The sequence below is a fragment of the Chryseobacterium sp. CBo1 genome, assembly GCF_001693475.1.
GTDB lineage: Bacteria > Bacteroidota > Bacteroidia > Flavobacteriales > Weeksellaceae > Chryseobacterium > Chryseobacterium formosense.
This window is the reverse complement of record NZ_MAUH01000010.1, coordinates 1-109,481: the sequence shown is the minus strand read 5'-3', so window position 1 is coordinate 109,481 and position 109,481 is coordinate 1. Positions and strand designations below refer to the sequence as shown.

The following is a 109,481-nucleotide window of genomic DNA, read 5'->3' as shown; positions in this document are numbered from 1 at the left end:
TGGATTCAAAACAAGAATACTAAGTAAAATAATGACACTCACATTTATCCAATTCATAAATGTTTTTGTTTATAAAAGAAAAATGAATAATATTAAAATAGCTATTGTGTGATAATGCACTACGGGTTCTAATAACATGTCCTGTCACACTTAATGTATGTGAACCTGCTGTATTGGTATAAGTTCCGTTTATTGTAAAATCAATGTATTGTCCTACCGCTCCATAATTGCTTATTTGCATTGTAAGATTATTTCCGTTAGCATTTATAAGTCCTCCCGAAGATTCCAAACTAAAATTAGAGGTATAAGTTCCAACTCCAGGCACGTTTTGAGAGTTCAGATAAAAACCTCCTGCCGCACTTTGTGAACTTACATAAAATCCTATCGTTGGAGCCGGAGTCTGTGAATTTCCACCAGCAATTATTGGAGAAACAAAATATTTAACAGTCTGTGTATCTGTTTGACTCGTAATAAATTCTGTCACAGCAGTGCAAACAGTAAGATTACCCAAACTTGTAGTAGGAGAAGTTGCCGTAAAATTAATATCTCTTGTTGTCTGAAGACTATTGAAATCTGTACCTACAAATTTCAATTGCTGAAGTAATTTTTTTTAATAATTTTTGTAACAAAATATCTGCTTTAGTTGTCTTATTGTATATAAACTTGGAAGTAGTAAAATTTTAAAAACATTTTTATTAACTGATAAACAATAAGTTATAATTTTAATAAAAACATTTTCACTACTTTGTATTGCAAGATACTTAATTTATTACATATCTTTGCAATGTAAATTAATAACAAATACAAGCATCTAAACTTAAAATATAACAATTATGAAAACTCAAATATTTATAGCAGCACTTTTCTTAAGCGGATTTACATTTGCACAAGAGAAAAAAAATGACTCGGTAAAGACCCAGAAAATTGAGGAAGTTGTAATGACGAAGCAGGTTTTCAAAAAGCAGAGCGATCGTTTTGTTTATGATGTAGCTGCTTCTCCTGTTACAAAAGGAAATACAACTTTTGATCTTTTAAGACAGACACCGCTTCTTTCAACTACTGATGACAAGACTCTTAAAATCGCAGGAAAAAACAGTGCTCTGATCTACATAAACGGCAGAAAATCTAATATGGATGCTGAATCTCTTGCTCAGTTTCTAAAAAACACTCCTGCCGAAAACATTCAGAAAATTGAAGTAATCACTGTTCCCGGAAGTGAGTTTCAGGTGGAAGCTTCAGACGGAATCATCAATATTGTTCTGAAAAAGAAAATGAGCGACGGTTTGAACGGAAATATGAGAATGTCTAATTCTCAGAATAAATACAATGGTAGCTCTGCAAGTTTTTCTGCAAACTATAGAAAAGATAAGCTGGGAATCAGTGCAAATCTTTACGGTGGCGATAATATTCAGGCGCAACATTATGTTTTGAGAAACGGTAATGACTTATCTTCCAACGAATCTACGGGGAATATTGATGATCCCAACCAATACATCGGTGGTTATCTGAATTTTGATTATCAATTAACCGAAAAAAGCAATTTAGCACTATCCTGGAACTCGAATGCCAACAAAAGCTATAATTCTACGGTTAATTTATTCAATACCATTAAATCTTTTGACACAGAATCACAATCTTATATAACCAATTATACCAACTCAAGAAATAGAGAAGATGCTCGTTCGTATAATAATTCTGTTAATTTAAATTACGAATTGAAAACCGATTCTCTGGGAAGTAAATTGAATGTAAATGCGGCTTATCTTAATTACAGGAGATTTCAGTTTACAGATAATAAAACTTTTTTTGCTGATTCTGCAGGTAATGATACAGGATTGGGACAAACTATTCATCAGAATTTACCACAAATCATCAATAACTTTTCGGGTACTGTAGATTATATTCAGAAATTTAAAAATGACTTTACCGTTTCAATCGGAGGAAACTTTAATAAAACTAAAACCGATAACGATACCCAAAACGACACTTTCATAGAAGGAGAACCTACTGAGTCTGCACCAAACCATTTCATATATGATGAAAACATTTATGGTATGTACCTTACATTAGAGAAGAAGTTTTCGGATAAATTTTCCGGGAAAATCGGAACAAGATATGAGATTACAAACAGCTTGGGAACATCTGACAATGCAGCTGAGGAATACAGAAGAATCGAAAGAAATTATAACAATGTGCTTCCTTATGTAAGCTTAAATTATGCGATTAACGATAAAAATAATATTTCGTACGCATTTTCCAGCAGAATGAGAAGACCGAGCTTCTGGGAACTGAATCCGGTGAGAAATATTCTTACTGAGAATAATTACACCCAAAACAACCCTTTTGTAAAAGCTTCGTCAACCTATAATCAGGAACTGACATACATGTACAAAAGTTCTTATTTCTTGATTTTAAATCATTCTTACTTTAAGGATGTAATTACCCAAGTTCCACTACAAGGTTATGCAAAATCTATGGATGGTACAATCAGCGAACAAAATGTACTTCGTTACATCCGAACAAATTTTGGTGATAAACAAGAAATGTCTGCTATGGTTGGTATTCAAAAAACTTTTTTCAAACAATATCTCACTATGAATTTCAATATTGGAGTACAACACAACGTTAATAATGGTTCTTTAGCTGTAGATCCAACCAACGGAGATATTTTTCTTGATAAAGACGGAAATGAAATTGTGTACAGAAATAATATTAAATCAACAAGTATCCTTATTCAAACCAACAACACGATCCGTTTAGACAAAAAGAAAACCTGGTTTTTAGGTGTAAATTATTTCTTTGTCGACAAGCAGCAAATCGAATTGGGAATGCTTAAAAACCTGATGAGTTTAGATTTAAGCATCAAGAAAAATTGGAACGACTGGACATTTGCTTTAAACTTAAATGATGTTTTAAGAACAAACATTGTGGAAATTGAAGATTACCAAGCCAACGGAAATTACAACTATGTAAGAAACGACCAGTTCAGAAGAGGCGGAACTTTCAGCATCACCTACAACTTCGGAAACCAAAAAGTGAAGAAAGTAAGAAACATTGAGGGCGCTTCAGACGACATCAAAAGCAGAACGAGATAACATTCATCATTTTCATATATATTTATTTTGTACAAAACCCGCTGAGAGATTGGCGGGTTTTATTATTTTTATACAATAAAAAATGCTCCAATCATCATCAATAAAATCAGCAAATTTTTAAGAGAGATTGATAAAAACAAAAACGCTCTGAAATAATCAAAGCGTTTTTAAATTTTAATTTTATTCCGATTTTACAACTTCTGTTCTTTCTGAAATTCCGTTGGCGTTGAACGCTTCAATCTGGAAATAATAAGAATCTACTCTATCTGCTCCCGTAAAGAAATATTCATTTTTTCCGGAAACCATAATGCTTCCATATAATTTATCAGGAGATTTCCCCCAATAAATAACATAACCGTCTGCTTCAGAATTCTGTTGCCACTTCATCCAAATGCTTCTTCTTTCTCCATATTTTTTAGCATCAGCTCTCAACGGAACAAATCCCTGTACTTTTCCGGGTTTTATTCCCGCCCCTTTTCCAAAAACCCTAAAACCACTTAATGCAAATTTTCCTGTCGGCATTTTAAGGTTTTCCATTTTTAAATATCGTGCTTCGGCAGGTTTTTCTAATTCTACATAGTCGTGAGGTACGTCTTTGGTATTTTTGCTTTTGTCGACAATGACCTTCCATTTTTTGCCGTCGTTTGATCCGTAAATTTTATACTGATGCATTTTCCCTTCAGTTTTTCCCATAAACTCAGCATCCTGATCTGCATAATTAATCTGAATGGCATTAATGGTAGAAACTTCGCCTAAATCTGTCTGAAACCACTCTCCTGAGTTTCCGGTTTTTGCGCTCCAATATGTTTTAATATCCTCGTCTACTGCAAAATTGGAATGATACCCTCCTAAAGTTGATGAAACCTGAACCGGTTTATTATAATTCAGCAACATCCAGCCCGTGAAAAGCCCTTTTGAAAAATCTTTCCCTTGAGCAAACTGAGGTAGTAAAGTTGGATAATCTCCGTAAGCGGTATTGGTGTACATCACATCGTCTTTATCGAAACCTGCAGGCCAAATTCCCAAACGTCTTTCGAAATTATTTTTAGTGGAAATAAAAATGGTTGAAACGTGCCACCAGTTTTTAAAATTATCTTCAAATGTTGCACCGTGACCCGCTCCTCTTGCAAAACCTCCCGGTTTATAGGAAAACGGATTGTGCTGTTGGTATTCGTAGCCTTCCAAAGGATTTTTTGACACATAAACACCATCAGAATATCCGCTGAACTCTGTTGCAGGAGCTCCGTATTGCATATAGTATTTGTCTTTGTACTTCGTTACCCAAGCTCCTTCTACAAAAGGCTGCAGAAAAACGTTGTCATTATACTCACCGAATCTTTCCCAACCGTGATCTTCAGGTTTTAGTCTTAAAATAGGTTTTACAAAACCTTCAGATTGTAGATTTTTTACTTTAACCTCTGTTCCCAAAAGCGGCCATTCATTACTAGATCCCCAATATAAGTAGAGTTTGTTCTTATCTTCATCATAATGAAACGCAGGATCCCAAGCTCCGACTTTTAATGTATCGACAGCAATTTTCCAGTCATCTTTTGTAGGGTTCGTAGATTTCCAGATCGGAAAATCCTGTTCCCAGGTTGAACCATAAACGTATAACGTATCTTTCATTGCCCAAACTGCGGGGGCGTTCAAGTCGTGGGTATATTTATTATCTCGAAGGAATTTTCTTTTCACGAAAGTCCAGTCGAGCATATTATCACTGTGCCAATATCCTTCCTGGTTGGTCGAAAAAAGAAAAAGTTTTTCCTTGAAATTTACAATCACCGGATCCGCCGTTGCACGGTGTTTTCCCTGCTTCGAAAAAACTTCAAAAGGGGTATAACCGTAATCGATATTGATTGGATTGCAATAGGTTTTTTGCTGAGAAAAAGAGAATGTTGAAATCAATATTCCCAGACTTACAGATAACTTTTTTATCATAACAACATTTTTCACTTGTACAAAGTTAGTCGAATTTTTGGAAGGTTGTTTGATAATGAATCAATAAAAACTCCTATCAAAGTTTTGATAGGAGCTTTATTATTTTTAAAATTTATTATATTATTTCTTAGGTAAGAAAACTTCCGCCAACATACAACGTGCACTTCCGCCTCCGTTTACCTCAATTGTATTTAAATCTGAATAAATAATCTCACAATATTTTTTAATATTAGAAACCTGATCCTGATTTAATGATTGATAAGCAGTCTGGCTCATGACCAAAAACTTCTCGCCTTCTTGATTTTGAACCTGAAGCATATTTCCTGCAAACTGCTGCATCTGCTCTTCAGAGATTTCGATGATTTCTTTTCCTGAATTTTTTATTGTTTCAATTACTTTGCTTCTTTCCAATTCATTATCGATGCAATCAAGGCAAATTACCACAAATTTATCGGCAACACACATCATCACATTGGTGTGGTAAATAGGAAGTCTTTCTTCTCCTACCGTCTGAAAAGAGTGGAAAACAACCGGGGTAAATCCGTATTTAGAACAAAACTCTCTGAAAAGATTTTCATCTAATCTTAAAGAAACCGAACCGTAAGCAATTTTATTGTCGTGGTCAAAAATCATACTTCCTGTTCCTTCAAGAAAATGTCCCTGAATTTCCGGTAACGACCAATCATCAATTTCAGCAACCTCAAAACCCTGATTTTTTATTGTCTCAATAATATCTTCTCTTCGCTCCACTCTCCTGTTGGAAGCAAACATCGGATATAGAACTACTTTTCCATCCTTATGAAAGCTTACCCAGTTATTTGGGAAAATAGAATCCGGAGTATGGGGATCGATGGTATCTTTTATGGTAATGACATTAATTCCTTTACTTTTCAGTTTCTCAACAAAGATTTTGAATTCCGCCAAAGCTTTTGACTGAATATCCGCACCTTTTTGTTCTACCTGAAAATAATTGTTTTCTGCCGTTTCTGCATTGTAACCGAATGCAATCGGCTCTATCATTAGTACTGTATCTGTTGTTTGCATAGTTTTGAGTTTTAGAATGGGAGTGTTGGTGAGTCTGAGAGTTTGAAAGCGGGCGTGTTTGGGTGTTAGAGGTTAAATCTATTTTTGAATATTAGAGATTTTATAACGCTCTAAAACGCTCAAATCCTAAAACTTTCCTACTCTCCAACATTATTTTTCTCCACTTGAAAATGAGCACCATTTCTCGGAGTCATTCATCATATTTACTAACATTCCTATAATGTAATTATATTGAATATTTAATTTAATATATTGTTCTTCATTTATATATTGGCAAGCTAGTGAAAACTGAAGCCAAGTTTGGGTTTCTCTCGCTTCACCTTCTGAGTCTGTAAGCTTTGCCACAAAAGATTTTTCGTATTTTCTTTTACCCCAAGCTTCGCTAATATTGGCCGAAACAGATCTTGATGATCTTCTTATTTGATCTGTAAGAGAATATCGTTCCTCTTTAGGAAGAGTTTTTGAAAGTTCATATATTTCCATTGCAGCATCAAAAGACTTTTGATAAACTTTTAAGTCCTGATGAAATTTAATTATTGACATCTTTGTATTTTTAACTAAAATAGAAAAAATATCGATACAAAATCAACTCTCAATCACTAAAACCCTCCCACTCTAAAACCCTCCAACTCTAAAACCCTCCAACTCTCAGACACATTAGTCTCTTACCAAAGGCATTGTAGAACAACGCAAAAGTCCACCCATCTTAGAAATTTCTCTGTAAGGAATTTCTTCAACAGTCATCCCCCATTCGTTTCTTAGATGATTATTCATTCTTGTGAAGGTTTTATCAGACACCACCACTTCCGGAGAAATCGAGAAAATATTCGGAACCATTTCAAACATTTCTTCAGCAGTAACGTGGAAACAGTTTTCTTCTCCAAAAATATCGATGATTAAATTATAATCACTTTCATCCACAAAACCATCTTTATAAATGATGCATTGATCTTTTCCGATCGGATTGAATGTACAGTCTAAATGTAAAATCCCTTCGTAAGGAATCTTATCATTTTTCTTTAGTTCTAAATCGATAATTCTCTTTTTCGGAAAATATTCTTTCAGAATTTCGATAGCATATTCGTTGGTTCTTGCTGTTTTATAGTTTCTGTAATCCTCACTGAAACAAGTTCCGATGAACAGAAAATCATTCCAGACGATAACATCACCACCTTCAATATGTGCAGTTTCGGGAAGGTTGATAATTTTTCTCCACGCAACTTCTTCGAAAACTTCTTTGTAGGCTTCCTGTTCGTCTGCTCTGTCGGCAATTACGTTTGAAATAATCATTTTATCGTCAATCACAAAAGCGACATCCCTTGCAAAAACCTGGTTGTAATCCTGAATAATATCCGGACGGAAAACCTGAACATCATATTTTTTTAAAACGGCTTCAAAAGCGTTCATTTCGTTGATAATATCCTCTTCTTTAGGATACATATTGTGCTCTATCGTGTAATATGATTTTGCATCATAACTTTCTTCTAGTGTAGGAACTGCTCCCATAGAATTGGGCTGTCCGAGAACCACCGATCTTAGCCTTCCTGTTTCGTTTTTAATATTTAATTTCATATATAATGAGAATTAAGCAAATATAATCAAACGATAGTGAAGAGAAAAGCTTTTTATTTAGCCTAAATTAAGGAGTTTTTAAATAGTTTTGAAAATTAAAGAATCTTCACTAATTTCATCTGATGATCTATAAAATTTCAGATAGAATTAATGATAATCCTAACAATTGTAAGGACAAAATCTTTGTTAAATTTCTAAATATTTTTAATTTGGATAATTTATACAATGTTCAACTTCAGGCAATGGCAAGCAAAGAATTTTGGATCTTCAATTTTTTAAGTTAAACAAGGGCTTAAACTTAATGAAATACAATATATTTTAAATTGTGTCAGATTTGACAATCTTACTTTTATTATACTTTAACTACAAATAAAAAAATCCCAAAGCAAAAACTTTGGGACTTCGATTTTATAAAAAACAGTATTATCTGTTTGAGATATCGATATAATCTCTTTTTTGAGCGCCTTGGTAAACCTGTCTTGGTCTTCCGATCGGATCCCCTTTCAATCTCATTTCTTTCCACTGAGCAATCCAGCCCGGAAGTCTTCCCAATGCGAACATTACGGTAAACATTTCTGTAGGAATTCCTAATGCTCTGTAGATGATTCCAGAATAGAAATCTACGTTTGGATATAATTTTCTTTCGATGAAGTATTCGTCTTCAAGAGCTACTTTTTCTAATTGCATTGCAATATCTAAAGCTTTGTCTTCAATTCCTAAAGCAGCCAATAAATCGTCAGCAGCTTTCTTGATGATTTTTGCTCTTGGATCGAAGTTTTTGTAAACTCTGTGACCAAAGCCCATCAAACGGAAGCTATCGTTTTTGTCTTTAGCTTTAGCAACCCATTTGTTTACGTCTCCACCGTCTTTTTCGATCAATTCAAGCATTTCGATCACTGCCTGGTTTGCACCACCGTGAAGTGGACCCCAAAGTGCAGAAATACCCGCAGAAACAGATGCAAAAAGACCTGTATGAGCAGAGCCTACCATTCTTACTGTAGATGTAGAACAGTTTTGCTCGTGGTCTGCGTGAAGAATTAATAATTTATCTAAAGCTTCAGTCACCACAGGATTGATTTCAAACTCTTCGTTTGGTAATCTGAAAGCCATTTTGTAGAAGTTTTCTACATAATTTAAGCTGTTGTCACCGTGGTTAAGCGGTAAACCTAAAGTTTTTCTGTACGTCCAAGCTGCAAGGTGAGCAAATTTAGCAATCAACAATTCTGCAGCAAGATCCATTTCTTCTTTAGAATTTACGTTAACAGCCTTTGGATTGAAAGCCGTTAAAGCGGAAGTTAAAGTCGATAAAACTCCCATTGGGTGAGCAGAACGAGGGAAAGCATCGATGATTTTTTTCATCTCCTCTGCTACGAAATTATATTTTTTGATATTACCGTTAAAGGTATTGAATTGTTCTGTAGTTGGTAATTCACCATGTAACAACAGGTACATTACTTCTGTGAAGTTAGATTTTTCAGCAATCTGCTCGATAGGGTATCCTCTGTAGAATAATTCTCCCTGATCCCCATCTAAATAAGTGATGTCGCTAAGTGTAGCTCCGGTATTTTTGTAACCTAAATCTAACGTGATTAAACCTGTTTGGTCTCTTAATTTTGAAATATCGATCCCTCTGTCTCCGATAGTGCTATCCACGATTGGATATTCATACGAATTACCTGCGTAATTCAATATTACTTTGTTGTCTGACATTATTTATTTATTTTGTTTCTAAATATACTACTAATTATAAAATACGGCAAACTAAAATTATCGCTTGCCGTTATTTATAAATTCGATTAATTATCTTTTGATTTTAAAAGCATCCAACCCCGGGAAAACCGCAGTTTCACCTAAAGCTTCTTCAATTCTCAACAATTGGTTGTATTTTGCCATTCTGTCTGATCTTGAAGCAGATCCTGTTTTGATCTGACCGCAGTTCATTGCTACCGCTAAGTCAGCTATTGTTGAATCTTCAGTTTCTCCTGATCTGTGAGACATTACTGAAGTGAACTTGTTGTGCTGAGCCATTTGTACCGCTGCCATTGTTTCAGAAAGAGAACCAATTTGATTCACTTTAACCAAAATTGAATTGGCGATTCCTTCTTTTACTCCTCTTGACAATCTTTCAACATTTGTTACGAATAAATCGTCACCTACCAACTGTACTCTGTCACCGATTTTATCTGTTAACATTTTCCAACCTTCCCAGTCATTCTCCTGCATACCGTCTTCAATAGAGATGATTGGGTATTTATTTGCCAATTCAGCCAAGTAAGAAACCTGCTCACTGCTTGAGAACTGAGGTGCATCAGCAGTCTGGAATTTTCTGTAATCATAAATTCCATCCTTATAAAATTCTGAAGCAGCACAGTCTAATGCGATCATTACATCATCACCCGGCTTGTAACCCGCTTTTTCGATAGCCTGAAGCAAAGTATCCAAAGCATCTTCAGTTCCTTTGAAAGTTGGTGCAAAACCTCCTTCGTCACCCACCGCAGTAGAAAGACCTCTTGAATGAAGAATAGATTTAAGGTTGTGGAAAATTTCAGTTCCTTTTCTCAAAGCGTGAGAGAAAGAATCTGCTTTTACCGGCATTACCATAAATTCCTGGAAAGCAATCGGCGCATCTGAGTGAGAACCACCATTGATTACGTTCATCATCGGAACAGGAAGTGTATTTGCATTTACACCACCCACATATTTGTATAAAGGTAATTTTAATTCTGTTGCTGCAGCTTTTGCAGCAGCCAAAGAAACTCCCAAAATAGCATTAGCTCCCAAATTCCCTTTGTTGTTTGATCCGTCTAAATCAATCATGATCTGATCGATCAAATTCTGATCAAAAACAGGAAGACCCACCAATTCCGGTGCAATTACTTCTCTTACATTTTCTACAGCCTTAGAAACACCTTTCCCCATCCATTCTGAACCACCATCACGCAATTCAACTGCTTCATGCTCTCCTGTAGATGCACCGGAAGGAACTGCTGCACGACCCATCGCACCGCTTTCCGTAAATACATCAACTTCAACTGTAGGATTTCCTCTTGAATCCAAAATTTGTCTCGCTTCTATGTAAGAAATGTAACTCATTTTTGTTTATTTTATAGTTTAGACAAATTTAGTCAAAATTTAACTTTTTTCAATAAAATACGCATTTAGATTGTTGAAATATGAGTTAAATTTTAGTTAATTTTACGAGTATTAATATTCATTTAAAACAATAAAAATCTAAAATAATATGATTAAAAAAATTATCGCAATATGCATGCTTTCGTCTTTGGTTATTGCCTGCAAAAAAGAAGGCAACAAAGGGGTGGTGAAATCTGATTCTGCAAATACAGAAATTCTTGCCGACAACGGAACTGTTGATTCTACTATTGCCTACAACGTGAGTGTAAACGGTACAAAAACAGTGAAGACAGACTTCGTATATCAGGCGATAGACGGAAGCCCGGTAAAAGTTGTTTTTAATTATGATCCTAATAACAGAACGGTTTCTATAAGAAATAACAATAAAACTTTTGTGCTTGACAAGACAGAAGCAAAGCCTAATCAAACTACGTACGAAAAAGAAGACATGAAAGCGGTTGTAAAAGGTGACAGCTTAATTTTACATCAGGGTGAAAACATCATTGAACTTGTAAAGACTAAAATTTAACATAAATATTTTAAATTTTAAGGATTCCCGAAAAGATAGTAAAACAAAAAAACCGCTCAGAAATCTGAACGGTTTTTTTTATATATCTGTAAGAATATTATTCTCCAGCTTTTTCTTCTGTAGAATCAGTAGCTTCAGCTTTTGGCTCTTCTACTTTTTCTTCTACAACAGGAGCTTCAGCAACTACAGCTTCTTTTTTAGTAGCCGTTGTTGATCTTCTGCTTCTTCTTGTAGTCTTCTTCTCTTCAGCATTAGGGTTGTAAAGCTCGTTGAAGTCTACCAACTCGATAAGAGCAGTATCTGCAGCATCACCAGGTCTGAAACCAGTCTTGATGATTCTTGTATAACCACCGTTTCTTTCAGCGATTTTCGGAGCTACAGTTCTGAATAATTCAGTAACCGCTTCTTTATTTTGAAGATATGCAAAAACAATTCTTCTGTTGTGTGTAGTATCTTCTTTTGCTTTTGTTAATAGAGGCTCAACATATACTCTCAAAGCTTTAGCTTTAGCAACAGTAGTGTTGATTCTTTTATGCTCAATTAGAGAACAAGCCATATTAGAAAGTAAAGCGCTTCTGTGAGAAGCCGTTCTTCCTAAGTGATTGAATTTTTTACCGTGTCTCATTATTATTTAATTATCAGCGTCTAATTTATATTTTGCAACGTCGAAACCGAAGTTAAGACCTTTTGAATGCACCAATTCTTCTAGTTCTGTCAAAGATTTTTTACCAAAATTTCTGAATTTCATCAAATCAGACTTACTGTAAGAAACAAGCTCACCAAGAGTTTCTACTTCAGCTGCTTTCAGACAGTTTAGGGCTCTTACAGAAAGATCCATATCTGCTAATTTAGACTTAAGTAATTGTCTTGTATGAAGAGTTTCTTCATCGTACTGGATAGATGCTTTCACGGCTTCAGTCTCCAAAGTAATTCTCTCATCAGAGAACAACATGAAGTGATAAATTAATATCTTCGAAGCTTCAGTTAAAGCATTCTGAGGGCTGATGGAACCATCAGTTTCTATATCTAATACAAGTTTTTCGTAGTCTGTTTTTTGCTCTACACGGTAATTTTCAATACTATACTGTACTTTTTTAATCGGCGTAAAGATAGAGTCAATAGCAATAGTTCCTACAGGAGCATTGTTTGACTTGTTTTGTTCAGACGGCACATACCCTCTTCCCTTTTCTATATTAAACGTAATTTCAAAAGTAACATCAGAGTTTTGGTTGCAGATTACCAACTCAGGATTCAAGATTTCAAATCCGTTGATAGACTGTCCCAAATCTCCTGCAGTAACTACAGTTTTACCTGAAACTTTAGCAACAACCTGCTCAGAAGCCTGGTTTTCTGTTGTAGCTTTTAGTCTTACCTGCTTAAGGTTAAGAATAATTTCGGTAACGTCTTCGATTACTCCAGGGATAGTTGAAAATTCGTGCTCTACACCTTCTATTTTGATAGATGAAATAGCGTATCCTTCCAGAGAAGAAAGCAACACTCTTCTCAAAGCATTACCGATTGTAAGCCCGAAACCTGGTTCTAAAGGACGAAATTCGAATTGACCTTTAAATTCATCAGAGTTAAGTAGAATTACTTTATCGGGTTTTATGAATTGTAAAATTGCCATATTATTGGGTTGAGCAAAAAATTGATTAAAAAATTATTTAGAGTAAAGTTCGACGATAAGCTGTTCCTTGATGTCTTCCGGGATTTGGATTCTTTCAGGAGCCGATACGAAAGTACCTTCTTTTTTCTCGTCGTTGAATTGTAACCACTCATAGTTTGCTTTTGATGCCAAAGCATCAGCAACAACGTCAAGAGACTTAGATTTTTCTCTTACAGCGATTACATCACCAGCTTTTACTAAATAAGATGGAATGTTAAGGATTTCTCCGTTCACAGTAATGTGTCTGTGAGAAGTCAATTGTCTTGCAGCAGATCTTGTTTTAGCAAAACCTAATCTGTAAACAACGTTATCCAATCTTGATTCGCAAAGTTGTAAAAGAACTTCACCGGTTACTCCTTTACTTCTGTGTGCTTTGTCGAATAGATTAGCAAACTGTCTTTCTAAAATACCATAAGTATATTTAGCTTTTTGTTTTTCAGCTAACTGAACTGCATATTCTGATTTCTTAGCACCTCTTCTTTTGTTAGGACCATGTTGTCCTGGCGGTTGGTTTTTTCTTTTTTCGAAGTTTTTATCATCTCCGTAGATTGCAGCACCAAACTTTCTAGCAATCTTAGTTTTAGGTCCAATATATCTTGCCATAATGGGTAAATTCTAAAAATTAAACTCTTCTTCTTTTTGGTGGTCTACATCCATTGTGAGGCATAGGAGTCACATCAATGATTTCGCTAACTTCAATTCCTGAATTGTGAATTGTTCTGATTGCAGATTCTCTACCTGCACCAGGACCTTTCACATACACCTTTACTCTTCTAAGACCAGCTTCGTGAGCAACAGTAGAGCAATTTTCAGCTGCCATTTGAGCAGCAAATGGAGTATTCTTTTTAGAACCTCTGAAACCCATTTTACCGGCAGAAGCCCAAGAGATAACCTCTCCGTTTTTATTTGTTAAAGAAATGATGATGTTATTGAAAGAAGCCTGAATATGCGCTTCACCAATAGCCTCAACTTTTACTTTTCTTTTTTTAACTACTTTTGTTTGTTTTGCCATAATTCCTAACGATTATTTACTAGCTTTTTTCTTGTTAGCAACTGTTTTTCTCTTTCCTTTACGGGTTCTAGAGTTGTTTTTCGTTCTCTGGCCTCTTAAAGGTAATCCAAGTCTGTGACGTATTCCTCGTTGGCATCCTATGTCCATCAATCTCTTGATGTTCAATTGCACTTCAGATCTAAGCTCTCCCTCAACTTTGATGTTTTCTGAGATATACGTTCTGATTGCAGCCAATTCATCGTCATTCCATTCGTTGACTTTCTTGTCTTCGCTGATACCGGCAGCTTTAAGGATTTCAGAAGAAGTACTTCTTCCAACTCCGTAGATGTAAGTTAAACCGATAACGCCTCTTTTGTTTTTTGGTAAATCAATACCTGAAATTCTCGCCATAATTTAATTTTAGCCTTGTCTTTGTTTAAATTTTGGGTTTTTCTTGTTGATTACAAACAGAACGCCTTTTCTGCGAACGATTTTGCAATCAGCACTTCTTTTTTTAATTGATGCTCTAACTTTCATTTGAAAATATTTATTTTTTAATAAGAACAAATGGAATCTTTCGACTTCACCTGAAAATATTTATTTTTAACAATAGCCAAATGGAAACCATAAGAATCCATTTGGCATTTTGTTTTAATATCTAAATGTAATTCTCCCCTTCGAAAGATCGTAAGGAGACATTTCTAATTTTACCTTATCACCAGGTAAAAGTTTAATGTAATGCATACGCATTTTACCAGAGATATGAGCAATAAGCACATGCCCATTTTCTAGCTCTACACGGAACTGAGCGTTCGAAAGTGCTTCCGTTATAACGCCGTCTTGTTCAATATGTTTTTGTTTTGCCATAAATTAATATCCAGTCGATCTTGATAATTTAGACTGCATTAAGCCATCATAATGATGATTCAGCAGATAAGTATTGATCTGTTGAACAGTATCTAATACTACCCCAACCATAATCAGCAACGAAGTTCCCCCGAAAAATAAGGCGAACGCATCTGTCTGAACCAGACTTCCATGCACTATTGCTGGAAGGACTGCAAAGATAGATAAAAATATTGCACCTGGCAAGGTAATTTTTGATAAAATATCATCTAAATAATCAGCGGTCTCTTTACCTGGTCTTACTTTCGGTACCAAACCTCCGTTTCTCTTAAGATCATCGGCCATCTGGTTTACCGGAATTGTAATTGCGGTATAGAAAAATGAAAAGATAATAATCAATAAAGCAAACAATACATTGTATTGCCAGCTGAATACATTTTTGAAACCTGCAAGAAAAGTATTTGACTCGTCGAATTTAGTCAGCAAACCAGGTACGAACATCAATGCCTGAGCAAAGATAATCGGCATTACACCGGCTGCGTTTACTTTCAACGGGATCCACTGTCTTGCTCCCTGCATAAGATTTCTGTTTACACCTCCTCTAGCCTGAGCTCTGCTTACATACTGAATAGGGATTTTTCTTACCGCAACAGATAATACCACTGCCAAAAGAACCACCAACATCCAGAATATTACTTCAACAAGGATCATGATTGAACCCAATCCTCCTTTTCCGTTTTGTACTGCGATCTCCTGTACAAATGCTTCCGGTAATCTTGAAAGAATTCCTACCATAATTAAGATAGAAATACCGTTCCCGATACCTTTGTCGGTGATTTTCTCACCCAACCACATTGCAAATACAGATCCTGCCACCAAGATTACAATACTTGGTAACCAGAACATAATCGAATTAGGGTCTACAAAATATGCAGACTGGAACTGAGCATAAGGTAAGAACAACTGGGTAATAGAAGTTAAGTAAGAAGGCGCCTGTACAAGACAAACTCCTATCGTTAACCATCTAGTAATCTGATTCAGTGTATTTCTACCCGATTCTCCGTCTTTCTGAAGTTTCTGAAGATAAGGAATAGCCATCCCCATCAACTGAACAATAATAGAAGCAGAAATGTAAGGCATGATACCTAACGCCATTACGGAAGCGTGGCTGAAAGCTCCCCCCGTAAACGACGAAAGCAAGCCAAGGAGACCTGCTCCTTGCTTGTTACCGCCTTGATTTTTATAATGCTCTAAGAGATCTCCCACCTCTGCAAGGTTAATTGCAGGAAGAGAGATAAAAGATGCGAATCTATACACAAGGATAATACCTAAAGTGAAAAGAATTTTATCTCTAAGTTCTTTAAGGCTCCAAATATTTTTGAGGGTTTGTATAAATTCTTTCATTAGTAATTGTTATAAGGTAATTGCTTTTCCACCTGCTTTAGCGATAAGCTCTTCAGCAGATTTAGTGAATTTGTCAGCAGAAATTGAAACCGCAGATTTCAATTCACCTCTCCCCATAATTTTCACTAATTCGTTTTTAGTGATTAATCCGTTCTCGATCATAACTTCTCTTGTAATATCTCCTGTAATAGATTTATTTTCAATTAAAGTTTGAATCGTATCAAGATTAATACCTCTAAACTCTTTTCTGTTTACGTTTTTGAATCCGAATTTCGGTAATCTTCTCTGTAAAGGCATCTGACCTCCTTCAAAACCGATTTTCTGAGAATAACCAGCTCTTGCTTTCTGACCTTTGTGACCTTTTGTTGAAGTACCACCTTTTCCGCTACCTTGTCCTCTACCAATTCTTTTTGAATTGAAAGTAGATCCTGCAGCTGGCTTTATGTTGTTTAAATTCATTTTAAAATTATTTTAAAAATTATTTTTGAACTTCAAGTAAGTGACTAACTGCAGCTATCATTCCTAAGATAGAAGGAGTAGCTTCGTGTTCTACAACTTGGTGAAGTTTCTTAAATCCTAATGCTTCAAGCGTTCTCTTTTGGGTTTTTGTTCTACCAATAGCGCTTCTTACTTGCTTTACTTTGATTGTTGCCATTGTTTTAAATATTAACCGTTAAACACTTTAGTTAGAGAAACTCCTCTCATTCTTGCGATTTCTTCTGGTCTTCTGATGTCTAACAATGCTTTGAAAGTTGCCTTTACCACATTGTGAGGGTTTGAAGATCCTTTAGATTTTGAAAGGATATCGTGAATACCAGCAGATTCTAGTACTGCTCTTACCGCACCACCTGCGATAAGCCCTGTACCGTGAGAAGCAGGTCTCAAGAAGATATCTGCACCACCGTATCTAGCAGTAGTCTGGTGAGGAATCGTGTGGTTCATTACAGGAACTTTTACTAAGTTTTTCTTAGCATCTTCTACAGCCTTAGCGATAGCAGAAGCAACTTCCTTAGATTTTCCTAAACCAAAACCGATAGTTCCAGCTTCGTCTCCTACAACAACAATTGCAGAAAATCCGAAAGCTCTACCTCCTTTAGTTACTTTTGTTACTCTATTAACAGCTACGAGACGATCTTTAAGTTCTAATCCTCCCGGTTTTACTCTTTCTATATTATCTAGTCCTAACATATTTCCGAAATTTAATGATTAGAATTTAAGTCCTCCTTCTCTCGCACCGTCAGCTAGAGCTTTTACTCTACCGTGGTATACGAATCCGTTTCTATCAAATACAATATTTTCAATTCCTGCAGCAATAGCTTTAGCAGCGATTGCTTTACCTACAGCAGCAGAAACTTCACTTTTTGTTCCGTTAGCATCTACCCCCTTCTCTCTTGAAGAAGCTGATACTAAAGTTTTACCGTCTTTATCGTTGATTAACTGAGCGTAAATTTCCTTATTACTCTTATATACAGATAATCTTGGCAATTCAGAAGATCCAGAGATTTTTCCTCTTACTCTTCTTTTTATTCTGATTCTTTTTTCTAATTTACTTAGTGCCATTTTCTTAATTTTTATTAAGCAGATTTACCAGCTTTACGTCTAACAATTTCTCCTACGAATCTTACCCCTTTTCCTTTGTATGGTTCAGGTTTTCTGAAAGATCTGATCTTTGCAGCTACCATTCCTAGAAGTTGGTTATCGTGAGACGTCAAAGTAATAATTGGGTTTTTACCTTTTTCAGTCAATGTATCAACTTTCACTTCGTTTGGAAGTTCTAGAACGATACCGTGAGAGAATCCTAAAGCTAACTCAAGTTTTTGACCTGCGTGTGAAGCTCTGTATCCTACTCCTACTAATTCTAGTTTCTTTTCGAAACCTGTATTAACACCAACAATCATGTTGTTGATCAACGCTCTGTATAAACCGTGAAGCGCTCTGTGTTGTTTAGCATCAGATGGTCTGTTAACGTTAAGCTGACCGTCGTTTTGCTCAATTGTGATTCCTTCTGTAAGCTCCTGAGAAAGTTCTCCTTTAGGACCTTTTACTGTTACAACCCCATCTTTTTCAGTGATTGTAATACCAGCAGGAATCGTTATAATTGCTTTACCAATTCTTGACATTTTCCTTTGATTAAAAATTAATAAACATAGCAGATTACTTCACCGCCAACTTTCTCTTCTCTAGCTTTCTTGTCAGTCATTACTCCTTTAGAAGTAGAGATGATAGAAATACCCAAACCGTTTAGTACTCTTGGAAGTTCTCCTGAACCTTTGTACTGTCTCAAACCTGGTCTAGAAGCTCTTTGGATAGACTTGATAGCTGGTTTGTTGGTTTGCTTGTCGTACTTTAAAGCGATTTTGATGTTTCCTTGAACAGCGTTGTCTTCAAACTTGTAGTTTAAGATATACCCTTGATCAAATAAAATCTTTGTAATCTCCTTTTTGATTTTCGATGCAGGAATTTCCACCACTTTGTGGCCTGCGCTTTGTGCGTTCCTTACTCTAGTTAGGAAATCTGAAATTGGATCTGTTACCATTTTTCTATTTAAATTATTGGTTAAAGAACAACCAGTTTTGAAAAGACTTGAAGATTAAAATATCAGACTTCAGAAAACTTCGGTCTGATATTTTTATTCTTTAGTATCTCGACAACTTAATTGTTCCGATTTTTTAATTAGTAATTAATTACCAACTAGCTTTTTTAACTCCCGGGATAAGACCGTTGTTTGCCATTTCTCTGAAAGTTACTCTGGAAATACCAAACGTTCTCATATATCCTCTTGGTCTACCTGTCAACTTACATCTGTTGTGTAATCTTACAGGAGAAGCATTTTTAGGTAATTTTTGAAGTCCTTCGTAATCACCTGCTTCTTTAAGAGCTTTTCTTTTGTCAGCGTATTTAGCAACTAGTGCTTCTCTTTTGCGCTCACGCGCTTTCATTGATTCTTTAGCCATTTCTTAGTTCTTTTTAAATGGTAAACCGAAGTGAGTTAATAATGCTTTAGCTTCTTTGTCTGTTTTCGCAGTAGTAACGAAAGTAATGTCCATCCCTTGGATTTTCTTTACTTTGTCGATTACGATTTCAGGGAAGATAATCTGCTCAGTAATACCTAAGTTATAATTACCTCTACCATCGAAACCTTCAGCTTTAATACCAGAGAAATCTCTAATACGTGGCAAAGCAGAAGAAGTAAGTCTGTCTAAGAATTCGTACATTTTGTTTGCTCTAAGAGTTACCTTAGCACCTACAGGCATACCTTTTCTTAATTTGAAAGCAGCTTCATCTTTCTTAGAGATAGTACCAACAGCCTTTTGACCAGTGATATTTGTAAGTTCTTCTACAGCATAATCGATGATTTTTTTATCAGCAGTAGCGTCTCCTAAACCTTGAGATAAGATAATTTTCTCAAGTCTTGGTACCTGCATTACTGATTTGTATCCGAATTCTTCCATCATTGCTGGAACAATCGTTTCTTTATATGCTTTTTTGGGTCTTGCTATATATTCCATGTGTTATTTAAAATTATAAAGTTTCACCCGTTTTTTTGTTGATTCTTACTTTCTTATCTCCTTCGATTTTGTAACCTACTTTGATAGCTTTACCGTCTTTACCAACTAAAGCTACGTTTGAGATATGAATAGAAGCTTCCTTCTCAGTGATTCCTCCTTGAGGGTTAGAAGCTGAAGGCTTAACGTGTTTTTTAACGATGTTAAGTCCTGCAACGATAACTCTAGGGTCTCTTCCTTCTTTTTTGATCACTTCAATAACTTCACCTGTACCACCTTTAAGACCTTTCTTACCTGTAGTTACGATGACGTTATCTCCTCTTTTTATTTTTAACTTTGACATTTTTTTAAAATTTTAAATATTAAAGTACTTCAGGAGCTAATGAAATGATTTTCATATATTCTTTGTCTCTCAACTCACGAGCAACCGGTCCGAAAACACGTGTTCCTCTCATTTCTCCTGCTGCGTTTAGCAATACACAAGCATTGTCTTCGAATTTGATGTATGAACCATCTTTTCTTCTTACTGCTTTTTTAGTTCTTACTACTACAGCTTTAGATACCTGACCTTTTTTAGCGTTTCCTGATGGTGTAGAATCTTTGATCGTAACAACGATTTTATCACCAACTGAAGCATATCTTCTTCTGGTTCCTCCCAGAACTCTGATAACCAATACTTCTTTAGCACCTGTGTTATCAGCAACTTTTAATCTTGATTCTGTTTGTAACATTATTACTTAGCTTTTTCAATGATTCTTACTAATCTCCATCTCTTGCTCTTGCTCAAAGGTCTAGTTTCAGAAATAAGAACTGTATCTCCTTCGTTGCATTCGTTGTTTTCGTCGTGTGCAGTATATTTTTTCGTTTTCAAAACGAATTTACCGTACATCGGGTGTTTTACTCTTGTAGTCTCGCTAACAACAATAGTTTTTTCCATTTTATTACTGGAAACCACTCCGATTCTTTCTTTTCTTAAATTTCTATCCATTGTAAAATGAAATTATTGTTTGTTAGTTAACTCAGTGTTTAATCTTGCGATTGTCTTTCTCAAATCTCTGATTTGGATTGGATTTTCAAGTGGACTGATTTTGTGAGCTAATTTCATTTTCGTGAATTCAGCTTTAGCTTCAGCCAATTTAGCTTGAACATCTTCAAGGCTTAGATTTTTAATTTCAGCTTGTTTCATTATATTCAGAGATTAAAGAGGTTTAACAAAATCGTTCGCAACTATAAATTTGGTAACTACCGGTAATTTTTGTGCAGCAAGTCTTAAAGCTTCCTTAGCGATATCGTAAGGTACACCTCCGATTTCGAACATAATTTTACCTGGTTTTACTACAGCTACCCAATATTCCACAGCACCTTTACCTTTACCCATACGTACTTCCGCTGGTTTTTTGGTAATTGGCTTATCCGGGAAGATTTTGATCCATAGTTGACCTTCTCTCTTCATATATCTTGTCGCAGCGATACGAGCCGCTTCAATTTGTCTTGCCGTGATCCAAGCTCCTTCTGTAGCTTTGATTCCGAAAGTACCATAAGCAAGTTGATTACCTCTTTGAGCAATCCCCTTCATTTTCATCTTATGAACTCTACGGAATTTGGTTCTTTTTGGTTGTAACATAAATTTCTAAATTTTAGATTTTAGATTTTAGATTTTAGATTTTTCTATTTTAAAAAAGTAACGGTAATTTAAAATTCAAAATTTCTATCTAAAATTTTAGTTATTGTTGTTATTATTTCTTCTTGGTTTTCTATCACCACCTCTGTCATTTCTCTCGCCTCTACCTCCAGCTGGTGCTTTTTTCTGTTGTCCTACTAATGGAGAAAGTTCTCTTTTACCGTAAACTTCACCTTTCATAATCCAAACTTTTACCCCTAGCTTTCCGTATTGAGTAAGAGCTTCACCGATATGGTAATCGATATCTGCTCTGAAAGTAGACAATGGAATTCTTCCGTCTTTGAAAGACTCAGATCTTGCCATTTCAGCTCCGTTCAATCTACCAGAGATTTGAACTTTGATACCTTCAGCACCCATTCTCATTGTAGAAGCGATTGCCATCTTCACAGCTCTTCTGTAAGAGATTCTGTTTTCGATTTGCTTTGCAATGCTGTCTGCAACTAATACTGCATCAAGCTCAGGTCTTTTGATTTCGAAGATGTTGATCTGAATATCCTTTTTAGTCAATTTCTTCAACTCTTCTTTTAATTTATCAACTTCCTGACCACCTTTACCGATGATTAATCCCGGTCTAGCAGTAGTAATTGTAACTGTCACTAATTTTAGTGTTCTTTCAATATAGATTTTTGAAATTCCACCTTTAGATAATCTTGCTTCAAGGTATCTTCTGATTTTGTAGTCTTCCGCGATTCTGTCTCCATAATCGTTTCCGCCAAACCAGTTAGAATCCCATCCTCTGATGATACCTAATCTGTTACCAATTGGATTTGTCTTCTGTCCCATACCTTGATTATTTTTCTTTTGTACCTAAGATTAGTGTAATGTGGTTTGATCTTTTTCTGATTCTGTACCCTCTACCTTGTGGAGCTGGTCTTAGTCTCTTCAATTGTCTTGCACTGTCTACAAAAATTTCTTTTACGATAAGGTTTGCTTCTTCAATATCAGCACCTTCGTTTTTAGTTTGCCAGTTTGCCATTGCAGAAAGTAAAACTTTCTCCAATTTGTTTGACGCATCTTTTTTAGAATATTTTAGAATGCTTAAAGCTTTTTCTACTTCTACTCCTCTGATGATATCAGCTACTAATCTCATTTTTCTTGGAGAAGACGGGCAATCATTGTGTAACGCTTTCGCTACATCCTGATTTGTTAATTTACGTGCTAATGCACTTTCTCTTTTTCTTGATCCCATGATTATCTGCTTCCTTTGTTTTTGTTACCACCATGACCTCTGAAAGATCTTGTTGGAGAAAATTCGCCTAACTTGTGACCAACCATGTTTTCTGTAACGTAAACCGGGATAAAAGATTTCCCGTTGTGTACAGCGATAGTTTGTCCTACGAAGTCCGGAGAAATCATTGATGCTCTAGACCAAGTTTTGATAACAGTTTTCTTATTAGCCTCTATATTTGCCTGAACCTTCTTATCTAAAGTATGATGAATGAACGGTCCTTTCTTAAGTGATCTTGCCATAATTATTTTCTTTTAGATACGATGTAACGGTTAGACACTTTGTTTTTCTTTCTAGTTTTGTAACCTTTAGACGGCATACCGTTTCTAGATCTTGGGTGACCTCCAGAAGAACGTCCTTCACCACCTCCCATTGGGTGATCTACAGGGTTCATTACTACCGCTCTTGTTCTTGGTCTTCTACCTAACCATCTGCTTCTACCAGCCTTACCTGATACAGTTAATTGGTGATCAGAGTTAGAAACTGAACCGATCATTGCCATACATTCAGTAAGGATCATTCTAGATTCTCCTGAAGGCAATTTGATGATAGCATATTTCCCGTCTCTTGAAGTAAGTTGAGCTGAAGAACCAGCACTTCTTGCTAAAATTGCACCTTGACCAGGCTTCATTTCAACACAAGAAATTACAGTACCCAATGGAATGTTTTTCAATTTCATTGCGTTCCCTACATTTGGCTCTACGCTTTCTCCTGAAACTACTTTCTGATCTACTTTGATACCGTTTGGAGCGATGATATATCTCTTCTCTCCGTCTGCGTACTCTAATAAAGCGATAAATGCAGTTCTGTTTGGATCGTATTCTACAGATTTTACAGTTGCTTCAACGTTTGCTTTGTTTCTTTTGAAGTCAATAATTCTGTATTTCTTTTTGTGTCCACCGCCGGTGTAACGCATGGTCATTTTACCAGTTTGGTTACGTCCACCTGACTTTTTAATACCAACGGTTAGAGATTTCTCTGGTTTGTTGGTAGTAATTTCCTCAAAATTGTTTACAATTCTGAATCTCTGTCCCGGGGTGATAGGTTTTAATTTTCTAACAGACATTACTATTATTTATAATTAATAATTAATTTACAGCAAAAATATCGATAACCTCACCTTCAACAAGCTTGATTACCGCTTTTTTCAATTTGTTTGTCTTTCCTACTTGAAGACCTTTTTTAGTGTATTTCGAAGAAACCTTCGGAGCATAAATCATTGTGTTAACGTCTGCTACTTTTACACCATAAGCTGCTTCAACAGCTTTTTTAATCTGGATTTTATTCGCCTTAGTATCTACCAAGAAAGAATAAGAACCTCTTAAATCTGTAAGGTAATTAGCCTTTTCTGAGATAACTGGTTTAATGATAATAGACATGATTTATTTCTTTAAATTTTCCTGGAATTTTTCTACTGCACCTTCGAAGAACACAACTTCACCTGCATTTACAATATCGTAAGAACTTACTTCGTTGAAGTTCATTACTTTAGTTTTAGGTAAGTTTCTTGAAGATAAATACACATTCTTGTTAGCTTCAGGAAGAATAAACAAAGATTTTTTACCGTTCAATGCCAAAGCATCCAATAATGTAATGAAATCTTTAGTTTTAGGAGCGTTTAAGCTCATATCTTCTAAAACTCTGATGCTGTTATCTCTCATTTTCTGAGAAAGAACAGATTTTTTAGCTAATCTCTTAAGAGCTTTGTTCAATTTGAATCTGTAGTCTCTTGGCTTAGGTCCGAATACCCTACCTCCACCTCTGAAAGTTGGAGATTTAATATCACCATATCTAGCAGATCCAGATCCTTTTTGCTTCTTAAGTTTTTTAGTAGAAGCAGTAATTTCGCTTCTTTCTTTTGATTTATGAGTTCCTTGTCTCTGTGCTGCAAGGTACTGCTTCACTTCTAAGTAAACCGCGTGCTGATTTGGCTCAATTCCGAATACTGTTTCGTCTAGAGTTACTTTTCTTCCGGTCTCTTTTCCTGATGTATTTAATACTACTAGTTCCATTTTCTGATAATTACATAAGAATTTTTAGCTCCCGGAACAGCACCTTTTACTACTAAAAGATTTTGTTCTTGATCCACTTTTAATACTTGAAGGTTTTGTACAGTTACCTGCTTACCTCCCATTCTTCCAGCCATTCTCATCCCTTTGAATACTCTTGAAGGGTCAGATCCAGCACCGATAGAACCTGGAGCTCTAAGTCTGTTGTGCTGACCATGAGTTGCCTGCATTACACCTCCAAATCCGTGTCTTTTAACAACACCCTGGAAGCCTTTACCTTTTGAAGTTCCTGTTACGTCAACATATTCCCCTTCAGAGAACAAATCAACTTTTACTTCTTCTCCTACTTTTACTTCGTCTACGAATTCTCTGTAGAATTCTACCAACTTAGCTTTAGGAGCTGAACCAGCCTTTTTGAAATGACCAGCTAACGCTTTACCAACGTTCTTCTCACTCTTGTCATCGAAACCTAATTGAACTGACTTATAACCGTCTTTTTCAATGGTTCTGACCTGTAAAACCGAGCACGGACCAGCTTGAATAACTGTACAAGGAATATTCTTTCCTTCTTCGTTAAACAAAGATGTCATACCGATTTTTTTACCAATAATACCTGACATTATTTATATAATATGTTATAAAATTTTCTTGGGTTCACTGTCATTTTTCGGGCACTCAAGTAATTACTAAGTTTGAATTTAGGCATACTCCTCCCCTAAAATGAGTGTGCAAATTTATGAATAAAATTTAATTTGACAAATATTTCATGTAAAATATTTTGATTTTTAATCATTTAGCAGATTTGCATCATTTTTGAAATGAAATTCTTCTGAATAATTTTTTAATTTTGAGAAAAAAGATCTATGAAAGCTATTTTCACCATCATCATGTTCTGCTTCAGTGCAGCATTATTTTCACAGACCCAAATTCCTTTTACAGGAAAGAGAGATTTTAATATCGAAGACGGAGCAAGTGGTTCCGGAACACCGGCTTATTATCTTGATGTAAAGAAAAACGGAAACGTGCATTTCGGTTTTCTGCAGATTAATCAGGCAGACGGAAAAGAAACAAAAGAAGAAATTAATGCCGGGAAATACAATCCAAACGTAATGAAGGTACATTTCAAAACCTATAACGAAACCTTCTACGTTAAATTTAACAAAGAAAAAATCTATCTTACCGACGAAAAAGGAAATATAAAAAAGTCTGATGATTGTTGTCCCGTTTCCGAAATGGCAGAAATCAATTGCTCATGTGAAAGTATTCTTTACAAATAATGAAAGCCATATCTTACCTTTTAGTTTTTCTATTTATTATTTCGTGCACCAAACAAGAAAAACATCCCTACACATTTTATTACTGGAAGACGAATCTCAAATTTAACAATATAGAGAAAGATGTTCTAACCAAAGCCAATGTTCCTTTTTTGTACACAAGATTTTTTGATGTTGATAAAGTAGACGGAAAATTTGAACCCATTGCCGTCATTACCAAAGACAAAAGTTTTAACACAGAAAAAGAAATTGTTCCGACCGTTTTCATAACCAACCGAAGTTTTATTAATATACAGAAAGAAGAAATATCGTTTCTGGCAAAAAAAGTAAATGATTTAATCAAAAAGAAAATTGCAGATTATCATCTTAAAGTTAATCAGGAAATACAAATTGATTGCGACTGGACGGCAGGAACAAGAGACGACTATTTTGAATTTTTAAAACAGTTGAAAAAAAATTCTGGAAAAAAAATCACCTGCACTTTGCGACTTCATCAGGTAAAGGACAAAAACCTCACAGGAATTCCGCCCGTTGAAAAAGTATATCTGATGTGCTACTCCACTTCTTCGCCTTTGGAAAATTCAGATAAAAATTCAATTTTAGACTTGAATATTCTGAAATCTTATTTATCAAAACTGGAAGACTATCCGATTAAAAAGATTGAAGTTGCACTTCCGATTTATTCATGGGGAATTGTGACTAATCATTTAGGAAAACATAAACTAATCAATGCACTTTCTACAAAAGACTTAAATAGTCGTGATTTCAAAAAGATTTCCGACAATGAGGTTGAAATTTTGAAAGACGGATTTTATTTTGGGAATTTCCTCAATAAAGGTTTCAAAATTAAAGTTGAAGAAATATCTAAGAAACAGCTTGAAAATGCCATTCAGTTTTTAGATAAAAAAATCGACACTTATAACATTATATATTATCAATTAGATAGTAAATTTGTGGAAGGACGGATTTTCTGATGGAAGTTGGAAGACAGATGCTGGAAGTTCCAGATTCGAATAAAAAACCTGTGCAAATTCTGTGAAACCTGTGGGAATTAAAATTTAAAAACAAAACACCTAAATCAATATGAAAAAGTATATCATTTCACTTGCTGTCGCTTCGTTTTTCTTTACGAAAACTGAAGCTTGCGCCTGGTCCGATCCCGACCATGATTATTTCAATCTTTTCACGCAAAGCATCATCAAAGACAAGTCTTATCTTCCTTTTTTACATAATTACTCATCAAGATTTTATACCGATTTTAAGTCTTCACAAATTCCTGATGAAAATATTGAATCATGGAGAAAATTTTTTGGCAATCAGATGAGCTATGCTGAAACCGATTATCTTGTGAACAAAATCAGCCTGAATGATCTGAATGCTTTAAAAAAAGGAAACCCTAATAATCAACTTTTAAAAAAATTAGGAACTGGCTTTTATGCTAAATACAGAGAAGCGGTAGATTATTTAATTGAAGCTAAATATCTCGAGCCTTACATGAGAATTAATTTTGTGGAAGGTGCAGATTCTTTTTATTATCGGGAAAATGAAAATGATAAAAATGCGACGCAATTAGATTACAATAAAACCATTTCCGCATTAACTTCGTTATACAATGCAGCGAAAAATCCTGAAATCAAGCAACGTTACGGTTATCAGTTGGTGAGATTTAATCATTATACCAGAAATTATGATGCGGCAGTTCAGGCTTTCAAAACCTATGTTCAGTCGATCAAATTAAAGGGTGCACCTTATTATATGGCGCTTGACCAGTTAGCCGGAGCTCAGAGAGGACTTCAATTGGGAAATGAGGCCAACTGGAATTTCTTTCAGGTTTTTATGAACTCAAAAAGCCGTAAAGAATCTTCTTTTGTTTCGATGAAACTTTCGGATTCTGCTTCTTTCAACAACATTATGAAAAGAGCAGGAACGAATGATGAGAAAAATATGGCATATTTTCTTTTGGGGTATGAAGATTTTACCAATCCGATTCCGATGATGGAAAAAATGTTTGAAGTCGACCCGAATTCTGAAATTCTGAAAGTGATGGCTGCAAGAAGCATTAATGAGCTGGAAAGAAATTATCTTCCGACTTATTATTATGCTTCAAAAGATTCTAACAAGACTTCGGATAAAAAAGACAACAATTCTACCGCTCAGAAAACTGAAGTCAAGAAAAAAGAACTGAGTTTCTGGCAGAAAATCGTTCTCTTCTTTAAAAATCTTTTTGGTGGAAAAAAATCTGACAAGGCGAACAGTAAAGCCTATCAAAGTAATGACGAGCTGTTTGAAAATCCGGACAGAATTCCGACGTTTGTTAAAAACAATTCTTATTACTGGTCTGAAGATCAAAATCAGAAAGATTTTATCGATGACCTCGAAAAATTCACAGCTAAAACTAAAGAGAAGTCTAAAGATGAATATTGGCAGATTGCCGATGCCTATTTAAAGTTCCTTAAAAAAGATTATGAAGAAAGCAGTGATATTTTAGCAGACATCAAAACCAACAATCCGGAATATCTTGAAGAAATCAAGCGCATGAAGGTTCTGAATGACATTGTTTCCCAACCTAAGATCGACGCAGAGTATGAAGATCATCTGATGAAAGATTATGCTGAATATTTTATTGAAAAAGAACCTGTAAAAAAAGACAGCACGGAAATTACCGAATACGATTATTATGGTGAAGCTCCATCGACTGCCGAATTTCTGAAAGATGTTTTGGCAAACCGTTATTTTCTGCAGGGTGAAGACGGAAAATCTTTCCTGATGAATAATAAACTTTCCGACTTACAATACAATCCGAATTCAAGCTTGGTAAAAAGTGTTGAAGAGTTTTACAGAAAACCAGATAAGACCCAGTTTGAGCAGCAAATTATTGCTAAAAATCTTGATAATGTAGGAAATATTGATGCATTCTTTGCCGACATTTATGGTGACCGAGCGATGAGAATGGCAGATTTTAATAAAGCTAAAGCTTATTATCAAAAGGCATTAAAATTTTCAGGAATTCCTAGAGAGAACTATGAAAGATACAATCCTGAAACCGGAAATTACGAAAAGCTGGTTTATGACGGAAGTAATTATGATGGCTACAACAATATCCCGAATCTTGTTTTTGGTCATAATGTTTGGGAGAGTTTCCAAAGTCCTGATGAACAAAGTATGAAAGCTGATGATTATTCTGCCTTCCCTTTTATCAAACCCAAAATGAATAAACTTGAATTAGCCGATGCTTTGATTCAGCTTAAAAAAATTGGAACCGGAAAAGATGCAAAAGCCGCTAAAGCAAATCAGCTTATCGGAAATGTAATGTACAACACCTCAATTCTCGGATATTACAGACAGCTTTTTGTAATGGATGTCGATAACAGCAATGGAGGTAAATATGATTTTTGGGCAACGGAAAGACAAAATCCGTATCAGTATTATTATAAAAATTTCACCTACACGACTTTTATTGAGCCGGATAATTTTGATTTGGCCATCAATTATTATAAAAAAGCATTTGACCTGGCTGCCGACAGAGAACAGAAAGCGAGAATACTTTTCCAGATGGCAAGTGCGGAACAGGGAAAATATTATCAGTATGAAGCCAAGCATCAAGCCAATATCGATTATGCCGATCCGAAATGGTCTGAGAAAAACGACGCTCACGAAAAACAAATGGGCGACCTGAAAAATCAGAAATACCGAACGTATTTTACTCAGCTAAAATCCCAATTTTCAAACACCGAAACGGCGAGGGAACTTTTGGGAAGCTGTACTTATTTCGACTATTTTATGAAGAAATAGTTTTTAAATAAAAAAAGGAATCATTACGATTCCTTTTTTTGTTCCTGTTTCAGAAGCCATTCCTCATGTTTCTTTTTGAAAAAGTCATGCTTATAATCCTGGTTTCTTTTCGCGGCATCAATGGAATGTGAAGCGTGAATATCTTCATCATCTTCTGCAAAATCTGCCAGTTTTTCGTAATAACAATGTAACTGATCGAGCTCTTTTTCTGTAAGATCTTCTATATCTACGATACGGTTGCTTGCTTTTTCGTTGGCTGCAATCAGTTCATTGAGTTTAATCTGAATGGCCTTAGAATCTTTATTCTGGGATTTCTGTATCAGGAAAACCATGAGAAAAGTAATGATCGTCGTTCCTGTATTGATAACCAGTTGCCAGGTTTCGGAATAATTAAAGACAGGACCGGTAAGGGCCCAAATCACTACAATAGCAGTTGCACTGATGAATGCATAAGAGCTTCCTGTAAATTTGGTTGCCCAATTGGCAAATCTTTCGAAAATGCTTTTGTCTGAATTTGACATTAGTAAAACTTTATCGTAAAGAAACAAAAACTCCGCCGAATTCAGCAGAGTTAATTTCTATTTTTCAGGATATCTGATGGCTTTATCTATTTCGATAGGATTATTGGTTTTACGGATGTTGTCCTGCACTTTTTCCGACAATTCTTTCATCTGATCAGGACTTTTTACTTCAATCCCCATCACCATAAAACGGGCAGTAGGATCTGTATTGTTTTTAATATGTTCTTTAAATTCATGCAACGGATCATTGTAATGATCGAGCATCATTTTTTTTAGCTTGCTCTCCGGGATTTTGACCGGTTTCTGACCTCCAAAATTTTCTAAAATACCTAGAGTTTCGTATGTTTTATTTAGTTTATAACTTTTAACCAGTGAAAATTTAAAATTATTTTTATCATCATAAATTTCGAAAATCATCCCCGGTAAACCACGGAATTTATAAGGTCCTTCATTCAGGGCAATATCTTTAGTAAACCATGCAGTCCAGTTTCTGCCACCAAATTTGGAGGTTGCTTTTTGTAAAGAATAAATTCCGGAAGTTTTGGTTTCGTTTTGGAGATTCCAATTGATCTTATCTTCAGTCTCTACAGAAAACATATTCTGCAAAACGATATAATTTACATTAATATCAGAATTTCTCTTTCTTGTGACTGCAGGTGTATCATCCCAGATCATATGGTTTTGCCCTTTGGTTTTGTTTGTTGAATCTGTAAGCACAAAATCGTAATTATAAAATTTTACATCTTCCGGGTTTACATCCAAAACCATACTTGTTTTTCGGGAATCGGTATTGGTGGAATCCATCTTGTAATGATATTCATAGATGAACCGATGTGTTTGTCCGGATAATGTGATGCTTATCAACAGTAAAAGTATTAATATATTTTTCATGTCAGTTATTTTCAGCAAAGATATAAATTAAATAGAACCTTGCAATACATAATACTATTTATTTGAAAAATAAAGAATCCCTTTTCTGTCGAAAAGGGAAAAATAAAGTCACGCTATGATAAAATTGTGTTTACTCAACTTATCCTAAATTTATTTGAAGAATTGAAGTTGGGAAAAAAATTAAGTCAACAAAATTTATGGTTTCCAAAAACTCCAAACTGTTCCGTTAAAAACGGCCAGCTGCTTATTGGCAGTATCATAAATAATCATTCCTGCAGCAGGATTTTTAACATTCAGGTGTGGAAGTGTAGTTTTAGGCAAAATCATAGCTTTATCAGCATCTGTAAGCACCAGAATTCCGGGAGTAGCATCTATTGCTGCATTCGTACCGATGGCAACTTTTGCATTGGTCAGTTCTGTTTTAGAATCTTGCAAAATTGTATTTGCCGTTCCGTTTGTATCTACGCTCAGGTCAAACCAAGAACCATTTGTTCTATACTTCACTTTATGATCGGTAACGTCATATATGATAGTTCCGTCTACTGCGCCGGTAACTCCCGCTGCTGTTGTAACCCAAGGTAAAACCATACCTTTATTATCCGTTTCAAATTCTAAAGAGACAGAAGTATTAGTAACACTGCCTTTACCAATAGCCACTTGCGAAAAACTACAGGCATATATTGTTGATAATATGAATATGAATATTTTTTTCATTGTCTTAGATTTAAATAAAATTTTTAATTCAATAATTTCACTATTGAGGACAAGCCTGAGTAGTCATACAATACCAAGCGAAAGAAGTTCCTCCATCTTTAGAAGTATAAACTTTCAAACATTTGTTTGTGATGTCATATACCATCATTCCTTCAACAAAATTGGCTGCAGAAATTCCTGTGGGTACATCCGGAGTAGCCGGGTTATTGTCTGCGTTCGCAAAAACTACTCTATTTACAACAAAACCTTTTGTTTTTGCTTCTAAAACTGTCCATGCGCTTTGTCTTACCATTGGCCAGTTATCACTTTCTGCGCCTGCTCTTCCTAAAGCGGTAATACCGTGTTTGGCAGGATATGTATTTCCATCTGTAACAGCGGGCTTATAACAGAAACATGAATTAACAGCTGCATTTGAGGAATCACCTACCGTTTGACCACCACCTATAATAGTGGGAACTCCATTGGCATTTACTGTATTACCTAAATTTTGATTACTCGCAGAAGATCCGGTTCCTACAGACACCGTTCCCGTTGCACTCACAAGTTGTGATGATGTAATAGCGGCTCCTCCTTCTATGGCATCTAAACAACCGTCATTATCACTGTCTAGGTCTAAATAATCATCAGCCCCATCTCCATCTGTATCTTTTTCACAAGTTAGAATACTTACATCCCTTACCAAAACATCATCGCCAGATACTCCCGTTCCTGAAACTGTTGAAAGGAATTCAATTACTGTACTGGTTGTAGTGGGTGTAAATACGAAGCTTTTAGTAACAAAAACCAAATTACCTCCCGCTTCCGCTGTTATCGATGCAGCTGTTTGACTGTAATAATTAATTCCACCAATAGAAAAATTTAATGTATTTTCTTTGGGCTCAGTTGAAACTGCCATTACACGAAAAGTAAGGGTGTAGGTTTTATTGATTTCCAAACCTGTAACCGTCTGCGTCAGTAAAGAGGTGCCGGAAGTATCATTACTAGATTCTGCCGCAAAACCGGAACTTTTTACCCAACCATTTACAGTCCCGCTTCTTGTCCAGCCTGTCCAGTCTGCTACCGTAGCGGTTCCAAAATTACCATTGACAACTTTTTCTACGCTGTTGCATTCATTGGTATCTAAAATACCATCATTATCATCGTCTAAATCACAAAAATTCAAAACACCGTCAGCGTCACTATCCAAAACACCACACATGCCAATGGGTTGTCCACAAAGTGTGCTGTTTAATATTACATTTACATATCTTGTTACACAGGCACTCCAAGTTATCTTGCATGTATATGTTCCGTTATTAGATGCCGAATAATTAGCAAATGTATAAGTGCGCGTATTTGAAATGACATTCCCTAATGAATCTGTCCATTCATAAGCTGCTCCAGCGTAATGAGGCATCGATAAAGTATATGGAGAACCTACACAAGGCTGGCTTGTATTATTTGCGGCCAAAGTACCCATTGTTTTTACTTGAACAGATGACGCTGCATTAGTACCACAAGAATCTAATAAATTGACCTCATAAATAGTATTTGCAATTAAGTTATTGATCTGTATGCTTGAACTTGAGGTGTTAATTGTGGTATACGCTGAACCGGAACCCTGAACTCTATATGTTACTGTATATGGAGCTACGCCAATTAAGTCAATGTAAGCTGATCCTGTGGAAAGTGGATTACCGGATGCATCTTCACAAATAACACCGACTGCAGAAGTAATTGAGGCTCCAGATGATTGACTACTGATAACGACCGTACTACCAGGAATAAAGTAATATTTTGATGGCATATCACAAGGGCGTATAGCTAATCTTGTTGTATAAGTTCCTGGTGCGATATTATTAAAATTACCAATAGCATCTGAGGCTACAACAACTCCTGAACTATTTAATAATTCAACAATCGACGGATACGCCCCGTCATAAACACGCACAGAACTAATATTCCCTCCGCTATTACATGTAGAAACCGCTGTAGACATGAGACTTTGATCTAAAACATCTGTATTATTTTCTATTGTAAAAGTTCCTGTATGAGATGTACCACAACTAGTGTACGAAACCGTATAAGTTCCTATTGCTAAATTAGTCCACCCCCAGTATTGATTGTCCACACGTATCGCTTGTACTCCGACATTGGATGGCCCGGAAGTAATAGTTACAACAGCATTATCTGCATCTGGAAAATAACCTGAAATAGCAATGACTCCTTGTGTTGTTCCCGTTTGAGTAAGCGCCATTGCACCACCTTCACATTTCCATTTTGTTTTTTGATATAATGTTAAAACCGGCTGTCCTGCAGCTGCGGGATTATTTACTATTTTCGTTACAGATCCTGAAGGGGAACAAGAGTTATAAACAATAATCGTATAAGTGTCAAGAGGAAGCCCTGACAAAGTCCATGTGGCTCCATTGAAGTTTGAAGTTGTATGTACAGTAACACCAGATGAATTTTTCACCTCAATTAGAAGAGGGAAATTCCAATAATATTGTTCAGAAAAATCAATAGATAAGGTTTCAGTTTCACTAATTCCACAGCCACTAGTGGTAGCTGTCGGTATAAAATTTAAAAATTCCGGATTTCCACCCGTTAGATTGGAAAGATTGTGTGTGTAACTTACCGATGCTCCACATGCATTAGTTGCAGTCACATAATAGATATGGGATGTATTTTCAGTATACGTAAAAGGATTACCTGCAGTATAGACACCATCAAAAAGTACCGCACCAGAAGCATTTCCGGATTGTATTTTCAATTTGATGCCTGTTGGCATTAAATCTGATTCACTTAAACTACCCCCAGTTGAATGGTTATAAGCATACCAAATAGAACCTTGCACCTGATTGGAACCGCATATTTTTTTTGATCTCCAATAAAATCTAACAGGATCTTGGTTGGGGGAAATAGTTCTCGAAAAAGTACTGAAACCTCCACAAGAATCTTTGATACGGATTTGATATGTACCAAATGAAGATACATTTTTAGAGGGACTGGCAGAATATGAACTTAATGTATCATCATACCCTGAATTATTATTTAAAATGATCGAATATTGATAAGGAGCAGTTCCTCCAGTAACGCCATTCACCGTTATCGTTCCTCCTGGAGTAAAATTAGTGCAAACATTCGAAACTGAAATGTTTGCATTACTTATGGGTACATAATTATCTGTAACCGTAATATTAGTATTATTAGAATATACAATACTATTATCAATTGTACATACGATTTTTACCTGATAGTCTATACCAGGCTGTAAATTTGTAAATGTATGTGGGCTTGTAGGAGCAATTACTGATTGTAATATTGTTCCTCCTTTCAATAACTGAATAGTTGTATTTGCCACATTGCTAAAAGCAGCTGTGATTTTGCCATTTCCCGCGCAGGTATTTGCTGTTGTAGAAATAGTTGCCGTGACACTGCCTGTGGAGGCACATTGCCCACTAATTTGTATGCTAAAAACCATCAATAAAGGGATTAGCAGAAGAAAAAAGTTTTTTTTCATTGCGTTTAAAATTTGATTAGTTGTCTTTTTATTTTTTTATAATCTGTTGTATAATTTGTTTTCCTTCTTTCAATAAAATTTTAACCAGATAATTTCCACTAGTAAATTCACTGACATCAATTGTTTTATCATAAGATGCTTTTAGGAACTTACCATCTGTACTGTATATCTGAACATTGCAGATTATTTTATCTGTCATAATGTTTAAAACATCTCTTACCGGGTTCGGACAAATAATAACTTCATCTGTTACTAAATGATCAGAAACACCCAAAATAAATACTGTTGATGTTGTAATTTTCACATCATCTATCAACAAAGCAGAAGCTTCCTGCGTAATACATCGAATACCTACTCTAATCGTTTGGTCTGAGTAGGCATCCAAATTATAGATGAAATTCCTCCAATTATTATCGATGTTGAGGTTTTGGGTAACCTGTTGAAAGGGAGGAGTATTTATAATTGTAAAATCATTAGAAGTAACGGGATTTCCTGTACCTAAGTAAACACCTATCTGAAATTTCTCATCCCCATAAGAACTAGAAAGACTTTTGAGATATAGTGAAATTTGATTATTCGAAGATCCTAAAGTAACTGGAGGAGTTATAAGCCAATCGTCGTTTCCCTGAAAAGACTGTACCATCTTCCCAGCCCAGCAAGCAGCATATTTCTGCCCACTTCTTGGATTAAAATTTCGTATATCTCCTGTAGCACCCGTAAAATCATTTGTTGCGTTAGATTGTGAAAAATTAAAAATCTGGTATGACATTTTTGCACCAGCATTTGGCCAGGTTGCTACCCAATTTAATGGTGGAGAAGGATTACCACCAATTGTTGTAGTTGTATTGAGTTGATCTAAATCAAGATTCGTCCATTGTCCAAAATTGGTAATGGTAAAATCTGGGTAGCTTTCAAAATCCTCATTTAGTAGTACAGTCTGTGCATGATTATAGCTAAATAATACAAGTAAAACGAATAGAGATAATTTCATATTTCCTTAACTTCTTTTAATAACGCCTCCCTTTCTTTGTTAAGAAGAACTGTTTATTCTCAAGATCTCATTGTTCATTCATGAATATTCTAAAGAATTAAAATAAATTCTCAGCAAATAACCCAATACCAACTTGAAAAATAAAAGATAAAACAATCTTAAAATGATTGCTTTATAGTGTAATCATAATTGTATGATATGGCGACAAAGATATTCCGGTCTATCTTTTAAAAAAGAAAGAATGCTTATGATTATCACTTCAAATATGCCCAAAATACACGCAAACAGTACTTCAGGTACACTTCAAAAAGACATTTTCAGGAGTTTTTTTAAGAAAAAAAGGATTTTGAAATGATAGACTATTAAAAATCAGAAAACCAACTGTTAATATTTTTAATATCTTCGGGAAGATTAAGCTTTTTGCGAAGTCGGTATTTTTTGCTTTCAACAGTCCTTATAGAAATATCTTTTGCCTGAGCAATTTCTTTGGTATTGAAATCAAGCTTAATCAAAGCACAATACTCAAGGTCTGACATTGAAAGATTAGGACTGATCGACAGAAGTTTTTTATTGAAATAAGGGAATACTTCTAAAAATTTCAAATAGAAAGACTCATCGTTATTACGAGCTAGGTCTATTAAGTATTTAATTTGTTCAGCATCAATATTTTTTAGAGGATGTTTATCAGTATCTTCTATACTATCTGCATTGTTGTCGCCAATAATATTCTTTTGCTTACTTTCAAAAGTATTGACTGTTTTTTTATTTTTTAATTTAAACCTAAGATATAATCCTAATGCAATACTTATTACTATCATAAGCCCTGCTAAAATATACAGTTCCAGCTGAGATTCTTTTTTTTCTTCTTTATTATTTTCAATACTTACTTTTTCAACATTTGATTTTTTTTCTAGTTCGATTTTCTCATTGAGTTTTCTGCTTAGATTCAAATAATAAGTTGATTTCTCAAAATTTTTCAAATCTTTATATGGAGAGGCTATAGCCGGATATAAGAAAACCAATTCCGTATAATACTCAGATTTTTCTGCAAGCACAATCGCTTTTTGAAAATAGTCTATAGACTTTTCTAAATGGTTTTTTTTATATTCCACTTCACCTAGGAATCTGTAAACAGGCACAATGTATCTTGTATCTTTTTCATTAAGCAAAAGTTTTTCAGCTTCTGCAAAATATTTTGTTGCATCATCATACCTGCCTGCGTACAATAAGCTTGCACCATTCACTCGGGCATATTGTGCTACCAATCTGTTTCTTTTGGGATTATTAGTACTAATCATTTTAGCTTCTACATATGCCCTATCAACGTAATAATATAATGAATCTAAATTATTTTTGTTCTCAGCCGAAAGCTCTTCAAATACACTTCCTATATCATTAAAAATTGAAGCCCTCATAATATACATTTTATCCTTATCCGATATTTTAGTACTTAGAGAAAGTGCAAGATTCAATTTTTCTCTGGCTTCTTTATAAAATCCTAAATGGATTAAATATTTCGCTTTATAGTCTATTAAAGAAACTAGTTTCTGTGTATTATTTAGCTTTTCTGCAAGTTGTATAGCTTCAGGAATCTTACTATCAGCATCTTTCAACTGATTGGTATTGAAGTCAGTTTCAATTATTTTTTTAAGAGCGATTAACTGACCTCGCTCGTAATTATTTTTTTTAGAATTGATGTATACATCATTCGACAGTTGTAAGATTTTTTTATGCCCTAAATTAACAAACGCATCATTATCCTCAAGTATCTTACAAAGGCTGTCAATTTTTTTTATTGTTAATTTTTGGGAAAAACAATTAGTTGTTATACAAACTAAAAGAAATATAATGAAAAAATTTTGATACTTAAAAATCATTGTAAATGTGTTTTATAGACTTATATGAGTAGATATATTCAATTTTCGAAAACCGTTATTTTCGATAAGCATCCTACTCAAATATAAGGAATAATTCTTCAGAAAACACAAAAAAAGCATTTATTAATAACTGATTACAAAGAACTTACACATTATACTGACTATATATAAAATTCTTAATAATTATCCTGAATAATAATTTACATAGAATATTTTTTAAACAAAAAAATCCCTCTTCTTTCGAAAAGGGATTTATATTAAGATGATAAGCCCAAAGGCTCAATTATCACACTTTAATTTCTACGTCAACTCCTGAAGGAAGTTCTAATTTCATTAGAGCATCTACAGTTTTAGAAGAAGAAGAGTAGATATCCATCAATCTCTTGTGAGCTGATAATTGGAACTGCTCTCTAGCTTTCTTGTTTACGTGCGGAGATCTCAACACTGTGAAGATTCTCTTGTTCGTTGGCAATGGAATAGGACCGTTTACAACAGCACCAGTAGCCTTTACCGTTTTTACGATTTTCTCAGCAGACTTGTCTACCAAGTTGTAATCGTAAGATTTAAGTTTTATTCTGATTCTTTGTGACATTTCTTGTACTTTAAAAAATTAACCTTTTGCTTTTGCGATGATATCGTCAGCAACGTTTTGAGGAGTAGCTTGGTATTTCTCTAATTCCATAGAAGAAGTAGCTCTTCCTGATGAAAGTGTTCTTAGAGTTGTAACATATCCAAACATTTCAGAAAGTGGAACTGAACCTTTGATTACAACAGCACCGTTCTTTTCTTCCTGACCACTGATCGTACCTCTTCTCTTGTTAAGGTCACCAATGATGTTACCCATATATTCTTCCGGAGTTACAACCTCCAATTTCATAATAGGCTCCATAATTACTGGTTTAGCAGCACGTCCCGCTTCTTTGAATCCTAATTTTGCAGCCATTTCGAAAGAAAGAGCATCAGAATCCACCGCGTGGAAAGATCCATCTTTAAGAGTAACTTTAATACCTTCAACTTCGAAACCAGCCAATGGACCGTTTTTCATTGCAGCTTTAAAGCCTTTTTCAATTGCAGGAACAAATTCTCTAGGAACGTTACCACCTTTGATCTCATTGATGAATTCTAAACCAACTTTACCTTCGTCAGCAGGTCCTAGTTCAAATACAATATCAGCAAATTTACCTTTACCACCAGACTGCTTTTTGTAAACTTCTCTGTGGCTGGCAACTTTTGTTAAGTTTTCTTTGTACTCTACCTGAGGTTGTCCTTGGTTTACTTCAACCTTGAATTCTCTCTTCATACGGTCTACAATGATATCTAAGTGAAGCTCACCCATACCAGAGATGATCGTTTGTCCAGAAGCTTCGTCAGTTCTTACCGTAAACGTAGGATCTTCTTCAGCCAATTTAGCTAGAGCGTTACCCATTTTATCCTGGTCAGCTTTAGTTTTAGGCTCAACAGCGATACCAATTACCGGATCAGGGAAAACCATAGATTCAAGAACGATTGGGTTTTTCTCGTCACACATTGTATCACCAGTTTTGATAGACTTGAAACCTACCGCTGCACCAATATCTCCAGCTTCAATATATTCTACTGGATTTTGCTTGTTAGCGTGCATCTGATAGATTCTTGAGATTCTTTCTTTATCTCCTGAACGAGTGTTCAAGATATAAGAACCTGCATCTAGTCTTCCAGAGTAAGCTCTGAAGAATGCCAATCTTCCCACGAACGGGTCAGTAGCAATTTTAAATGCTAATGCAGCGAAAGGCTCATCTACAGATGGCTTTCTTGTGATTTCAGCATCAGTTCTTGGGTCAGTACCTTTGATATCATCTTTATCCAATGGAGAAGGCAAGTATTTACATACTGCATCCAACATAAACTGTACTCCTTTGTTCTTGAACGAAGAACCACAAGTCATTGGGATAATAGATAAATCGATAGTAGCAGCTCTCAATGCAGCATTGATTTCTTCTTCAGTAATTGAATCCGGATCTTCAAAGAATTTCTCCATCAAAGTTTCGTCATACTCAGAAACAGCTTCTACTAATTTCTCTCTGTATTCAAGAACTTCATCCTTCATATCTTCCGGAATTGGAACTACCTCGAAAGTAGCACCTTGTCCAGCTTCATCCCAGATGATCGCTCTGTTTTTAATTAAGTCAACTACACCTTTGAAATCTTCTTCAGCACCGATTGGTAAAACGATTGGAACTGCATTTGATCCTAACATATCTTTAACCTGGTTTACCACGTTAAGGAAGTCAGCACCTTGTCTGTCCATTTTGTTTACGAATCCCATTCTCGCAACTTTGTAGTTGTCAGCAAGTCTCCAGTTTGTTTCCGACTGAGGCTCTACCCCATCTACTGCAGAGAATAAGAATACCAATCCATCCAATACTCTCAAAGATCTGTTTACTTCTACTGTGAAGTCAACGTGTCCCGGTGTATCGATGATGTTGAAGTGGTAAGGTTTAGTTTCTGGTAAAGCTTTTCCTTGATCTGTTGGAAAGTTCCAAGAACAAGTAGTCGCAGCAGAAGTAATAGTAATACCTCTTTCTGCTTCCTGCTCCATCCAGTCCATTGTAGAAGCACCATCGTGAACCTCCCCAATTTTGTGGTTTACCCCTGTATAGAATAAAATTCTTTCTGTAGTGGTAGTTTTACCTGCATCAATGTGCGCAGCAATACCAATATTTCTTGTAAATTTAAGATCTCTACCCATTTCAGATTAGAATTTAAAGTGTGAGAAAGCTTTGTTAGCTTCCGCCATTTTGTGAGTATCAGATTTCTTTTTGAAAGCTGCACCTTCTTCTCTTGAAGCAGCTACAACTTCATTAGCCAATTTCAAAGCCATAGACTTATCATTTCTCTTTTTAGAGTAGCTAATTAACCATTTCATTGCCATAGAAATTTTTCTATCCGCTCTGATTGGCATAGGAATCTGGAAGTTAGCTCCACCTACTCTTCTAGAACGTACTTCTACGTGAGGCATAACGTTTGTTAATGCATCTTTCCAGATTTCAAGGGCTGTCTTTTCAGTTTCTCCTTTTTTAGTTTCTACGATATCTAATGCATCATAGAATATTTTGAATGCGATTGACTTCTTACCGTCAAGCATTAGGTTGTTTACGAATCTAGTTACCAATTGATCATTAAACTTTGGATCTGGTAACAACGGTCTTTTTTTCGCTTTTGTCTTTCTCATTGTTTCTGTACCTTATTTAATGATTATTTTTTCTTTCCTTTTGCAGGTGCAGCAGCAGCTTGTCCTGGTTTAGGTCTCTTAGCTCCGTACTTAGATCTTCTCTGAGTTCTACCATTAACTCCAGCAGTATCTAATGCACCTCTTACGATGTGATAACGAACTCCTGGTAAATCTTTTACTCTCCCCCCGCGTACCAATACTATCGAGTGCTCTTGAAGATTATGTCCTTCGCCCGGGATATAGGCGTTAACTTCTTTACCGTTTGAAAGTCTTACCCTTGCAACTTTTCTAAGTGCAGAGTTAGGTTTCTTAGGAGTGGTAGTATATACTCTCGTACATACACCTCGTCTTTGTGGACAAGAATCAAGGGCAGCCGATTTACTCTTCTTGGTAAGTGCGACTCTTCCTTTTCTAACTAATTGTTGAATAGTAGGCATTTAATTGCTTTTATTTTAGGGTGCAAAAGTAATAATAATTTTTTAATCTACAAGTAGTTATAAATAAATATTGCCCTGATTTAAAATTTATTTAATCTCAAAATGGCATTGTGATTGATAACAACATAAATATTCTTTCATGAAAATAGTTTTAAACTATTAGTTTTAAAGAGCCTTCAGCGAGAAGCTCCGTAAATTTGTTACCATAAAAAATAAACTTATGAAAAATGCAAACATTATCGGCCTAAATGAAGCCGACTGCAAAAACATTTCAGAAAAACTGAACGTACTTTTAGCTAACTATTCTGTTTTTTATCAAAACACAAGAGGCTCACACTGGAATATTAAAGGAGAACAATTCTTTACCCTACATCCAAAATTCGAAGAGCTATATAACAGCCTAGTTTTAAAAATTGACGAAATCGCAGAAAGAATTCTGACTTTAGGAGCAACTCCTGCCCACAATTATTCAGAATACCTTACCGTTTCTACCATTAAAGAAAGCAAAGAAGTAAACGATGGCAATAAAAGTGTTGAGATCATTTTAAACTCTTTTAAAGTGGTGATCGATTTACAGAGAGAACTTTTAGATATTACAGACAAAGCAGGAGATGAAGGAACAAACTCTCAGATGAGCGATTACATCACAGAGCAGGAAAAAGAAGTGTGGATGTACAATTCATATCTTGGGAAATAATACCGCAGTAAAATTTACATTATTTCAAAAATCGTCTTACATTTAGACGATTTTTATTTTTAAATATTTAAATTTGCGTTAAAATTACACAATATGCAAAACATTCACCTTAACTCTATTCTCGACAACGATTTCTATAAAATCACGATGCAAAACGCCGTGGTAAAATTGTTCCCAAGCCAGATTGTAAAATATGAATTTATCAATCGCGGGAAACATCATTTTCCGGAAGGATTTGATCACGCACTAAGAGAAATTGTCAACAAAATGGCAGAACTTAAACTTACTAAAGATGAGAAAAAATTTTTAGCAAAAACCTGTCCTTATCTAGACTTACCTTATTTAGACTTTCTTGAAGGGTACCATTATGATCCTTCTGAAGTAAAAATAGTGCAAACCGGGAATGATCTTTCAGTGACCGTTGAAGGACTTTGGTACAGAACAATTCTTTGGGAAGTTCCGTTATTGGCTTTAATCAGTGAGCTCCATTATGAAATGAATCACATGGAAAGAGACTCCAATGAAGTGGTGATGAGCAAAACTCTTGAGAAAGCAGATTCTTTAAATAAATTGGGCGTTACTTTCGCAGAATTCGGAACCCGAAGAAGACATTCTCACAAAGTACAAAATCTAGTCATGGAAGCCTTGACACAGAAAAAGGAATCTACTTTTATTGGAAGCTCAAATGTACATTTCGCAATGAAATACAGTGTAAAACCAATCGGGACTCATGCGCACGAATGGTTTATGTTTCATGCTGCAGAATATGGGTTTAAAATGGCGAACGAATTAGCTTTAGAACACTGGGTAGATGTTTACCGGGGTGATTTGGGAGTCGCTCTTTCAGATACTTATACAACCGATGTTTTTTTCCAGCAGTTTGATAAAAAATTTGCAAAACTATTTGATGGAGTTCGTCATGACAGTGGTGATCCTCTGGAATTTGCAGACAAAACGATTGCCCACTATCAGCGTCACGGCATTAATCCTTTATTTAAATACATTATTTTCTCAGATGCTTTAAATCTTGAAAAAGTAGAAGAAATTACTTCATACTGCAAAGGAAAAATCGGTGTTTCATTCGGAATAGGCACGAATCTCACTAATGATGTCGGTTTAAAACCAATGAATATCGTTATGAAATTAATTGGCGTTCAGGCTCCGAACAAAGAATGGATTCCTACCGTAAAACTTTCGGATGAGCACGGAAAATACACCGGCGATCCGAAAATGATTGAACTGGCAAAAGAATTTTTAAGAATCAAAGATTAGCAGGAAGTTCGAAGACAGAAGATGGAAGTCTGGCAATATTTCTTTTTAACCAAAAAACATTAAAAATTACAATGATGAAAAACTTATTATTACTCAGCGGAATGATCATTACTTTAATTTCCTGCTCGATTCAAACGAAAGCTCAAAATGGAAAGCCCGGAAAAGATGGAAATTCTTCCGGTCAAAAAATGGCTTACAATCAAAAGTTAGCAGATTCTTTAGGCGCAGATCAATATGGCATGAAAGGATATACTATCGTCATGCTTACAACCGGAACTGCAAAAATTGATGACAAAACAAAAAAAGCAGAACTGATGAAAGGCCACATGGAAAACATCGGTAAACTAGCCAAAGAAGGAAAGATTACCGTTGCTGGTCCGTTTTTAGAAAAAAATCAGCGTGATTACCGCGGAATGTTTATTTTCAATACCAAATCAAAAGATGAAGCGGAATCCTGGGTAAAAACAGATCCTGCCGTTGCTGCAGGAATTTTCAGTTATGAAATATTTCCGTGGTACGGTTCCGCAGCTTTGCCGTTGTATCTGAAACATCATGATGAAATTTCTAAAGAGAATCCTTAATAATATACCTCGCAAATCTGTGAGGTTTTTTCTTATCTTTAATTAAAACTAAAACCCAATGAAAACCATCGAAGAAGTTCTGAAAAAATTAGACGAAATTATCGTTTGGAGTAAAGCCAATCAAAGTCCGGTCGGGTATTTTGCTTGTACTTACAGAATTATGACCGCACAGGTTTTAAAAGGAATTCAGCAGAAAAAATTTGAAGACAATCCAAGAATGACACAACTCGACATTGCTTTCGCAAGTCGTTATCTGGAAGCGTGGGAAAACTATTCGACCGGTAAAAAATGCAGCAATTCGTGGTATTTAGCTTTTGAAGCAGCTAAAAACAAAGAGTTTTTGATTCTTCAGCATATTTTTCTTGGGATGAATGCACATATCAATTTGGATTTGGGAATTTCTGCCGCATCGATTATGCCATATCGAAAAATCAACCCTCTTAAAACTGATTTTGAAAAAATTAATTCGGTGATTGCTTCGATAAATCAGAATGTTCAGGATTCTTTAAACAAAATATGTTATCCTGTACATCTTATCGACAAACTTTCCAGCGGTAAGGATAATGCTGTTTTAGATTTTGCCATTTCAAAAGCCAGAGATACTTCCTGGGCAACTGCAGTTATTGCTTCCAGCACTCCTAATTTCCTGAAAGATTCGGTTATCAATATCGTAGATTATGCAGCGGCAAAAGTGGCTTCACAGATTTTAAATCCCAAACTACTTTCATCAGCTTTAGCCAAAGAGCTGAAAAAATGCGAGAGTAATCATGTGGTGAAGAATATTGAAATTTTAGAACAGACGAAAATGATTTAATTCTTCAGATATTACGGCAAACCACAAATAAAAATCATTCTTTGTTTTGTAATTTTGAAAAATGGAAATCACCTATCTCATCATCGGATGTTTTGCCGGAGGAATCATCGGCGCTGTCATTGTTTATTTTGTATTGAAATCAAATACGGTTTCAAGAAAATCTTTTGATGATGTCAACAATTCAAACATTCAGAACAAAACCAATCTGGAAAATCTTTATATTAAAATTGATGAACTCAAGCAGATCATAGCGACAGAGAAAGACAAAAACCTGCAACAGTCTGATCATTTGGATGATCTTAAAAATGAGTTTTCAAAAATTTCTACGGAAAACAATTTTCTTCAGAATCAAAACATTCAACTGGAAAAAATTTCTGCCGAAAGACAGCAATTATTTATCAAAAACTCCGAACTATCGGCTCAAAACGAAACCCTGAACCAATCTTTAAAAAACCAGAAAGAAGAAATTAAAAAAATTCAGGAAGAGGGTAAACTGCAATTTGAAAATCTGGCAAATAAAATTTTAGAGGAAAAAACGGAAAAATTTACTACATTAAATCAAAACAACCTCAAAAATATTCTTGAGCCTTTTCAGGAGAAAATCAACGATCTGAAAAATAAAGTTAATGAAGCTTACGAAAAAGAAAACAAGGAAAGATTCTCATTAGGCGAAAGAGTTAAAGAGCTCGCTTTACTTAATCAGCAGATTTCTGATGATGCTAAAAAATTAACCAAAGCTTTAAAAGGAGAAAGCAAAACCCAGGGAAATTGGGGCGAAATGATCTTAGAAAGCATTCTTGAAAAATCAGGGCTGGTAAAAGGCAGAGAATATTTTCTGGAGTATGAACTTCGCGATGAAGATAATAAAGCTTTGTTTTCGGAGTTTTCAGGTAAAAAAATGCGACCGGATGCTGTTGTAAAATATCCGGACGAAAGAAATGTGATCATTGATTCTAAAGTTTCTCTCACTGCTTTTACAGAATTGGTTGATGAAACCGATCAGGATGTTTATATGATCAAACTGAATCAGCACTTGTCTTCCATAAAAAACCACATCAATCAACTAAGCCAGAAAGCGTATGACGATTACGGTAAATCTTTGGACTTTGTGATGATGTTTATTCCGAGTGAGCCAGCTTATATTGCCGCAATGCAAGCCGATCAGAACCTCTGGAATTTTGCGTACGACAGACGTATTTTATTATTAAACCCAAGCAATCTGATCACTTCCTTAAAACTGATTGCCGATCTTTGGAAACGTGAATATCAAAACAAAAACTCCATGGAAATAGCAGAAAGAGGAGCAAAACTGTATGATAAATTTGTAGGTTTCATAGAAAATTTAGAAAAAGTAGGAAAAAATCTGGATCAGGCAAAAAATGTATATAATGATGCGTATGGACAATTATATTCAGGTAGAGATAACTTAATCAAACAAGCGGAAAGAATGAAAGAACTTGGAATTAAAAATAAAAAAGAACTTCCGCAAAGCCTGACCGATCATTCTGACAATCATTTGGATAACACTATTGGAGATTAAATCTTCTTTGACAATTGATTTTGAATAGCAGTATTCTATTATTATCGATAAATTATTTTTAAAAAGTTATTTTTGCATCAATTATCATTCATAATTGATCAATCATGGTTATCGAGAGTTTCCAGAACGAAAAAATAAAATATATTACCAAACTTTTAACGGACAACCGCTTCAGAAAAAAATCTGAAGTTTTCGTTGTGGAAGGACAACAGGAAAATGAGAGAGCCCAAAAATACAGTTTCGAAGCTCTTGAGTTTTTCCTTTGCGAAAGTATTTTCAAAGGAGAAATTCCAAAACAAAAAACTCATTTTGTAAGCGAGAAAATCTACGAGAAAATTGCTTATCGCGGAACTTCAGAAGGCATCATCGGCGTTTACAAAACAAAAGAAGCAAGTCTGAACTCATTTAAGCCAAAAGAAAACTCCACGATAATCATCGTTGAAGGAGTAGAAAAACCAGGAAATCTCGGTGCAATCTTAAGAAGTTGTGAAGCTTTCGGAATCGATGCATTGATCGTTGCAGACGGAAAGACCGATTTTTATAATCCAAACGTAATCCGTTCAAGTGTTGGTTGCCTTTTCGGAATGGAAATTTTTCAGGCTGAAAACAAAGAGGTGCATGAATTCCTTCTAAAAAACAGTTTCAATATCTACACCACCATTATGGATGAAACTTCAGAAGATTTGTTTAAAAGGGACTTTACAAAACGTTCTGCTGTCTTATTTGGTACAGAACATTCAGGTTTAAGCGATTTCTGGTATGAAAAGGGACAAAACACCTTGATCCCGATGAGCGGAAGCATTGATTCATTAAACCTAAGCAATGCAGTAGCAATTACCTGCTATGAATCTTTGAAGCAGAAGAAAGAATAATTTTCAGATTATCAGACATAAAAAAACCGTCTCGCTAAGCGAAACGGTTCTTTTATTTTCAGTCGTAACTGATTAGTGCTTAACTGCAGTTTTAGCAGAATCAGCAGCAGCTTTAACTTCAGTTTTAGCTGAATCAGCAGTAGCAGTGATAGAATCTTTAGCAGCACCTGCAGTAGAATCGATATCAGCAACAATTGAATCTTTGTTAGCTTCGATTGAATCAGTTGAAGTTGTAGCTTCACCTTTCTTACAAGCAACTAAAGAGATAGCAGCGATAGCAGCTACGAATAATGACTTTTTCATAATAAATTAAATTTAATTTTGTTAATATTGTTTTTTAAAATCTTTTTCTCTGTTCGGTTATTTGAACAAGACAAAGGTATAGCAGATAGAAAATTTGTTTATGAAAAATAATTGTAATACCTTTGTAAAACAGTTTTACAAATAAACATTACTGATAATCAAAAACTTAACTACTTTTTAAATAGTGACAGATTTAGACCTTTTACATTTTGAGCAGCTCAAAAAGGACGTTCAAGCTCAATACTTGAAAGAATACACCCCTTCTTATGATGAAATATCTAAGTGGAAAGGCATTGATATCATTTACTTTCAGGAAGACCTTCGAAAAAAAGCGAAAGGAAACATCAGTGAAAAGTCTTTTTATACTTATTTTAAATCTTCTCCGGTTACAAAACTTCCGCGTATTGACATGCTTAATTTATTGAGCATTTATGCGGGTTACGACTCTTGGTATGAATTTAAAAAGACCCATCTTTTTGCGGGTGAACTATTAACCGATGAACAGGAATTAGATGATAAAGACATCAAAGAACTTGAAAAAACAATATCGAGTGCCCTGAACTTACCAAAAACAGAAGAAGCATCTCAAAAAACAGATTTTCAGCCTCAAAAAAATATTGTTTTACAAAAAAACAATACTGAAAATCAGACAATTAATAAAAATTCAGACAATTCTAAAGTCGCTCAAAAAACCCCGATAAAAAACCCTAAAAAGAGCTATCAAAAAACAGCTTGGATTACTGCAACAGCAATTTTTGTAACGCTTTTAGGCCTTTTAGGATTTAAAGATGAAATTTTTCAGAAAACTTATGTGTATTGTTTTACTGACGCCGATAGAAATTTAAGCGTACAAAGGGATATCGAAATAAAGGTAATTAAAGAAAATGAATCTCCGATTTTATATAGAATAAAGCCCGGAGAATGCTTCAGATATCCTACCAAGGACAAAACATTGAAAATGCAAATAAGTTCTACTACTTATGAAAATCTTGAAATTAACAGAAATCTTGAAAATGCTCCTGAGGAAGAAACAATAGAACTAAAGCCCGACGATTATAAAATGGCGCTGTATTATTTCTCTATAAAAGATATTAACGGAGAAAATTCGGAACAGCTTATTAAACAAAAAAGAAAACAGCTGGAAAACCTCATCAGTAATAATGCCGTCATTACTCAGGTATACGACAGCGATATTTACGGACTCGAAACTTTAGACAAAGAAGACTATATTACTCTGGTAACCACACCTACAACATCATTAAAGAACCTTAACGTTATCGAAATGATAAAAGCGAAAGGCAAAATTGTATCTATCAAATTTAAAATCTCAAGCCATGAAAACAATAAATAACATTTTGTTTTTGACGATACTCTTAGGAATCATCATGATTGCATGCAAAAAAGAGGAAACCAACAGCATCAGCGATCTTGAAAAACTTAGAAATACTGAAAACATAAGTGTTCAGATGGACAGCGCACAGGCAATAAATGCCATAACCATGCAAAAAGTGCAGGATGTTCTCGATCTGTCAACGCTTTACCTTTCCGGAAACAAGAATACCGAAATCGACACCGCTATATATTCTAAAATTGAAAAATATTTTCAAAAATCGGATTCAGTAACATTCCAGGGACTTTTTAAAGAACTTGAAAGCCTGAAAGTAAAGAAAGTAAAAGTGAGTAACATTAATGTCTTTAAATCGATTAAAGATAAAGATACTCTGGACTATGCCAAATTTAATGTAGAATATATTGGCGACAAAAACAAATCAATCGGAAACTTCGAAAGAAGTGCACAATATACTTTGGTTTCTAAAGCAAAAGAAAAAAATAAAGAATTCAAGTTTTACTTTATTAAATTTTATTCGGATGCTCCCGAAAAAGACAGCACTTCTGTTGGCGTAACAAGATAATCAAGCGGAATATCATTTTCCCAGACATCATCGATATTTTCATCGGGGTTAAAATAATTAACTCCGATTTTTTTTGTCTCTTTTGAAATGGTTTCGAAAAATCCATCATAAAAACCTTTCCCATAGCCTACCCTATTTCCATTTCTATCAGCATAAAGTAATGGAGTAACCACATAATGAAAATCTAAAACCCCTGAATCTTCATTAGAAACCGGCTCAGAAATCTGCCAATCATTAATTTCATATTTTGTATCTGCAAAAATCTCAACGGAGATTAGTTTAGTATCAACAATTTTGGGAACAAAAACTCTGATATTTCTACTTAAAAAGTAATCGATAAAAATATGAGTGTTGATTTCTTTAAACTTTTCAATAGGAATAAAAATGTGGATTTTCTCCCCTGAAGAGTGTTTAAAGTAATCAATGAAATTTTTAAAAATCTCATTCGACAATTGAAAAATCTCATTTACAGTTAATGATTTTCTTTTTCCCAAATACTTTTTTCTGAGTTCAGATTTTTTCATCATCAAATTTATAAAAAGATAGCGCTCCTACGGAGCGCCATTATGTTAAACTGCAAAATAATACACAGATAAAACTCTTACGGAGTTTTCAACCTTGCTACTATGATATTAATCTAAAATCTTGTATATTTTATCTGACAAACGAACTCTGAAAGGAAGTTCAAATGTAATCTGATCACCAACTTTAGCAGTATTGCTGAATTCACCATCAACAAAAATCTGATTTATTGTAATCTCCTGCTCTCCTGTGGTCGGACCTGAAATTAACGCTTTATCTCCTACAGATAATTCATTATTTTCTATTAAAAACTGTGCAATTTTCGATTTTGAATAATAATGTTCTGCTTTACCTATCAAAGTTTTCTTAACTTTTATTTTTTGACGAATATCTTTTGTCTCAGCTATGGTTGCTTTTGCCAAAGTCTGTGTTGAAAGCTCTCCGGAATTTTTATATTTCAAAGCTTCAGACTTTCCTTTTCTAAACACTTTATTACCAACCTGAAGACCTTTTCTTTTGGCAACCTGTTCTTCCCAAGGCAAATGAATGGTTTCCAGACATTCTGTAGAACAAGTGTTTTCCATCGCCGCTTTACATTCGTCACACTGGATAAACAATAAATGACAAGCATCATTTGCACAATTCGTATGGTTATCACAAGGTTTTCCACATTGGTGACACTGAGAAATAATATCGTCTGTAATTCTTTCTCCTAAACGGTGATCGAAAACGAAGTTTTTCCCAATGAATTTACTTTCAATATTTTCTTCCTTGATCTGGCGGGTATATTCAATAATTCCGCCCTCTAATTGGTAAACATTTTTAAAGCCCTGATGTTTGAAGTAAGCGCTTGCTTTCTCACAACGGATTCCGCCGGTACAATACATCAAAAGATTTTTATCTTCTTTAAAATCCTGCAGCTGTTCATTAATAATCGGCAGACTTTCTCTGAAGTTTTCTACATCGGGCGTAATTGCTCCTTCAAAATGCCCCACTTCACTTTCATAATGATTTCTGAAATCTACAACAATCGTATTCGGGTCTTCCAACATATCGTTGAATTCCTGAGCTTTCAGGTGAATCCCTTTATTGGTAACATCAAAAGTTTCGTCATTCAAACCATCGGCAACGATTTTATGTCTGACTTTTATTGTTAATTTTAAAAAAGAGTGATTATCCTGCTCAACGGCAACATTCAGACGAATACCTTTCATGAAGTCATACTCTTCTAAAGTATTTCGAAATGCCTCAAAATTGTCTGCAGGAACACTCATTTGAGCATTAATTCCTTCATGGGCAACATAAATACGACCCAACGCATCAAGTGCATTCCAGGCTATAAATAAATTGTCGCGAAATTTTTTGGGATCTTCAATTTTGGCATACGCATAGAAAGACAATGTAAGACGTTCCTTACCAGCTTCATCAATAAGTTGAGCTCTTTCTTCTGCGCTTAAGGTGTTGTACAGTTGCATGCTATAAACGTTTTAAGTGAGAAAAATAATTCTGCAAATATAGCTAAATTTTAAAAAAGTTTAAAATGAGAAAGATCATTAGATCGGTGAAGGCATAAATTTTGACATTATTAATTATGATTTAACTTTTTGTCTGTTTTACATATCTATAAATATGACATTTTGTCTTTAATAATTTTTTAAGCAGTGTTAAACTACCACTATAATTATGACATAAACTATAAAATGGTATAATTGTCGTTAAATTTTAGTTAAAAATGAAACACTTAAGATTATTTACATACTTATTTAGCATTAAATTTGTGTAAGATAAAAAATAACAATTCAAACAAACAAAGAAGACATACAATGAAGAGTACATTTAAAAAACTATTACCATTTGCTGTAGTTGGAGTGCTTTCAGGAGCAACGACTGTCGGTGTACAACAATATTTAGGTTCTGATTCAAACAGTTCAGACCAATCTTATTTTACAAAATCTACCAACGCATCTTTTGTCGGAATGAATTCTGCAGCAGTGGGTGATGATTTTGTAAAAGCAGCCAAAACTACGGTTCCGGCGGTCGTAACCATCAAAAATTACCAGAGCAGAGCAACAAGCAGAGCTTCCGAGCAGGATCTTTTCGATTTCTTCTTTGGTGATCCGTTTGGAGGAAGAGGTCAGCAAAGACAAAGACAGCAGCAACAGGCTCCGGACAACATGCCTTCCGGATTAGGTTCAGGGGTAATTATTTCTCCCGACGGATATATTATTTCAAACAACCACGTTGTGGCAGGAGCAAATAAGCTTGAAGTAGTTTTAAGCAATAAGAAATCATACATCGCAACTTTGGTAGGAACCGATCCAAATACAGATATTTCATTATTAAAAATTGAAGAGAAAGGTTTACCTTATTTAAATTTTGCCAATTCTGATAATGTGGAAGTAGGACAATGGGTTTTGGCAGTAGGTAACCCGCTAGGTTTAAACTCAACCGTTACTGCGGGAATTATTTCAGCTAAAGGAAGAGGAATCGGAATTTTAGGCGGACAGGGTAAAGCAACAAATCCTATTGAAAGCTTTATTCAGACCGATGCTGCAATTAACCCAGGAAACTCTGGTGGAGCTTTGGTAAATGTAAATGGTGATCTTATCGGAATCAACTCTGCAATCTCATCAACCAACGGATATTACCAAGGTTACGGGTTTGCAGTTCCTGCGAATTTAGCAAGAAAAATCATTGAAGATATTAAGAAGTTTGGTATTGTACAAAGAGGTTTCCTGGGTGTAACTACTTTAGATCTTTCCAACGATCAAATGGTTGCAGCTTATAATAAAGATCAGAAAGCCACATTAAAAGCAGGTTCGGGAATGTTTGTAACCGGATTCTCTGAAAACAGCGGTGCTGAAGACGGAGGTATCAAAAAAGGTGATATCATTACAAAAATCGATACGTACAACATTACAGATTTCGCAGATCTTTCTGCAGCCATCGGAAGCAAAAGACCAGGAGATAAAGTACAGGTTACTTATCTGAGAAATGGTAAAGAAAACATAACAACCGTTACGTTGAAAGATCAAAAAGGAGGAACTTCTACAAGAACAAAAGCAGATCTTAGTGTAAGTGAAAAAATCGGAGCCGAGTTTGATCCGTTAAATGAAAAATTCAAAACTGATTACGGCTTAAACAGCGGTGTTGTAGCGAAGAACGTATCTGAAGGAAGTGAGATGGCTAAAATCGGTATCGTTGATAATTATATCGTGATTGAGATCAACGGCAAGCCAGTTAATTCTCAAAAAGATGTTGAAAAAATCTTAGAAAGCTATAAAGGAAATGTACAGGTAAAATTCGTAGATGACTACGGAAGAATTTATACAAAAGGATTCAAAATGCCTAACTAAACAAAAAAGATCATACAACAAAAACGCTGCAGATTCTGCAGCGTTTTTTTATGTTTAAAAATAATAGTTTAATTATTTTGATTATTCATCTTTTCAGCAATTCTTCTCTTTTTATTTCTTTCATAAATTACCTCAACGATCTTACCTCCCATCCATGCAAACGGAAAAAAGACAAGAAATATAGATATTTTATAAAATGTAGGATGATAGGGAAATATAATCACGTCCAACATTGCAATAAAAAGCATAATAAAACCAATAAGAATTGCATAAGCTACCTTTGCAAATTTTACAATCAAGGCAGTAACAACTCCTCCAACAGTAGTCCCCAAACCTGAAATAAACAGCAAAAATCCAAAAAAGGCATCATTATTTTTCATGCTTTCTAAAAATCTCTGCCAATGCTCAAACGGAGCAAATGCTTCAAAGGTTACCCACTGCGGAAAAGCTCTTATACCAAGAGTGATTATAAGCCCTGCAATCACAAGACCTACCAAAACTGCAAATGTATTTCTTATAAAGCTCATTAATCCTGATGTGCGATCATAGAAATTTCGATATCAACATTCTTTGGAAGACAAGAAACCTGTACGGTTTCACGAGCAGGATAGCTTTCAGCATCAAGATATGATGCATAAATATCATTCATCACAGCAAAATCATCCATACTTTTAAGGAATATGCTCGCTTTTACAACATTTTTAAAGGTCATTCCGGCTTCTGTAAGAATTGCCTCCAAATTTTTCATAACCTGATGCGTTTCTTTTTCGATACCTTCTACCAATTTACCTGTTGCAGGATCTACAGGAATCTGACCAGAAATATACAAAACTCCGTTTGCAAGATTTGCTTGTGAGTACGGTCCGATCGCTGCAGGAGCATTTACTGTGTTGATTGTCTTTTTCATTATATAGATTTATTATTTCTAAAAAATATCTTGTAATAAACTGCTTATCATGAAATATTAAACAATTTAATGATAAGTCATTCGATTTTTACTTCGGCTGCAAAGATAAAATTTATATTCTAAAATCAACATGACTTTAGAAAGGTGCATTCGGTTGGGTGAAACTTCTGTCTTTATACTTCAATGCATCACTTAGTATATTCGCTTTAATTCCGATAAAGAAGTCATACACTTTGTACTGACCGAAAGGAACCCAGTTGAAATTGATGGTAAAACTTCGCTGGTCTCTCGAGAAACCGATTCTTGTATAAGCCAATTCTTTGGTCACCATATCGTAGTGCGTACTTCCGTTGATATTCCAATACGGAGTTAATTTAATACTACCATCTAAACCGATCGACGCCATTTTGGTCGCCGTTCGTGAAAGTGATCTTGAATATTGGTAATTGGCATTCACATTTAAAGTCCAAGCCTGTTCAAAATGGGCGTAATTATCATCATCAAAGAAGTAATTTTCGTTTCTGATTTCTCCTTTTTGAGAATAGATTTTAGAATAATCTTTTTTCTCTCCAAACAGTTCGTTACTTAAAGGATATGAAACCTGCACATTGAATCCCTGTACACTGAAGTGACCAAAATCCTCCGTTCTGATACCGGTATCTTCTCCCGGCGCAAACAATATTTTGTACGGATCAATTGTTAAGCTTGTATTGACACTTAATTTGTTATCAAAGAAAGAAGACTGTCCGTTAACAGAAATAATTGACCAAGGATGTGTTTTTGCAGCAAAGTTGTAATTACCGCTGATGTTCAGGGATTCAAAAATTTTCATTTTTTTCACTCCTGTAGAATCACTTTTAGATCTTACTTTCATTTCAACATTGTTTCCAATGTTGTAGTTCAAAGCACCGACCATACCGGTTGTGGGTGATCCTACAATTCCTTTATCAAAAATAGAATACGGCGTCAATGCTCCGTTGGCGTTGTAATAATTTCTGAAATAACCGAATTGTTCCCCACCGAAATCAGGAGAATAAGTAAATCCGATGCTCGGAGTCATCATATGTCTTATTGCCTGTATTGCTGATCCTTTTTTAAAATTGGCCTGTCCGTAAAGCTGGGTCTGAACACTTGCTGTTGTTGAAAAAATACTATATCCTGCTATTTTTTTATTGATTTGATCTACTTCAACATTCTGAATAGGGTCGTAAAATTTCGTCAGCGTTTTTGTGGTTAGGGCATTGTCAATCGTTGCTCCCAAACTGAAGGTGAAATATTTTGCAAAAGTAGTATTCGTTCCTAAAGCAATATTATTTTTAAGGCCGGTCTGCATTTTATCCCACATTTCGTTGGTAAACAAACCTCCTTCTTCCATGCTTACAAAGTTGGATAGATTTAAACCTGTATTCACGGTGATATTTTCCAAAAGACCTGTTCTTACGCCTGTTTTAGATTTAAATAAATAAAACTGGTTGATGGCAACGTTCATTTGCGGAAGACGCAAATCTGACAATCCGGTAGCAAAATTCTGAGAATAAGAAGCCGTTCCTGTAATGGTTGCAGGAAGCTTCAGGAATCTTTTCGTTAGTGTAAGTGTTGAGTTTTGCTGGGTTCTCAAAACACTCTGATCCATAATATAGTTATTGTTAACCGTATTATTGTAGAATGTCTGGCTCGTCATATCCACCGAAGCAGAAAAGGTAAGAAACGGGTTCGCTTTTGCATCCTGAGTATGTCTCCATGCGATTCTGTAAGTTCCTGTTTTACTGTAATTATCCAGACCCTTAATTCCTCGTACGGTACTTCCGATATCTGCTGAGAAATTACCCGTATATCTGTATTTTTTAAGATAATTCATTTCAGGTCTTAAGTTCCAGCTCCCTTTTGTATAAATATCGGCAAGAACTTTAAGGTCAAAATGCTCTCCTATCGGCTGATAATATCCAATTCCGTTCAGGAAAAAGCCCACATCCTGTCTTTCCCCAAAACTCGGGATCAAAATACCTGCAGATCTTTTGCTTGAAAAAGGCAATATTGCAAACGGTAAAACCAGCGGAGTCGGAACGTCTTCAATATACATCTGCGACGGCCCTACAATCAAAGATGAGCTATTTTTACCCTTCTGCATTTTAATATAAGATGCCAAAAGGTGATAATCGGGTCTTGTATCTTTTTTTTCTATGTAGTAAGAATCGGTTGTAAATTCTGCATGGCGCATCACAAAAACAGAATCGTTGTATTTTTTTGTTTTATCGGCAACAATAAGACCTTCACTTTCTTCTGTTCTTGCATCGTAGGCTATTGCTTCCCTTGTTTTTGTATTGTAATTAAAGCTTTTTACCTCATACTTTTTCCCACCCTGATTCACTTGTGCCAATTCAACAATATTTCCTAAAGAATCCTGCTTTCCGCGTGCGAAAATCAGACTTTTCTCTTCATCTATAGAGATGTAATCGGCATCAATCTGCATATCCTGATACTTCACCTGAGCATTTTTGTTCAGATAAATCATCTTTTTCTGCACATCGCGTCGCTTGTCATCGGCTTTTGTATAAAGAATATCCTGCAGAGATTCTTTAGGCACAGCTATGGTATCTTTTTTGGAAATAGTATCATTAATTATCGTAGCTTCTTTCAGTTTCTCAGGATTTTTCTGTGCTAAAAAACTGTTAAAAATTAGGATAATTAAAATTTGTAATATATTTTTGAAGACGGTTTTGTCCAATTTTATTCTGTATAATTTGGCTCAAAATTAATATAATTTTTAAAACTGTAAGATGTACAAACTAAATTTTAGAATAATTTTAGCATTTCTACTCATATTCTCCTCTACATTTATTTTCGCACAAAAAAAATTCACGGTCGTTTTGGATGCAGGTCACGGAGGAAGTGATAACGGAGCTAATAGAAATTATCCGGACATTGGTCTTGTTCAGGAAAAACATGTTACCTTGGCAATTGTTCTGAAATTAGGGGCAATGCTTGAAAAAAACAAAGATTTTAAAGTTATTTACACCCGAAAAATTGACGAATATCCTTCATTGACTGACAGAACCAATACAGCTAACAGAAGCAAGGCAGATCTTTTCATTTCGGTTCACGTAAATTCTTCACCAAGCCGATCGGCAACTGCAAGAGGAACCGAGACTTTCGTACAGGGACCGGCACAGAACAGAGAAAACCTTGAAGTAGCAAAACAGGAAAACAACGTAATCTATCTGGATGAAAAAGATAAGGAAACGTTTGCTTCTTACGATCCTTCTTCACCGGAATCTCTTATTGCATTAAAACTTCAGCAAAGTAAATATCTTGAAAACAGCCTAATTGTGGGAAGTTTTGTTGAAGAAAATTTTGAAAAAACAGGACGTTTTTCAAGAGGTGTAAAACAGGAAAACCTTCACATTCTGAGAAGAAGTGCGATGCCATCAATCCTTATTGAAACCGGATTTGTGAACAATTATGAAGATGCAGCTTTTTTAAATTCAGAAAAAGGGCAACAGGAAACTGCAGAAAATATTTACAAAGCGATTATCGATTATAAAAAAGCAATTGATAGAAAAGGAGGCGTGCAAATTGTCACCAAAAAGCCCGAACCTGAAAAACCGGCAGAAGTAGCATTGAAAAATGATTTCAGAATTCTACTGATGACCATGCCTGTAAAATACAATAACGGCGACCCTGAACTAAAAGGTCTGAATTATGTTCTTACCATTAAAGAAAACGGACTTTACAAATATTATTACAGTGTTACCAATATGGCTTCTATAAAAGACATTAATCTTAAAACAGCTAAAGATGCAGGATTCCGAAATGCATATGCAGTAGGATTTATGCCAAATCAGAAATTAAGTATCGGATACTACAACATTGAAGTATATACAGGAAAAGATAAACTGAGTAGCAATTCTTATATTCTGCAGACTCTGAAAGATGTGGAAAGAAATAAATCAAACGGTATGTTCTATTATACCTACGGAAAAGTTTTCACTTTGGAAGACGCCGTGAAACTTCAGAAAGAACTGGAAGACAAAGGAATAAAAAACACCGTTATTCAGAAGAATTTTAAATAAAGGTTATGATTTTGAAGTTTGAAAGTAAATTCATACTTTTGCAACCTCAAAATTTGGCCTATTCGTCTAGTGGTCAGGACTCAAGGTTTTCATCCTTGCAACAGGAGTTCGATTCTCCTATAGGCTACTTACCAAAACAAAAAAGCTCTCTCTTCAGAGGGCTTTTTGTCTATAATTATCTTTAATATATTTTAAAACTACATTCTTAATAAGCTTTATAAAATTCAAACCTCTGAAATTTGTCTTTCCTGTAAACCTTAAATTTTAGGCTATTCGCTTCTTTAGAAATTGAATCTCCTACTTTAATATTATATGGCAAAATTCCGGTTGAGTCAACCTGTAGTCCATTTTCTAAATAAAATTCAGTAGTTCTCAACTGCCAATTACTTCTGCCTACCACTTTTGAATTCACTTTTTCGCTGTAAAATCTGTCATAATGATGATTGGTATAAACCAAAAACATGGTAATAGCTATGACAGCAATAACAAGAGGTAAAAACTTGATATACTTTTTATTCATAATATTTTTCTAAACAGACCAATAAATGCAACAAATCTATTCTTTCTTACTGAGATCTCTTCTGATTTTTGAAGGTTGAAATAATTACCTAAAATTATTTGCATAATAATCAGAACATTAAATAATCAGATTCCGTATTCGGGTCAATCAATAAAGAATTGAAATCACGATATCTCTGCCTGAAAAATATTCCTTAAATTTGCGTTTCTTCTCATTTCAACTCACTTCTAAAATCTAAGCCGGTGAATATTCATAATAAAAAAAAGTTTCTGAGCTTTTTGAAGTTTAAAAGAGACTTTCAAAAGTATGGACTCGAAAAAGCACGCAGCTACGAGCTCATCCTTCACTGGTTAAACAACAGACTCAGCCGAAATCAGTTCCTGGTTTTATCCGGAATTCTCGTAGGCTGCACCGCAGGTTTGGCAGGAGTAATCCTGAAAACTCTGGTTCACAATATTCATTATTTTATTACTACCAAAGTTCATTTTGAATATCAGATCTTATTCTACATTATATTTCCGTTCTTAGGAATTGTTCTTACCACTTTGGTTGTTCTTACAATCTTTAAAGGACAGGACAGAAAAGGCATCGGAGCAATTTTATATGAAATAGCACAAAACTCAAGCATTGTATCTTCAGTAAAAATGTACTCTCAGATTATCCAAAGCGCAATTACAGTGAGCTTTGGTGGTTCCGCAGGTCTTGAAAGCCCGATCGCCGTTACAGGAGCAGCCATTGGTTCCAATTATGCACAGACGTACCGTTTAAGCTATAAAGAAAGAACACTTTTGCTTGCTGCAGGCGCAACAGCAGGAATTGCTTCAGCTTTTAATGCGCCGATTGCAGGAATCATGTTTGCTTTTGAAATTTTATTGACCGGTGTTGTATTTACCGATTTCATTCCTTTGGTCGTTGCAGCGGTCTGCGGAAGTTTGCTGTCCCGGATTTTACTTCAGGAAGATGTGCTTTTCAGGTTTTATACAAGAGAAGCTTTTAATTATCTCAACGTTCCTTATTATTTAATTCTAGGAATTTTCAGTGGTTTGTACGCAAGATATTTTGTGGTGATTTCCCAAAAGGTTGAACATTTTATTAAACAGTTAAAACTATCCCGTTTAAGAAAAGCAATGTTTGGCGGTGCAGTTTTATCGTTATTATGTGTGCTTTTTCCGCCTCTTTTCGGGGAAGGTTATGATACCGTAAAAGCTTTTACCAATGGAAACACGCATTCCATCATAGAAAATAGTTTGTTCAGATATTTTGAGATCAAAAATTTTACGATCATCATTTTCTTGGTTTTGGTTTTAATATTAAAAGCTTTTGCTACTTCTTTCACTATTTTCAGTGGCGGAAACGGTGGTAATTTTGCACCTTCCCTCTTTGCAGGCGGTACTGTCGGATATTTATTTGCGATTATTTGCCAACAATTAGGCTTTGAAAACGTTCCGGTTACCAATCTTGTCCTGGTCGGAATGGCAGGAACGATGAGTGGTGTGATGTACGCTCCTCTCACGGCTATTTTTCTGATTGCAGAATCCAGTTTTGGTTACGATCTGTTTATTCCGCTAATGATTGTTTCAATTATGGCATATTTAATTGCTAAATGGTTCTCTCCTATTTCGCCGGAATTAAAATCATTAGCCGATCAGGGAAAAATTTTCACCAACAAACATGATGAAAATTTATTATTTACTTTAAAAACCGAAGATTTTATCGACCGATATTCGCAAGCGGTTTCAGAGAATGCTCCAATTACAGAACTGTTTGAACTGGTAAAAAATGGCAACAAGAATATTTTTGCAGTTGTTGATAATCAAAAAACTTTAAGAGGAATCTTAACATTGGATGATATACGACCTTATCTGTTTACAAACGATGAAGTTTCGGTAACGATTATTCAGATCATGAAAACGCCACCGGCAATTATTCATCCGGAAAATCAGCCATTGGAAATTCTTAAAATGTTTGATGATACCGCCGTGTGGAATTTGCCTGTAGTGAATGATAAAAATCAATTCATCGGATTTATTTCAAAATCTACAATTCTCATGAGCTACAGAGAATTATTAAGAGATTATTCATCATAATATTCAGCTTTTATAGGGTTTAAGTTCTTCTCGACACTATCTTTTTACAACCGAAATCTTGGATTGATCGGTAATTTTTTCTTATATTTAAAGAACAACTTACTTTTATGAAAAATCCTGTACTTTTAATTTTCCTCCTATTTTTTCTTGTAAACTGCGATAACAAAGAAAAATCCAATGAATTAATGCAGAGAGAACAGCAATTATTGGATAAAGAAAAATTGTTTGCCCAAAAGGAAGCAGAATATCAATCTCTTCTGAAAATGAGAGACAGTATTTTCAATCAGCAACATTCGGATTCCATCAAAATTGTAAAATGGCCCGATGAAATTGCAGGAGTCTGGACCGGAAAAGTAATCTGTACAGAATCCAACTGCAGCGATTACGTTGTAGGAGATCAGCGTACCGATACCTGGGAATTCGCCAGCGATTCCATCCAACTGTTTAGCAAAATCATCAACAACAATAATCTTGTACGGTTATATTCCGGAAAATTTGAAAATAACGAAATCAAACTTAATTTTAAAACAGATTCCACCGCAAAAAAACAAGTGGATATGAATGTCCTTTTGAATGATATTTCAGACACCAAAATGAAAGGGGTAAGAACTATTGCTGTAGACAATTGTATGGCAAAATTCTCCGTTGAACTGATTCGCTCTAAAAAATAAGCACAAATGACTTTACTAAGCATACACAACCTAAGTCTTCCCATCGAAGATCCGGTACTGAAGTTTCTCTTGGTGCTCATCATTATTTTGGCAGCACCACTTTTACTCAATAAAATAAAAGTTCCACATTTATTAGGCCTGATTATCGCAGGAGCTGTAATCGGACCAAACGGCTTCAATGTTTTGTCGAGAGACAGCAGCATTGTAGTAACGGGAACTACCGGTTTACTGTACATCATGTTTTTGGCAGGTCTGGAAATCGATATGGGAGATTTCAAGAAAAACAAATGGAAAAGCCTCACTTTCGGTTTGTATACATTCATCGTTCCTTTTGTTTTGGGCTATTTAGGTGGAATTTACATTTTAGAATTTTCGATTTTAACCTCAATACTTTTTGCAAGTTTATTTTCATCACATACATTGATCGCCTATCCTTTGGTCAGTAAATTAGGGATCGCTAAAAATTCCGCGGTCAACATTACGGTGGGCGGAACCATGATCACAGATGTTTTGGCACTTTTGGTGCTTGCGATTATCGTAGGAATGTCTCAGGGTGATGTGGGAACAGAATTCTGGGTGAAACTTTCAGTCTCATTTATCGTTTTTGCTTTAGTCGTTTTATTGCTTTTCCCGATCATTGGAAGATGGTTTTTCAAAAAAGTTGATGATAAAATATCACAGTATATTTTTGTATTAGTGATGATTTATCTGGCTGCTTTACTGGCAGAATTTGCAGGCGTTGAAGCAATTATCGGAGCTTTCTTTGCCGGATTGGCTTTAAACAGACTTATTCCGCATACTTCTTCATTAATGAATCGTGTAGAATTTGTCGGGAACGCCATATTTATCCCGTTTTTCCTGATCAGTGTGGGAATGCTGATCGATTTTAAAGTATTTTTTAAAAGCTGGGAAACACTGGAAGTTGCAGCGATCATGCTTGTTGCATCCATCGGAGGAAAATACCTTTCCGCAGTTGCTACTCAGAAAACATTCAGACTTTCCAAAGAAGAAGGACGACTTATTTTCGGGCTCAGTTCGGCTTCGGCAGCAGCAACTTTAGCTTCTGTAATGGTTGGATATAATATTATTCTTTCTGAAACCGAAACAGGAGAGCCCATCAGATTGCTTAACGAGCATGTGCTTAATGGAAGTATTTTGTTGATTCTCGTCTCTTGTACTATTTCATCATTCATTTCGATGTCTAATGCACAGAAAATTGCAGAGCAGGACAATGAAGAAACCATTTCCGGAAACAGCCATGAACAGGAAAACATTCTTTTAGCGTTAAACTATGAAGCAACGGTCGAAAGAATGGTGAATCTGGGAACTTTAATTAAAGCCCATTCGAATACAGAAAATCTATTTGCCTTAAATGTTATTAATGAAGATAAAAACGAGTCTTCAGTAAAAAATGCGGAAAAACTGCTTCACCTCGCAACTGACACGGGTGCTGCAGCCGATGTAAAAATTCAGCCATTAAAAAGATACGACAACGATGTGATCAACGGTGTCAACAATGTTATTAAAGAACAAAACATTACCGATCTCATTATTGCCCTCGAAGATGAAAAAGGCTTTTCTCCATCTTTTGCATTTAATCTTTACAACGGGTATCTGCAGAGTGAAGATGTGAATGTTCTCGTATATCATGCTGCCCAACCTTTATCGACAATAAAAAAATATGCAGTCATGATTCCCGAAAATGCTCATCAGGAAGCAGGATTTTTCCATGCGCTTCTAAGAGTCTGGAATATTGCCCGAAATTCCGGAGCGACCATTACCTTCTACGCTTCTGAAAATATTCTGAATATTTTACAGAGAATCATAAAAAAAGCCAATATAGAAGCAGAATTCATCATCATGAATACCTGGAAAGATGGTGAAAAAACAGCAACAGAGCTAAAAACAGATGAAGCACTGATCGTTTTCATGGCAAGAAGGGGAATGAAATCTTATATTCCACAAATGCGCCGTATTCCAGAATTGCTCAACAGGTATTTACTAGATAAAAATTACCTTCTCATTTTTCCTTTTTCCGAGTTTGACACAAGCAGTTCTGAAAAAAGATCTGTAGGCAATCATGATGATTTTATGGAAATTGGAAACGTGATTAAGAGAATTTTCAAGTAATTTTAATTTAGATTTTGTTTAGCATTCGAAAAATATTACTTTTGCAAAAGTTTTGAATGACTTTTGCGGGTCACTAAAATCAGAATTGGTAAAAATTATATTTCATTATTTGAAGAGTACTTATTACCATACTCTCAGAACTACCAAATTTTTTATCATGCCGAATTTAAAAATTCAAGAAGCGAAACTGCTTTTTAATAAAATTCGCTCAAACCCGAAAGGATATGATTTAAAAACTAGTACGGAAGGGATCACAGGCAAGGATGATAAAATTAGTTTCAAACTCTACAGGAGCGGAGAGAAAAGTATTTTTGAAGTAACCATCGACGGACTTACTTTTTCCAACTCTACAGGAGAATGGAATAATGCGATAATTATGTTGGAAAATATCATCCACAAAATAGAAAACGAAACTGAAAATATTAGAGTACAACAAGCCCTGGACAAGCTTAAAAAGTACCTTTCAGAAGAAAACTAAAAATATTTTAAAATAATCAAAAATAAATTTGGTGGGTAACGAAAAAGTCTATACATTTGCACTCACATTTAAACGATATGGCTAATCATAAATCAGCACTTAAGAGAATAAGACAAAACGAAGTTAGAAAAGTTCGTAACAGATACTATCACAAGACTGCTAGAACAGCAATGAAAGTCTTGAGAAATGAAGAAAACAAAGCAGCTGCATCTGAGCAATTGCCTAAAGTTATCGCTTTATTGGATAAATTAGCTAAGAAAAACATTATCCACAAAAACAAAGCGGCTAACTTGAAAAGTAAGTTGACTAAGCACGTTAATAAATTAGCGTAATTATATAGTTGGCCCGTTCGTCTATCGGTTAGGACCTCAGATTTTCATTCTGGTAAGAGGGGTTCGATTCCCCTACGGGCTACTAAATTTTAATTATTACTAACCGAATAATTAAATAAGAGTTGAAACTTATAAAAACAAAAAACTAACCCTACAGATTTATTTGTAGTTTGGTAGATGGCCCGTTCGTCTATCGGTTAGGACCTCAGATTTTCATTCTGGTAAGAGGGGTTCGATTCCCCTACGGGCTACAAAAGAGATTTCAAATTTTGAAATCTCTTTTTCGTTTTAATTATGGTTAAAAATCATAAATTAAACCTATTTGGTAAAACTTTAATACTATATCTTTGCAATTCATCAGATGATATGATGTTCTGATTATGCAGATTCAAAGAAAGACTTTAGCGGAAGAAGTAGCAGAGAGATTGATCGAAGGAATTTCCAACGATGAATATGGTATTGGTGAAAAACTTCCGACAGAACTTGAACTGATGAAAATCTACGGTGTTGGTCGTTCAAGTATTCGTGAAGCTATTAAAATTTTGTCCATTAAAGGAATTCTGAATGTACAGCAAGGTGTAGGAACTTTTGTAATTTCCAAAAATGCTGAAGAGTCTTTAGAAGCGCAAATGAATAAAGCGGAAATTAAAGACGTTCAGGAAGTCCGTTCTCTTCTCGATTCGAAAATTGCGGCAAAAGCAGCAATAAGCCGAAACGAAAAAGATTTAAAAAACATAAAAAAATACTTAGAACTCCGAGCTCAGTTTGCAGAAGCTAATCAAGCTTCAGAATGCTATGAAGCTGATGCCAATTTTCATCTTGCTATTGCAGAAGCTTGCGGAAATAAACTTTTAAAAGAGATTTACAAGATCGCTACGAAACATATTATGAGTTCGTTTCAGACGAAGCATGATAACAATACCGAATCATTTAAAATTTCTCAAAAAATACATACAGAGCTTTATCAGTGTATTTCAGATCAGGATTCAGATAAAGCGTTTATTATTGCACAAAAAATTGTTGATCAAACCTACTAAAAATTTTTAATAAAATTCATCAGATGATATGATGAATATGATTTAATATTATGGAAAATATAAGTAACAAAACCATTGACACGACCAAAATCGTTTATCCGATTTTGTTTATGATCAGTTTTTCTCATTTTTTAAATGACTTAATTCAATCTACAATTCCGTCATTGTATCCTATTCTAAAAGGAGAATTCAGATTATCATTCGCGCAGATCGGAATTATCACATTGGTTTTCCAACTTACAGCATCTATTCTACAGCCTTTTGTAGGAATTTATACCGATAAAAAACCAAATCCGAGATCTTTGGCCATAGGAATGGGATTATCTATGGCAGGTCTACTTTTATTAGCGGCTGCTCATGAATATTATGTGATTTTAATTTCGGTTGCATTAATCGGAATGGGTTCATCTATATTTCATCCTGAAGCTTCAAGAGTGGCGCAAATGGCATCGGGCGGACAAAAAGGTTTGGCGCAGTCCATTTTTCAGGTTGGTGGAAATTCGGGAAGTGCTATCGGACCATTATTGGTGGCCTTAATTATTCTTCCTTTGGGACAAGGTTATGTAGGGTTATTTGCTATCGCGGCATTTATTGGAATCATCATCTTATGGAGGATCGGGAATTGGTACTCAGAAAGATTATCATCAAGAAAATCATCAAAACATCCGAGTGATATTATTGAAATACAATTATCAAGAAAAAAAGTTTTGTTTTCTATCAGCGTTTTATTGGCTTTGGTATTTTCGAAATACATTTATCTGGCATCAATGACGAATTATTTTACATTTTTCCTGATTGACAAATTCCATGTATCTGTACAGGATTCTCAGCTTTATTTGTTTATTTTTTTGGCCGCAGTTGCAGTCGGAACCATTTTAGGCGGAAAATTAGGCGACAAATATGGAAGAAAAAAAATCATCTGGATTTCTATTCTGGGAGCTGCACCATTTACCATGTGTCTTCCCTACCTTCCACTATTCTGGACAATTATTTTTGCTGTTTTAATAGGATTAATCATCGCTTCAGCATTTTCAGCAATATTAGTTTATGCCACAGATTTGATGCCTAATAAAATAGGTTTGGTTGCCGGATTATTCTTTGGGTTTATGTTTGGAATGGGCGGAATTGGATCTGCCATTTTAGGAGCAGTTGCAGACGATACGAGTATTGAATATGTATTTAAAATCTGTGCATTCTTGCCGTTAATGGGTATTATTACTGCATTTTTACCAAATATAAAAGGAAATAAAAAATAAAAATTTCTTAAAATAAATTAGAATTTTAGGTGTAAAATATGCGTTTGAATCAGCTTATCCTAAAATTCTATTAAATTTTCATTGTAAATTTTTTAAGTTGAAATTTTAATAGAAAGTCTGCTGAATGGAACCATCTTAACCACAAAAGTTTCAACGTTACGAAGTACCCGCTTTGTCATTCCGTAGGAATCTTAGCGGAGTTTTTATAAATCATAACGTGAAAATATTTGTTGAGATTCCTACGGAATGGCAATTACACGATAATTTTAAACCAAATGCAAACTTCTTTAATTTAAAGAAGTTTTTAAAAAATAACTTAAAAACCGGTGGTTTGAATATAGGTTTCAAACAGAAAAAATACGCCGTTTCGTAAAGTGGGGCGTCACATTTTTTCTGTTGACGCACAATTCTTCGCTGATGTATTGATAATTTACAGCATACTCCACAAACGGAATCAGAGGTCTGAATACCATGAAAAGGTGAGAAATATGCTGTAAATTAGGTTGAAAAGATTATTTTTTGCTTAAAGCTTCGTCGTATCTTCTGCTGATCTCTTTCCAGTTGGTTACATTCCAGATCGCAGTAAGATAATCTGCTCTTTTGTTCTGATATTTCAGGTAATAAGCGTGCTCCCAAACGTCGATTCCGAAGATTGGCGTACCTTTTTCTTCCACAACATCCATCAAAGGATTATCCTGATTTGGCGTTGAAGAAACGAACAATTTCCCGTTTTTATCCACAGAAAGCCAAGCCCATCCCGAACCGAAACGGTCTGCTCCCGCTTTTGCCATTTTTTCTTTGAAAGCATCCATACTTCCGAAAGTATCGTTGATGGCTTTTGCCAAGTTTGCAGAAGGTTTTGTGTCTTTTTGTGGGGTTAAAACAGTCCAGAATAATTCGTGATTGTAATGACCGCCTGCGTTATTTCTTACCGCCATTGGTAAAGTTCCTGCTTTTGAAAGAATCTGAAACAACGTCTGTTTTTCCTGCGGAGTTCCTGCAATTGCTTTATTCAAATTGGCAACATAAGCTGCTGCATGTTTTGAATAGTGAATTTCCATTGTTTGGGCATCTACATTTCCCTCCAACGCATTGTAAGCATACGGCAAAGGCGTTTGCTTGAACTGTGCAAACGCAAACTGCGCCGCGAAAACCGCACTTAGTGCAGCGATTTTAAAAATCTTCATAACTTTTTGTTTATATGGTTGAACATTTATTTTTTTGTTGCTGGAAGTGGGATAATGGAGGATGGAAGTTTACAGCCGTACACCATAACTTCCCGCTCCCCTCTTCCCTCTTATTAATCTTTCAATAATTTTTTAATATCCTCAATTAAGATTTCTCGGTCGGGATGATATTTGCCGTTTAATTTGGGCAATGTTCCTTCTTTGTCTTCATAATTCAATCCTGAATAATATAGAATCGGCATATTTTCTTTGTTGTAGCGGCAACGTATATTTCCTTCCTGATCGACAAGTGCGATCATTCCGCTGTGGTTGAGATTTTCACTTTCGTCTTCTTTGTCTCCGACATAAATATCAAACTGGTCGGCAAGATTACCGATATAATCCCGATTTCCTGTCAAAAAATGCCAGTTCGGAGATTTTGCTCCAATCTTTTTTGCATGTTGCTTCAAAAGTTCGGGAGTATCATTTTCCGGGTCGATGCTGATGGAGATGATACCGAAATCCGGACTGTTGATCTCATCTTCAATAAATCTCATATTGGTATTCATTACCGGACAAATCGTCGGACACTTGCTGAAGAAAAATTCAACTAAATATACTTTTCCCAACATATCTTTATTGGTAATTTTTTTGTTATTCTGATCCGTCAGTTCAAAATCAGGAACCTTCATCACCGTATAAAGATTGTTTTTAAAATAGCTCATCCCAATCCCAATTCCCACAAACAGCAAAGCAATTACCACAATCGGAATAATGATTTTGCTTTTCGTATTGTTCTGCTTTTTATTTTTGGGCATACTTCTCAGGATTTTTTTTGAATTCGTCTCTGCACATTGAACTGCAAAAACCGTACGTTTTTCCTTTATAAACTGCCGTATCTTTCATATCGGCTTCCGTTGGCATATTACAAATCGGGTCTACCGCATTCGCAAACTTCACTTTTGGGGTAGTTGTTTTTGTAGGAGTATTTTTCTTTTTATGCTTTACTTTCGGGGTTTCCTGAGCACAGGCTAATAATGAAACAGATAAAAATGCTGTTAATAAAATCTTTGATTTCATTTTATTTTAAATTGAAATTAATAATTGCGTTGAATTAAATAAGTGCTTTTTAAACTAAATTTAATGTTGAAATTATTTTAACGCTAGGTTCGCAAAGTTTTTTGTAGACTTGATGTTTATTCGTTCGCAAAGGCGTTATACTCAGCAAATGATAGCTAAGTTATTTCAATATTAGATAAACTAAACATTTAATTTAAATACATTTTAAGCTAAAGGGGGATGGAATATTCGGGAGAAATATTCTGAAGTATGAGAATCAATATAATCCGAATTGGGATTTTTTAATTGAATATTTGATTGAGAAAATTCTGAGAAAGAGAGAATTTCATGAGACAAAAATACATCCAGGCCTGCAATTTTCACATTCTGAGAATTGCTGGATTGCTTTTCTGTTTTCGCCAATTCTTTTCCGACATAACATTTCCCCTTACAATTAGAATCTACGACATTTCTGTTTTCACAAAGATTTTTTACGATGTAATCATAGTTAATCACATAGTTTAACATCGGCAAAACAGGACGAATGGCGATGGTAAAAATGATGAAAAAGGATATAAAAAATTTCAAGTATCAAATCTTTAGCACAAATATAGTGTAGAAAATTGAGTTGAGCGGTAATTTATGATGAAAGTCAGGAAAGATGAGGAAGTTGGAAGCGGGGAGTTAGAAGATGGGAGTTTTATTTCCCACAGATTGCACGGATTTACACAGATGCTTGCGTTGATTATTTTTTTAATCGGTGTAATCTGCAAGATTTGCGAGAGATAAGTTTGCCTAAAAATCGAAGGATTTCATTGAAGATGGGTTGAAGTCCGTCTCTATTGAATAAAAGAAGCTGGATAATGTTTGTAGCCTGTTTGTAAACTTCCATATCCAGCTTCTAACTTCCCGCTTCTCAAAACTTCATTCTCTGAATTCTTACCGCATTTAAAATTGCCAGTAAAGCTACACCAACATCCGCAAAAACGGCTTCCCACATCGTTGCCAAACCTCCCGCTCCAAGAGCGAGAACAATACCTTTTACAGCAAATGCCAAGATAATATTCTGCCAGACAATTTTCCGGGTTTGTTTTCCGATATTGATTGCCATTGGAATTTTCATCGGTTTATCATCCTGAATAACGATATCCGCAGTTTCAATGGTGGCATCACTTCCTAATCCGCCCATTGCAATTCCGACATCGCTTAAAGCAACAACGGGAGCGTCATTGATTCCGTCCCCAACAAAAGCTACCGACTGATTTTTTGCTTTTAATTCTTTTACTTTATTGACTTTATCTTCGGGAAGCAAATCGCCATATGCATTTTCGATTCCTAATGTTTTAGCAACAAAGTCTACGACGGAAGTTTTGTCGCCGCTTAACATTGTTGTTTTTACATTCAGAGATTTAAGCTTATTAATGGTTTGTTTTGCATCTTCCTTTATCGAATCTGCAATCGTGAGATAACCGACAAACTTTTTATCGTAAGCAATTGCTATTAAGGTGTAGACGATATTTTCGGAATTTACATCATAGGAAATATTAAACTTCTTCATCAATTTCAGGTTTCCAACCAGCAATTCTTTTCCGTTAATTTCGGCTTTCAGACCTTGTCCTGCAATTTCTTCCACATTTTTCAGCTCAATAGAATGGTCGATTTCGCCTGCAAAATCATGAATGGCTGTTGCAATCGGATGCGTAGTTTTACTTTCCAGAGCATTGACCCATTTTAAAATTTCATCTTTATCAAAATCATCATTAAAATGAACTTCCTGAACTTTAAAAACACCTTCAGTCATCGTTCCGGTTTTATCCATCACCACATTTTGTATGTTGGCGAGAATGTCTAAAAAATTGCTTCCTTTAATTAAAATTCCATTTCGGCTTCCCGCTCCGATTCCCCCAAAATAACCAAGCGGGATAGAAATAACCAATGCACACGGACAGGAAATCACCAGGAACACCAAGGCCCGGTACAACCAACTTTTAAACTGATAATCTTCAACGAAAAAATACGGTAAGAAAGTAATTCCGATAGCAAGAAATACAACGATTGGCGTATAAATTTTCGCAAATTTCCTGATGAATAATTCTGTAGGCGCTTTTTGAGATGTTGCGTTCTGAACGAGTTCTAGTATTTTACTCAGCTTACTGTCTTTATACGCCGCCGTTACTTTTACCTGACTCACTGAATTCAGATTAATCATTCCGGCTAAAACGGTTTCGCCTTTTACTTTTGTATCGGGTTTGCTTTCTCCAGTCAATGCTGATGTATTGAATGAAGCTTTTTCGGATAATAATTCGCCATCCAATCCTAATTTTTCACCAGATTTCAACTGAATAATTTCTCCGATATTCACCAATTTTGCTTTTGCCACTTTTGGTTGTCCGTTTTCCAAAACTGTTACTTCATCGGGACGCTGGTCTAAAAGTAATTTAATGCTTGTCTTTGCTTTCGTTACTGCCATTGCCTGAAAAACTTCACCCACCGAATAAAAAAGCATTACCGCAACTCCTTCCGGATATTCGCCGATGGCAAAAGCTCCTACCGTTGCGATTCCCATCAGGAAAAACTCAGAAAAGACATCGCCATTTTTAATGCTTTCAAAAGCTTCTTTTAAAACAGGCAACCCAACCGGAAGATAAGCGATTAAATACCATACTAGACGAACCCAGCCGTTAAACCAAGTGTTTTCTATAAAATTATCGAAGCAAATTCCAATCAATAATAAGGCAAAAGAAATGATTGCAGGAAGAAACAGCCGGAAAACAGACTGATTTTCCACATCATGAGAATGCTCATGGTCGTGGCCTTCGTGATGATGATTATGCTCTTTTTAGATTTTGTACTGCAACATTCTTCCATAACTTTAATTTTAGTCAAAATTAAGCCAAACCCGAATGCAATGCTATTGCAAACTTTCAAGACAGCTTTCACAGATTTCTTTTGCGAAAAGCCGTATTTCATCAATTCTGAAATTAGTCTGAATATTTTCTGGAAAGGAAATATCTTCTTTACAGGTCGTCTGTTTACAGATTTTGCAATAGAAATGAAGATGCCAGTCTTTGTGAGTATTTTCGTCGCAACCATCGTGGCAAAGTTTATATTTCGTCGTTGTATTTTCCTGAATACTGTGCACAATTCCTTTTTCTTCAAAGGTTTTCAAGGTTCGGTAGATTGTCGTTCTATCGGCATTTTCAAAATGATTTTCAATTTCAGACAAAGAAAGAGCCGCTTCCTGAGAACTTAAGAAGTCGTATACTAAAATCCTCATGCTTGTGGGTTTGGTGTTTTTGTCGATGAGTTTGTTTTCGATGTCTGTTTTCATCAGGAAAATTTTTGAATGTTCTATCTCAAATTTAGCTTTTTTAAATGTTTTCTCTCTGATTTACCGCAAGCTTCTTTAAACTTTTTATTTAACCACAAAAGAGGCAAAAGTTTCAAATGCTTTATTTAAAGTTAATAAATAATAAGAAAAAGAAGATCACAATAGCTTTTTTTAAATCTCTCACTTTTCTCTTTTAAGGATTTTACTTATCTAAATAATCTTTTGTACATTTTTTGTGGTTAATTTAAAGATAGAAAAATTAAAACTAAACTATAAATTCGGATTATTCTCAATCTCCTTCTGCGGAATCGAGAATAAATAATATCTGCTGTTCGGAGCAAAAGCCGACTGGTCAGGAAAAGCAAAGATGGTGTGACCTCTGCCGTTTACTGTTTTTACTGTTCCATCGGGAATGGTAACCTGCACCTGGATCGCCTGTCCGTTTGAATCGGTGTAAGGCTTTCTTACGACAGTTCCCTGCGTTCTGATGATATCTGACAGAGAAAATCCTTCCCCGAATAATTCTTTTCTTCTTTCAATTAAAACTTCTTTAATGACATCATTTTGTGCTAAAGAACCGCTGTAAATATTTGCATTTCTGGCAGATTTCAATTGATTTAAAACCGTAACCGCATTCGAAACATTTCCGTTTCTGGCTTCCGCTTCCGCTTCAATTAAATACATTTCGGCAGCTCTCATGTAAACGATATCGGCAATTAAATTGGCTTTAAATTTAAACTTAGCATATCTCAACAAACCTTCTCTTCCCGGAAGCCCGTCCCATGAAAACAGAGAATAGCGAACATCATTGGTATCAAACAAATCTTTGAAATAAGGGTCTGCCATGAAGCTGTAATAATAACTTCCCGACGAAGAAACGTCTAAAAAATGGAATGCATAACTCTCACCTGACTGCTCCTGCGTTTGTCCGTGACCCCAAATCCATTCTCCGTTGCTGATGTCGTTGAAACCTTCTTTATATTTTTCAGGTGCCATTAAAGCGTAACCGTTTCTTGCGATTTTTGCAGATGCTGCCGCATTTGCCCAGTCACCAGTATTTAAATAAACTCTGGCCAACAAGCCGTTCACGACTGACCTGTCGATTTTATCTTTATTGTTTCTTGAATAATTCTGAAGCAATTGGTCTGCATCCGTCAAATCACTTTTTATTAAAGTATAAATTTCTTCCAGACTTGCTCTTTTCTTTCCTACTGAATTGGTCGTGGTAGGTTCAGTATAAATCGGAGCCGTTAAAGCATTTTTATCTTTCAAATAACTGAACTGATAAAAGCTCGCCAGATTTAAATAACAAAAAGCTCTCAACGCTTTTGCCTGACCTTTTACCTGATTTTTCTTTTCCTGACTTCCTTCTGCAGCATCGATTCTCGCAATAACATTGTTCATATTATTAATCGTGGAATACAATAAACTCCAGATAAAAAGGGGTCTACTCCCTGCATTATTCACCAAATCTGTGAAAGAATAAGCTGCCGGAAACCCGTATTTGTTGGTTAAAACCGCCACATCACTTCCCATAGCGTCACTCGTTCTCAATACCGTTGAGTAACCAATGTTGGCATATGTTGTTCCGTCATCATTAAATTTCGCCCAGGTTCCGTTGATTACCGTTTCCGCGCTTTCAGCCGTTTTGAAAACCTCTTCTTCACTCGCCTGGTTGGTCGGAGCCGTTTCCAAATCGTTTTCACAACTCACTAAAGTGAATGATGTAATTAAAGCAAAAGATAAATATTTTAATTTTTTCATTGTTTTTATTTAAATGTTAAAGCGTTGCCTGTAAACCGAAAGTGATTGTTCTCATCGCAGGATAACGGTAATACGTTGTTCCGTCCAGGGTCTGTTCCGGATCCATTCCTTTGTGCTTGTAGAAGGTTAAAAGATTTTCTCCCTGTACATACAATCTGAATTTCTTCACGCCCCATCTTTCAAAATATTCAGTCGGAAGCGTGTAACCTAAGCTCATATTTTTCACTCTTGCATACGTTCCGGAATATAAAAATCTTGACGATGCTGAAGTCCAGTTGTTGGTTGTTGTGCTCAAAGCAGGGACGTCTGTGTAAGGATTTTCGGGTGTCCATCGGTTCAGCATCTCTGAACTCCAAGCTCTTCCTGCAGCACTTCCGTTATGCATAATCATCGTATAGTCGGTATCTAAAATTTTACCACCGATACTAAAAGTCACCAATGTTGAAAAATCGAAGTTTTTATACGCTAAACTGGTCGTTAGACCTCCCATTACTTTCGGAAGTGATGAACCTTGCAATGTTTTTGTAGCTTTTGCGTATTCTGAGGTTGTTCCTTCTACCGTATTTCCGTTGGCATCTGTTGTGATTGTTTTCCAAAGCGGGTTTCCATTGCTTGGATCTACTCCTGCCCACTCAGGAATGAAGAAATCATAGATGGATCCTCCGACTTGCAACAATTTCGTTCCACTTACGATGGAACCTTTTGGAAGTTTGGTTATTTTGTTATTTAAAGTGCTTAAATTAAGGTCAATATTCCATTCAAAATCTTTCGTTTTAATGGGTGTTGTGAATAATGAAAACTCAAAACCTGTATTTTTCAGCTCTCCAATATTCGCCTGAAATCCACTAAAGCCCAACGACGGAGCTAAAGGCATATCAAATAGAAGATCCTTGCTTTTTCTTTGGAAATATTCGACGTTACCTTTAATTCGGTTATTTAAAATTGCAAATTCCAATCCTACATTTAGGTTTAAATTTGTTTCCCATTTCAAATCGGGCGTTGGTAATTTACTTGCAACCGTTCCGCCTTCACCTAAATTGTTATAAAAAGCATACAAACTTTGGTATGCATAATAGGTACTCAGCTTGTCATTTCCCTGACCTCCGTAACTTGCACGAAGCGTTAATTGATTAAAGAAATTCAGTTTTCTGATGAAATCTTCATTGGAAGCTTTCCAGGAACCGCCAACTGACCAGAATGTTCCCCATCGATTCTCCGGAGAAAATCTGGAAGAACCATCCGCTCTCACCGATCCGGAAACGAAATATTTATTCTGATAATCATATTCCGCTTTTCCTAAATAACTCAGCAAACCTAATTTATCACTGTTCCCACTGAAACTTCCTAACAAAGCTGCAGCATCCGGCTCATAATAATATGGCAGTGAAAACTGACTTCTGTTTCCGGAAATCGTCTGGTATTCGTAATGATAAAATTCCTGACCACCCAAAACATTGATGTGATGCTGACCGAATTTTTTATCGTAGGTTAAAATATTACTCGTTGTATAAGAAAGCGTTCTCGAATTGGTTTTGGTGACAGAACCTCCGATTTCAGAGCCTTCGCCTAATAGTGGATTGGTATAATAATGACCGTTATAATTCAGTAAATCAACAGAAAAATTAGTTCTGAATTTTAATTCCGGTAAGAAAGTAAATTCTGCAAAACCCTTTCCTGAAAAGTTATCTTCACGGTTTTCGTTCTTGTCTAAAGGTAAGGTCGCTGCTGCATTTTGATTCTGTAAAGCACTTGTCGGTCGGTATTTTCCGAAGTCATAGATGTAATTTCCACCTGCATCCAATTTGTAGCTTCCATCCGCATTTCTTTCATAATAAGGATAAAATGACGGAATCACTCTCGCCGCATTGATGATATTGTCCGTTCTGGAATCTGATGAAGGCGGTGCTTCCTGAAGACTGTTGGTATAGGCTAAATTTGCTCCGACATTCAACCACTTTTTCACTTCAGAATTGATTTTTAATCTTGAGCTGTATTTTCTGAAACCTGAGCCAATCGCAATTCCTTTATCATCGAGATATCCCAAAGAGAAAAAATAATTGCTCTTTTCGTTTCCACCGCTGAAATCCAAATCCACTTGACTACGTGAAGCAACTCGCTGTAAAATATCTCTCCAGTCATCGTTCCACAAAGGAGTTGCGCCAGACAAAAGTTTGCCATCTGTACCCACAGGTTTTTCAAATTTTGAACCGTAAGGATTGATGCCTAAAGCATTAACCAGATTATCAGTCGCCATCTGCGCAGCCTGCTGAGAAGAAACCTGACTCGATTTATAGCCATTCCTCAAAGCTTCCCAATACAACTGGAAATACTGGTCTGTATTTACCTGTTCATAATCTTTTACTGCTCTACTCGAGAAACCCTGGCTTATATTAAAGTTTACTCTTGCTTCGCCATTTTTACCGGATTTTGTGGTAACAATAATGACACCATTTGCTCCTCTGGAGCCGTACAATGAACTCGCTGTGGCATCTTTCAAAACGCTGATTGACTCAATATCATTTGGGCTTATAGAGTTGATATTTCCGTCAAAGGGCATTCCGTCAACCACGAATAATGGGTTGCTTGATGCACTTACAGAACCGATTCCACGGATTCTGATGGAAGCTGTAGAACCCGGCTGCCCCGAAGAACTTACCGCCTGAAGACCGGGCACCTGCCCTTCCAAAGCTTTTGTGATATTGGTAACGGGTCTGTTGTTGATTTTTTCGCTCGAAATTGTTGCTACAGAACCTGTATAACTTGTTTTCTTAGCTTTTCCGTAAGCCACTACTACCACTTCATCAATCTCTTTTTCCCGAAGAGTGTCTTTTTTAGTTTCCTGTCCGTTCACATTCGCAATCCCGAAGAAAAATGCGGCAACGGGTGGAATCCAAATTTTAGAATTAATTAAATTTTTGCTAATCATAATCCATTTTATTTACTGCTAATTAAAATTTAGCCTTTTATAAAAAAGACAGCAAACAGCATCAATAATCATGATTAACACTTTGCTCATCTTTCCTTTTTCAAGGCTGAATGTAACACCTTGCACAGTGCAGGTTGTTAAGATTTCTTTGGGTCAGTTCCCTCCATCTTTCTTTATAAGCCGTTGCAAATCTAAAAACAAAAAGTCTACAAAACAAGTAGACTTTAAAATTTTGAATATAAATTTTATAAAAATTAACGTAATTTTATTTTAAAAACGTCAATTATAGACAGTTATAAAAATGTTAAATTTTCAAATATGAGAAATATCATTAAAAATAATGTAATGATAAAATTGAGATTTAAATGTAATTTAGATTATCATTTAAAAGAATATTGAAATAACTTAATATGTTTCTACAAGTTCTCGATACATTTTCTAAATTTCATTTCGAAAAATACTCGAACTGATTCAAAAACTTTTAATTTTATAGCATGAAAGTTTTAATTGTAAACGGCCCGAATCTGAACTTGTTAGGTACAAGAGAACCAGAAATTTACGGAACAACTTCAATGGAAGATTATCTGGAAAATTTAAAATCTGAATTTTCTTCCCATGAAATTCAATATTATCAGTCAAATATTGAAGGAGAATTGATTAACAGACTCCAGCAGGATGATTTTGATGCGTTGGTTGTTAATCCGGGAGCTTTTACGCATTATTCTTATGCGATTGCAGATTGTTTAAAAAACATTCAGAAGCCGAAAGTGGAAGTTCACATCAGCAATATTTATAAAAGAGAAGAGTTTCGGCAGAAATCTGTGACAGCAACAAATACTGATGCAGTATTATCAGGTTTTGGAATGGAGGGATATCGATTGGCTATTTTGAGTTTGAAGTAATTCCCACAGATATCACGGATTTAAACAGATGATTGCGTAAAACTTTCTCTTGCAGATTTTAGGGATTACGCAGATTACTTCATGATAAAATAAAAAAAGGCTCATCAAATTGATGAGCCTTTCTTCACTATTTCTAAATGGTCTGTTCCTGCAATTGAGGACCAGAAGCAATCAGCTTTTTGGCTTCGTCATTACCGCAGTACTGCTCGAAGTTTTTGATATATTTTGCAGCAAGATCTTTTGCTTTTTCTTCCCATTCTGCAACATCACTGTAGGTTTCTCTTGGATCAAGAATACCTTCAGAAACATTTGGCAATGTCTTCGGAATCTCAAGATTCATAATTGGAAGAGTAGTTTTCTCAGCATTTTCGATTGATCCGTCGATGATCGCATCAATAATTGCTCTTGTATCTTTTAATGAAATTCTCTTTCCGGTACCGTTCCAACCAGTATTTACCAAATACGCTTTTGCACCATGCTCTTTCATTTTCCCGATTAATGTTTTAGAATACATTGTTGGGTGTAATGTAAGGAATGCTTCACCAAAAGCCGGAGAGAATGATGGTTCAGGTTCTGTAATTCCTCTCTCTGTACCTGCTAATTTTGAAGTATATCCGCAAAGGAAGTGGTATTGAGCCTGATCTTCATCTAAAATTGAAACCGGAGGCAACACTCCGAAAGCATCAGCAGAAAGATAAACAATCTTGCTCGCATGACCAGCTTTTGAAGGCAAAACGATTTTGTTGATATGGTAGATCGGGTAAGAAACTCTCGTATTTTCTGTGATAGAACCATCAGTATAATCGGCAATACCGTTATTTACAACAACATTTTCAAGAAGCGCATCTCTCTTGATGGCTCTAAAAATATCCGGTTCTTTTTCTGCTGACAAATCAATTACTTTAGCATAACATCCACCTTCATAGTTGAAAACTCCGTTGTTATCCCAACCGTGCTCATCGTCTCCAATTAAATATCTTTTAGGATCTGCAGACAAAGTTGTTTTTCCCGTCCCTGAAAGTCCGAAGAAAAGAGCAACATCTCCCTCCTCTCCTACGTTTGCAGAGCAGTGCATTGAAGCCATACCTTTTAATGGAAGGTAATAATTCATCATTGCAAACATTCCTTTCTTCATTTCTCCACCATACCAAGTTCCTCCGATAATCTGAAGTTTTTGAGTAAGGTTGAACATCACAAAATTTTCAGAATTTAATTCCTGCTCTTCCCAGTTTGGATTGGTTGTTTTTGAACCATTGATCACTGTGAAATCCGGCTCACCGTAATTTTCTAAATCGTAATGAGAAGGTCTGATGAACATATTTGTAACGAAATGCGCCTGCCACGCAACTTCCACGATAAATCTTACTTTAAGTCTTGTATCTTCGTTTGTACCGCAAAATGTATCGACAACATAGATTTTTTTGGCATCAGAAAGTTGATTTAATACTAAATCTTTACAAGATTCGAAAACTTCGGGAGTTGTTGGTAAATTTACTTTACCATCCCAGAAAATAGTATCTTTCGTTACATCATCCTGTACAATATACCTGTCTTTAGGCGAGCGACCTGTGAAAATTCCTGTTTTTACAGAAACTGCACCCGATTCTGTAAGTTCAGCTTTTTCAAAACCCTGATTTTCAGGCGAAACTTCCGCTTGATATAATTCTTCGTATGAAGGATTATAAATTAATTCGTAATCTCCTTTAATCCCTAATTTTTGTAAATCCTGGATGATTCTGGCGTTTTTCATTTTACTTATATTTTCTTTTTGCTTTTTGTCGGTTTAACATAATTAATATTAACTATTTGTTAAACTTCGATAAATATAAACATATAAGCGAAAATGGCAAATAAAAAATGATTTAATTAATCAATTGACTAACAATCAATTAAACCATCCCATTCGAAAATTGTTGTAAAACCTTTTCCCCAAAAATAGTCTTCAAAGCCTTCAAATTTTGCACTCATTACAAAATCTCCGCCCCAAGCGCCTAAACTTTTGACAAATTTTGCACAATCTGCAAAAAAAAGTGATTTAACTGTAGGAATTTTAATAAAATCGGAAATATTCTGTTCATGTAACATTATTAGTTCAGAAAATTTATCTAATTCATTACACATTAAAATATTTCTTGTGAGATCAGAAAATTCATCAATCAGATTTTGAGACTTTAATTTTGACTTGTAAAGATTGATTGCTTCACGGCTATCCTGCTTTTGATTAAGATGAATAAAAATCAGTTCATTTTTAAAACTTGGGTTGAAATCTACTTTCTCAAAATGTATTTCAGGTTTATTCTGAAATAATACCGCAGATTTCGCATGTGCAACAGCAATATCGTACCCGCTCCCACCTAAACTTATTGAATTCAAATGAAAAGGGTCAATTTGCGCCCACTCTGCCAAATTATTCATTAAAGTAGAGCTGCTTCCCAAACCGTAATCTGGAGGAAACTGAAGGTTTGTTTTTAAAAGATAGGTCGTTGTATTTTTAAATTTAGTTTCAGAAAGATTCTGAACATTTTGGAGAGTTTTCAGAATAAACTCTGCGCTTGAAGTAATATTGGTCTCTAAAATCTGCCAGTTTTTGTAATCAATGACAGCTTTTAACCATAATTTGTTTTGATGATAAGCTTCCCAGAAAACGATTGATTTTCCGTCATGCTTTTCTTCAAAAAAAAACTCCTGTCCTAGCTTTGTGGGTACAGCAAGGACAAGAGCTCCGTCTACAGCGAAATATTCTGAAGTAAGCATCAGCTTTCCCGGTGAATAAATTTCGCCCATTGTATTGTAATTTAGATTGCAGAAGCAGAAGCTACTTCGCTATCAATTTTCTTGATTAATCCCTGAAGTGTTTTTCCGGGACCTACTTCTACGAAATTAGTTGCTCCGTCTTTGATCATATTCTGAACAGACTGTGTCCATTTCACAGGACCTGTCAACTGAGCGATAAGATTCGCTTTAATCTGATCAGGATCTGTAACAGCAGTTGTCGTGATATTCTGATAAACAGGAATTGTTGCGTTTCTGAATTTTGTGTTCTCAATAGCAGTTGCCAATCTTTCCTGTGCAGGTTGCATTAATGGTGAATGGAAAGCTCCGTTTACCGGTAAAAGCAATGCTCTTTTTGCGCCTGCTTCTTTTAATTTTGCGCAAGCTTCTTCTACTGCAGCCGTTTCTCCGGAAATCACCAATTGCCCGGGACAGTTATAATTTGCAGGAACAACAACTCCACTGATTGATGCACAGATTTCTTCTACTTTAGCATCATCCAATCCTAAAATTGCAGCCATCGAGCTCGGATTGGCATCACAAGCAGCCTGCATTGCTTTTGCTCTTTCAGAAACCAGTTTCAAACCGTCATCGAAAGATAAAACTCCATTTGCCACTAATGCAGAAAATTCTCCTAAAGAGTGTCCAGCAACCATTTCTGCACCAAGACCATTTACAGCTTTCAGCGCAGCAACAGAATGTATAAAGATTGAAGGTTGTGTAACTTCAGTTTTTTTAAGATCTTCATCTGTCCCGCTAAACATAAGGGAAAGAATATCGAAACCTAAAATTTCATTGGCAGATTCCATCAGATCTTTGATGTCTTTACGGGAATCGTACAGCTCTTTTCCCATACCTACAAACTGTGATCCCTGCCCAGGAAATACAAGTGCTTTCATTTATTTATTTAAAAATTAATACAAATATTTAGTTTAATATACCGTTCCTGAAAATTAAGGAACCAATCTGATCACACGGAAACCAGTGTTTACATAAGCTCCGTTTGATTTAGATTTTACAAATTCAAACTTGGTAGCAAGCTGGGTCTGAACTTTATTGATCTGTTTAAAGATTTCGCCTTTTTTGTTTTCTCTTGTCAACATATCGTTAACAACGTCGAAACCAATTACAGCATATTTGCCAGGAACTTTACAATATTTTGCTTTGTAAGCCGCTAAAATTTCTTTTTCAAAATTGCCATCCGTGTTAATCTTTCTGTCCATCAGATAAACAAGACTTGCCTGACTTAGTTCGTCAACTTTTTTCTCGAAGCTCGGAACAGCATACATACTGAAGGCTTTCACCCCCTGAACTTCTTTAGACAAAGCAATAACTTTACTAGAAAAAGCTTCCCCTACTGTATCATTATCGCTTGCTAAAATTGCAATAACGGGAGCAGACTGACCTGTCATCATATTTTGATCCAACTGAATATCAGATGCAGAAGATACAATACTTACATGTGCATTTTTAACATTTTTTTCAAGACTAGACTTCAGATAATTCGCATTATCTTTTTTCGAATCTGCAAGAATATATATTTTCTGATCAGAATAAACCGATTTTACTTCTTCCGCAATTTTATCGGCATAAGTCTGGTCGTTCGTTTCAACGATAATCAGGTTGCTGTAGTTGTATAATTCCGGAGAGTTTGCAAAAGGAGCGACCACAGGAATTTTCTGAGTTTTTGTAAAATCTAAGAGATCAATGACATTTGACTTGAAAAATGGCCCGATAATTAAATCGGTATTATTTGGATTGATTTGAGACAAAGAACTCTTGAATGAATCTTCATTTCCCGAATCAACAATTTTTATATCTAATTTTTGTCCTCCGGCAGCATTCCTTTCAATCGCTAGTTTAGCACCTGTAAGAAAATCAGTTGCCATAGCACGATATTGTGTTTGCCCTGTATTGTAACCGAAAGGTAACATTAGAACCACACTTAAAGCATCACCATTCTTTTTAATGTATGCTGCGTCAAGTTTTCTGATCTTTAAAACCATTCCGGCTTTTAAACCTTTTGCTAAATCGGGATTTAATGCAATCAGTTCATCAATGGTAACCCCAAATTTATTGACGATTGAAAAAACAGTATCTCCTGATTCTACAGTGTAAGTAGCATATTCATCCTGACCTGAGTGGGAATTTGAAGCTGAAGATCTTTCGTTTCCTGAATCAATTTTAGTTTTAGTATTTGATGCAGAAGCAGGTTCCACAGGCGTTGTTTCAACAGGTTTTGTTGTAGCTACAGTTTGATTTCCGCCATATTTTTTTATGCTTTCAAGAGGCAACGTGATTTCGTCACCGATCTTGGTATGAGAATCCAGATCAGGATTTAATTTTCTTAGATCCGTTTCAGAAATTCTGTATTGTTTTGTAATACCGTAAATAGTTTGTTTTGGCTGAAGAATAATTTTACCTGTTTGTGCAGAAGTAGGTGTAACAGGTGTTTTTGTAGTGGAATTACTACCCCCTTTTACATTAACAACATCACCAATGGCAAGTTTTCCTTCTTTAACTTTAGGATTTAACTTGAATAGCTCATCTACAGAAATTCCGTATTTCTTAGAAATATTGTATGGAGTATCCCCTTTTATAACCGTGTGTGTTTTCTGAGCAGACAAGCTCAAAAACATACATAAACCAGATAGTACAAAAAACCTCTTAATCATTTTCGATATTATAAGTTACAAAAATACTTCTTTAAAATTAAATGGCAACAATTATTAATTTTGAATCTTCCACAACCATTTCTTCCAGACAAAATTCTATCCACGAATAGCCTAAGTCTGCAAAAAACACAGAGAAATTAAAAATTCTTTCCTGCCATGTTTTAGAAGGATGGACGTCTAAAAATAAATTTTCAAGACGCTCCAATAATTCGCTTTGCTTGATTTTCTCAGCTCTAAGAAGCCTCTTTTTCATTCTTTCGAAAGACTTTAGCTGTCTTACTTCTTCAGCTTTTACCAGATTTCCAAAAGATTGCTCTGTCGTTTCAGCTACATTTTTCAATTCTGAAAACTGTCTTGTGAGAAGATTTTCTTTTTCATTAAGCAAATTAAGAATTTCATTGTTATCTAAAATCTTATTGTTGGTAATTTTAGTGAAATTCTGGAAAAAATCTTCCATTTTTAAATCCAGCTTAGCCATTTTACCTAATATTTTTTCTTTTAAAAACAACATTGAGTTTCTGGGAATTAAAATAGGAAAAGGTAAATTTATTTCAGAAAAATAATCTTTCAGTTCCAGCCAATACATGATCTCAGCATTTCCTCCGATATAAGCAAGGTTTGGCAAAACCATTTCCTGATAAACAGGACGCATAAGTGCATTCGGGCTGAATTTTTCCGGAAAGTTTTCAAGCTCAGTCAGAATTTCTTCTTCGGTAAACTGAATATTTTTATCGACCACAAAATATTTTTCACCGTCAAAATCTATCCGGTCTCTGGTTTCAGAAAGATAAAAAAGGTTTATTTCACGAGGGTTTACTTGAACTTTACCGTATTTCTCAGTCAGAAAATCTACTTTCGCTTTTGAATTTTGGTGTAGGCTAAAATTTTGAAGCTCGTCTTTAAAAACATCTTTCATCTGATTTTTTAAAGCTTTTGAGTCGCCGTCTAAAATTAACAGACCAAAGTCACTAAACAATCGGTTTACAAGCGTCTGAATTGCTTCCGTTAAAGTATTTCCGGTTTTATACGCTTCTTTCAGCATTAAAATCAGTTCAGTTCCGAAAATAGAATCTTTGAATTCTTTTTCAAATTCTGAAATGAAAAAGGTATCATTGATTTGAATTCTTCCTACAGCACTTCCGGATTTCTCGTTGATCTCGTAGTAATTATTCTCTGTTTTAAAATGATTAATCTCAGCAAAATCATGGTCTTCAGAAGCCATCCAATATACCGGAATAAAATTAAAGTCCGGGAAATTCTGCTGTAAATATGAGCAGGTTTTTATTGTCTGGAGAATCTTATATACGAAAAACACAGGTCCTGAAAAAAGATTCAGCTGATGCCCAGTTGTTATCGTAAATGTATTTTTTTGTTTTAAATTCTCTAAATTTTCTGATTGTTTTTTTGAAATCGTAAAATCAGAAAGCTGAGATTTAAGGGTCTCAACGAGAATTTCTCTTTTCTCTGATGAGAAAGAATTTTGTTTTGAATGAATTTGTCTTGCAAAATTTTCTAACGAAAAAGTATAGTTTTCGAAACCTTTTATCTGATGATTCAGAAAATCTTTTACCAGTTGCGGTATGCTTTCAATCTCGTTAAATGCTATTTTATTTATTGTTTTCAACCTGATTTTATTTTAGTTGAACAGATACCAAACAATTCCTATATTCAGTCTGAAATCGTAGACCGGATAATGTGGAAATGCATAAGCTTTATTATGAGAAATAAGTGTTCCCATTTGTTGTCCTTCGATGAAGAAAAACATTTTCTTCACTTTCATATTAAAGTAAAGATCTGCAATCGGCTGTCCACCGATCGAGAATGAGTCTGCGCTTGGCAAGATATATTCGTTAAGAATCGGAAAATATTCTCTCGTTGCAAATTCTGAAAAGTAATACACTTTTACACCTGCCTGAATTTCCGCAGCATTTTTGAAAGCTTTAGACTGGAAAAACAAATTGGCTCTTCCAATTATAGAAGGCATTGGAAGCAAATCTTTATTGGTTAAAGCATTTTGAAACTGTAATCTTGTATTTAAATGAAACTTGCCATAGCTGAATGTAGCATCACCACCGATCTGAGAAATATTTAAAGAACTTGCGCTTTGTCTTGGCATTGCAGCCATATCAAAATACGTATAGTTCTCAATTCTAAAATAATTGGCAAACAATTCGGTTTTGAACCATTTCAGATTTAAGCTTCCTCCCACTTCCATAACCGACTGGTTTTTTGCGTCAGAAAGAAAGTAGTTATAATTATTGTAAACAGAAGTATTTGCAAGATAATTAAATGACGGATATGCACTTTGAAAATTCAGTTTTGCATTGACAAAATAATCTTTTACGGGTTCAAATTTCACGTTGTTTGTCGATTTGAGATAATCTCCGAACTGACTTCCTTTAGATATTTCTAAAAATGAATTTACCTGGAACTTATCAAATAGTTTAATCTGAAGATTTCCTACCGCTCCTAATCTGTTTTCTTTAATCTCATTTGGAATTTCTAGAACCGGCAAAGTAATATCGGTAACTCCGAATTTTAACATCTGATATCTAATTCCTGCATCTAATTTGAATTTTTCATTATCGAAAACCAAATTTAATGTGTTACTAAAATTGTTTGAGTATTTTTTAGTTTGAAGTGGGAATCCGTTTACTAATTCTGCAGATGTTGAATACCAATATTCTTCAGGCGCATCCTGACCATAATAATATTTGTTCCCCTGATTAAAAAGGGTATGTCTTATTCTAAAAGGAAATTTTTCAGAATTGAAAGGTGTAAACTGATGACTTAAATAATATCTTCTGTATGAAAATTGCGAACTTGAAGATGCTAAATTAACTTGCGCATTCTGCCTGTTCCTGAATTGCCTGTTACCCGACTGAAAGAGATCATCGTTGATGATTCCTCCATTTTCCTGATTGTTTACGTTTTGATGAAGGTAGTGCGCAAACAATTCGTAGTTTCCGCTTTTTGAGGTATAATGACCGGAAAATAAAGTGTTGTTATTTGAGGCTAGAGAATTTCTGTAAAATCCCTGCGAACGCAATCCCATATAATCAAGCGAAAAATTGAATCTTTTACCAATATTTTGGGTGTATGTAGACTGCAAAGCAGCACCATTTCTCATTGCCGTATGATAGATGAAAGCAGCGGTAGGTGTTTTTACATCATAATATTTTACATCGTTAATTCCTAAAATTCCGTACGACTTGTTTGTAGGAAGTAATGCCAGATTCTGTTCAGCATTCACTTCATAAGACAAAGGATTAAATCCCGAACCAATATTCGCAAACTGTACCTTTCCGAAATTATCTCTGTTGTTGTACTGCGAAAAAATATACGTTTTATTAAACGTCATCGCCGTATCAAAAACTTTTTTTTCAGAAAACTGTGTCTGATACTGATAATCATTAATAGTTGGTTTAAAAATCTTTAAAGAATCTTTTGTTCCGGAATCAATGATCAGTGTATCTTTCATTTTCTTCTCCAACATATTGGAGTCAGTCTTGTTGACAATAACCTGAGCCTTAACAAAAGAGGTAAGAAAAAATATGATGAGAAAGGAATATTTCATTTATTTTTATTGTAAGGCAAAAATAAGAAATAAAAGGAAATAAAAAACCCCGTCGTTGGACGGGGTTATATTAATAATAAAATTTACTTATTAGTTGAGAGGAGGCCAATTACCATTTGATTTAGTCAAAGTAGTTGTAGCATATTCTCCGTATGAAGTTGTCCACTTAAATGTTAATTTATTACCATTTACAACAACATCAGAAATAGCCCAAGTATCACCATATTGTAGATTAGCTCCGGTAAAAGAAAGCGTATTACATTGATCTACAAGTCTAATTCCAGTTGAAACTGGTGCATAACCTGACCATACTGAATAAGCCCCAAAGCTAGAATCAGAAATCGTATATTCATTACCCGTTGCATTAGCAGTAAGGGTAACATTACCAGTTACAGGACCCGGTACAGGAGCTAATCCTGGAGCAAATGCATTAACCGTTGAATATTGATAAGTACCTGCTAAAGCGGAAGTACAAGCAAAATTAACTTTAACTTCTTGATTAAATGCTGCTCTAGGTAATGTTGTGTTATTCATTGTAAAAACAGCATTCTTTTTTGCAACCGCAGCGGCTTTCGTTACATTAAGCTTGAAATAACTTCTAGCAGTTCCATCTTTTAAAATATCTGCACCTTGTACAATTGTAAAATCAGTCCCTAATACAGCAGTCGACTTAGCCTGATCAAACACTAATGTAACATTATGATCACCTCCTACAGCTTTCGTTACACCATAAGGCAGCATATAATCACCATCTGGTGCAGTCAGCGCTCCTTTTTCAAAATGCAATAAAGAATCACCGTCAAAGTATATCTGTTCTTCATCTTTACATGAATTGAAAACAGAAAGTAACGTGATAATTGTGAATATACTTAATAATTTTTTCATTTTTTAATTTTTAGTTAATTAATAACCAGGATTCTGTTGAATAGTAGGATTACCATTAAGTTCCGCAGATGGAATAGGTAATGTAAATCTGTAATCAGTTACTGGAAGTGTTAAAGGAGTAGAAGCGTTTGTATCATCAATAGCATTTCTGTCAATACTAACACCAGCTTCTGTACCTAATCTTTTCAAATCCAAGTAACGATGTCCTTCAAAACTAAATTCAGCTCTTCTTTCTGCCAATATATCCTGTAAAGCAGCAGCCTTAGATGCATAAACTGGTAAAGCAACAGGAGCAAGATAGTTTCTAGCATCTCTTACACTTTTAACTAAAGCTGCAGCAGCTGAATACCCTGCTGGAGTCTGCGCTTCACATTCAGCAAGAATTAAGATCATTTCTGAAATTCTGAAAACCTTAACATCATTTCGTAATGGTGCATTTGTTTTACCCGGATATTTATCAATCACATAAACATTTGCAGTCGATGAAGGATCTATAAAAGCATATCTTCTAATATCTCCTGCTGCATTTAATCTGTTGAATAGATTGATACCCGCTGTCCATAAAGGAGAACCCGTTAAACTTGTATTATTAGTAGTGTAAATAGCAGCAATGTTACCGCCTGTTCCACCAACTGGTCTACTTAAAGAGAAGATAACTTCTGAGTTAGGAACTACAACATCAGCCCAAATTCTTCTATAAGGATTTGTTGGTGCCAAAGAATAAAATTGAGTATTCCAAGTTGCAGACCCAGGTGTTCCAGCCGGAATTGGAGTTGCAGGAGCTAAAGTAACACCAGAATTATTGATTACATCTTGAGCATATTGCTTAGCTAATGTGTAATTTTTTCTATATACATACATTCTTGCACGCATTGCATTAATTACATTCTTATTAATAAAATAAGGAGCTGCATGAGTTGCGGGTGGTGTAAGATTATTCTCAGCAAATGCAAGATCAGACTCTACCAAAGCCCATATTGCACCATTGTTACTTCTAGGCAATTGATCCTGAATACCAGGAACCTCGGTAGTTAAAATTACTCCTAAGGCATTATTATCAGCCATATTTGGTGAGAAATATGACTCCAGGTTTAAATAAGCAAATGCACGTAAAGCTCTTGCTTCAGCAAGCGCATTGTTGTACAAAGCTTGTTCACTACTGGACGGAGTAATTGTAGAAGCTGCTTTGATCAATCTATTTACACGATTTATCGTAGTGTAATTTTGTTGCCAAATAGCACTAGCATATCCATTGTCAGTTGTAGATACAAATCTAAATAGACCTTGATCCTGACCTGTATTAGAAGGACCAATCTTCAATTCGTCTGTAAAAACAGAAGAAAATTTAATTTGGTTGGAAACATCAACACTTGTATAAACGGATCCTAATAGATATTTTTCTAAATCACCAGTGGATCTAAATACTGCCTCATCATTAAGTTCTCCATCTTGTACAATTTCGATAGCATCACTACAAGACACAAAAACTGTAAAAGCGAAACATATTGGTAATATTCTATAAAATATTTTTTTCATTGTAATTAAAATTTACTGTTATTAAAAATCAATATTAGCACCAAGTGAAACGGTTTTCATATTTGGATATACTGATGTTGAAGTGGCGAACGTAGGTTCCGGATCAAATCCTTTCCATTTCGTGAATGTAAGCATATTCTCTGCTTGTACAAATACTCTAAGACCTCTAATTCCTGTATTATTAAACACATCTGCCGGAACTTTGTATCCTAAGACAACATTTTTTAGTCTGATAAATGAAGCATCTTTCAAGAATCTGTCTGAGCTACCATTAAATGCAAAATTAGAAGCAGTTAAAGACGGTACATTTGTATTCGTATTATTAGGAGTCCAAGCATTTAATAGATCTCTAGTAACATTATACCCGTTCACAGTCGTAGCATCATAAACATAGTCTAACTGATTGTCATACTTGTAAGCTCCCTGTTGATAAGAAAAATGCACATTCAAACTAAATCCTTTATATGATGAATTTAAACCAAAACCACCATTCCATTTAGGTAAGTAATTCTTTCCTGTTGCTCTGGCATCTCTGTTAATATCTGGTGTTTCAGTTACATTTCCATTAATATCTAAAAACAGAAGATTACCGTTGCTCTGATTCACACCAACATAAGGTACCATATACCATTCTGACAATTGTCCACCAACCACATTTCTTATACTTCCTGTAACTTGATCTTGTGTTAATGATGTTAACTTACTTTTATTGTAAGCAGTGTTTGCATATACGCTAAATTCAAAGTTTTCATTTCTAACAAAGGTATATTTTAAGCTAGCTTCCACACCTTGGTTTTGTAATCCCCCATTATTACCGTTAATCGAATAAAGAGAAGTGATTGCAGAAACATTAATTGGGTTAAATAGTTTATCTGTTGATTTTCTATAAAAGTCTAAGCTACCTTCTAACTTTCTATTCATAAACATGAAATCTAAACCAACATTGAATTGGCTTACTTCTTCCCATTGAATGTTCGGATTAGCAATAATTCCCGTATAATAGGATGAATTATTATTGTTATAACCTAATCCTACAGTATTTGTATCCCTTACCAAGTTAGTTCCTACTAACATTGGATTTGTACCAGGAGTAGCTGATATAACGTTCGCATTACCGTTCGTACCGTAAGAAGCTCTAAGCTTCAACATATCAATTTTTGAACCTTCCATGAAGCTTTCTCTGTCAATATTCCATCGACCTGAAACAGACCAGAAAGTCGCCCATTTATTGTCCCCAACAAATCTGTAGCTCGCATCCCGTCTGATAACTCCGGAAACACCATATTTATCTGCATAGTCATATTCTAAAGTGCCAAAATACGCTAATGAACCAGCTGTAACTTTTTGTGTAAGGTTTGAAGGTCTATAAAGGTTAGGTGTTGCAGGATTAAATGCAACCCAACCAGTACCAGCTCCGAATACCCAATTTAAAGGGTTTAGACCAATTTGACGCTGAGAAGTCCCTTCATAATGCACCTTCATATATTCTAAGTATGCTCCAAAATCTATGGTATGCTCTCCAAAAGACTTTCTATAACTAACATTAGAAACATTAGTAAAAGTTAAATCCACATTTTTAGCATTGTCTTCAACACCTCCAAACTCTGATCCGTCGCCTGCAGCAACTACAACAGCCAAGAAGGAATATGGAGCTCTTGCAAAAATTCTTTGGCTGTACTTATAATCAATTCCTACTCTGTTTGAAACTGTTAAATCGTCTGTAATCTTATAAGACCCAAATGCATTCCCCGTAATGCTGGTTTCACTCAACCTATTTGGCAAATTCCCTTTCAAAATATCCTCTAAGACATAGATATTTTTACCATCACCAAAGTTAGAACCAATTTGCTGAAATAAATCATAACCATTATTGAAGCTATTAGCTGGTAAATTTGGAAGACCTACAATAGAACCAAGCAAAGGATTCTGTATAACGTTAGATACAATATCATCTCTTGTTTCTTCTTCTAACTGATTTCTTTTAGAGTACGCTAAACCAATATTTGCTCCAAAATTGAACTTATTATCCTTTGATTTACCATTAAAATTATTTCTAAAAGTGAATCTTTGGAAATCAGTTGTTGGCACCACACCTTCTTGTTGCATGTAGCCAAATGATGTATAGTTATTGATATTTTGTCCACCAGCAGCTAACTGAATATCATGACTTTGAGTGATACCAGTTCTGAAGAATTCTTTTCTCCAATTGGTATCTGTATTGAACGCTGCAATTTGAGCATCAGTCATCGAAGCACCCGCACCAAGATTTGCTCGCTTTTGAATAGTAAGAATCTCTTTAGCACTCGACATATCATACTTAGTTTCCGGCAAGAAACTTGTACCTATACTAGTATTATAAGTAATATCAAATCTAGATCCATACTTCCCTCTTTTCGTATTGATTACAATAACGCCATTCGCTCCTCTATTTCCATAAATTGCTGTTGCAGCAGCATCTTTTAAAACCGATGAACTTTCAATATCATTTGGGTTCAAGTTACGGAACTGAGTTGCATTAGAAATCATCCCATCTATTACATACAAAGGATCTGACTGAGAAGATAAAGAACTAACCCCTCTGATAATAATATCAATTTTTGCAGAACCTGGAGAACCTGATGTTGAGCTCACACTCAAACCAGCTACCTCACCTTGTAATGACTGCAAAAATGAAACGTTTGGTCTATTCTCCAATCGCTCGCCATCGACTGTTACCGTCGCCGCAGTACTCTTTGGTTTAGCTTGTGTTTTACTATATCCAAGAACAACTACTTCCTCAATGTTTGTTTCTTTTTTGGGAATTGAGTCATTTTCTTGGGCCAAAACTGTTTGTCCAGTAAAGAACAGCACACCTGCCGTAAGTACACGTAATTTAACATTCATATTAACAAATTTTAATATTTTTAATGAGCAAATATGTTAATTATTTTTAACATATACAAATTTTATTTCTTTTTTTAACATTTTAAAGCAATAATAGCTTAAACACCATAATAAATATTATCTAAAATTAAATTATGTTCAAATTATTATCAATTATCTTATGTAATGTAAAATATGCAAATATCAAAAAAAGACACTTACTATAAGTAAATACTTATAGTAAGTGTCTTTTTTATTATTTAGATTATTAAACTTAATCTTTTATAAATTTAAAGCTTTGCTCCCTAGCTTGTTGATCTTTATATATAATCATATAACTACCTTTGAGTAAATCTTGCACAGAAATCTTTCCATTTTTTATTATTTCTTTTTTAACAATTTTACCAGATAAATCCAAAACAACTACTGTAGCTTCTACATTGTTGCTATTAGTAAAATTCAACCAATCTTGTGCTGGATTAGGATAGATTTCAATTTTATTCTCTTTCAGAGTATTTTCATTGGTTGCCAATGTAGCAATATTTCCACCAGTTGCAATTAATGTATAATTCTGAGTGCCACCAACCAGACTTCCTTTGTGGGTAACAGATATTGTATAGTTCCCCGAAGGTAAAGGAATATCAACTCTCTCAAAATTATCTACATTATTAGTAGAATTATTGGTAGGACCATCCAAAACCTGAGTCATCCCTTGCATTTTCCAAGGATAATAAACGGTACCAGAAGCAGAGGTCACCTTTACATCCAGATCATTTACAAGATATTTAGTAGTGGGATCTACCGTTCCAGAATTCTGCACTTGATATTCGGGATCTGTCCAAGAAATTGAAACTTTTAAAGGTGTTGTCCCATTAGATGATATAGGTTTTGTAAAAGTCGCACCATTTGTAAGAGTTCTTTCTTCCATTATGGTTCTATTTGCACTTAAATTTTTATCTCTAATGGTTTTTGCAGCGTTTTCTGCATTAATTAATCCCCATCCAAACTCATAGTCAGGACCATCATAAACACCAGCTTCATCTGCCGTGTGCATTATTAAACCCTTTACCGTCGCTGCTTTCATAAAACTTGAATAAAGCTGGTTATAATACTGTTGTAGAAGCAACACTACCCCTGTTACACCTGGAGCTGCCATGGAAGTCCCAGACATAAATCCGGTACTGGTATCCGACCCAGACGTTGTAGAAAAAACATTTACCCCTTTCATAGAAATCTCAGGCTTAATTCTTCCATCGTCTGTTGGGCCATAGCTACTAAAGCTAGACATAACAACACTATTAGGCCCTGTATAATTTTCAACATTACCAACAGCAGCAACCGTCAAAACATTTTTAGCAGTTGCCTTACCACCAATCATATCATATCCAAATTTTGCTGATAGTTGAGTTACATAGGGCACAGAAGTATCATTTCGACTATTTCCCGCAGCAAAAACAGGTAAATAATATTGGTTATTGAAGCACAATGCATCTGTCAATTTTGCATCAGAAGAATAAGCACCTAAAATCCAAAGTTGGTTATTACTGTTAAGATCCGGTCCATAGGAATGATTAGAAACAAGAAGTCCCCCAGCTGCTTCCCCGAGCATTTCATCTAAATCACCATTCCAATCATATGAAGAAATAGATGCATTAAATGCTAAACCTCTTACGGCCGGATTAATACCTTGTGCAGCAATAGTCCCACCTACGTGTGTTCCATGGTTGGAAATAGCCGCACCATCAAAAGAAATCACTTTTGACACACTACTTACCATAAACTCTTGATGAGTACTTCTTACGCTTCCACCATCCCAAACTCCTGCTCTCATATTTTGCCCTTGAATATTTAGACCCAAAGTACCTCCACTATATAATCTATTAGCTCTGGCGGTTACTGCAGCCCCTTCATTATAAGTTTTCACATAAAGAGGTTCACCATTTGGTAAAATATCAATTAGCTCTTTCAAACCCGTATCACCAAATCTTATAATTCTATTCGTATTAGGATTATGATTTAAATAGTTTGCAATTCTTATGTTTCTCTGATGAGCTTCATATTTAAGCTCTTGCATCAACGAATTATTTGCATTTTGATCCGATTGTTGAGCTATTTTTTTTCTTTCTTCAGTCGTTTGTCCATAATAAAAACTTGACAGAAGTATAAGTAGTAGATATGTTTTTTTCATTTCTTTTTTATTAAAATGCTGATTATTTTATTAATACATATAAGATTAGCAAAATTCATAAAAAAAAATTAATTACACAATAATAATTACAATAAACTATTAGCTAATTAATAAAATATAAGTTTAGAGAACCTTACTAATATTTATTATTAATTATATCTTAATTTCATAGCATATAGTAATAATGATTTCCGAAATAATTTTATACAGTTTAATCTGAACTTGCAACTATTTTTGAGACAAAATTTATATACTCCTTATGCTACATTTTTAGATTGATTAGACATTAAATTTTGATACTCTCTTATGGTTAAATTTCCTAAAGCTGAATGCCTTCTCTGGGTGTTGTAAAATGTTTCTATATATTCAAACACAGAGTTTTTGGCGTGGTCTCTAGTTTCATATTTCTTTTGATAGACAAGCTCGGTTTTCAGAGTTTTGAAAAAGCTCTCCGCTACAGCATTATCATAACAATTTCCTTTTCCACTCATGCTTCGAGTAATATTTTTTCCGACTATTGATGTAAATTCTGTACACGCATACTGTATCCCTGTGTCTGAATGGAAAATTAAATTGTCTTTATCTTGTAAAGGACGGTGAAGCCGTGCCATTTTCAAGGCAGCAATACTTGTATCCTGAGCCTTCATCGTCTCACTCAATGACCAGCCTATAACTTTTCTGTCATATAAATCAATGACCGTCGTGAGATACAACCAGCCCTGACCTGTCCGGATATAGGTAATATCAGAGACCCAGACCTCTTTACTGCTTTTAACCTGAAAATTCTGATTCAGATAATTTTCAACAACAGGGTATCGATGAGATGAGTTGGTAGTCTTCTTAAATTTTTGCTTTACAATACATCTCAAACCTCTTTCCCTCATCAGCTTTGCTACAAAAGGACGTGAGCCTCTCATTATTCCCTTTGCTTCCAGTTCCCTGACAATCCTGGGGCTCCCCTGCCACGGCTCCAATGATAGATACTGAAGATCTCCGCAGATAAAACAGTTCTTCTTTCTGATCGCATAGTAGGTTTTCTTTTCTTCCAATGATAGAAACTGCTCCTGTTTACCTTTAATACCTCACACATCTTCCCGACAGGAAACACATTAGCGTGTTCTTTGATAAATTTATATCTTACCCGTCTCTCTTGGAGAAGATGCCTACCGCCTTTTTTAAGATGTCACGTTCTAGCTTTGTTTCTTCAAGTTCCCTTCGAAGCCTCAGTAGCTCTTCTTATAGGATCGGAGGAAATTTGCTTTTCCTTTGTAAGCTTACCTTCTTTGTGAAGCTTTCTCCAATTGACTAAACTTTCTTTGCAAATCCCCAATTCTTGAGCCACTAGGGATACATTGCCTCGCTGCTTACTTAATGATACTGCTTGTATCTTAAACTCTAAACTGTAATTTTTTCTGATCTTTTTCATACTCTTAAAGATAAAGAGTATAAGAATTGTGTCCTAACAAAGTTAGCAACTCCAAAAAGAGGCTGTCTCAAAAGTTAGACAGCCTTCTTTATTCTTATTGTCTCGTTAGTAAGATCTCCTGTTGTTGAGGAAAAGTTGTTGTGAAAGTACTTGGGCAATCGCCTACTACAATATCTTTATCCGACCAGTATATAATCGTCATTTGATTGGGAGTACTTGGATTTATTTTCAGAAAAATAGAACCTGAATTCATACAGCCTTTTGTATAAGGACCTGAAAAATGCATTTCGTAAGATTGTAAATTTGTTGTAAGCCCTAATCCTGAAAAAAGGATTTTATTATCATCCAGCTCATTAAAATTATCAAAAATAGTTAGAGGCAGATTTCCTGTTGTTATTATTCTTAGTCTTCCTTTTATTCTATCTCTTTTAAATCCTGTAAAATCTTCATATAAATATTTATTGAATTTAATTTCATAAGTTCTCCCATTATAAGAACCTTTCCATATTCCTACATATTTATCTAATGTATTATTAATGTCTTTTACATATATAAAGTTTCTCGGACAATTTGGATTGTCACGACACTGGGCTGCTTCTTCCAAAGATACTGTTTGAGATTTACAAGATAAAGCTATAAAAGCTAAAAGTATTGTTATTATATTTTTCATAATTGTATTTTATATAGTAGGACAAGGGTTTGGTTTCTTTATATCGTTTTCAAGATAAATTTCTGTATTTCCGGTGCTTTCCACTTTGTAAAGTTTCAAGCCCTCTAATGGCATTTTATCTCTCAGAAATTTTAAAAACTCTGTCTCAAATTTTTCTACATTATATAAAATATTTAAAATAATGACAAAAACCTCTTCGCAGAGGCTTTTAAATTTATTGCTTGGTCAGTACGATATCCTTAGGAAAGTTAACCGGCCAGTCGTCATGTTCTTTTACATAATTATAATGCTGACAATTTGAGTCTAAATAATTGGGCTCGTATTCCATATGCAAAGTCATTTTTGCAACAGGTACTGTCTCGAAACTTGTAATATCTAAGGTTGCATGAACACCGCACATATTATCTGGATAAAACCTCAGCCTTTTCCAATTACCATTTACTAAACTTTTAAAAATACCGTAAAATTCAGAAGAATTATAATTAAAATTGGAAATTTTGTCAATTTCTATAACTCCATTGGAATTGATGATTTTTCTCCCACCAACAATTCTATCAATGTAGTAAGAGCGAACGCCAGGAGAATATGCTTTGTGTTTTCTTAAATCTAAAAAAATGATTTTCCCGTTCCAGTTTCCTTTCCATACACCGACATATTTATCAAGTTCGTTGTTAACATCTTTAATATATGCACCATCAGGAACATCTCCTGGGCTTGTTCCCAGAGGATAAATTTGACAAGATATTAAACTTGATAAGCAGATAAATAATAATATTATAATATTTTTCATAATTGTATTTTATATAGTAGGACAAGGGTTTGGTTTTTTTGTGTCGTTTTCAAGATAAATTTCTGTATTTCCTGTGCTTTCCACTTTATAGAGCTTCAAGCCATTTAATGGCATTTTGTCCCTCAGAAACTTCAAAAACTCTGTCTCAAATTTTTCTACATTATAGACTTTCTGAGGAACTACGCTTGTGAGAGTCGCATCTAATTTTTCATTGTAATCATTTGCTAATTTTTTTAATTCCTCTTCAGTATATGTAGGCAGAGGAACAAAATCGGTTCCGTCAAAGATAATCAAATAATTTCCGATGGGTGTTACCACGGTTGCAGTGAGTGTTTTCAGGTCAATTTTTTCTGCCGGTGCCAGAGCAGGGTGAGCGTTGTAATCTTTGATGGCTTTTAGCCATTCGCTGAAGTTGCTTATATCTTTCGGAGAAAATACAGGATGCAGATTTTTATAGTGGGTATGCATTGCCGAGCGCAAATATTGTGTAATATGTATTTCTACACTTCTGGCGTTTACAGACCCTGTAAAATATTTATTTCTGGGTTCATTAGAATTTGCAGGCGGATCACTCACGGTATAAGCTACTTCATAATCTAAATTGGTTTTTCCCTGTAAGTCTAATAAATTGGCTTTGTAATCTGTATCATTTATAGTTTTTTTTACTCTGGCACATGGTGTTGTGATATTTGGTTTTACAGGAACAGTTATTTGCGTCACCACACCATTTCCACACTCCATATTAATATTTGTGGTAGGATCTATTGGTGCTGTAAATACACCATTTTCAGAACACGACCCGGATGTAGAACCACCGCCGCCTCCCGGAGTTCCTACCGGATTATCGATAGACTCTCCCGGTCCTGCAGCATTAAAGGGATTGCCTTCCCCGTAGATCCAATCGCATTTGTACACCGCTACAGTATAATATTGAGAAGTAATCGCTGCATGGCATGTACCGCCCATCTCAGTTGGCAATTCACCATTAGAATGCACATTATCACTACAGGTGGTAAACTGTGCTTCTTCAGTCCATCCGCAGGTAATTCCTGTAATTTCTTTACCCTGCAGATTACCGTTGTTATAAGTACCTTTTTCTAGTTCAGTGATCTGTACTTTACCGTGGGTATTGATGGCTACTCCGTTTTCAGCCTGTAGTTTTTCTGCGGGAGTCAGATTGTAGGTTACCAAAAGTTCTTTATAAGTACCATCAGGAAGCGGGGTAAGAACCAGGTTTTCTACCGGAGCATCTGCAGGATCATTCGCTTTGGTAATATGAAAAGTGTAAGTGTGGTAATTAGGGCCGTTTTCAATATAGATCACACTTTCAGTGTCGATCGAAACTCCGTTTCCGTAATTAACGATTTTTCCCTGAGCATTGGTGTTAGAAAAAGCCTTAAACTTAGCCTCTGCTTTTTCCAGTTCGGGAAGAAGCTTTGCTTTGTGCTTAGATTCATCAAGCGAAATTCTTTTGGAAGTGAGCTGAAATTTGGCGCCGTTATTAAAAGTTTCGGCTTCGGGGAATTGGTCTGTACGGCAGGAGAACGCCGAGAAACCGACCACAAGAATCAGGCAAAGCCTGAGAAATAGATTTTTCTTCATAAATCATTTGGTTTTTAAAAGGTTAAATATAAAAATAATCCTGCAACAAATATCTTAAAACAATGAATAAATTTTCTACAACTTTGGTTGTAAAACACCTGAATCTTAGTTGTTTTTTTGAATTTTTCTTTACATTAGCATAAAATTACACAGTATGACTTTGGGAACCAAACTCAACAAGCTAAGAACAGGGCGTCATCTTACTCAGGTGCAGATTGCAGAAAAGCTGCACATCTCGCAAAATGCTTACAACAAATGGGAGAGCGACAAAGCAAAACCGGCGATGGAAAATCTGATGAAGATTGCAGATTTTTTTGAAACCGATGTGTATGATCTGTTGGATGAAAAATCTATTGTTCAAACAAATAATGATAAGTCTATTGGCTACATTGAAGGTGAAGTTACCATCAATAATAATACATCAGAAGAATTATTAGAAAGTATTATCAAAAACCAGCAGGATATTGCACGCCTGGTAGAAACCCAAACCAAGCTGATAGAAAATCTTTTGAAGAAATAAATATCCCTCTTCTTTGAAAAAAATATAGTAAAACTCAAAAACATATGGATAAGTTTTAACAAATCACTACCATAACTATCTAATAGAATGAATATTAGTGGAAATCCAAAATCTAACCCAACTTGTTTTAAATTTTGTACATTTACTTAAAATAATATTAAAATATATCGAACAATGAAAAAAATAATTCTTAGTGCATTAATGATAACATCCATATCAGTAATGTCACAACAATCATTCAATTTACCAACCAACAATGGTGCATTTTTACCTATGGACAATTGGTTGCTAAATAAAGTAAATTCTAATTCGGGCAAGAGTTTAACATATGATGATATTAAAGGAACTCCTTATCACAGCAAAGGATATTCTGTGGCAAAATTTTCTGGGACAACAGAAACTGCACCAGCGAGATATAACAGCTATAGTGATCAGGTAGAATTCAGTAAGGACGACAAGGTATTTGTATTGCCAAAAAATGATGCATTTGCAAAAGTTGTATTTGAAAATCCGAAGGAAGTTTTAATTAACCTGAATACTAATGACGATTTATCAGGATATTTCTTTGAATTGGTTGACGGTAAAAATATGCTCTATAAAAAAGTGAAAACTAAATTTGTAGACGCTGTAGCCTCAAATAATCCGTATGCCTCTAGCGAAACACCTGCTTCTTTTAAGCAGTTAGATCCTGTTTATTACATTAAAACAGAAAATGGATTTATTAAAAAACCTAAAAACCAAAAAGAAATAATTGCTCAATTTCCTGACAAAAAAGATGCTCTGAACACTTTCCTTAAAGAAAATAAAATAAAATTTGATAAGGAAGAAGACTTAAAAAAATTAGTTCAGTTTTTGAATAAAAATTAATTGATCAGTTTCTTTTAACAAAAACAGATCAATTTTAAAACAACCCCGCCCGCATCTTCGATGCGGGCGGGGTTTTATAATATATTACAAAATTAATTTACTTCAATTTCTTCTTCACAGCAACTTCTTCATATACTTCAAGAATGTCGCCTTGTTCAATATCATTATAACCTTTAAGGTTTAGACCACATTCGTAGCCTTTGGTCACTTCTTTTACGTCGTCTTTGAAACGCTTCAAGCTTTCAAGCTCACCGTCGAATTTCACGATTCCGTCTCTCAGTAATCTTACTTTAGACTGTCTTGTTACTTTTCCGGTAAGAACCATACAACCTGCAATCGTTCCGACTTTAGAAATCTTGAATACTTCACGGATCTCAACGTTACCGATTACCTGCTCCTGAATTTCCGGAGAAAGCATTCCCTCCATCGCTTCTTTTACTTCATCGATTGCTTTATAGATTACAGAATACGTTCTGATCTCAATTTCTTCACGGTCTGCAAGATCTTTGGCATTCGCACCGGCTCTTACGTTGAATCCAATGATAATCGCATCAGATGCTGCCGCTAAGTTGATATCAGATTCAGTGATCTGCCCTACACCTGAGTGAAGGATTTTCACGCTGATCTCTTCTGTTGATAATCTCTGTAACTGATCAGAAAGTGCTTCCACAGAACCATCCACGTCACCTTTAAGGATAATGTTCAATTCTTTGAATTCACCTAAAGCAATACGTCTACCCAATTCTTCAAGTGTCGTATGTTTCTTGGTTCTGATTGATAATTCTCTCTGTAACTGCTCTCTCTTATTAGCGATTGCTTTACCTTCACTTTCGTCAGCATAAACACGGAATTTATCACCTGCTGTAGGCGCTCCGTCCAATCCTAAGATCGTTGCCGGAATTGAAGGACCCGCTTCTTCAAGGTTTTTCCCTCTTTCATCCAGTAAAGCTTTTACTTTACCGTGGTTTTTACCTGCTACTACATAATCACCAACTTTTAAAGTTCCGGTTTGCACCAACATTGTCGCTACATACCCTCTTCCTTTATCTAAAGATGCTTCAATAACAACTCCGTTTGCTGTACGTTCAGGATTAGCTTTCAGTTCTAACATTTCAGCCTGAAGTAATACTTTCTCTAATAAAAGATCCATATTATTACCCATTTTCGCTGAAATTTCCTGAGCCTGAACATTTCCACCCCATTCTTCCACCAAAATATTCATTCCGGAAAGTTGCTGACGGATGTTGTCAGGATTTGCATTCGGTTTATCTACTTTGTTGATTGCAATAATCATCGGTACACCTGCAGCCTGAGCGTGAGAAATTGCTTCTTTCGTCTGAGGCATCACATCATCATCGGCAGCAATCACAATAATTGCAATATCGGTAACCTGTGCACCTCTCGCTCTCATTGCGGTAAAGGCTTCGTGACCCGGTGTATCTAAGAATGTAATTCTCTGACCATTTTCCAGCTTCACATTGTAAGCTCCGATGTGCTGAGTAATTCCTCCAGATTCACCAGCGATAACGTTGGTTTTTCTGATGTAATCCAGCAATGAGGTTTTACCGTGATCAACGTGTCCCATTACGGTAACAATCGGTGCTCTCGGCAATAAGCTTTCTTCAGTATCTACTTCATCTTCAGAGTCTGTATCTTCAAGATCAGCATCAGAGAATTCGATCTTATAACCAAATTCATCTGTTACCAATAATAAAGTATCTGCTTCCAATCTCTGGTTCATCGTAACCATTACTCCTAAGGAGAAACAAGCAGAGATAACTTCTGTAGGAGAAACGTTCATTAAACTTGCCAATTCACCAACAGTGATGAATTCGGTTACTTTCAATGTTCTGTCTGCAGCATCCATTTCCTGCTGACGCTCATCCTGCTCTCTACGGAAAGTTCTCTTATCTTTTCTGTGTTTAGAAGATTTAGATTTACCTCCTTTATTGGTAAGCTTCTCTAAAGTTTCCTTGATCTGATTTTTAACTTGCTCGTCAGTTAATTCAACAGGCATTGTTCTTTGACCAGGTCTGTTACCACCTTGGCCGCCTCTGTTGAAGCCGGGTCTGTTTCCACCCTGACCACCTTGTCCCGGTGGACGGTTGCCTTGGCTGTTGTTTCCAAAACGGTTTCCACCGCCTTGTCCACCCTGACCGCCTGGACGATTTCCACCTTGGCCTCCCTGACCTGGTGGACGGTTACCCTGACCACCTTGTCCTTGAGGACGGTTTCCTTGACCACCTTGCTGATTGTTTCCACCTTGTTGGTTGTTCCCAGTATTCTGGTTCGGACCGCCCGGTTTCTCAATTCTCTTTCTTTTCTTTTTCGCTCCCGGACCTGGTTTTGGTGCAAACTGAGTTAAATCAATTTTTTCACCGACAATTTTAGGCCCGTCTAGCTTTTGGTAAACAGTTTCTATTTTCTGAGGTTCCTGAGATTCTTCAGGTGCAGTTTCAGGTTTAGCTTCCTGTACTTTTTCTGCAGGTTTTTCAACCGGTTTCGGAGTTTCTTTCACCGGTTCAGCTGGTTTTACCTCAGCTTTTACCTCTTCTGTTTTTGGTTTATCTTTTTTTGCAGGTCTGTTTCTGTTTCCTTCTATCTGAGAAAGATCAATTTTATCCAGAACCTTAAATTCCTGTTTTTCAGGAGTTGCTTTTACTTCAGAAACCGGTGCAACCTCTTCTTTCTTCACCTCTTCTTTTACCTCCTTCACTTCTTCTTTCTTTTCTTCTACCGGAGCAGGTGCAGGAGTTGGTTCTTCTGCAACAGGTTCAGATTTTTTAGGCTCAAGATCTATTTTACCTAAAATTCTGGTTTCTGGTTTTGTATTAGCTTTAGCTCTTATTACTTCAGGGGCTTTTTTCTCTTCCATTTCCAGTTTTTCTTCCGGAACTTTAGAAATCACCACCTCATGGGAAGCTTTACGCTGCTCACCATCTTTGGCAAACTCAGCTTCCAATGCAGAATATGCCGCTTCTTCTAATTGAGCGTTAGGATTGTTTTCAACCACGAAGTCTTTAGACTGTAAAAATTCTACCAGTCTGGACATCGAAATGTTGAATTCCTTAACCGCTTTATTTAATCTAATTTTTGGCATCTATATTATTTACTGTTTTTTTTAATTCTTAAAATTAAAGTATTCTTTTACTGTTTATTAAAATTTATTTCTAAATATTAATCTTCAAATTCCTCTCTCAATATACGTTTCACGTCTTCTATGGTTTCCTCTTCAAGGTCTACCATATTCAGAAGACTTTCTGTATCTTTATCCAACACCGATTTTGCAGTGGTAAGACCAACTTTCTTGAACTCATCCAAAATCCATTGTTCGATATCATCATTAAACTCTCTCAAGTCTACGTCATCATCTTCACTTGCTTCTCTGTATACATCAATTTCGTACCCAGACAACCATGAAGCCAGTCTGATGTTTTGTCCTTGCTTACCGATAACTTTAGAAATCTCTTCAACCGGAGTATACACCAAAGCATAGTTGGTTTCCTCGTTGATGTCAATTTTATTGATGGTAACATTACCTAAAGCTCTCTTCACCATAATCTCAGGGTTTTTAGACCACTGGATCACATCTATATTTTCGTTTCTTAATTCTCTTACAACACCGTGAATTCTAGAACCTTTTACTCCGACACAAGCTCCTACCGGATCGATTCTGTCGTCATAAGCATCCACAGCTATTTTTGCTTTTTCACCAGGAATTCTCACTGCTTTTTTAAGCATAATTGTTCCGTCCTGGATTTCAGGAATTTCTAATTCCAATAATTTCTCCAAGAATTTCGGAGCTGTTCTTGAAATAATGATCTGTGGTTTTGAACCTTTAAAATCTACTGTTTCAACAATCGCTCTGATGTTTTCTCCTTTTTTGAAGAAATCTGAAGGGATCTGATTTTCTTTAGGCAAGATAAATTCGTTTCCTTCATCATCCAATAAGATCACATGTTTGTGACGGATGTGGTGAATTTCACCAATTACGATCTCTCCGATTCGATCTCTGAACTGATCGTACAACATTGCGTTGTTATGCTCCTGCAATTTTGTTGCTAAAATCTGTTTCAGCGTCAAAATATTTCTTCTTCCTAACTGAGCAACCGGAATTTCCATGGTAAAATCTTCACCAACTTCAAAAGTCGGATCAATTTTTTTGGCTTCTGTAATTTCAATTTCAAGATCATCATCTTCAGACATTTCGTCTTCCACGATGGTTTTATTTAAAAATATCTGAAAATCTCCTTTATCAGGATTTACAATCACATCAAAGTGATCATCAGAATCAAATCTTTTTCTTAGCAAAGTTTTTAGAGAATCTTCAATGATCGCCATAAGATCAATTTTACTGATCCCTTTTTCGTCTTTAAAATCACCAAAGGATTCAATCAACGCTATATTATCCATGTATCTTTTTTTCTTTTTAAAATTTAAGTACTACCAATGCTTTCTTTATTTCAGAGTAAGGAATTTCTTTTTCCTCCTCCACATCTACTTTACCTTTACCTACTTCTTTCGGTTTTCGGTAACGCAGTACAAGAGTGACTTTTTCGTCGTCTACTTTCGCCAGTTCGCCTTCGATTTTTGTTGAATCATTAAGCAAAACCTCAATTTCTCTTCCGATATTTTTCTGAAACTGTCTCGGAATCGAAAGCGGCTCGCTTAATCCTGCAGACATTACCTGAAGGCTGAAATCGTGCTCTTCACGATCCATATTAAACTCAATGGCACGGCTCGCATCAAGACAATCCTGCACAGAAACACCGTTGTCTCCATCAAGAATCACGGTGATGTCATCTCCTGCAGAAATCTTTAAATCAATAAGAAACAAATCTTTTCTTGTTTCCAGGAAATCATTTAATAATGTTTCAATATTTTTTCTAAACTCCATATTCTATCATGATCTACCAGTACGAAAAAAGGCTTTCTCTTCGAAGCCTTCTCATTTTTTTCCGTAAATCTTATGCAAATATACTACAATTTTATAAAATACACAAACCTGGTTCATAATCAATAAAATAAGTTTCTTAATAAGATTTACGCTTCCATAATAAATTAATGTTCAGAAAAATCAAAATTTTTAAGCTTACCTTTTGCAAGTTATTATTGATTTAAAAATACAATGAAACAATTTTTAGTATTTTTGTCTCGAATTTTATAAAAACATATATTTTGAATATAACAATAGTAGGAACAGGCTATGTGGGTTTGGTAACAGGAACTACCCTTGCAGAGCTTGGCAATTCGGTTTATTGTGTTGACATCGATGAAAAAAAAGTAGAAGGAATGAAAAACGGCATCGTACCTATTTACGAGCCGAACCTTGAAGAAATGTTCCTGAGAAATATCCAATCCGAAAGGTTATTTTTCACTACCAATTTAAAAGAAGCTTTAGATAAAAGTGAGGTTGTATATCTTGCTCTTCCTACTCCACCCGGAGAAGATGGCTCGGCAGATCTTTCTTATGTACTGAAAGTAGCCAATGATATTGGTGAAATGATGACAGATTATAAAGTGGTTGTCAACAAAAGTACAGTTCCCGTAGGAACAGCCGACAGAGTAAGAGAAACAATTTCCTCAAAAACAACTATCGATTTCGATGTAGTTTCTAATCCTGAATTTTTGAGAGAAGGTTTTGCCGTAGAAGACTCTATGAATCCTGCAAGAGTGGTTGTAGGATCCAGCTCTGATAAAGCAAAAGATATTATGGCAAAAATTTATCAGCCATTTACGAATACAGGAATTCCTATTATCTTTATGGATGAAAAATCGTCTGAGCTTACAAAATATGCTTCTAATTCATTCTTAGCGGTAAAAATTACTTTCATGAATGAAATTGCCAATTATTGCGAAAAAGTTGGTGCTGATGTAGATAAAGTAAGATTAGGAATGGGCAGTGACGACAGAATTGGCCATCGATTTTTATTCCCGGGAATCGGATATGGTGGAAGCTGTTTTCCTAAAGACGTGAAAGCTCTTATTAAATCCGGAAAAGATGATGATTTTAACTTTCAGATTCTTCAGGCTACAGAAAAAGTAAACATTTCACAAAAAGTAATTCTGGTTTCGGAGATTGAAAAATATTTCGGAGGCAACATTAAAGGGAAGAAAATTGCGATATGGGGATTAGCTTTTAAAGCCAATACAGATGACATCAGAGAAGCATCTTCTCTTGATAATATTGCTCTTCTTTTAGAAAAAGGAGCTGAGATTGTCGCTTATGATCTTATCGCCGAAGAAAATGTAAAAAAATTGTTAGGTGACAAAATATCTTATGCCAACACCATGTATGATGCATTGGAGGGATCTGACGCCTTATTTATTGCTACAGAATGGCCAGAATTTAAAAATCCTAATTTTGATCTGATGGCTAAAAAGATGAACAATAAAGCTATTTTTGACGGAAGAAACATGTTCCCGCTTGAAGTTCCGCAGCAGAAAGGATTTTTCTATAAATCGATAGGAAGGAAAACTGTTGGGGAAGAGACAAGATAAAAGTAAAAAGATCCAAGTAAAAGGTTCAGTTTATAAAGTAATTAAATAAATGCCAAAAGCCAGAAGCCAGCGGCCACTAGCATAAAAATATGAAAAACATTATCATTACCGGCGGAGCCGGATTTATCGGTTCCCATGTTGTAAGAGAGTTCGTAAAGAATAATCCGGAATCTACCATCATTAACCTTGATGCTCTGACCTATGCCGGAAATCTTGAAAACTTAAAGGACATCGAAAATGAGCCGAATTATGTTTTCGAAAAAGCAGATATTACAAAACCTGAAGAGTTAAGAAAAATCTTCGAAAAATATAATCCGGATGCTGTCATTCATTTGGCTGCGGAAAGTCATGTTGACAGAAGCATTACTGATCCGATGGCATTTATCAATACCAATGTTAACGGAACGGCAAATCTTTTAAATCTATGCAAAGAATTCTGGACGTTAAACCCGGATCACACGCATGGAAGATTCCCTAATGAAAAAAGAACAAATCTTTTCTACCACGTTTCTACAGACGAAGTGTATGGAAGCTTAGGCGAAACAGGATTCTTTTTAGAAACCACTTCTTATGATCCTCAATCTCCGTATTCAGCCTCAAAAGCAGCTTCAGACCACTTGGTAAGAGCATATGGAAACACTTATGGGATGCCTTTTATTGTATCTAATTGCTCAAACAATTACGGTCCGAATCACTTTCCTGAAAAGCTGATTCCTCTTTGTATCTTTAATATTATTAATGAAAAGCCACTGCCTATTTATGGTGACGGAAAATATACAAGAGACTGGCTATTCGTCATTGATCACGCAAAAGCGATTCATCAGATTTTTAACGAAGCTAAAACGGGAGAAACTTATAATATCGGAGGGTTTAATGAATGGCAGAATATTGATCTGGTAAAAGAATTGATCAAACAGATGGATGAAAAGCTCGGAAATCCTGCAGGTCATTCTGAAAAGCTAATTACGTATGTAAAAGACAGACCGGGTCATGACAAACGTTATGCAATTGATGCAACAAAATTGAATTCTGAGTTGGGTTGGAAACCTTCTGTTACTTTCGAACAGGGTCTCGCTAAAACAATAGATTGGTTCTTAGAAAACAAAGAATGGCTGGAGAATGTAACCAGCGGCGATTATCAGAAATACTACGAAAAACAATACAACTAATAACACAAAAGATGAAAGGTATTATTTTAGCCGGAGGTTCCGGAACAAGACTTTATCCTCTTACCATCGCTGTAAGCAAGCAATTAATGCCTGTTTATGACAAACCGATGATCTATTATCCGCTTTCCACATTGCTTTTAGCAGGAATTAAGGATATCCTGATTATCACAACGCCTCATGACCAAGCCGGATTCATCAAACTTTTAGGTGACGGTTCGCAGATCGGTTGTAATATTGAGTACGTGGTACAGCCAAGTCCGGACGGATTAGCACAGGCTTTCATCCTGGGTGAACAGTTTATCGGAAACGACGCAGCAGCACTCGTTTTAGGAGATAATATTTTCTATGGTTCTGAAATGGGAACTTTATTGAAAAATAAGACCAATCCTGATGGCGGGGTTGTTTTTGCATATCACGTTTCAGATCCCGAGAGATATGGTGTTGTAGAATTTGATGATAATTTTAAAGCAGTTTCTATTGAAGAAAAACCCTTGAAGCCAAAATCAAATTATGCAGTTCCGGGATTGTATTTTTATGATAACGAAGTTGTAGAAATCGCTAAAAACATTCAGCCTTCGCCAAGAGGTGAGCTGGAAATTACCGATGTAAACAATGTCTATTTAAATAAAGGGAAACTGGAAGTCGGTGTTCTAGACAGGGGAACAGCCTGGCTGGATACGGGAACTTTCGATTCTTTAAATGATGCTTCAGAATTCGTAAGCGTTATTGAAAAAAGACAGGGCTTTAAGATCGGATGCATTGAAGAAATCGCTTTCAGAAACGGCTTCATTAATGAAGAAAAGCTTTTGGAGACTGCCGTGAAATACGGAAAAAGCGGTTACGGTGAATACCTGAAGAAGCTTGTTAATAAATAAAAAGAAATAACATCAAATATAAAAAAGCTACTGATCTGTGATCATTAGCTTTTTTGTTGAAAGATAAAATATTAATATATTAACCCGTAGTGCATTATCACACAATAGCTATTTTAATATTATTCATTTTTCTTTTATAAACAAAAACATTTATGAATTGGATAAATGTGAGTGTCATTATTTTACTTAGTATTCTTGTTTTGAATCCA

The 109,481-nt window shown here is 35.3% G+C and carries 105 protein-coding genes, 3 tRNA genes, 1 pseudogene and 1 riboswitch; of the genes and pseudogenes, 31 read left to right on the top strand and 78 right to left on the bottom strand.

Annotated elements, in window-relative coordinates; translation table 11 throughout:
- Nucleotides 1-19 precede the first annotated feature (19 nt).
- Entirely contained in the window at nucleotides 20-592 is a 573-nt protein-coding gene (locus BA768_RS08135) for a hypothetical protein (RefSeq protein ID WP_065720344.1), read from the bottom strand.
- A 241-nt stretch (nucleotides 593-833) separates the two neighbouring features.
- Between BA768_RS08135 and BA768_RS08130 the strand changes: the two genes are divergently transcribed.
- On the top strand, nucleotides 834-3,095 hold the full coding sequence (locus BA768_RS08130) for a TonB-dependent receptor domain-containing protein (protein WP_065720343.1): 2,262 nt from the start codon (nucleotides 834-836) through the stop codon (nucleotides 3,093-3,095).
- Nucleotides 3,096-3,275: 180 nt separating this feature from the next.
- On the opposite strand, the gene BA768_RS08125 is transcribed toward BA768_RS08130, so the two are convergent.
- From BA768_RS08125 to eno, 6 genes are all read right to left on the bottom strand, one after another.
- Nucleotides 3,276-5,033: a discoidin domain-containing protein gene (locus BA768_RS08125; RefSeq protein ID WP_123947082.1), complete on the bottom strand. Its 1,758-nt coding sequence runs from the start codon at nucleotides 5,031-5,033 to the stop codon at nucleotides 3,276-3,278.
- 120 nt (nucleotides 5,034-5,153) lie between these two features.
- Nucleotides 5,154-6,077, bottom strand: a complete 924-nt coding sequence (gene ctlX, locus BA768_RS08120) for a citrulline utilization hydrolase CtlX (protein ID WP_065720342.1) — start codon at nucleotides 6,075-6,077, stop codon at nucleotides 5,154-5,156.
- A 150-nt stretch (nucleotides 6,078-6,227) separates the two neighbouring features.
- Complete coding sequence (locus BA768_RS08115) at nucleotides 6,228-6,620, bottom strand: four helix bundle protein (RefSeq protein WP_065720341.1); 393 nt, start codon at nucleotides 6,618-6,620, stop codon at nucleotides 6,228-6,230.
- Between the two features lie 114 nt (nucleotides 6,621-6,734).
- Complete coding sequence (locus BA768_RS08110; protein ID WP_065720340.1) at nucleotides 6,735-7,649, bottom strand: dimethylarginine dimethylaminohydrolase family protein; 915 nt, start codon at nucleotides 7,647-7,649, stop codon at nucleotides 6,735-6,737.
- A 423-nt stretch (nucleotides 7,650-8,072) separates the two neighbouring features.
- Nucleotides 8,073-9,359, bottom strand: coding sequence for a citrate synthase (locus BA768_RS08105; RefSeq protein WP_065720339.1), 1,287 nt, complete (start codon nucleotides 9,357-9,359; stop codon nucleotides 8,073-8,075).
- A gap of 90 nt (nucleotides 9,360-9,449) precedes the next feature.
- Complete coding sequence (gene eno, locus BA768_RS08100) at nucleotides 9,450-10,742, bottom strand: phosphopyruvate hydratase (RefSeq protein ID WP_034678044.1); 1,293 nt, start codon at nucleotides 10,740-10,742, stop codon at nucleotides 9,450-9,452.
- Between the two features lie 148 nt (nucleotides 10,743-10,890).
- On the opposite strand from eno, the gene BA768_RS08095 reads away from it, so the two are divergent.
- Nucleotides 10,891-11,310, top strand: a complete 420-nt coding sequence (locus tag BA768_RS08095) for a hypothetical protein (RefSeq protein WP_065720338.1) — start codon at nucleotides 10,891-10,893, stop codon at nucleotides 11,308-11,310.
- A gap of 97 nt (nucleotides 11,311-11,407) precedes the next feature.
- Here the strand turns inward: BA768_RS08095 and rplQ are convergent, their stop codons facing one another.
- The 28 genes from rplQ to rplC form a co-directional block, all read right to left on the bottom strand.
- Complete coding sequence (gene rplQ / locus BA768_RS08090; protein ID WP_034678040.1) at nucleotides 11,408-11,935, bottom strand: 50S ribosomal protein L17; 528 nt, start codon at nucleotides 11,933-11,935, stop codon at nucleotides 11,408-11,410.
- A 6-nt stretch (nucleotides 11,936-11,941) separates the two neighbouring features.
- The gene (locus tag BA768_RS08085) at nucleotides 11,942-12,937 is read right to left on the bottom strand and encodes a DNA-directed RNA polymerase subunit alpha (protein ID WP_034678039.1); all 996 of its coding nucleotides are present in this window, start codon (nucleotides 12,935-12,937) and stop codon (nucleotides 11,942-11,944) included.
- Nucleotides 12,938-12,970: 33 nt separating this feature from the next.
- Nucleotides 12,971-13,579 (bottom strand): 30S ribosomal protein S4, encoded by a 609-nt coding sequence (gene rpsD, locus BA768_RS08080; RefSeq protein ID WP_034678038.1) that lies wholly within the window; start codon nucleotides 13,577-13,579, stop codon nucleotides 12,971-12,973.
- A gap of 19 nt (nucleotides 13,580-13,598) precedes the next feature.
- On the bottom strand, nucleotides 13,599-13,988 hold the full coding sequence (gene rpsK, locus BA768_RS08075) for a 30S ribosomal protein S11 (protein ID WP_034678037.1): 390 nt from the start codon (nucleotides 13,986-13,988) through the stop codon (nucleotides 13,599-13,601).
- 12 nt (nucleotides 13,989-14,000) lie between these two features.
- On the bottom strand, nucleotides 14,001-14,378 hold the full coding sequence (rpsM, locus tag BA768_RS08070) for a 30S ribosomal protein S13 (protein ID WP_034678036.1): 378 nt from the start codon (nucleotides 14,376-14,378) through the stop codon (nucleotides 14,001-14,003).
- A 9-nt stretch (nucleotides 14,379-14,387) separates the two neighbouring features.
- Nucleotides 14,388-14,504: a 50S ribosomal protein L36 gene (gene rpmJ, locus BA768_RS20880; RefSeq protein WP_007839480.1), complete on the bottom strand. Its 117-nt coding sequence runs from the start codon at nucleotides 14,502-14,504 to the stop codon at nucleotides 14,388-14,390.
- Between the two features lie 114 nt (nucleotides 14,505-14,618).
- Complete coding sequence (infA, locus tag BA768_RS08065) at nucleotides 14,619-14,834, bottom strand: translation initiation factor IF-1 (RefSeq protein WP_029297754.1); 216 nt, start codon at nucleotides 14,832-14,834, stop codon at nucleotides 14,619-14,621.
- Nucleotides 14,835-14,837: 3 nt separating this feature from the next.
- Nucleotides 14,838-16,217: a preprotein translocase subunit SecY gene (gene secY, locus BA768_RS08060; protein ID WP_034678033.1), complete on the bottom strand. Its 1,380-nt coding sequence runs from the start codon at nucleotides 16,215-16,217 to the stop codon at nucleotides 14,838-14,840.
- Nucleotides 16,218-16,226: 9 nt separating this feature from the next.
- Nucleotides 16,227-16,676 (bottom strand): 50S ribosomal protein L15, encoded by a 450-nt coding sequence (rplO, locus tag BA768_RS08055; protein WP_034678030.1) that lies wholly within the window; start codon nucleotides 16,674-16,676, stop codon nucleotides 16,227-16,229.
- 19 nt (nucleotides 16,677-16,695) lie between these two features.
- Entirely contained in the window at nucleotides 16,696-16,872 is a 177-nt protein-coding gene (gene rpmD / locus BA768_RS08050) for a 50S ribosomal protein L30 (RefSeq protein ID WP_007839493.1), read from the bottom strand.
- A gap of 11 nt (nucleotides 16,873-16,883) precedes the next feature.
- A complete protein-coding gene (gene rpsE, locus BA768_RS08045) occupies nucleotides 16,884-17,405 on the bottom strand; it encodes a 30S ribosomal protein S5 (protein ID WP_034678028.1) in 522 nt (173 codons plus the stop codon).
- An 18-nt stretch (nucleotides 17,406-17,423) separates the two neighbouring features.
- Nucleotides 17,424-17,777, bottom strand: a complete 354-nt coding sequence (rplR, locus tag BA768_RS08040; protein WP_034678027.1) for a 50S ribosomal protein L18 — start codon at nucleotides 17,775-17,777, stop codon at nucleotides 17,424-17,426.
- 14 nt (nucleotides 17,778-17,791) lie between these two features.
- Complete coding sequence (rplF, locus tag BA768_RS08035) at nucleotides 17,792-18,337, bottom strand: 50S ribosomal protein L6 (RefSeq protein ID WP_065720337.1); 546 nt, start codon at nucleotides 18,335-18,337, stop codon at nucleotides 17,792-17,794.
- A gap of 17 nt (nucleotides 18,338-18,354) precedes the next feature.
- Entirely contained in the window at nucleotides 18,355-18,753 is a 399-nt protein-coding gene (gene rpsH / locus BA768_RS08030) for a 30S ribosomal protein S8 (protein WP_034678025.1), read from the bottom strand.
- A 148-nt stretch (nucleotides 18,754-18,901) separates the two neighbouring features.
- The gene (gene rpsN, locus BA768_RS08025) at nucleotides 18,902-19,171 is read right to left on the bottom strand and encodes a 30S ribosomal protein S14 (protein ID WP_027387207.1); all 270 of its coding nucleotides are present in this window, start codon (nucleotides 19,169-19,171) and stop codon (nucleotides 18,902-18,904) included.
- A 3-nt stretch (nucleotides 19,172-19,174) separates the two neighbouring features.
- Nucleotides 19,175-19,726: a 50S ribosomal protein L5 gene (gene rplE / locus BA768_RS08020; protein WP_034678024.1), complete on the bottom strand. Its 552-nt coding sequence runs from the start codon at nucleotides 19,724-19,726 to the stop codon at nucleotides 19,175-19,177.
- 13 nt (nucleotides 19,727-19,739) lie between these two features.
- Nucleotides 19,740-20,066 (bottom strand): 50S ribosomal protein L24, encoded by a 327-nt coding sequence (rplX, locus tag BA768_RS08015; RefSeq protein ID WP_034678023.1) that lies wholly within the window; start codon nucleotides 20,064-20,066, stop codon nucleotides 19,740-19,742.
- Between the two features lie 19 nt (nucleotides 20,067-20,085).
- Nucleotides 20,086-20,454 carry a 50S ribosomal protein L14 gene (gene rplN / locus BA768_RS08010; RefSeq protein ID WP_007839504.1) on the bottom strand — a complete coding sequence of 123 codons (369 nt, stop codon included), beginning with the start codon at nucleotides 20,452-20,454 and terminating at the stop codon, nucleotides 20,086-20,088.
- 2 nt (nucleotides 20,455-20,456) lie between these two features.
- Entirely contained in the window at nucleotides 20,457-20,711 is a 255-nt protein-coding gene (gene rpsQ / locus BA768_RS08005; protein ID WP_034678021.1) for a 30S ribosomal protein S17, read from the bottom strand.
- Nucleotides 20,712-20,723: 12 nt separating this feature from the next.
- Entirely contained in the window at nucleotides 20,724-20,909 is a 186-nt protein-coding gene (rpmC, locus tag BA768_RS08000) for a 50S ribosomal protein L29 (protein ID WP_034678020.1), read from the bottom strand.
- A gap of 12 nt (nucleotides 20,910-20,921) precedes the next feature.
- Complete coding sequence (rplP, locus tag BA768_RS07995) at nucleotides 20,922-21,347, bottom strand: 50S ribosomal protein L16 (RefSeq protein ID WP_034678019.1); 426 nt, start codon at nucleotides 21,345-21,347, stop codon at nucleotides 20,922-20,924.
- Nucleotides 21,348-21,443: 96 nt separating this feature from the next.
- On the bottom strand, nucleotides 21,444-22,187 hold the full coding sequence (gene rpsC / locus BA768_RS07990) for a 30S ribosomal protein S3 (RefSeq protein ID WP_047482435.1): 744 nt from the start codon (nucleotides 22,185-22,187) through the stop codon (nucleotides 21,444-21,446).
- A gap of 7 nt (nucleotides 22,188-22,194) precedes the next feature.
- Entirely contained in the window at nucleotides 22,195-22,593 is a 399-nt protein-coding gene (rplV, locus tag BA768_RS07985) for a 50S ribosomal protein L22 (RefSeq protein WP_034678017.1), read from the bottom strand.
- Nucleotides 22,594-22,595: 2 nt separating this feature from the next.
- Nucleotides 22,596-22,874, bottom strand: a complete 279-nt coding sequence (gene rpsS, locus BA768_RS07980; RefSeq protein WP_034678015.1) for a 30S ribosomal protein S19 — start codon at nucleotides 22,872-22,874, stop codon at nucleotides 22,596-22,598.
- 2 nt (nucleotides 22,875-22,876) lie between these two features.
- Entirely contained in the window at nucleotides 22,877-23,698 is an 822-nt protein-coding gene (gene rplB / locus BA768_RS07975; protein WP_034678013.1) for a 50S ribosomal protein L2, read from the bottom strand.
- A gap of 22 nt (nucleotides 23,699-23,720) precedes the next feature.
- Nucleotides 23,721-24,011 carry a 50S ribosomal protein L23 gene (gene rplW, locus BA768_RS07970; RefSeq protein ID WP_034678011.1) on the bottom strand — a complete coding sequence of 97 codons (291 nt, stop codon included), beginning with the start codon at nucleotides 24,009-24,011 and terminating at the stop codon, nucleotides 23,721-23,723.
- A 3-nt stretch (nucleotides 24,012-24,014) separates the two neighbouring features.
- Nucleotides 24,015-24,644: a 50S ribosomal protein L4 gene (rplD, locus tag BA768_RS07965; protein WP_034678010.1), complete on the bottom strand. Its 630-nt coding sequence runs from the start codon at nucleotides 24,642-24,644 to the stop codon at nucleotides 24,015-24,017.
- On the bottom strand, nucleotides 24,635-25,261 hold the full coding sequence (gene rplC, locus BA768_RS07960) for a 50S ribosomal protein L3 (protein WP_034678007.1): 627 nt from the start codon (nucleotides 25,259-25,261) through the stop codon (nucleotides 24,635-24,637). The genes rplD and rplC overlap by 10 nt, the downstream gene beginning before the upstream one ends.
- Before the next feature lie 243 nt (nucleotides 25,262-25,504).
- Between rplC and BA768_RS07955 the strand changes: the two genes are divergently transcribed.
- The 3 genes from BA768_RS07955 to BA768_RS07945 all read left to right on the top strand — a co-directional run bounded on the left by BA768_RS07955 (nucleotide 25,505) and on the right by BA768_RS07945 (nucleotide 29,707).
- Nucleotides 25,505-25,918 carry a hypothetical protein gene (locus BA768_RS07955; RefSeq protein ID WP_034678006.1) on the top strand — a complete coding sequence of 138 codons (414 nt, stop codon included), beginning with the start codon at nucleotides 25,505-25,507 and terminating at the stop codon, nucleotides 25,916-25,918.
- Nucleotides 25,918-26,889, top strand: coding sequence for a hypothetical protein (locus tag BA768_RS07950; RefSeq protein ID WP_065720336.1), 972 nt, complete (start codon nucleotides 25,918-25,920; stop codon nucleotides 26,887-26,889). Before BA768_RS07955 ends, BA768_RS07950 begins: the two co-directional genes overlap by 1 nt.
- Nucleotides 26,890-26,998: 109 nt before the next feature.
- A complete protein-coding gene (locus tag BA768_RS07945) occupies nucleotides 26,999-29,707 on the top strand; it encodes a hypothetical protein (protein WP_065720335.1) in 2,709 nt (902 codons plus the stop codon).
- 23 nt (nucleotides 29,708-29,730) lie between these two features.
- Here the strand turns inward: BA768_RS07945 and BA768_RS07940 are convergent, their stop codons facing one another.
- From BA768_RS07940 to rpsL, 10 genes are all read right to left on the bottom strand, one after another.
- The gene (locus BA768_RS07940) at nucleotides 29,731-30,228 is read right to left on the bottom strand and encodes a low affinity iron permease family protein (protein ID WP_065720334.1); all 498 of its coding nucleotides are present in this window, start codon (nucleotides 30,226-30,228) and stop codon (nucleotides 29,731-29,733) included.
- 57 nt (nucleotides 30,229-30,285) lie between these two features.
- Complete coding sequence (locus tag BA768_RS07935; RefSeq protein WP_065720333.1) at nucleotides 30,286-31,119, bottom strand: GLPGLI family protein; 834 nt, start codon at nucleotides 31,117-31,119, stop codon at nucleotides 30,286-30,288.
- A 195-nt stretch (nucleotides 31,120-31,314) separates the two neighbouring features.
- Nucleotides 31,315-31,833 (bottom strand): hypothetical protein, encoded by a 519-nt coding sequence (locus BA768_RS07930; protein ID WP_034677997.1) that lies wholly within the window; start codon nucleotides 31,831-31,833, stop codon nucleotides 31,315-31,317.
- 40 nt (nucleotides 31,834-31,873) lie between these two features.
- On the bottom strand, nucleotides 31,874-35,335 hold the full coding sequence (locus BA768_RS07925; protein WP_065720332.1) for a hypothetical protein: 3,462 nt from the start codon (nucleotides 35,333-35,335) through the stop codon (nucleotides 31,874-31,876).
- Nucleotides 35,336-35,363: 28 nt separating this feature from the next.
- Entirely contained in the window at nucleotides 35,364-36,326 is a 963-nt protein-coding gene (locus tag BA768_RS07920) for a T9SS-dependent choice-of-anchor J family protein (protein ID WP_034677995.1), read from the bottom strand.
- Nucleotides 36,327-36,688: 362 nt separating this feature from the next.
- Nucleotides 36,689-38,203: a LuxR C-terminal-related transcriptional regulator gene (locus tag BA768_RS07915; protein ID WP_065720331.1), complete on the bottom strand. Its 1,515-nt coding sequence runs from the start codon at nucleotides 38,201-38,203 to the stop codon at nucleotides 36,689-36,691.
- A gap of 286 nt (nucleotides 38,204-38,489) precedes the next feature.
- Complete coding sequence (gene rpsJ / locus BA768_RS07910) at nucleotides 38,490-38,795, bottom strand: 30S ribosomal protein S10 (RefSeq protein ID WP_002661363.1); 306 nt, start codon at nucleotides 38,793-38,795, stop codon at nucleotides 38,490-38,492.
- 18 nt (nucleotides 38,796-38,813) lie between these two features.
- A complete protein-coding gene (fusA, locus tag BA768_RS07905) occupies nucleotides 38,814-40,931 on the bottom strand; it encodes an elongation factor G (protein ID WP_034677992.1) in 2,118 nt (705 codons plus the stop codon).
- A gap of 6 nt (nucleotides 40,932-40,937) precedes the next feature.
- Entirely contained in the window at nucleotides 40,938-41,414 is a 477-nt protein-coding gene (gene rpsG / locus BA768_RS07900; RefSeq protein WP_034677991.1) for a 30S ribosomal protein S7, read from the bottom strand.
- A 23-nt stretch (nucleotides 41,415-41,437) separates the two neighbouring features.
- Nucleotides 41,438-41,851, bottom strand: coding sequence for a 30S ribosomal protein S12 (gene rpsL, locus BA768_RS07895; RefSeq protein WP_031503575.1), 414 nt, complete (start codon nucleotides 41,849-41,851; stop codon nucleotides 41,438-41,440).
- Between the two features lie 220 nt (nucleotides 41,852-42,071).
- On the opposite strand from rpsL, the gene BA768_RS07890 reads away from it, so the two are divergent.
- The 6 genes from BA768_RS07890 (at nucleotide 42,072) to BA768_RS07865 (ending at nucleotide 47,627) form a co-directional block, all read left to right on the top strand.
- Nucleotides 42,072-42,548 carry a Dps family protein gene (locus BA768_RS07890; protein ID WP_034677990.1) on the top strand — a complete coding sequence of 159 codons (477 nt, stop codon included), beginning with the start codon at nucleotides 42,072-42,074 and terminating at the stop codon, nucleotides 42,546-42,548.
- 93 nt (nucleotides 42,549-42,641) lie between these two features.
- Nucleotides 42,642-43,820 carry a nicotinate phosphoribosyltransferase gene (gene pncB, locus BA768_RS07885; RefSeq protein WP_065720330.1) on the top strand — a complete coding sequence of 393 codons (1,179 nt, stop codon included), beginning with the start codon at nucleotides 42,642-42,644 and terminating at the stop codon, nucleotides 43,818-43,820.
- 74 nt (nucleotides 43,821-43,894) lie between these two features.
- The gene (locus BA768_RS07880) at nucleotides 43,895-44,401 is read left to right on the top strand and encodes a YciI family protein (RefSeq protein WP_123947081.1); all 507 of its coding nucleotides are present in this window, start codon (nucleotides 43,895-43,897) and stop codon (nucleotides 44,399-44,401) included.
- A gap of 58 nt (nucleotides 44,402-44,459) precedes the next feature.
- Nucleotides 44,460-45,215 (top strand): DUF5995 family protein, encoded by a 756-nt coding sequence (locus tag BA768_RS07875; RefSeq protein ID WP_065720328.1) that lies wholly within the window; start codon nucleotides 44,460-44,462, stop codon nucleotides 45,213-45,215.
- Between the two features lie 61 nt (nucleotides 45,216-45,276).
- Nucleotides 45,277-46,755 (top strand): DNA recombination protein RmuC, encoded by a 1,479-nt coding sequence (gene rmuC / locus BA768_RS07870; RefSeq protein ID WP_065720327.1) that lies wholly within the window; start codon nucleotides 45,277-45,279, stop codon nucleotides 46,753-46,755.
- 104 nt (nucleotides 46,756-46,859) lie between these two features.
- Nucleotides 46,860-47,627 (top strand): TrmH family RNA methyltransferase, encoded by a 768-nt coding sequence (locus BA768_RS07865; protein ID WP_065720326.1) that lies wholly within the window; start codon nucleotides 46,860-46,862, stop codon nucleotides 47,625-47,627.
- Between the two features lie 72 nt (nucleotides 47,628-47,699).
- Here the strand turns inward: BA768_RS07865 and BA768_RS07860 are convergent, their stop codons facing one another.
- Nucleotides 47,700-47,930: a hypothetical protein gene (locus BA768_RS07860; RefSeq protein WP_034677984.1), complete on the bottom strand. Its 231-nt coding sequence runs from the start codon at nucleotides 47,928-47,930 to the stop codon at nucleotides 47,700-47,702.
- Between the two features lie 184 nt (nucleotides 47,931-48,114).
- Here BA768_RS07860 and BA768_RS07855 point away from each other — a divergent pair, with 184 nt between their 5' ends.
- On the top strand, nucleotides 48,115-49,281 hold the full coding sequence (locus BA768_RS07855) for a hypothetical protein (RefSeq protein ID WP_065720325.1): 1,167 nt from the start codon (nucleotides 48,115-48,117) through the stop codon (nucleotides 49,279-49,281).
- On the top strand, nucleotides 49,265-49,843 hold the full coding sequence (locus BA768_RS07850) for a hypothetical protein (RefSeq protein WP_065720324.1): 579 nt from the start codon (nucleotides 49,265-49,267) through the stop codon (nucleotides 49,841-49,843). The genes BA768_RS07855 and BA768_RS07850 overlap by 17 nt, the downstream gene beginning before the upstream one ends.
- On the opposite strand, the gene BA768_RS07845 is transcribed toward BA768_RS07850, so the two are convergent.
- The gene (locus tag BA768_RS07845) at nucleotides 49,792-50,367 is read right to left on the bottom strand and encodes a 5-formyltetrahydrofolate cyclo-ligase (protein ID WP_083206608.1); all 576 of its coding nucleotides are present in this window, start codon (nucleotides 50,365-50,367) and stop codon (nucleotides 49,792-49,794) included. The two genes, BA768_RS07850 and BA768_RS07845, sit on opposite strands and share 52 nt — an antisense overlap.
- Before the next feature lie 108 nt (nucleotides 50,368-50,475).
- On the bottom strand, nucleotides 50,476-51,840 hold the full coding sequence (locus BA768_RS07840) for a rhodanese-related sulfurtransferase (protein WP_065720322.1): 1,365 nt from the start codon (nucleotides 51,838-51,840) through the stop codon (nucleotides 50,476-50,478).
- 348 nt (nucleotides 51,841-52,188) lie between these two features.
- On the opposite strand from BA768_RS07840, the gene BA768_RS07835 reads away from it, so the two are divergent.
- Entirely contained in the window at nucleotides 52,189-53,721 is a 1,533-nt protein-coding gene (locus BA768_RS07835; RefSeq protein WP_034678301.1) for a trypsin-like peptidase domain-containing protein, read from the top strand.
- 68 nt (nucleotides 53,722-53,789) lie between these two features.
- Here the strand turns inward: BA768_RS07835 and BA768_RS07830 are convergent, their stop codons facing one another.
- The 3 genes from BA768_RS07830 to BA768_RS07820 form a co-directional block, all read right to left on the bottom strand.
- Nucleotides 53,790-54,248, bottom strand: a complete 459-nt coding sequence (locus BA768_RS07830) for a hypothetical protein (RefSeq protein ID WP_065720321.1) — start codon at nucleotides 54,246-54,248, stop codon at nucleotides 53,790-53,792.
- Nucleotides 54,248-54,628 (bottom strand): RidA family protein, encoded by a 381-nt coding sequence (locus tag BA768_RS07825; protein ID WP_034677978.1) that lies wholly within the window; start codon nucleotides 54,626-54,628, stop codon nucleotides 54,248-54,250. Before BA768_RS07825 ends, BA768_RS07830 begins: the two co-directional genes overlap by 1 nt.
- Before the next feature lie 136 nt (nucleotides 54,629-54,764).
- Entirely contained in the window at nucleotides 54,765-57,353 is a 2,589-nt protein-coding gene (locus BA768_RS07820) for a putative LPS assembly protein LptD (protein ID WP_034677976.1), read from the bottom strand.
- Between the two features lie 52 nt (nucleotides 57,354-57,405).
- Here BA768_RS07820 and BA768_RS07815 point away from each other — a divergent pair, with 52 nt between their 5' ends.
- Nucleotides 57,406-58,698, top strand: a complete 1,293-nt coding sequence (locus BA768_RS07815; RefSeq protein WP_051882910.1) for an N-acetylmuramoyl-L-alanine amidase — start codon at nucleotides 57,406-57,408, stop codon at nucleotides 58,696-58,698.
- Between the two features lie 55 nt (nucleotides 58,699-58,753).
- Nucleotides 58,754-58,825, top strand: a tRNA-Glu gene (locus BA768_RS07810).
- Nucleotides 58,826-58,903: 78 nt separating this feature from the next.
- On the opposite strand, the gene BA768_RS07805 is transcribed toward BA768_RS07810, so the two are convergent.
- Nucleotides 58,904-59,218 carry a hypothetical protein gene (locus BA768_RS07805; protein ID WP_065720320.1) on the bottom strand — a complete coding sequence of 105 codons (315 nt, stop codon included), beginning with the start codon at nucleotides 59,216-59,218 and terminating at the stop codon, nucleotides 58,904-58,906.
- Nucleotides 59,219-59,460: 242 nt separating this feature from the next.
- Between BA768_RS07805 and BA768_RS07800 the strand changes: the two genes are divergently transcribed.
- From BA768_RS07800 to BA768_RS07760, 9 genes are all read left to right on the top strand, one after another.
- Nucleotides 59,461-61,305 carry a chloride channel protein gene (locus BA768_RS07800; RefSeq protein ID WP_065720319.1) on the top strand — a complete coding sequence of 615 codons (1,845 nt, stop codon included), beginning with the start codon at nucleotides 59,461-59,463 and terminating at the stop codon, nucleotides 61,303-61,305.
- 107 nt (nucleotides 61,306-61,412) lie between these two features.
- Nucleotides 61,413-61,976, top strand: coding sequence for a hypothetical protein (locus BA768_RS07795; RefSeq protein WP_065720318.1), 564 nt, complete (start codon nucleotides 61,413-61,415; stop codon nucleotides 61,974-61,976).
- Nucleotides 61,977-61,982: 6 nt separating this feature from the next.
- Nucleotides 61,983-64,106 (top strand): cation:proton antiporter, encoded by a 2,124-nt coding sequence (locus BA768_RS07790; RefSeq protein ID WP_065720317.1) that lies wholly within the window; start codon nucleotides 61,983-61,985, stop codon nucleotides 64,104-64,106.
- A 157-nt stretch (nucleotides 64,107-64,263) separates the two neighbouring features.
- Complete coding sequence (locus BA768_RS07785; RefSeq protein ID WP_034677969.1) at nucleotides 64,264-64,584, top strand: hypothetical protein; 321 nt, start codon at nucleotides 64,264-64,266, stop codon at nucleotides 64,582-64,584.
- 77 nt (nucleotides 64,585-64,661) lie between these two features.
- Nucleotides 64,662-64,916 carry a 30S ribosomal protein S20 gene (gene rpsT, locus BA768_RS07780; RefSeq protein WP_034677968.1) on the top strand — a complete coding sequence of 85 codons (255 nt, stop codon included), beginning with the start codon at nucleotides 64,662-64,664 and terminating at the stop codon, nucleotides 64,914-64,916.
- Between the two features lie 10 nt (nucleotides 64,917-64,926).
- Nucleotides 64,927-64,998: transfer RNA gene (locus BA768_RS07775), tRNA-Glu, on the top strand.
- 97 nt (nucleotides 64,999-65,095) lie between these two features.
- Nucleotides 65,096-65,167: transfer RNA gene (locus BA768_RS07770), tRNA-Glu, on the top strand.
- A 129-nt stretch (nucleotides 65,168-65,296) separates the two neighbouring features.
- Nucleotides 65,297-65,953, top strand: a complete 657-nt coding sequence (locus BA768_RS07765; RefSeq protein WP_065720316.1) for a FadR/GntR family transcriptional regulator — start codon at nucleotides 65,297-65,299, stop codon at nucleotides 65,951-65,953.
- Between the two features lie 50 nt (nucleotides 65,954-66,003).
- Complete coding sequence (locus BA768_RS07760) at nucleotides 66,004-67,209, top strand: MFS transporter (protein ID WP_065720315.1); 1,206 nt, start codon at nucleotides 66,004-66,006, stop codon at nucleotides 67,207-67,209.
- A 512-nt stretch (nucleotides 67,210-67,721) separates the two neighbouring features.
- Here BA768_RS07760 and BA768_RS07755 read toward each other — a convergent pair.
- From BA768_RS07755 to BA768_RS07720, 8 genes and pseudogenes are all read right to left on the bottom strand, one after another.
- Nucleotides 67,722-68,396 (bottom strand): superoxide dismutase, encoded by a 675-nt coding sequence (locus tag BA768_RS07755; RefSeq protein ID WP_034677965.1) that lies wholly within the window; start codon nucleotides 68,394-68,396, stop codon nucleotides 67,722-67,724.
- A 113-nt stretch (nucleotides 68,397-68,509) separates the two neighbouring features.
- Entirely contained in the window at nucleotides 68,510-69,193 is a 684-nt protein-coding gene (locus BA768_RS07750) for an SCO family protein (RefSeq protein WP_185114194.1), read from the bottom strand.
- On the bottom strand, nucleotides 69,180-69,455 hold the full coding sequence (locus tag BA768_RS07745; protein WP_034677962.1) for a YHS domain-containing protein: 276 nt from the start codon (nucleotides 69,453-69,455) through the stop codon (nucleotides 69,180-69,182). The genes BA768_RS07750 and BA768_RS07745 overlap by 14 nt, the downstream gene beginning before the upstream one ends.
- 204 nt (nucleotides 69,456-69,659) lie before the next feature.
- Entirely contained in the window at nucleotides 69,660-70,022 is a 363-nt protein-coding gene (locus tag BA768_RS07740) for a hypothetical protein (RefSeq protein ID WP_065720313.1), read from the bottom strand.
- A 328-nt stretch (nucleotides 70,023-70,350) separates the two neighbouring features.
- A pseudogene (locus BA768_RS07735) lies at nucleotides 70,351-72,302 on the bottom strand (heavy metal translocating P-type ATPase).
- Nucleotides 72,303-72,345: 43 nt separating this feature from the next.
- Entirely contained in the window at nucleotides 72,346-72,765 is a 420-nt protein-coding gene (locus BA768_RS07730) for a Fur family transcriptional regulator (RefSeq protein WP_065720312.1), read from the bottom strand.
- A 270-nt stretch (nucleotides 72,766-73,035) separates the two neighbouring features.
- Nucleotides 73,036-74,529, bottom strand: coding sequence for a RagB/SusD family nutrient uptake outer membrane protein (locus BA768_RS07725; protein WP_065720311.1), 1,494 nt, complete (start codon nucleotides 74,527-74,529; stop codon nucleotides 73,036-73,038).
- A gap of 16 nt (nucleotides 74,530-74,545) precedes the next feature.
- A complete protein-coding gene (locus BA768_RS07720; RefSeq protein ID WP_065720310.1) occupies nucleotides 74,546-77,455 on the bottom strand; it encodes a SusC/RagA family TonB-linked outer membrane protein in 2,910 nt (969 codons plus the stop codon).
- A gap of 83 nt (nucleotides 77,456-77,538) precedes the next feature.
- Nucleotides 77,539-77,637: riboswitch (SAM riboswitch) on the bottom strand.
- A gap of 312 nt (nucleotides 77,638-77,949) precedes the next feature.
- Between BA768_RS07720 and BA768_RS07715 the strand changes: the two genes are divergently transcribed.
- Nucleotides 77,950-78,357, top strand: coding sequence for a type II 3-dehydroquinate dehydratase (locus tag BA768_RS07715; RefSeq protein ID WP_065720309.1), 408 nt, complete (start codon nucleotides 77,950-77,952; stop codon nucleotides 78,355-78,357).
- 133 nt (nucleotides 78,358-78,490) lie between these two features.
- On the opposite strand, the gene pckA is transcribed toward BA768_RS07715, so the two are convergent.
- The 15 genes from pckA to BA768_RS07640 all read right to left on the bottom strand — a co-directional run bounded on the left by pckA (nucleotide 78,491) and on the right by BA768_RS07640 (nucleotide 99,340).
- Nucleotides 78,491-80,107, bottom strand: a complete 1,617-nt coding sequence (gene pckA / locus BA768_RS07710; RefSeq protein WP_065720308.1) for a phosphoenolpyruvate carboxykinase (ATP) — start codon at nucleotides 80,105-80,107, stop codon at nucleotides 78,491-78,493.
- A gap of 128 nt (nucleotides 80,108-80,235) precedes the next feature.
- Nucleotides 80,236-81,141: a GYDIA family GHMP kinase gene (locus tag BA768_RS07705; RefSeq protein ID WP_065720307.1), complete on the bottom strand. Its 906-nt coding sequence runs from the start codon at nucleotides 81,139-81,141 to the stop codon at nucleotides 80,236-80,238.
- Nucleotides 81,142-81,152: 11 nt separating this feature from the next.
- On the bottom strand, nucleotides 81,153-82,028 hold the full coding sequence (gene fabD / locus BA768_RS07700) for an ACP S-malonyltransferase (RefSeq protein ID WP_034677953.1): 876 nt from the start codon (nucleotides 82,026-82,028) through the stop codon (nucleotides 81,153-81,155).
- A 54-nt stretch (nucleotides 82,029-82,082) separates the two neighbouring features.
- Nucleotides 82,083-83,804, bottom strand: a complete 1,722-nt coding sequence (locus BA768_RS07695) for a LysM peptidoglycan-binding domain-containing protein (RefSeq protein WP_065720306.1) — start codon at nucleotides 83,802-83,804, stop codon at nucleotides 82,083-82,085.
- Nucleotides 83,805-83,841: 37 nt separating this feature from the next.
- Entirely contained in the window at nucleotides 83,842-85,428 is a 1,587-nt protein-coding gene (gene bshC / locus BA768_RS07690; RefSeq protein ID WP_065720305.1) for a bacillithiol biosynthesis cysteine-adding enzyme BshC, read from the bottom strand.
- A gap of 12 nt (nucleotides 85,429-85,440) precedes the next feature.
- On the bottom strand, nucleotides 85,441-87,381 hold the full coding sequence (locus BA768_RS07685; RefSeq protein WP_065720304.1) for a putative porin: 1,941 nt from the start codon (nucleotides 87,379-87,381) through the stop codon (nucleotides 85,441-85,443).
- A 90-nt stretch (nucleotides 87,382-87,471) separates the two neighbouring features.
- Entirely contained in the window at nucleotides 87,472-88,266 is a 795-nt protein-coding gene (locus tag BA768_RS07680) for a hypothetical protein (protein WP_065720303.1), read from the bottom strand.
- A gap of 18 nt (nucleotides 88,267-88,284) precedes the next feature.
- Complete coding sequence (locus tag BA768_RS07675) at nucleotides 88,285-89,802, bottom strand: RagB/SusD family nutrient uptake outer membrane protein (protein WP_065720302.1); 1,518 nt, start codon at nucleotides 89,800-89,802, stop codon at nucleotides 88,285-88,287.
- A 21-nt stretch (nucleotides 89,803-89,823) separates the two neighbouring features.
- Nucleotides 89,824-92,685, bottom strand: coding sequence for a SusC/RagA family TonB-linked outer membrane protein (locus tag BA768_RS07670; RefSeq protein WP_065720301.1), 2,862 nt, complete (start codon nucleotides 92,683-92,685; stop codon nucleotides 89,824-89,826).
- Between the two features lie 253 nt (nucleotides 92,686-92,938).
- Complete coding sequence (locus tag BA768_RS07665) at nucleotides 92,939-94,852, bottom strand: S8 family serine peptidase (RefSeq protein ID WP_065720300.1); 1,914 nt, start codon at nucleotides 94,850-94,852, stop codon at nucleotides 92,939-92,941.
- Between the two features lie 257 nt (nucleotides 94,853-95,109).
- Nucleotides 95,110-95,901 carry an IS3 family transposase gene (locus tag BA768_RS07660; RefSeq protein ID WP_410493498.1) on the bottom strand — a complete coding sequence of 264 codons (792 nt, stop codon included), beginning with the start codon at nucleotides 95,899-95,901 and terminating at the stop codon, nucleotides 95,110-95,112.
- A gap of 155 nt (nucleotides 95,902-96,056) precedes the next feature.
- A complete protein-coding gene (locus BA768_RS21760; RefSeq protein ID WP_410493497.1) occupies nucleotides 96,057-96,278 on the bottom strand; it encodes a transposase in 222 nt (73 codons plus the stop codon).
- A gap of 94 nt (nucleotides 96,279-96,372) precedes the next feature.
- Nucleotides 96,373-96,948, bottom strand: a complete 576-nt coding sequence (locus BA768_RS07650) for a DUF6705 family protein (protein ID WP_123947080.1) — start codon at nucleotides 96,946-96,948, stop codon at nucleotides 96,373-96,375.
- 214 nt (nucleotides 96,949-97,162) lie between these two features.
- The gene (locus BA768_RS07645) at nucleotides 97,163-97,738 is read right to left on the bottom strand and encodes a DUF6705 family protein (protein WP_065720298.1); all 576 of its coding nucleotides are present in this window, start codon (nucleotides 97,736-97,738) and stop codon (nucleotides 97,163-97,165) included.
- A gap of 9 nt (nucleotides 97,739-97,747) precedes the next feature.
- Nucleotides 97,748-99,340, bottom strand: coding sequence for a hypothetical protein (locus BA768_RS07640; protein WP_065720297.1), 1,593 nt, complete (start codon nucleotides 99,338-99,340; stop codon nucleotides 97,748-97,750).
- Between the two features lie 154 nt (nucleotides 99,341-99,494).
- Between BA768_RS07640 and BA768_RS07635 the strand changes: the two genes are divergently transcribed.
- Both BA768_RS07635 and BA768_RS07630 read left to right on the top strand, forming a co-directional pair.
- Nucleotides 99,495-99,860 (top strand): helix-turn-helix domain-containing protein, encoded by a 366-nt coding sequence (locus BA768_RS07635; protein WP_065720296.1) that lies wholly within the window; start codon nucleotides 99,495-99,497, stop codon nucleotides 99,858-99,860.
- 174 nt (nucleotides 99,861-100,034) lie between these two features.
- Nucleotides 100,035-100,727, top strand: coding sequence for a hypothetical protein (locus BA768_RS07630; protein ID WP_123947079.1), 693 nt, complete (start codon nucleotides 100,035-100,037; stop codon nucleotides 100,725-100,727).
- A 97-nt stretch (nucleotides 100,728-100,824) separates the two neighbouring features.
- On the opposite strand, the gene infB is transcribed toward BA768_RS07630, so the two are convergent.
- The 3 genes from infB to rimP form a co-directional block, all read right to left on the bottom strand.
- Nucleotides 100,825-103,827: a translation initiation factor IF-2 gene (gene infB, locus BA768_RS07625; protein ID WP_065720294.1), complete on the bottom strand. Its 3,003-nt coding sequence runs from the start codon at nucleotides 103,825-103,827 to the stop codon at nucleotides 100,825-100,827.
- Nucleotides 103,828-103,904: 77 nt separating this feature from the next.
- Complete coding sequence (gene nusA / locus BA768_RS07620; RefSeq protein ID WP_034677945.1) at nucleotides 103,905-105,140, bottom strand: transcription termination factor NusA; 1,236 nt, start codon at nucleotides 105,138-105,140, stop codon at nucleotides 103,905-103,907.
- 16 nt (nucleotides 105,141-105,156) lie between these two features.
- A complete protein-coding gene (gene rimP / locus BA768_RS07615; protein ID WP_034677944.1) occupies nucleotides 105,157-105,624 on the bottom strand; it encodes a ribosome assembly cofactor RimP in 468 nt (155 codons plus the stop codon).
- 281 nt (nucleotides 105,625-105,905) lie between these two features.
- Here rimP and BA768_RS07610 point away from each other — a divergent pair, with 281 nt between their 5' ends.
- The 3 genes from BA768_RS07610 to rfbA all read left to right on the top strand — a co-directional run bounded on the left by BA768_RS07610 (nucleotide 105,906) and on the right by rfbA (nucleotide 109,272).
- Nucleotides 105,906-107,228 carry a UDP-glucose dehydrogenase family protein gene (locus tag BA768_RS07610; RefSeq protein WP_065720293.1) on the top strand — a complete coding sequence of 441 codons (1,323 nt, stop codon included), beginning with the start codon at nucleotides 105,906-105,908 and terminating at the stop codon, nucleotides 107,226-107,228.
- Nucleotides 107,229-107,317: 89 nt separating this feature from the next.
- Nucleotides 107,318-108,397 (top strand): dTDP-glucose 4,6-dehydratase, encoded by a 1,080-nt coding sequence (gene rfbB, locus BA768_RS07605; RefSeq protein WP_034677942.1) that lies wholly within the window; start codon nucleotides 107,318-107,320, stop codon nucleotides 108,395-108,397.
- An 11-nt stretch (nucleotides 108,398-108,408) separates the two neighbouring features.
- On the top strand, nucleotides 108,409-109,272 hold the full coding sequence (gene rfbA, locus BA768_RS07600) for a glucose-1-phosphate thymidylyltransferase RfbA (protein WP_034677941.1): 864 nt from the start codon (nucleotides 108,409-108,411) through the stop codon (nucleotides 109,270-109,272).
- The last annotated feature ends 209 nt before the right edge of the window (nucleotides 109,273-109,481 follow it).

Coding starts and splice junctions, on each gene's coding strand:
- BA768_RS08130 (WP_065720343.1), top strand. CDS start 834: ATGAAAACTCAAATATTTATAGCAGCACTTTTCTTAAGCGGATTTACA.
- BA768_RS08125 (WP_123947082.1), bottom strand. CDS start 5,033: ATGATAAAAAAGTTATCTGTAAGTCTGGGAATATTGATTTCAACATTC.
- ctlX (WP_065720342.1), bottom strand. CDS start 6,077: ATGCAAACAACAGATACAGTACTAATGATAGAGCCGATTGCATTCGGT.
- BA768_RS08115 (WP_065720341.1), bottom strand. CDS start 6,620: ATGTCAATAATTAAATTTCATCAGGACTTAAAAGTTTATCAAAAGTCT.
- BA768_RS08110 (WP_065720340.1), bottom strand. CDS start 7,649: ATGAAATTAAATATTAAAAACGAAACAGGAAGGCTAAGATCGGTGGTT.
- BA768_RS08105 (WP_065720339.1), bottom strand. CDS start 9,359: ATGTCAGACAACAAAGTAATATTGAATTACGCAGGTAATTCGTATGAA.
- eno (WP_034678044.1), bottom strand. CDS start 10,742: ATGAGTTACATTTCTTACATAGAAGCGAGACAAATTTTGGATTCAAGA.
- BA768_RS08095 (WP_065720338.1), top strand. CDS start 10,891: ATGATTAAAAAAATTATCGCAATATGCATGCTTTCGTCTTTGGTTATT.
- rplQ (WP_034678040.1), bottom strand. CDS start 11,935: ATGAGACACGGTAAAAAATTCAATCACTTAGGAAGAACGGCTTCTCAC.
- BA768_RS08085 (WP_034678039.1), bottom strand. CDS start 12,937: ATGGCAATTTTACAATTCATAAAACCCGATAAAGTAATTCTACTTAAC.
- rpsD (WP_034678038.1), bottom strand. CDS start 13,579: ATGGCAAGATATATTGGACCTAAAACTAAGATTGCTAGAAAGTTTGGT.
- rpsK (WP_034678037.1), bottom strand. CDS start 13,988: ATGGCAAAACAAACAAAAGTAGTTAAAAAAAGAAAAGTAAAAGTTGAG.
- rpsM (WP_034678036.1), bottom strand. CDS start 14,378: ATGGCGAGAATTTCAGGTATTGATTTACCAAAAAACAAAAGAGGCGTT.
- rpmJ (WP_007839480.1), bottom strand. CDS start 14,504: ATGAAAGTTAGAGCATCAATTAAAAAAAGAAGTGCTGATTGCAAAATC.
- infA (WP_029297754.1), bottom strand. CDS start 14,834: ATGGCAAAACAAAAACATATTGAACAAGACGGCGTTATAACGGAAGCA.
- secY (WP_034678033.1), bottom strand. CDS start 16,217: ATGAAAGAATTTATACAAACCCTCAAAAATATTTGGAGCCTTAAAGAA.
- rplO (WP_034678030.1), bottom strand. CDS start 16,676: ATGAATTTAAACAACATAAAGCCAGCTGCAGGATCTACTTTCAATTCA.
- rpmD (WP_007839493.1), bottom strand. CDS start 16,872: ATGGCAACAATCAAAGTAAAGCAAGTAAGAAGCGCTATTGGTAGAACA.
- rpsE (WP_034678028.1), bottom strand. CDS start 17,405: ATGTTAGGACTAGATAATATAGAAAGAGTAAAACCGGGAGGATTAGAA.
- rplR (WP_034678027.1), bottom strand. CDS start 17,777: ATGGCACTAAGTAAATTAGAAAAAAGAATCAGAATAAAAAGAAGAGTA.
- rplF (WP_065720337.1), bottom strand. CDS start 18,337: ATGTCAAGAATTGGTAAAGCAATTATAACGATTCCTGCTGGTATTACA.
- rpsH (WP_034678025.1), bottom strand. CDS start 18,753: ATGGTAACAGATCCAATTTCAGATTTCCTAACTAGAGTAAGGAACGCA.
- rpsN (WP_027387207.1), bottom strand. CDS start 19,171: ATGGCTAAAGAATCAATGAAAGCGCGTGAGCGCAAAAGAGAAGCACTA.
- rplE (WP_034678024.1), bottom strand. CDS start 19,726: ATGGAATATATAGCAAGACCCAAAAAAGCATATAAAGAAACGATTGTT.
- rplX (WP_034678023.1), bottom strand. CDS start 20,066: ATGTCAAAGTTAAAAATAAAAAGAGGAGATAACGTCATCGTAACTACA.
- rplN (WP_007839504.1), bottom strand. CDS start 20,454: ATGTTACAAACAGAATCAAGATTAAAAGTTGCTGATAACACAGGTGCT.
- rpsQ (WP_034678021.1), bottom strand. CDS start 20,711: ATGGATAGAAATTTAAGAAAAGAAAGAATCGGAGTGGTTTCCAGTAAT.
- rpmC (WP_034678020.1), bottom strand. CDS start 20,909: ATGAAACAAGCTGAAATTAAAAATCTAAGCCTTGAAGATGTTCAAGCT.
- rplP (WP_034678019.1), bottom strand. CDS start 21,347: ATGTTACAACCAAAAAGAACCAAATTCCGTAGAGTTCATAAGATGAAA.
- rpsC (WP_047482435.1), bottom strand. CDS start 22,187: ATGGGACAGAAGACAAATCCAATTGGTAACAGATTAGGTATCATCAGA.
- rplV (WP_034678017.1), bottom strand. CDS start 22,593: ATGGGATCAAGAAAAAGAGAAAGTGCATTAGCACGTAAATTAACAAAT.
- rpsS (WP_034678015.1), bottom strand. CDS start 22,874: ATGGCAAGATCACTTAAGAAAGGACCGTTCATTCATCATACTTTAGAT.
- rplB (WP_034678013.1), bottom strand. CDS start 23,698: ATGTCTGTTAGAAAATTAAAACCTATCACCCCGGGACAGAGATTCAGA.
- rplW (WP_034678011.1), bottom strand. CDS start 24,011: ATGTCTATTATCATTAAACCAGTTATCTCAGAAAAGGCTAATTACCTT.
- rplD (WP_034678010.1), bottom strand. CDS start 24,644: ATGGAACTAGTAGTATTAAATACATCAGGAAAAGAGACCGGAAGAAAA.
- rplC (WP_034678007.1), bottom strand. CDS start 25,261: ATGTCAGGTATTATTGGTAAAAAAATCGGTATGACATCTTTGTTTAAC.
- BA768_RS07955 (WP_034678006.1), top strand. CDS start 25,505: ATGAAAGCTATTTTCACCATCATCATGTTCTGCTTCAGTGCAGCATTA.
- BA768_RS07950 (WP_065720336.1), top strand. CDS start 25,918: ATGAAAGCCATATCTTACCTTTTAGTTTTTCTATTTATTATTTCGTGC.
- BA768_RS07945 (WP_065720335.1), top strand. CDS start 26,999: ATGAAAAAGTATATCATTTCACTTGCTGTCGCTTCGTTTTTCTTTACG.
- BA768_RS07940 (WP_065720334.1), bottom strand. CDS start 30,228: ATGTCAAATTCAGACAAAAGCATTTTCGAAAGATTTGCCAATTGGGCA.
- BA768_RS07935 (WP_065720333.1), bottom strand. CDS start 31,119: ATGAAAAATATATTAATACTTTTACTGTTGATAAGCATCACATTATCC.
- BA768_RS07930 (WP_034677997.1), bottom strand. CDS start 31,833: ATGAAAAAAATATTCATATTCATATTATCAACAATATATGCCTGTAGT.
- BA768_RS07925 (WP_065720332.1), bottom strand. CDS start 35,335: ATGAAAAAAAACTTTTTTCTTCTGCTAATCCCTTTATTGATGGTTTTT.
- BA768_RS07920 (WP_034677995.1), bottom strand. CDS start 36,326: ATGAAATTATCTCTATTCGTTTTACTTGTATTATTTAGCTATAATCAT.
- BA768_RS07915 (WP_065720331.1), bottom strand. CDS start 38,203: ATGATTTTTAAGTATCAAAATTTTTTCATTATATTTCTTTTAGTTTGT.
- rpsJ (WP_002661363.1), bottom strand. CDS start 38,795: ATGTCACAAAGAATCAGAATAAAACTTAAATCTTACGATTACAACTTG.
- fusA (WP_034677992.1), bottom strand. CDS start 40,931: ATGGGTAGAGATCTTAAATTTACAAGAAATATTGGTATTGCTGCGCAC.
- rpsG (WP_034677991.1), bottom strand. CDS start 41,414: ATGAGAAAGACAAAAGCGAAAAAAAGACCGTTGTTACCAGATCCAAAG.
- rpsL (WP_031503575.1), bottom strand. CDS start 41,851: ATGCCTACTATTCAACAATTAGTTAGAAAAGGAAGAGTCGCACTTACC.
- BA768_RS07890 (WP_034677990.1), top strand. CDS start 42,072: ATGAAAAATGCAAACATTATCGGCCTAAATGAAGCCGACTGCAAAAAC.
- pncB (WP_065720330.1), top strand. CDS start 42,642: ATGCAAAACATTCACCTTAACTCTATTCTCGACAACGATTTCTATAAA.
- BA768_RS07880 (WP_123947081.1), top strand. CDS start 43,895: ATGAAAAACTTATTATTACTCAGCGGAATGATCATTACTTTAATTTCC.
- BA768_RS07875 (WP_065720328.1), top strand. CDS start 44,460: ATGAAAACCATCGAAGAAGTTCTGAAAAAATTAGACGAAATTATCGTT.
- rmuC (WP_065720327.1), top strand. CDS start 45,277: ATGGAAATCACCTATCTCATCATCGGATGTTTTGCCGGAGGAATCATC.
- BA768_RS07865 (WP_065720326.1), top strand. CDS start 46,860: ATGGTTATCGAGAGTTTCCAGAACGAAAAAATAAAATATATTACCAAA.
- BA768_RS07860 (WP_034677984.1), bottom strand. CDS start 47,930: ATGAAAAAGTCATTATTCGTAGCTGCTATCGCTGCTATCTCTTTAGTT.
- BA768_RS07850 (WP_065720324.1), top strand. CDS start 49,265: ATGAAAACAATAAATAACATTTTGTTTTTGACGATACTCTTAGGAATC.
- BA768_RS07845 (WP_083206608.1), bottom strand. CDS start 50,367: ATGAAAAAATCTGAACTCAGAAAAAAGTATTTGGGAAAAAGAAAATCA.
- BA768_RS07840 (WP_065720322.1), bottom strand. CDS start 51,840: ATGCAACTGTACAACACCTTAAGCGCAGAAGAAAGAGCTCAACTTATT.
- BA768_RS07835 (WP_034678301.1), top strand. CDS start 52,189: ATGAAGAGTACATTTAAAAAACTATTACCATTTGCTGTAGTTGGAGTG.
- BA768_RS07830 (WP_065720321.1), bottom strand. CDS start 54,248: ATGAGCTTTATAAGAAATACATTTGCAGTTTTGGTAGGTCTTGTGATT.
- BA768_RS07825 (WP_034677978.1), bottom strand. CDS start 54,628: ATGAAAAAGACAATCAACACAGTAAATGCTCCTGCAGCGATCGGACCG.
- BA768_RS07815 (WP_051882910.1), top strand. CDS start 57,406: ATGTACAAACTAAATTTTAGAATAATTTTAGCATTTCTACTCATATTC.
- BA768_RS07805 (WP_065720320.1), bottom strand. CDS start 59,218: ATGAATAAAAAGTATATCAAGTTTTTACCTCTTGTTATTGCTGTCATA.
- BA768_RS07795 (WP_065720318.1), top strand. CDS start 61,413: ATGAAAAATCCTGTACTTTTAATTTTCCTCCTATTTTTTCTTGTAAAC.
- BA768_RS07790 (WP_065720317.1), top strand. CDS start 61,983: ATGACTTTACTAAGCATACACAACCTAAGTCTTCCCATCGAAGATCCG.
- BA768_RS07785 (WP_034677969.1), top strand. CDS start 64,264: ATGCCGAATTTAAAAATTCAAGAAGCGAAACTGCTTTTTAATAAAATT.
- rpsT (WP_034677968.1), top strand. CDS start 64,662: ATGGCTAATCATAAATCAGCACTTAAGAGAATAAGACAAAACGAAGTT.
- BA768_RS07765 (WP_065720316.1), top strand. CDS start 65,297: ATGCAGATTCAAAGAAAGACTTTAGCGGAAGAAGTAGCAGAGAGATTG.
- BA768_RS07760 (WP_065720315.1), top strand. CDS start 66,004: ATGGAAAATATAAGTAACAAAACCATTGACACGACCAAAATCGTTTAT.
- BA768_RS07755 (WP_034677965.1), bottom strand. CDS start 68,396: ATGAAGATTTTTAAAATCGCTGCACTAAGTGCGGTTTTCGCGGCGCAG.
- BA768_RS07750 (WP_185114194.1), bottom strand. CDS start 69,193: ATGCCCAAAAATAAAAAGCAGAACAATACGAAAAGCAAAATCATTATT.
- BA768_RS07745 (WP_034677962.1), bottom strand. CDS start 69,455: ATGAAATCAAAGATTTTATTAACAGCATTTTTATCTGTTTCATTATTA.
- BA768_RS07730 (WP_065720312.1), bottom strand. CDS start 72,765: ATGAAAACAGACATCGAAAACAAACTCATCGACAAAAACACCAAACCC.
- BA768_RS07725 (WP_065720311.1), bottom strand. CDS start 74,529: ATGAAAAAATTAAAATATTTATCTTTTGCTTTAATTACATCATTCACT.
- BA768_RS07720 (WP_065720310.1), bottom strand. CDS start 77,455: ATGATTAGCAAAAATTTAATTAATTCTAAAATTTGGATTCCACCCGTT.
- BA768_RS07715 (WP_065720309.1), top strand. CDS start 77,950: ATGAAAGTTTTAATTGTAAACGGCCCGAATCTGAACTTGTTAGGTACA.
- pckA (WP_065720308.1), bottom strand. CDS start 80,107: ATGAAAAACGCCAGAATCATCCAGGATTTACAAAAATTAGGGATTAAA.
- BA768_RS07705 (WP_065720307.1), bottom strand. CDS start 81,141: ATGGGCGAAATTTATTCACCGGGAAAGCTGATGCTTACTTCAGAATAT.
- fabD (WP_034677953.1), bottom strand. CDS start 82,028: ATGAAAGCACTTGTATTTCCTGGGCAGGGATCACAGTTTGTAGGTATG.
- BA768_RS07695 (WP_065720306.1), bottom strand. CDS start 83,804: ATGATTAAGAGGTTTTTTGTACTATCTGGTTTATGTATGTTTTTGAGC.
- BA768_RS07685 (WP_065720304.1), bottom strand. CDS start 87,381: ATGAAATATTCCTTTCTCATCATATTTTTTCTTACCTCTTTTGTTAAG.
- BA768_RS07680 (WP_065720303.1), bottom strand. CDS start 88,266: ATGAAAAAATTATTAAGTATATTCACAATTATCACGTTACTTTCTGTT.
- BA768_RS07675 (WP_065720302.1), bottom strand. CDS start 89,802: ATGAAAAAAATATTTTATAGAATATTACCAATATGTTTCGCTTTTACA.
- BA768_RS07670 (WP_065720301.1), bottom strand. CDS start 92,685: ATGAATGTTAAATTACGTGTACTTACGGCAGGTGTGCTGTTCTTTACT.
- BA768_RS07665 (WP_065720300.1), bottom strand. CDS start 94,852: ATGAAAAAAACATATCTACTACTTATACTTCTGTCAAGTTTTTATTAT.
- BA768_RS21760 (WP_410493497.1), bottom strand. CDS start 96,278: ATGAAAAAGATCAGAAAAAATTACAGTTTAGAGTTTAAGATACAAGCA.
- BA768_RS07650 (WP_123947080.1), bottom strand. CDS start 96,948: ATGAAAAATATAATAACAATACTTTTAGCTTTTATAGCTTTATCTTGT.
- BA768_RS07645 (WP_065720298.1), bottom strand. CDS start 97,738: ATGAAAAATATTATAATATTATTATTTATCTGCTTATCAAGTTTAATA.
- BA768_RS07640 (WP_065720297.1), bottom strand. CDS start 99,340: ATGAAGAAAAATCTATTTCTCAGGCTTTGCCTGATTCTTGTGGTCGGT.
- BA768_RS07635 (WP_065720296.1), top strand. CDS start 99,495: ATGACTTTGGGAACCAAACTCAACAAGCTAAGAACAGGGCGTCATCTT.
- BA768_RS07630 (WP_123947079.1), top strand. CDS start 100,035: ATGAAAAAAATAATTCTTAGTGCATTAATGATAACATCCATATCAGTA.
- infB (WP_065720294.1), bottom strand. CDS start 103,827: ATGCCAAAAATTAGATTAAATAAAGCGGTTAAGGAATTCAACATTTCG.
- nusA (WP_034677945.1), bottom strand. CDS start 105,140: ATGGATAATATAGCGTTGATTGAATCCTTTGGTGATTTTAAAGACGAA.
- rimP (WP_034677944.1), bottom strand. CDS start 105,624: ATGGAGTTTAGAAAAAATATTGAAACATTATTAAATGATTTCCTGGAA.
- rfbB (WP_034677942.1), top strand. CDS start 107,318: ATGAAAAACATTATCATTACCGGCGGAGCCGGATTTATCGGTTCCCAT.
- rfbA (WP_034677941.1), top strand. CDS start 108,409: ATGAAAGGTATTATTTTAGCCGGAGGTTCCGGAACAAGACTTTATCCT.